Annotated in this window: 99 protein-coding genes; 29 read left to right on the forward strand and 70 right to left on the reverse strand. The window is 70.6% G+C overall.

The genetic code is table 11. The features are described from left to right. Window positions 1-193: 193 nt before the first annotated feature. From VGB24_RS10020 to VGB24_RS10130, 23 genes are all read right to left on the reverse strand, one after another. Window positions 194-2,074 carry a potassium transporter Kup gene (locus tag VGB24_RS10020; RefSeq protein ID WP_331072806.1) on the reverse strand — a complete coding sequence of 627 codons (1,881 nt, stop codon included), beginning with the start codon at window positions 2,072-2,074 and terminating at the stop codon, window positions 194-196. A gap of 708 nt (window positions 2,075-2,782) precedes the next feature. After that, window positions 2,783-3,832 (reverse strand): recombinase RecA, encoded by a 1,050-nt coding sequence (recA, locus tag VGB24_RS10025; RefSeq protein ID WP_331072807.1) that lies wholly within the window; start codon window positions 3,830-3,832, stop codon window positions 2,783-2,785. 160 nt (window positions 3,833-3,992) lie between these two features. Then, window positions 3,993-5,045, reverse strand: a complete 1,053-nt coding sequence (locus VGB24_RS10030; protein WP_331072808.1) for a GntG family PLP-dependent aldolase — start codon at window positions 5,043-5,045, stop codon at window positions 3,993-3,995. 462 nt (window positions 5,046-5,507) lie between these two features. After that, complete coding sequence (locus VGB24_RS10035; RefSeq protein ID WP_331072809.1) at window positions 5,508-5,741, reverse strand: hypothetical protein; 234 nt, start codon at window positions 5,739-5,741, stop codon at window positions 5,508-5,510. Further along, window positions 5,738-6,493 (reverse strand): 1-(5-phosphoribosyl)-5-[(5-phosphoribosylamino)methylideneamino]imidazole-4-carboxamide isomerase, encoded by a 756-nt coding sequence (gene hisA / locus VGB24_RS10040; RefSeq protein ID WP_331072810.1) that lies wholly within the window; start codon window positions 6,491-6,493, stop codon window positions 5,738-5,740. Before hisA ends, VGB24_RS10035 begins: the two co-directional genes overlap by 4 nt. Window positions 6,494-6,657: 164 nt before the next feature. Beyond that, complete coding sequence (locus tag VGB24_RS10045) at window positions 6,658-6,876, reverse strand: type II toxin-antitoxin system HicB family antitoxin (RefSeq protein WP_331072811.1); 219 nt, start codon at window positions 6,874-6,876, stop codon at window positions 6,658-6,660. After that, complete coding sequence (locus VGB24_RS10050; RefSeq protein WP_331072812.1) at window positions 6,866-7,132, reverse strand: hypothetical protein; 267 nt, start codon at window positions 7,130-7,132, stop codon at window positions 6,866-6,868. Before VGB24_RS10050 ends, VGB24_RS10045 begins: the two co-directional genes overlap by 11 nt. A gap of 145 nt (window positions 7,133-7,277) precedes the next feature. Continuing rightward, the gene (locus VGB24_RS10055; RefSeq protein WP_331072813.1) at window positions 7,278-8,564 is read right to left on the reverse strand and encodes a peptidoglycan DD-metalloendopeptidase family protein; all 1,287 of its coding nucleotides are present in this window, start codon (window positions 8,562-8,564) and stop codon (window positions 7,278-7,280) included. A gap of 110 nt (window positions 8,565-8,674) precedes the next feature. Beyond that, entirely contained in the window at window positions 8,675-9,976 is a 1,302-nt protein-coding gene (gene ftsZ / locus VGB24_RS10060; RefSeq protein ID WP_331072814.1) for a cell division protein FtsZ, read from the reverse strand. Window positions 9,977-10,050: 74 nt separating this feature from the next. Next, a complete protein-coding gene (gene ftsA / locus VGB24_RS10065; RefSeq protein ID WP_331072815.1) occupies window positions 10,051-11,310 on the reverse strand; it encodes a cell division protein FtsA in 1,260 nt (419 codons plus the stop codon). After that, window positions 11,310-12,074, reverse strand: coding sequence for a cell division protein FtsQ/DivIB (locus VGB24_RS10070; RefSeq protein WP_331072816.1), 765 nt, complete (start codon window positions 12,072-12,074; stop codon window positions 11,310-11,312). Before VGB24_RS10070 ends, ftsA begins: the two co-directional genes overlap by 1 nt. Window positions 12,075-12,077: 3 nt before the next feature. Further along, on the reverse strand, window positions 12,078-13,484 hold the full coding sequence (gene murC / locus VGB24_RS10075) for a UDP-N-acetylmuramate--L-alanine ligase (RefSeq protein ID WP_331072817.1): 1,407 nt from the start codon (window positions 13,482-13,484) through the stop codon (window positions 12,078-12,080). Between the two features lie 85 nt (window positions 13,485-13,569). Continuing rightward, window positions 13,570-14,697, reverse strand: coding sequence for an undecaprenyldiphospho-muramoylpentapeptide beta-N-acetylglucosaminyltransferase (murG, locus tag VGB24_RS10080; RefSeq protein WP_331072818.1), 1,128 nt, complete (start codon window positions 14,695-14,697; stop codon window positions 13,570-13,572). Continuing rightward, window positions 14,694-15,920 carry an FtsW/RodA/SpoVE family cell cycle protein gene (locus VGB24_RS10085; protein WP_331072819.1) on the reverse strand — a complete coding sequence of 409 codons (1,227 nt, stop codon included), beginning with the start codon at window positions 15,918-15,920 and terminating at the stop codon, window positions 14,694-14,696. Before VGB24_RS10085 ends, murG begins: the two co-directional genes overlap by 4 nt. Then, on the reverse strand, window positions 15,917-17,293 hold the full coding sequence (gene murD, locus VGB24_RS10090; protein ID WP_331072820.1) for a UDP-N-acetylmuramoyl-L-alanine--D-glutamate ligase: 1,377 nt from the start codon (window positions 17,291-17,293) through the stop codon (window positions 15,917-15,919). The genes VGB24_RS10085 and murD overlap by 4 nt, the downstream gene beginning before the upstream one ends. Continuing rightward, on the reverse strand, window positions 17,293-18,402 hold the full coding sequence (mraY, locus tag VGB24_RS10095; RefSeq protein ID WP_331025957.1) for a phospho-N-acetylmuramoyl-pentapeptide-transferase: 1,110 nt from the start codon (window positions 18,400-18,402) through the stop codon (window positions 17,293-17,295). Before mraY ends, murD begins: the two co-directional genes overlap by 1 nt. Window positions 18,403-18,405: 3 nt before the next feature. Continuing rightward, on the reverse strand, window positions 18,406-19,818 hold the full coding sequence (locus tag VGB24_RS10100) for a UDP-N-acetylmuramoyl-tripeptide--D-alanyl-D-alanine ligase (RefSeq protein WP_331072821.1): 1,413 nt from the start codon (window positions 19,816-19,818) through the stop codon (window positions 18,406-18,408). Then, window positions 19,815-21,329, reverse strand: coding sequence for a UDP-N-acetylmuramoyl-L-alanyl-D-glutamate--2,6-diaminopimelate ligase (locus VGB24_RS10105; RefSeq protein ID WP_331072822.1), 1,515 nt, complete (start codon window positions 21,327-21,329; stop codon window positions 19,815-19,817). Before VGB24_RS10105 ends, VGB24_RS10100 begins: the two co-directional genes overlap by 4 nt. Continuing rightward, on the reverse strand, window positions 21,326-23,323 hold the full coding sequence (locus VGB24_RS10110; protein ID WP_331072823.1) for a penicillin-binding transpeptidase domain-containing protein: 1,998 nt from the start codon (window positions 23,321-23,323) through the stop codon (window positions 21,326-21,328). The genes VGB24_RS10105 and VGB24_RS10110 overlap by 4 nt, the downstream gene beginning before the upstream one ends. Then, window positions 23,320-23,715 (reverse strand): hypothetical protein, encoded by a 396-nt coding sequence (locus VGB24_RS10115; RefSeq protein WP_331072824.1) that lies wholly within the window; start codon window positions 23,713-23,715, stop codon window positions 23,320-23,322. The genes VGB24_RS10110 and VGB24_RS10115 overlap by 4 nt, the downstream gene beginning before the upstream one ends. Further along, window positions 23,712-24,653, reverse strand: coding sequence for a 16S rRNA (cytosine(1402)-N(4))-methyltransferase RsmH (gene rsmH, locus VGB24_RS10120; RefSeq protein WP_331072825.1), 942 nt, complete (start codon window positions 24,651-24,653; stop codon window positions 23,712-23,714). The genes VGB24_RS10115 and rsmH overlap by 4 nt, the downstream gene beginning before the upstream one ends. Next, window positions 24,650-24,850 (reverse strand): hypothetical protein, encoded by a 201-nt coding sequence (locus VGB24_RS10125; protein WP_331025963.1) that lies wholly within the window; start codon window positions 24,848-24,850, stop codon window positions 24,650-24,652. The genes rsmH and VGB24_RS10125 overlap by 4 nt, the downstream gene beginning before the upstream one ends. A gap of 22 nt (window positions 24,851-24,872) precedes the next feature. Further along, window positions 24,873-25,304 carry a division/cell wall cluster transcriptional repressor MraZ gene (locus tag VGB24_RS10130; protein ID WP_331025964.1) on the reverse strand — a complete coding sequence of 144 codons (432 nt, stop codon included), beginning with the start codon at window positions 25,302-25,304 and terminating at the stop codon, window positions 24,873-24,875. Window positions 25,305-25,499: 195 nt separating this feature from the next. On the opposite strand from VGB24_RS10130, the gene VGB24_RS10135 reads away from it, so the two are divergent. Continuing rightward, the gene (locus tag VGB24_RS10135; protein WP_331072826.1) at window positions 25,500-26,513 is read left to right on the forward strand and encodes a diacylglycerol/lipid kinase family protein; all 1,014 of its coding nucleotides are present in this window, start codon (window positions 25,500-25,502) and stop codon (window positions 26,511-26,513) included. 127 nt (window positions 26,514-26,640) lie between these two features. Here the strand turns inward: VGB24_RS10135 and VGB24_RS10140 are convergent, their stop codons facing one another. Continuing rightward, window positions 26,641-26,994 carry a hypothetical protein gene (locus VGB24_RS10140; protein WP_331072827.1) on the reverse strand — a complete coding sequence of 118 codons (354 nt, stop codon included), beginning with the start codon at window positions 26,992-26,994 and terminating at the stop codon, window positions 26,641-26,643. Window positions 26,995-27,164: 170 nt separating this feature from the next. Next, a complete protein-coding gene (locus tag VGB24_RS10145; protein ID WP_331072828.1) occupies window positions 27,165-28,091 on the reverse strand; it encodes a S1/P1 nuclease in 927 nt (308 codons plus the stop codon). A gap of 270 nt (window positions 28,092-28,361) precedes the next feature. Here VGB24_RS10145 and VGB24_RS10150 point away from each other — a divergent pair, with 270 nt between their 5' ends. Both VGB24_RS10150 and VGB24_RS10155 read left to right on the forward strand, forming a co-directional pair. Continuing rightward, entirely contained in the window at window positions 28,362-28,805 is a 444-nt protein-coding gene (locus tag VGB24_RS10150; protein WP_331072829.1) for a hypothetical protein, read from the forward strand. 225 nt (window positions 28,806-29,030) lie between these two features. Next, the gene (locus tag VGB24_RS10155; protein ID WP_331072830.1) at window positions 29,031-29,831 is read left to right on the forward strand and encodes an EAL domain-containing protein; all 801 of its coding nucleotides are present in this window, start codon (window positions 29,031-29,033) and stop codon (window positions 29,829-29,831) included. A gap of 62 nt (window positions 29,832-29,893) precedes the next feature. Here the strand turns inward: VGB24_RS10155 and VGB24_RS10160 are convergent, their stop codons facing one another. From VGB24_RS10160 to VGB24_RS10175, 4 genes are all read right to left on the reverse strand, one after another. Further along, complete coding sequence (locus VGB24_RS10160; protein ID WP_331072831.1) at window positions 29,894-31,099, reverse strand: amidohydrolase family protein; 1,206 nt, start codon at window positions 31,097-31,099, stop codon at window positions 29,894-29,896. Continuing rightward, the gene (locus VGB24_RS10165) at window positions 31,099-32,400 is read right to left on the reverse strand and encodes an amidohydrolase family protein (protein ID WP_331072832.1); all 1,302 of its coding nucleotides are present in this window, start codon (window positions 32,398-32,400) and stop codon (window positions 31,099-31,101) included. Before VGB24_RS10165 ends, VGB24_RS10160 begins: the two co-directional genes overlap by 1 nt. Window positions 32,401-33,115: 715 nt before the next feature. Beyond that, a complete protein-coding gene (locus VGB24_RS10170) occupies window positions 33,116-34,693 on the reverse strand; it encodes a M56 family metallopeptidase (RefSeq protein WP_331072903.1) in 1,578 nt (525 codons plus the stop codon). Further along, on the reverse strand, window positions 34,693-35,067 hold the full coding sequence (locus tag VGB24_RS10175; RefSeq protein WP_331072833.1) for a BlaI/MecI/CopY family transcriptional regulator: 375 nt from the start codon (window positions 35,065-35,067) through the stop codon (window positions 34,693-34,695). The genes VGB24_RS10170 and VGB24_RS10175 overlap by 1 nt, the downstream gene beginning before the upstream one ends. A gap of 163 nt (window positions 35,068-35,230) precedes the next feature. Here VGB24_RS10175 and VGB24_RS10180 point away from each other — a divergent pair, with 163 nt between their 5' ends. Next, window positions 35,231-35,815: a superoxide dismutase family protein gene (locus VGB24_RS10180; protein WP_331072834.1), complete on the forward strand. Its 585-nt coding sequence runs from the start codon at window positions 35,231-35,233 to the stop codon at window positions 35,813-35,815. Continuing rightward, a complete protein-coding gene (locus VGB24_RS10185) occupies window positions 35,812-36,345 on the forward strand; it encodes a superoxide dismutase family protein (protein ID WP_331072835.1) in 534 nt (177 codons plus the stop codon). Before VGB24_RS10180 ends, VGB24_RS10185 begins: the two co-directional genes overlap by 4 nt. 189 nt (window positions 36,346-36,534) lie before the next feature. On the opposite strand, the gene rho is transcribed toward VGB24_RS10185, so the two are convergent. Next, complete coding sequence (gene rho, locus VGB24_RS10190) at window positions 36,535-37,713, reverse strand: transcription termination factor Rho (protein ID WP_331072836.1); 1,179 nt, start codon at window positions 37,711-37,713, stop codon at window positions 36,535-36,537. A gap of 337 nt (window positions 37,714-38,050) precedes the next feature. Between rho and mrdA the strand changes: the two genes are divergently transcribed. Beyond that, on the forward strand, window positions 38,051-39,898 hold the full coding sequence (gene mrdA, locus VGB24_RS10195) for a penicillin-binding protein 2 (RefSeq protein WP_331072837.1): 1,848 nt from the start codon (window positions 38,051-38,053) through the stop codon (window positions 39,896-39,898). 141 nt (window positions 39,899-40,039) lie between these two features. On the opposite strand, the gene VGB24_RS10200 is transcribed toward mrdA, so the two are convergent. Both VGB24_RS10200 and VGB24_RS10205 read right to left on the reverse strand, forming a co-directional pair. Then, the gene (locus VGB24_RS10200; RefSeq protein WP_331072838.1) at window positions 40,040-41,731 is read right to left on the reverse strand and encodes an ABC transporter substrate-binding protein; all 1,692 of its coding nucleotides are present in this window, start codon (window positions 41,729-41,731) and stop codon (window positions 40,040-40,042) included. Window positions 41,732-41,821: 90 nt separating this feature from the next. Further along, a complete protein-coding gene (locus VGB24_RS10205; RefSeq protein WP_331072839.1) occupies window positions 41,822-43,072 on the reverse strand; it encodes a GNAT family N-acetyltransferase in 1,251 nt (416 codons plus the stop codon). A 170-nt stretch (window positions 43,073-43,242) separates the two neighbouring features. On the opposite strand from VGB24_RS10205, the gene VGB24_RS10210 reads away from it, so the two are divergent. Further along, entirely contained in the window at window positions 43,243-44,529 is a 1,287-nt protein-coding gene (locus tag VGB24_RS10210) for a DUF1343 domain-containing protein (RefSeq protein WP_331072840.1), read from the forward strand. 78 nt (window positions 44,530-44,607) lie between these two features. Here the strand turns inward: VGB24_RS10210 and VGB24_RS10215 are convergent, their stop codons facing one another. Continuing rightward, window positions 44,608-46,122, reverse strand: a complete 1,515-nt coding sequence (locus VGB24_RS10215; protein ID WP_331072841.1) for a DUF1990 family protein — start codon at window positions 46,120-46,122, stop codon at window positions 44,608-44,610. 318 nt (window positions 46,123-46,440) lie between these two features. On the opposite strand from VGB24_RS10215, the gene VGB24_RS10220 reads away from it, so the two are divergent. The 3 genes from VGB24_RS10220 to VGB24_RS10230 all read left to right on the forward strand — a co-directional run bounded on the left by VGB24_RS10220 (window position 46,441) and on the right by VGB24_RS10230 (window position 50,570). Continuing rightward, a complete protein-coding gene (locus VGB24_RS10220) occupies window positions 46,441-47,724 on the forward strand; it encodes a tetratricopeptide repeat protein (RefSeq protein ID WP_331072842.1) in 1,284 nt (427 codons plus the stop codon). Between the two features lie 198 nt (window positions 47,725-47,922). Continuing rightward, window positions 47,923-49,881 (forward strand): acyl-CoA dehydrogenase family protein, encoded by a 1,959-nt coding sequence (locus VGB24_RS10225; protein ID WP_331072843.1) that lies wholly within the window; start codon window positions 47,923-47,925, stop codon window positions 49,879-49,881. Between the two features lie 167 nt (window positions 49,882-50,048). Continuing rightward, window positions 50,049-50,570, forward strand: coding sequence for a hypothetical protein (locus VGB24_RS10230; RefSeq protein ID WP_331072844.1), 522 nt, complete (start codon window positions 50,049-50,051; stop codon window positions 50,568-50,570). Window positions 50,571-50,794: 224 nt separating this feature from the next. Here VGB24_RS10230 and VGB24_RS10235 read toward each other — a convergent pair whose 3' ends face one another. Continuing rightward, a complete protein-coding gene (locus VGB24_RS10235; RefSeq protein WP_331072845.1) occupies window positions 50,795-51,550 on the reverse strand; it encodes a creatininase family protein in 756 nt (251 codons plus the stop codon). Window positions 51,551-51,669: 119 nt separating this feature from the next. Continuing rightward, the gene (locus VGB24_RS10240; protein ID WP_331072846.1) at window positions 51,670-52,353 is read right to left on the reverse strand and encodes a hypothetical protein; all 684 of its coding nucleotides are present in this window, start codon (window positions 52,351-52,353) and stop codon (window positions 51,670-51,672) included. A 332-nt stretch (window positions 52,354-52,685) separates the two neighbouring features. Here VGB24_RS10240 and VGB24_RS10245 point away from each other — a divergent pair, with 332 nt between their 5' ends. Together VGB24_RS10245 and VGB24_RS10250 are read left to right on the forward strand one after the other, a co-directional pair. Continuing rightward, window positions 52,686-53,021, forward strand: coding sequence for a hypothetical protein (locus tag VGB24_RS10245; protein ID WP_331072847.1), 336 nt, complete (start codon window positions 52,686-52,688; stop codon window positions 53,019-53,021). Window positions 53,022-53,284: 263 nt separating this feature from the next. Beyond that, a complete protein-coding gene (locus VGB24_RS10250) occupies window positions 53,285-54,763 on the forward strand; it encodes a M28 family metallopeptidase (protein ID WP_331072848.1) in 1,479 nt (492 codons plus the stop codon). A gap of 291 nt (window positions 54,764-55,054) precedes the next feature. Here the strand turns inward: VGB24_RS10250 and VGB24_RS10255 are convergent, their stop codons facing one another. Together VGB24_RS10255 and VGB24_RS10260 are read right to left on the reverse strand one after the other, a co-directional pair. Continuing rightward, on the reverse strand, window positions 55,055-55,357 hold the full coding sequence (locus tag VGB24_RS10255) for a GIY-YIG nuclease family protein (RefSeq protein ID WP_331072849.1): 303 nt from the start codon (window positions 55,355-55,357) through the stop codon (window positions 55,055-55,057). Window positions 55,358-55,541: 184 nt separating this feature from the next. Further along, window positions 55,542-56,777, reverse strand: a complete 1,236-nt coding sequence (locus VGB24_RS10260) for a P1 family peptidase (RefSeq protein WP_331072850.1) — start codon at window positions 56,775-56,777, stop codon at window positions 55,542-55,544. A 213-nt stretch (window positions 56,778-56,990) separates the two neighbouring features. On the opposite strand from VGB24_RS10260, the gene VGB24_RS10265 reads away from it, so the two are divergent. Continuing rightward, window positions 56,991-58,136: a PQQ-dependent sugar dehydrogenase gene (locus tag VGB24_RS10265; protein ID WP_331072851.1), complete on the forward strand. Its 1,146-nt coding sequence runs from the start codon at window positions 56,991-56,993 to the stop codon at window positions 58,134-58,136. Here VGB24_RS10265 and VGB24_RS10270 read toward each other — a convergent pair. Beyond that, complete coding sequence (locus tag VGB24_RS10270) at window positions 58,120-58,815, reverse strand: uracil-DNA glycosylase (RefSeq protein ID WP_331072852.1); 696 nt, start codon at window positions 58,813-58,815, stop codon at window positions 58,120-58,122. The genes VGB24_RS10265 and VGB24_RS10270 overlap by 17 nt on opposite strands. Before the next feature lie 32 nt (window positions 58,816-58,847). Continuing rightward, window positions 58,848-59,225, reverse strand: a complete 378-nt coding sequence (locus tag VGB24_RS10275) for a DUF423 domain-containing protein (protein ID WP_331072853.1) — start codon at window positions 59,223-59,225, stop codon at window positions 58,848-58,850. 205 nt (window positions 59,226-59,430) lie between these two features. Between VGB24_RS10275 and VGB24_RS10280 the strand changes: the two genes are divergently transcribed. Together VGB24_RS10280 and VGB24_RS10285 are read left to right on the forward strand one after the other, a co-directional pair. Then, window positions 59,431-60,138 (forward strand): hypothetical protein, encoded by a 708-nt coding sequence (locus VGB24_RS10280; protein ID WP_331072854.1) that lies wholly within the window; start codon window positions 59,431-59,433, stop codon window positions 60,136-60,138. Window positions 60,139-60,192: 54 nt separating this feature from the next. Further along, a complete protein-coding gene (locus tag VGB24_RS10285) occupies window positions 60,193-61,053 on the forward strand; it encodes a L,D-transpeptidase (protein ID WP_331072855.1) in 861 nt (286 codons plus the stop codon). Window positions 61,054-61,310: 257 nt separating this feature from the next. Here the strand turns inward: VGB24_RS10285 and VGB24_RS10290 are convergent, their stop codons facing one another. From VGB24_RS10290 to VGB24_RS10305, 4 genes are read right to left on the reverse strand one after another with little or no spacing between them, the layout of a single operon-like run. Next, window positions 61,311-61,763: a YhcH/YjgK/YiaL family protein gene (locus VGB24_RS10290; protein ID WP_331072856.1), complete on the reverse strand. Its 453-nt coding sequence runs from the start codon at window positions 61,761-61,763 to the stop codon at window positions 61,311-61,313. After that, window positions 61,760-62,029: a hypothetical protein gene (locus VGB24_RS10295; protein ID WP_331072857.1), complete on the reverse strand. Its 270-nt coding sequence runs from the start codon at window positions 62,027-62,029 to the stop codon at window positions 61,760-61,762. The genes VGB24_RS10290 and VGB24_RS10295 overlap by 4 nt, the downstream gene beginning before the upstream one ends. Next, on the reverse strand, window positions 62,026-62,547 hold the full coding sequence (locus VGB24_RS10300; protein WP_331072858.1) for a CAP domain-containing protein: 522 nt from the start codon (window positions 62,545-62,547) through the stop codon (window positions 62,026-62,028). The genes VGB24_RS10295 and VGB24_RS10300 overlap by 4 nt, the downstream gene beginning before the upstream one ends. 2 nt (window positions 62,548-62,549) lie before the next feature. Further along, a complete protein-coding gene (locus VGB24_RS10305) occupies window positions 62,550-63,452 on the reverse strand; it encodes a deoxyribonuclease IV (protein ID WP_331072859.1) in 903 nt (300 codons plus the stop codon). Between the two features lie 206 nt (window positions 63,453-63,658). Here VGB24_RS10305 and VGB24_RS10310 point away from each other — a divergent pair, with 206 nt between their 5' ends. Continuing rightward, window positions 63,659-65,494 carry a DegV family protein gene (locus tag VGB24_RS10310; RefSeq protein ID WP_331072860.1) on the forward strand — a complete coding sequence of 612 codons (1,836 nt, stop codon included), beginning with the start codon at window positions 63,659-63,661 and terminating at the stop codon, window positions 65,492-65,494. 56 nt (window positions 65,495-65,550) lie between these two features. Here the strand turns inward: VGB24_RS10310 and VGB24_RS10315 are convergent, their stop codons facing one another. The 10 genes from VGB24_RS10315 to VGB24_RS10355 form a co-directional block, all read right to left on the reverse strand. After that, window positions 65,551-65,988, reverse strand: a complete 438-nt coding sequence (locus tag VGB24_RS10315; protein WP_331072861.1) for a DUF2442 domain-containing protein — start codon at window positions 65,986-65,988, stop codon at window positions 65,551-65,553. Between the two features lie 54 nt (window positions 65,989-66,042). After that, complete coding sequence (locus tag VGB24_RS10320; protein WP_331072862.1) at window positions 66,043-66,513, reverse strand: DUF2442 domain-containing protein; 471 nt, start codon at window positions 66,511-66,513, stop codon at window positions 66,043-66,045. Continuing rightward, the gene (locus VGB24_RS25460) at window positions 66,503-66,736 is read right to left on the reverse strand and encodes a DUF4160 domain-containing protein (protein WP_414676723.1); all 234 of its coding nucleotides are present in this window, start codon (window positions 66,734-66,736) and stop codon (window positions 66,503-66,505) included. Before VGB24_RS25460 ends, VGB24_RS10320 begins: the two co-directional genes overlap by 11 nt. 32 nt (window positions 66,737-66,768) lie before the next feature. After that, entirely contained in the window at window positions 66,769-67,059 is a 291-nt protein-coding gene (locus VGB24_RS10325; RefSeq protein WP_331072863.1) for a CBU_0592 family membrane protein, read from the reverse strand. Window positions 67,060-67,098: 39 nt separating this feature from the next. Beyond that, the gene (locus tag VGB24_RS10330) at window positions 67,099-68,526 is read right to left on the reverse strand and encodes an amidohydrolase family protein (protein ID WP_331072864.1); all 1,428 of its coding nucleotides are present in this window, start codon (window positions 68,524-68,526) and stop codon (window positions 67,099-67,101) included. Window positions 68,527-68,563: 37 nt separating this feature from the next. Further along, entirely contained in the window at window positions 68,564-69,865 is a 1,302-nt protein-coding gene (locus VGB24_RS10335) for a hypothetical protein (RefSeq protein WP_331072865.1), read from the reverse strand. Between the two features lie 123 nt (window positions 69,866-69,988). Beyond that, on the reverse strand, window positions 69,989-71,239 hold the full coding sequence (locus tag VGB24_RS10340; RefSeq protein ID WP_331072866.1) for a glutamate-cysteine ligase family protein: 1,251 nt from the start codon (window positions 71,237-71,239) through the stop codon (window positions 69,989-69,991). A gap of 8 nt (window positions 71,240-71,247) precedes the next feature. Then, window positions 71,248-72,213 carry an L-histidine N(alpha)-methyltransferase gene (gene egtD / locus VGB24_RS10345; RefSeq protein WP_331072867.1) on the reverse strand — a complete coding sequence of 322 codons (966 nt, stop codon included), beginning with the start codon at window positions 72,211-72,213 and terminating at the stop codon, window positions 71,248-71,250. Beyond that, complete coding sequence (egtB, locus tag VGB24_RS10350) at window positions 72,206-73,531, reverse strand: ergothioneine biosynthesis protein EgtB (protein WP_331072868.1); 1,326 nt, start codon at window positions 73,529-73,531, stop codon at window positions 72,206-72,208. The genes egtD and egtB overlap by 8 nt, the downstream gene beginning before the upstream one ends. Before the next feature lie 781 nt (window positions 73,532-74,312). Next, complete coding sequence (locus VGB24_RS10355) at window positions 74,313-74,861, reverse strand: DNA-3-methyladenine glycosylase I (RefSeq protein ID WP_331072869.1); 549 nt, start codon at window positions 74,859-74,861, stop codon at window positions 74,313-74,315. Between the two features lie 328 nt (window positions 74,862-75,189). Here VGB24_RS10355 and VGB24_RS10360 point away from each other — a divergent pair, with 328 nt between their 5' ends. The 6 genes from VGB24_RS10360 (at window position 75,190) to VGB24_RS10385 (ending at window position 82,811) form a co-directional block, all read left to right on the forward strand. Beyond that, entirely contained in the window at window positions 75,190-76,131 is a 942-nt protein-coding gene (locus VGB24_RS10360) for a hypothetical protein (protein ID WP_331072870.1), read from the forward strand. A gap of 151 nt (window positions 76,132-76,282) precedes the next feature. Then, window positions 76,283-77,659: an aspartate aminotransferase family protein gene (locus VGB24_RS10365; RefSeq protein WP_331072871.1), complete on the forward strand. Its 1,377-nt coding sequence runs from the start codon at window positions 76,283-76,285 to the stop codon at window positions 77,657-77,659. A gap of 342 nt (window positions 77,660-78,001) precedes the next feature. After that, complete coding sequence (locus tag VGB24_RS10370) at window positions 78,002-79,018, forward strand: alkaline phosphatase D family protein (protein ID WP_331072872.1); 1,017 nt, start codon at window positions 78,002-78,004, stop codon at window positions 79,016-79,018. Window positions 79,019-79,224: 206 nt separating this feature from the next. Next, the gene (locus tag VGB24_RS10375) at window positions 79,225-80,169 is read left to right on the forward strand and encodes a TIGR01777 family oxidoreductase (RefSeq protein ID WP_331072873.1); all 945 of its coding nucleotides are present in this window, start codon (window positions 79,225-79,227) and stop codon (window positions 80,167-80,169) included. 331 nt (window positions 80,170-80,500) lie between these two features. After that, window positions 80,501-81,067 carry an MSMEG_3727 family PQQ-associated protein gene (locus VGB24_RS10380; RefSeq protein WP_331072874.1) on the forward strand — a complete coding sequence of 189 codons (567 nt, stop codon included), beginning with the start codon at window positions 80,501-80,503 and terminating at the stop codon, window positions 81,065-81,067. 13 nt (window positions 81,068-81,080) lie between these two features. Beyond that, entirely contained in the window at window positions 81,081-82,811 is a 1,731-nt protein-coding gene (locus VGB24_RS10385) for a PQQ-dependent dehydrogenase, methanol/ethanol family (RefSeq protein WP_331072875.1), read from the forward strand. A gap of 170 nt (window positions 82,812-82,981) precedes the next feature. Here the strand turns inward: VGB24_RS10385 and VGB24_RS10390 are convergent, their stop codons facing one another. From VGB24_RS10390 to VGB24_RS10425, 8 genes are all read right to left on the reverse strand, one after another. Then, entirely contained in the window at window positions 82,982-83,872 is an 891-nt protein-coding gene (locus VGB24_RS10390; RefSeq protein ID WP_331072876.1) for an SLATT domain-containing protein, read from the reverse strand. A 115-nt stretch (window positions 83,873-83,987) separates the two neighbouring features. Then, complete coding sequence (locus VGB24_RS10395) at window positions 83,988-84,929, reverse strand: peptidoglycan recognition protein family protein (RefSeq protein ID WP_331072877.1); 942 nt, start codon at window positions 84,927-84,929, stop codon at window positions 83,988-83,990. Window positions 84,930-85,163: 234 nt separating this feature from the next. Beyond that, a complete protein-coding gene (gene pdeM, locus VGB24_RS10400) occupies window positions 85,164-85,817 on the reverse strand; it encodes a ligase-associated DNA damage response endonuclease PdeM (protein WP_331072878.1) in 654 nt (217 codons plus the stop codon). Next, on the reverse strand, window positions 85,814-88,309 hold the full coding sequence (locus VGB24_RS10405; RefSeq protein ID WP_331072879.1) for a ligase-associated DNA damage response DEXH box helicase: 2,496 nt from the start codon (window positions 88,307-88,309) through the stop codon (window positions 85,814-85,816). The genes pdeM and VGB24_RS10405 overlap by 4 nt, the downstream gene beginning before the upstream one ends. A 44-nt stretch (window positions 88,310-88,353) precedes the next feature. Next, window positions 88,354-89,202 carry a hypothetical protein gene (locus VGB24_RS10410; RefSeq protein WP_331072880.1) on the reverse strand — a complete coding sequence of 283 codons (849 nt, stop codon included), beginning with the start codon at window positions 89,200-89,202 and terminating at the stop codon, window positions 88,354-88,356. Window positions 89,203-89,301: 99 nt separating this feature from the next. Further along, window positions 89,302-90,168 (reverse strand): class I SAM-dependent methyltransferase, encoded by an 867-nt coding sequence (locus VGB24_RS10415; RefSeq protein WP_331072881.1) that lies wholly within the window; start codon window positions 90,166-90,168, stop codon window positions 89,302-89,304. A gap of 92 nt (window positions 90,169-90,260) precedes the next feature. Further along, entirely contained in the window at window positions 90,261-90,992 is a 732-nt protein-coding gene (locus VGB24_RS10420; protein WP_331072882.1) for a hypothetical protein, read from the reverse strand. A 327-nt stretch (window positions 90,993-91,319) separates the two neighbouring features. Next, window positions 91,320-91,448, reverse strand: a complete 129-nt coding sequence (locus tag VGB24_RS10425) for a hypothetical protein (protein ID WP_331026027.1) — start codon at window positions 91,446-91,448, stop codon at window positions 91,320-91,322. Window positions 91,449-91,583: 135 nt separating this feature from the next. Here VGB24_RS10425 and chrA point away from each other — a divergent pair, with 135 nt between their 5' ends. The 3 genes from chrA to VGB24_RS10440 all read left to right on the forward strand — a co-directional run bounded on the left by chrA (window position 91,584) and on the right by VGB24_RS10440 (window position 94,600). Continuing rightward, window positions 91,584-92,927 (forward strand): chromate efflux transporter, encoded by a 1,344-nt coding sequence (gene chrA / locus VGB24_RS10430; RefSeq protein WP_331072883.1) that lies wholly within the window; start codon window positions 91,584-91,586, stop codon window positions 92,925-92,927. Between the two features lie 162 nt (window positions 92,928-93,089). Next, a complete protein-coding gene (locus tag VGB24_RS10435; protein ID WP_331072884.1) occupies window positions 93,090-93,335 on the forward strand; it encodes a helix-turn-helix domain-containing protein in 246 nt (81 codons plus the stop codon). Window positions 93,336-93,343: 8 nt separating this feature from the next. After that, window positions 93,344-94,600, forward strand: coding sequence for a type II toxin-antitoxin system HipA family toxin (locus VGB24_RS10440; RefSeq protein WP_331072885.1), 1,257 nt, complete (start codon window positions 93,344-93,346; stop codon window positions 94,598-94,600). Between the two features lie 29 nt (window positions 94,601-94,629). Here VGB24_RS10440 and VGB24_RS10445 read toward each other — a convergent pair whose 3' ends face one another. Continuing rightward, window positions 94,630-96,081 carry an MBL fold metallo-hydrolase gene (locus VGB24_RS10445; RefSeq protein ID WP_331072886.1) on the reverse strand — a complete coding sequence of 484 codons (1,452 nt, stop codon included), beginning with the start codon at window positions 96,079-96,081 and terminating at the stop codon, window positions 94,630-94,632. 241 nt (window positions 96,082-96,322) lie between these two features. Here VGB24_RS10445 and VGB24_RS10450 point away from each other — a divergent pair, with 241 nt between their 5' ends. From VGB24_RS10450 to VGB24_RS10465, 4 genes are all read left to right on the forward strand, one after another. After that, a complete protein-coding gene (locus VGB24_RS10450; RefSeq protein WP_331072887.1) occupies window positions 96,323-97,438 on the forward strand; it encodes a PilT/PilU family type 4a pilus ATPase in 1,116 nt (371 codons plus the stop codon). 26 nt (window positions 97,439-97,464) lie between these two features. Then, window positions 97,465-98,061 carry a thermonuclease family protein gene (locus VGB24_RS10455; protein WP_331072888.1) on the forward strand — a complete coding sequence of 199 codons (597 nt, stop codon included), beginning with the start codon at window positions 97,465-97,467 and terminating at the stop codon, window positions 98,059-98,061. 50 nt (window positions 98,062-98,111) lie between these two features. After that, a complete protein-coding gene (locus VGB24_RS10460; RefSeq protein WP_331072889.1) occupies window positions 98,112-99,671 on the forward strand; it encodes an amidase family protein in 1,560 nt (519 codons plus the stop codon). Window positions 99,672-99,777: 106 nt separating this feature from the next. Next, a complete protein-coding gene (locus VGB24_RS10465) occupies window positions 99,778-100,368 on the forward strand; it encodes a hypothetical protein (RefSeq protein WP_331072890.1) in 591 nt (196 codons plus the stop codon). Between the two features lie 154 nt (window positions 100,369-100,522). Here the strand turns inward: VGB24_RS10465 and VGB24_RS10470 are convergent, their stop codons facing one another. The 8 genes from VGB24_RS10470 to VGB24_RS10505 form a co-directional block, all read right to left on the reverse strand. Beyond that, window positions 100,523-102,220, reverse strand: a complete 1,698-nt coding sequence (locus tag VGB24_RS10470; protein ID WP_331072891.1) for an alkaline phosphatase family protein — start codon at window positions 102,218-102,220, stop codon at window positions 100,523-100,525. A 145-nt stretch (window positions 102,221-102,365) separates the two neighbouring features. Further along, entirely contained in the window at window positions 102,366-102,920 is a 555-nt protein-coding gene (locus tag VGB24_RS10475) for a hypothetical protein (protein WP_331072892.1), read from the reverse strand. An 815-nt stretch (window positions 102,921-103,735) separates the two neighbouring features. Then, a complete protein-coding gene (locus VGB24_RS10480) occupies window positions 103,736-105,877 on the reverse strand; it encodes a transglutaminase TgpA family protein (protein WP_331072893.1) in 2,142 nt (713 codons plus the stop codon). After that, window positions 105,874-106,944: a DUF58 domain-containing protein gene (locus tag VGB24_RS10485; RefSeq protein ID WP_331072894.1), complete on the reverse strand. Its 1,071-nt coding sequence runs from the start codon at window positions 106,942-106,944 to the stop codon at window positions 105,874-105,876. Before VGB24_RS10485 ends, VGB24_RS10480 begins: the two co-directional genes overlap by 4 nt. A 531-nt stretch (window positions 106,945-107,475) precedes the next feature. Next, window positions 107,476-108,450, reverse strand: coding sequence for a MoxR family ATPase (locus tag VGB24_RS10490; protein ID WP_331072895.1), 975 nt, complete (start codon window positions 108,448-108,450; stop codon window positions 107,476-107,478). Window positions 108,451-108,572: 122 nt separating this feature from the next. Then, window positions 108,573-111,386 (reverse strand): DNA polymerase I, encoded by a 2,814-nt coding sequence (gene polA / locus VGB24_RS10495; protein ID WP_331072896.1) that lies wholly within the window; start codon window positions 111,384-111,386, stop codon window positions 108,573-108,575. A 76-nt stretch (window positions 111,387-111,462) separates the two neighbouring features. After that, a complete protein-coding gene (locus tag VGB24_RS10500; RefSeq protein WP_331072897.1) occupies window positions 111,463-112,713 on the reverse strand; it encodes an AI-2E family transporter in 1,251 nt (416 codons plus the stop codon). Between the two features lie 286 nt (window positions 112,714-112,999). Beyond that, complete coding sequence (locus VGB24_RS10505; protein ID WP_331072898.1) at window positions 113,000-114,037, reverse strand: TerC family protein; 1,038 nt, start codon at window positions 114,035-114,037, stop codon at window positions 113,000-113,002. Window positions 114,038-114,210 lie beyond the last annotated feature (173 nt).

A 114,210-nucleotide genomic window follows, 5' to 3' on the forward strand; every position in this document is an offset into this window, starting at 1 on the left:
TCCGCTTGTGGACGATGTGGTCGAACAACGATCCTCTCTGGCTGTAACCGTGATCCCCGCGCGGAGCCGTGGAGAACGGCCGCCAGGAAGAACGGCGGAGGACGGCTTTCTGTGCCATCCCCCAGCCGCCGACCACACGTGAGGCGGTATGGTACCTCGCACGCGGCGTGGTTGATCCGAAGCGCCGGGCGCGCTACAGCTCGATCTGCGCGCCCAGCTCCACCACGCGGTTGGGCGGGAGGCGGTAGAACGAGGTGGCCGTGCGGGCGTTGCGGCTCATCAGCGAGAACAGGTGCTCGCGCCACATCGCCATCCCCGGCTTCTTGGAGGGGATCAGCGTCTCGCGGCCCAGGAAGTAGCTGGTGGCCATCGGCTTCAGGTCCAGCCCGGGCACCTTCACCATCGCCAGCGCGGCGGGGATGTCGGGCTCCTCGGTGAAGCCGTAGCGCACCACCACGCGGTAGAAGCCGGCGCCCAGCTCGGTGACCTCCACCCGCTCCTCGTCGGGGACGAAGGGGATCTCGCCGGTGTCCACCGTCAGCAGCACCACCCGCTCGTGCAGCACCTTGTTGTGCACCAGGTTGTGCAGCAGCGCGGGGGGCGTGCCCTCGGGGTTGCCGTACATGAACACCGCGGTTCCCGGCACCCGCGCCGGCGAGCGCGTCTCCACGTCGCGCAGGAACAGGTCGAACGGGAGCGTGGTGCTCTGCATCCGCGACGCCAGGATGCGGCGCCCCGTCTTCCAGGTGGTCATCACCGCGAAGATCGCCGCCGCCACCACCAGCGGGAACCACCCGCCGTGCGGGATCTTGTGCAGGTTGGCGCCCCAGAACGCCAGGTCGATCACCAGGAAGGCGGCCGCCAGCGCGCCCACGCGCCACCACGACCAGCGCCAGCGCGCGCGCGCCACCGCGGCGAAGAGGAGGGTGGTGAACACCATGTCGGTGGTCACCGCCACGCCGTAGGCGTTGGCCAGGCTGCTGGCATTGCCGAACCCCGCCACCAGCCCGATGCAGGCGAACATCAGCAGCCAGTTGACGCCGGGGATGTAGATCTGCCCGATCTCGCGCGACGAGGTGTGCTCGATGTGCACCCGCGGCAGGTACCCCAGCTGCATGGCCTGCCGCGTGAGCGAGAACGCCCCCGAGATCACGGCCTGCGAGGCGATCACCGTGGCGGCGGTGGCCAGCATCACCAGCGGATAGGTGGCCCACTTCGGCGCCATCAGGAAGAAGGGGTGCTCCACCGCCGCGGGGTCATTGATGAGCAGCGCGCCCTGGCCGAAGTAGTTCAGCACCAGCGCGGGAAGCACCAGCGCGAACCAGGTCATCCGGATCGGGCGCTTCCCGAAGTGCCCCATGTCGGCGTACAGCGCCTCGCCGCCGGTGACGGCCAGGAACACCGACCCCAGCACGAAGAACCCCGCCGCCCCGTTCTGCGCGAAGAAGCGCACCGCGTGGTGCGGGCTCACCGCGCCCAGCACCGCCGGGTGCTTCACGATCTCCACGATCCCCAGCGTGGCCAGCACCACGAACCACAGCAGCGTGACCGGCCCGAACACCCGCCCGATCCCCCCCGTGCCGTGCCGCTGCACCAGGAACAGCCCCACCAGGATCACGATGGTGATGGGCACGATGTAGGGCGTGAAGAAGGGCGTGGCCACCTCCAGCCCCTCCACGGCGCTCAGCACCGAGATGGCCGGGGTGATCATGCTGTCGCCGTACAGCAGCGACGCGCCGAACAGCCCCAGCAGCACCAGGATCCCCGCCTTACCCGAGGTGGCGGTGCGCGGCACCACCAGCGCGGTCAGGGCGATCATCCCGCCCTCGCCGCGGTTGTCGGCGCGCATCACGAAGCCCAGGTACTTGATCGAGATCACCAGGATCAGCGCCCAGAACACCAGCGACAGGATCCCCAGCACGTTGGCGGGGGTGGGGTGGATCCCCGTGCCGTGGTGAAACGCCTCGCGCATGGTGTAGAGCGGGCTGGTGCCGATGTCGCCGTACACCACCCCCAGCGCGGCGAATGCCAGGGTGTACAGGTAGCGCCCGGTGGGCGCTTCGCGTTGCTGCATCAGCGTGTGCCCCGCGCGCGCGCCACGCGCACCGCCCGACCAGCGCGTCCGGCCCCGGCACGGCGACTTTCGGCGTGCCGCCGAACCGCTTCCTCCCGTCCGCTCGCTCCATTTGGATGCGATTGCGTCATCTTGTCCGGTCAGCCCGTCTATCTGGTTCGTGCGCCGAGGCGCGGCGCACGCATCCGTTGCAACCCCGGTGCCCGCCGTGGCTGGAAAGCGGCGACAACCTGCCGCCCGCGCCCCCCAGCGTCAACTGCGGGGGTTCCGTGCCTCCCCGCCGGACATGGCCCGGCGAGGTCTCCAGACGGATGAACGGCGGGGTGTGGGCGTGTCCCTCCGCTGCGCTCCGGGCCGGGCTGCGCGCGCGGTAGGGCACGATACAACCGTGCCCAACCGCGCCGGGCCACCGCCGCGCAGGCCTTCCATGCGCTCCGTCGACCTCGCTCACGCGCGGCGGCGTCCCGGCCCTGCGGGCGCGCATCCCTCACGCATCGTGTCGTTTCGGCGGCGGAGAAGACGGGAGCGGAGAGCTGCGCCGAACGTCTCCGCTTCCTCCGTTCTTCTCCGTTCCTCCGTGTGACCCGTTGTTGCAGTTGCTGTTCTTCAAGCGAAAACCCCTTCCCTGCCACGTGTTCCGCGGCCGGGAAGGGGTCATCACCCCTGGATGTGCTGTCGATCGGCCGAACGCGCTGCCGCGTCCGTGGCTCAGTCCAGAGCGCCCGCCGGGCCGTCGTCGCCGGCGGCGGCCACGCCGCGGATGCCGAGCACGTCCTTCACCTTGCTCTCGATCTGCGTGGCCAGCTCGGGGTTCTCCTGCAGGAACGCCTTGGCGTTCTCGCGCCCCTGCCCCAGCCGCACGTCGCCGAAGCTGAACCAGGCGCCGCTCTTCTGGATCACCTCGCTCTCCACCCCCAGGTCCACCACGATGCCGTGGTGGTCGATCCCCACGTTGAACATGATGTCGAAGTCGGCCTGCTTGAACGGCGGGGCGACCTTGTTCTTCACCACCTTCACGCGCGTCTTGTTCCCCACCAGCACCTCGCGGTCCTTGATGCTGCCGATGCGCCGGATGTCGAGGCGCAGCGAGGCGTAGAACTTGAGCGCGCGGCCGCCGGTGGTGGTCTCGGGGCTGCCGAACATCACGCCGATCTTCTCGCGGATCTGGTTGGTGAAGATCACCGTGGTGTTGGAGCGGTTGATGGCGCCGGTCAGCTTGCGCAGCGCCTGGCTCATCAGCCGCGCCTGCAGCCCCACGTGGCTGTCGCCCATCTCGCCCTCGATCTCGGCGCGCGGCACCAGCGCGGCCACCGAGTCGACCACGATCACGTCGAGCGCGTTGGAGCGCACCAGCACGTCGGCGATCTCCAGCGCCTGCTCGCCGTTGTCGGGCTGCGACACCAGCAGGTTGTCGACGTCCACGCCCAGCTTGCGCGCGTACTCGATGTCGAGCGCGTGCTCGGCGTCGATGAACGCGGCCACGCCGCCCGCCTTCTGCGAGTTGGCGATCACGTGAAGGCAGAGCGTGGTCTTGCCCGACGACTCCGGCCCGTAGATCTCGGTGATGCGGCCGCGCGGAATTCCGCCGATGCCGATGGCGGCATCGAGGTTGATGGCGCCCGTGGGGATGGCCGAGATCGCCACCCGGGGGCCGTTGACCCCCATCCGCATGATGGAGCCCTTCCCGTAGGCCTTTTCGATCTGGCCAATGGCCACGTTCAGGGCCTTGCGCTTGTCCTCGGCGATGTCGACGGCCATTGGTTTTCCCTGGTAGAAGCTCGTTCAGAAAGCCGCCGGGCGGCTGTGCGGACGGATACACCGGACGCCTGGCGGCGTTCCCGAAGATAAAGCGAAAGTTTACACGTTCGCGGCACGATGCACAAGGGTTTTCGCACGGCAAGTTGCCGCGGGCTCGTCCCTATCGCAGAAGCTCGCCGACCGCATCCGAAAAGGCGCCGGAAGCCTGCTCGATCCCCGCGTCGTCCACGTCCAGGTGCGTCACGGCCCGCAGCCGCCGCGGACCGAACTGCACCATGCGCACGCCCCGGCGTTCGAGCGCCGCCAGCAGCGCAGCCGGGTCCAGCCGCGGCTCGCGCAGCTCGATCATCACGATGTTCGTTTCGGGCTCGGCGGCGGCCACCCCCTCCACGTTCGACACGGCGGCGGCCAGCGCCTTGGCCCGGCGATGGTCCTCTTCCAGCCGCGGAAAGTGGTTGCGGAGCGCGTACAGCCCCGCCGCGGCCAGGATCCCCGCCTGGCGCATGCCCCCGCCGAGCCGCCGCCGTACCCGCCACGCGCGCTCCATCGTTTCGGCGTCCCCGGCCAGCATGGAGCCCACCGGTGCGCCCAGGCCCTTCGAAAGCGCGAACATCACCGTGTCCGCGTGCGAAGCGTAGTCCCGCATGGCCACGCCCGAAGCAACCGACGCGTTGGAGAGGCGCGCGCCATCCAGGTGCACCCGCACTCCGCGCTCCCGCGCCACGCCGGCCAAGGCGCCCATCCGGTCCAGCGCCAGCACCTTTCCGCCGGCGCTGTTGTGCGTGTTCTCCAGGCACAGCAGCGACATCTGCGGCAGGTACGGAGACGGCGGGCGGATGCGCTCCGCGACCAGCTCGGGGGTCAGCAGGCCGTCGGGCGTGGGGACGGCGTGCAGCTGGATTCCGCCCCAGGCCGCCGCCGCGCCCTCCTCGTAGTTCAGGATGTGCCCCGACGCATCGATCACGGCCTCCGTCCCGGGCCGGCCCAGCACCAGCAGCGCGGCGGTGTTGGCCATGATGCCGCTGGGAAAGAACAGCGCAGCCTCCTTGCCCACCAACTCCGCCGCTACCCTCTCCAGTTCCGCCACCGTGGGATCATCGCCCAGCACGGCGTCGCCCACGTCGGCCTCGGCAATGGCGCGGCGCATGGCCGGCGTAGGCCGCGTTACCGTGTCGGAGCGAAGGTCTACGGTGCTTTCTGCGCGTGCGGGCATCGACGGCTCTTGGCGGGTTCAGAAGGAGCCGAAAGATCCCGCGAACCCGCCGCCGATGCAAGGGACGGAACCGGCCACGGCTCCGCCTTCGCCAGCACGCGGTACCGGTTCCCGAACATCGGCCAGTACGACTCGTACCCGCTGCCGATGAACCCCATGTTCCGCCTCTCCGTCAGATGGTGAGCCGCCCGCGCATGATCCACCGGCCGCCGCAGCACCCCGCCCACGAGCCGCGCTCGGCTGTTCACTTCGTATACTTGCGACGGAAAACGGAGCGGTCAAGGGGCAAAACAGGGCTGGACCAACTCCGTCGCACCACAGGCGGATCCTGTGCGCTCCGGCAGGGACACAGGTGCGACCGGCGGTCGCACCTTGGGCCGCAAACGTGTGCACGGCGGCACAAAACGAGAGGCGCACCCCGTGTCGCGGAGTGCGCCTCGCATCATCGTCGATACCGCGGGGTCAGCCGTCTTCCGGCACCTCGGCCTCCACGCCCAGGTCGCCCAGCAGCGAGGCCAGGTCGTAGGCGGCGTATTCGTCGTCCATCTCCAGTTCCACCCGCTCACCCGCGCGGGCGCGGTCCAGGAGGGCCTGGGCATCGGGGAGCGACAGCCCCGTGTAGGTCTGCAGCACGCCGATCACCGAATGAACGCTGACGCTGGGGCGCGCGCCGGTGACCACCACGCGCGCGATCACCGCACCGCCCTGACGGCGGCCGCCACGTCCAGCGCACCCTCGTAAATCGCCTTGCCGATGATAGCGCCGGCGATCCCTCGCCCGTCGCGCGCGGCCGCGGCCACCGTGAGGACATCCTCCATCCCGCGCATGCCGCCGGATACGATTACCTCCGCCCCCGCGTGCGCGGCCAGCTCGGCCGAGAGATCGAGGTTGGGGCCCATCATCATCCCGTCGCGCTCGATGTCGGTGTGGATGATGGTGCGCACGCCCAGATCCACGAGCGAGCGCGCCAGGTCGAAGAGGTCGGCGCCGCTTTCCTCCGTCCACCCGCGCGCGGCCGGCCGGCGCCCGCGCGCATCCAGCCCCACGGCGATCCGCTCCGGCCCCCAGCGCTCGACGGCGCGCCGCACCAGCTCGGGGTTCTCGATGGCCGCCGTGCCGATCACCGCCCGCGCCACCCCGGCGTCGAGCACCTCGGCCAGGTCGGCCTCCGTGCGCAGCCCGCCGCCCGTCTGCACCTTCGCGCCGACGCCAGCCGCCACGGACTGGATCAGCGGGCGGTTGCCGCCGTCACCGAACGCCGCGTCCAGGTCCACCACGTGGATCCACTCGGCCCCGGCCTCCGCGAAGCCGCGCGCGACGGCGAGCGGGTCGTCTCCGTACACCGTCTCGTGGTCTGCTCTGCCCTTCTCCAGCCGGACGCAGCGCCCGCGGCGCAGGTCGATGGCCGGGTACAGCGCAAATCTCTCAGGGGTGGTGGTATCGGTCACGGTAGCTCATCGGGAAGAACTCGCGGGCCCGCTACACCCGGGCTTGGGGCGAGAACATGCATAAACATCCGAGGGCACACAAGCCCGACGTCAGAGCCGGGCGCGGCTCACGGAAGCGTTCGGAGCGCGCCTCTCGTGAAATGTGCGTCGCACGCGAGTGAGGTTTATGCGTAGAGGAGCCGCCCTTTCGGCTGAGGAACGGGGCGACCTAGCTCGTGGGCCGTTTCGATCCATTCGCGGATGACCACCTCCACGTTGGAAATCGCTTCCGCGTACGTTGCTCCGTCTGCCGCGCAACCGGGAAGTTCCGGGACTTCGGCGACGTAAGCCTGATCCTCGTCGCTCCAATAGATAATGACTTCGTAGCGGAACTCAGGCGTCATCCGAACCTCCTCCTGCGAGCTTGTACTTCAGGATCACTTGGCGGACCTGCTTGACCTGGTACGCTTTGGCCTTCGCGCCCTTCGGCTGCAAGTTCAAGATTTCGACCACTCCTGCGCGAGTAAAGATGTGATGACTGCCGCGGACGCGTTCGTCGAAGGCGAGCCAATGCAAAAGCGCGCATAGGCCCTCGAACGGGACATTTGCGTCCGCCGTACCGCGCAAGATCTGAAGCAGCAGCTTCTCATGTTTGCCCATGTGTGAAAATTACCGGCACACGCGGAGCTACGCCATGAGGCGCGATGTCATCGGCGTGGAACAACAAAGCGGCAATCCCGGGGGATCGCCGCCTCGTCGTTCACCAGCCGTCTATCCGACCGGCTGAACGTGCCTGCCCTGCAAATCAGCGGCGGGCCAGGCGCGCGCTGTCGCCGTTCGCAGCCAGCAGCGGGCCGGAGCGGTCCATCAGGGCGATCCGCTGGTCGCGGGCGGCGCGGAAGCGGGAGCGCGCGCCGCCGGGGACGGGGTCGCCCGTCAGGTAGCGGATGGAGGTGGGGTTGATGGGCCGCCCGTTCTCGTGGAACTCGTAGTGAAGGTGCGGCCCCGTCGACAGGCCGGTGGAGCCCACGTAGCCGATCAGCTGCCCCTGCTTCACCCGCACGCCCGGGCGGATGCCCTCGGCGAAGCGGCGCATGTGCGCGTAGCGGCTGCCGTACCCGCGCGAGTGGCGGATCTCCACCACGTTGCCGTATCCGCCGCCCCATCCCGCCTTTCCCACCACGCCGTCGCCCACCGCGCGGATGGGCGTGCCCATCGAGGCCGCGTAGTCGATGCCGTGATGCGCCCGCATGCGGCGCAGGATGGGGTGGAAGCGGCCGGTGGAATACGCCGAGCTGATGCGGCGGAACTCCAGCGGCGCGCGCAAAAAGGCGCGGCGCAGCGACTCGCCGTCGCGGTCGTAGTAGTCGTCCACCCCGCCCGCGGTGAACAGGTAGGCGTCGTGCTCCGCGCCGCCGATGCTGAACTGCACCGCGAGGATGCGCGAGGTGCGCGCCGAGCCGTCCGGCCGAACCGAGCGCTCCAGCAGGATGCGGTAGCGGTCGCCCGGGCGCAGGTCGCGGGAGAAGTCGATCTTCCAGGCGAAGATGCGGTCGGCCAGCAGGTCGGCCACCACCTGCCGCTCGGCGCGGGGCACGTTCCCCTCGCCCTCCATCAGCGCCTGGTACAGCGAGGCCTTCACCGTTCCCGCCAGCACCGCCGTTTCCGGGTGCACGGGCACTTCCTCCACCTCGCCCGCCCACCCCGTGCCCTCGCGGTGGAAGGCCAGGTGGCGGTCGGCGTCGAGCCGCGTGCTGAAGCGGCGGATGGCGCCCGTGCGCGTGGACTTGCGGTACTCCACCACCAGCCCCGGCCGGATGCTGCGCGGGTCCTGCACCTCGGAAAGCTGGGCGAGCAGCGCGCGGCTGGCGTCCACGTCCAGCTGGGTGCGGGCCAGCAGCTCCGAAAGGGTCTCGCCCCGGCGCAGGGTGTCGGCGAAGAACAGCTCCGCGGGGCGGGCGAGCGCCGTGGGGAGCAGCGTGGGCGGGGCGACGGTCTTGCCCGCGTTGCGGGACTGCTCGCGGTGCACACCCATGGCGGCGCCCAGGATGCACAGCACACCCGCCGCGGCAATGCGATACGCGTTGGCCATCCGGCCTCCAGGAATCTCGGGTCGGGGACTTCGCCCGCCGCGCCGAGGACCGGCGCGCGGGCACCAAAGACACCTCCCCGGCGGGTGGGCCGGGGAGGCGGGGGGTGCCGTCAGTCCATCTGGCGGCGGATGAAGGTGGGGATCTCCAGGTCGCTGGGCACCTTGGGCTCCGGCCGGGGCGTCCGGTGGAGCGGGGTGACCCCCGGCTCCTCCAGCGGCTGCGGGCGCGGCTCGGGGCGGTGCTCCAGCCGCGGCTCCACCCGGGCATCGGCCCGGGGCTCCGGCCGCGGCTCGGGGCGGCCGAACGCCGGACGCGTGTCGCTGGCGTGCCGAACCTCGCCGCCGCGCGGGGGATACGCCGTGCGCGTTCCCGCGATGTCGGCGGCGGGCCGGCCGGCTCCGTGCGAGCGGAAGTCCGGGCGGATGACGTTGTCGGGCATCCCCGCCAGCATGTCGCGGTCGAAGCCGGTGGCGATCACCGTCACCCGCACCTCTTCCTTCATGGACGGATCGTGCACCGCGCCGAAGATGATCTCGGCGTCGTCGCCCGCGGCTTCCTGGATGATGGAGGAGATGGTGGTCACCTCGTCGATCGCCAGGTCCATCCCGCCGGTGATGTTGATCAGCACGCCGGCCGCGCCGGAGATGGAGATGTTGTCGAGCAGGGGCGAGCTGATGGCCTCCTGCGCGGCCTCCATCGACCGGTTCTCGCCCCGCCCGAAGCCGGTGCCCATCAGCGCCGCGCCGCGGTTGCTCATGACCGTGCGCACGTCGGCGAAGTCAACGTTCACCTCGCCGGTCACGCGGATCAGGTCCGAAATGCCCTGCGTGGCGTGCAGCAGCACCTCGTCGGCCTTCTTGAGGGCGTCCTTGAAGCTGGTGCCCTTGCCGACGACGGCCAGCAGGCGCTCGTTCGGCACGACGATCATGGTGTCGGCCGCGCGCTTGAGCTCGGCCAGCCCCGCCTCGGCCTGCTTCATCCGCTTCTTGCCCTCGAACAGAAAGGGCTTGGTGACGATGGCGATGGTCAGCGCGCCCATCTCCCGCGCCATCTCGGCGATCAGCGGGGCCGCGCCGGTGCCGGTGCCGCCGCCCATGCCGGCGGTGATGAACACCAGGTCGGCCCCGTCGAGCGCACGGCGCATCTCGTCGCGGTTCTCCTCCAGCGCCTGGGCGCCGATTTCCGGGCGCGCGCCGGCGCCCAGCCCGCGGGTGAGCTTGTGGCCGATCTGGATCTTGACGTCGGCCTTGGACAGCTTGAGAACCTGGGCGTCGGTGTTCACCGAGATGAACTCCACGCCCTCCAGGTCCTCCTCGATCATCCGGTTGACGGCGTTTCCGCCGCCGCCGCCCACGCCCACCACCTTCATGCGGGCGTTCTGCGTCATCGTTTCGTCGTACTCGAAGACCATGTGCGGTGGCTCCTCACGAGGGGGAGGGGCAAAGATTCAGAATGGAAAAAACAACAAGTGACGGCACGGGAACTTCAAAAGAAGTCCGAGATCCAGTCACGCATCCGCTTGATGACGCCGTTGACGGAAGCGCCGGACATGGCGCTGCCTTCCGGAGATTCGGAGATGACCCGCCGCGAGCCGTAGATGGCCAGCCCCGCAGCCGTGGAAAACTTGGGGCGCCGAACGGAATCCGCAAGGCCGCCAAGCTCTTCGCCGGGCACGCCGACGCGCACGGAACAGGCGAAGTTGCGCTCCGCCAGCTCCACCACCCCCTGCAGCGACGCGCCGCCGCCGGTGAGCACGATGCCGCCGCCCAGCTGGTTGGTGAAGCCGCCCCGGTCCAGCTCGGCGGCCACGAGCGAAAAGATCTCGTCCACCCGCTGCTCGATGATGTGCGCCAGCAGCTCGCGCGCGACATGGCGCGGCTGGCCCCCGGCGCCGCCGGGAACCTCGAACGTTTCCTCGGGGCTCACGAAGTCCGCCCGGGCCACGCCGTAGCGCTCCTTGGCCCGCCCGGCCTCCGCGTACGGCAGCGAGAGCCCCTTGGCGATGTCGTTCGTCACCGTCGCCCCGCCCCAGGGAAGTGAGGCCAGGTGCCGGATCTTGCTGCCCAGAAAGACGCACACGTCCGTCGTCCCCCCGCCCAGCTCCACCAGCGCCACGCCGATCTCCTTCTCGTCCTCGCTGATGACGGAAAGGGACGAGGCCAGCGGCTCCAGCACCAGCTCGGCGACGGTGTACCCCGCGCGGCTGACGGCCTTGCGCACGTTCTGGCAGGCCGACGCGCTGCCGGTGACGATGAACACCTCTGCCTCCAGCCGCGTCCCCGCCATGCCGACCGGATCGCGGATGCCGTCCTGCGCGTCGACGATGTATTCCTGCGGGATCGCGTGGATCAGCTCGCGGTCGGCGGGGATCACCACGGCGCGCGCCACCTCGTGAACGCGGTCCACGTCGCCGGGGCGGATCTCGCCGTCGGCGCCGGGGCCGCGGCCGACCGCGACGACGCCGGTGGAGGGGCGGGCGTGGATGTGCTCGCCGGCGATCCCCGTGTACAGCTTCTGCACCGTGACGCCCGCCATCAGCTCGGCCTCCTTGACCGCCTTGCGGACGGACTCGGTGGTGGCCTCGATGTCGGCGACGATCTCGCGGCGGATGCCGCCGGTGCGCGCCTGGCCCACGCCCAGCACCTTCACCTGCGCGCGCTGCGGGGCCTCGCCTGACACTTCGGCGATCACCACGGAGGTCTTGTTCGACCCGATGTCCAGGCCTGCGACGATGATAGGGCGCATCAGTTCTGCGAAGGCGGTTGCGGCGCCGGCGCGGGGGCCGGCGTGGGCGCCAGGAGACGGACCACCACCTGGTCGGCGAAGCGGGCGTCGAGAACGGCCCGCCCTCCGCCGTCCAGGCGCCGGTCGACGTCGGCCAGGGCGGCGCGAAGCTGCGTCAGCCGGGGCTCGGCGGCGCCGGAGGCCAGCAGCACCTCGGCGCGGGGCGCGGCCATCACCAGCCGCGTGGCCCCGTCGCGGCGGATGCCCACCTCGCTGACCCGCGCCATCAGCATGGGGTCGGCGTCGGAGAGGCGCGCGGCCTCGGCCAGCACCCTGAGCGTCGCGCGGTCGCGGACGCGAGTCGCGCTGTCGGGCGCCGTCCCGGCGATGGGCAGGTCCACGGGAACGCGGGCCGGGTCCACCGGAAGGATCTCCCCCGTCCCCGTCGCGGGCCGCAGCGTGCCGCTCAGGAACGCGACGGGGCGCTTTTCGACGATGCGGATGCGCAGCGTGGAGGGCAGCCGCCGCTCCACCGTGGCGCTGGCGATCACCGGGTGCTTCCGCAGCGCGGCCTCCCACGCGGCGGGATCGGCCCACACGTTCATCCCGATCCGCACCCCCGACGCCTGAACCACCTCGTGGGGCGCCAGGAGCCGCGCGCCGGCCACCTCCACCCGGTCCGCGGCGAACCAGGGCACCTGGCGCAGGGCGGGCGGCCCCCAGAAGGGAGACGAGCCCGCCGCGGCGGCCACCAGGGCGAAGGCGATCAGCCGGGCGCGGCGCATGGGTCAGCCCTCCGCGAAGCGCGCGTGAAGCTCGCGCGACGCCGCGTCCAGGTTGCCGGCGCCCATGGTCAGGCACAGGTCGCCCGAGCGGATCTCGTCCGCGACGGCGTCCACCACGTCGGCGCGGGCGGGGACGTAGCGGACGTCGGCCCCGGCGGCGCGGGCGGCGTCGGCGATCAGCGTTCCCGTCACGCCCTCGATCGGCTTCTCCCGCGCGGCGTAGATGTCGGTGAGAAAGACGACGTCCGCCAGCGCCAGCGCCTCGCCGAACTCCCGGGCGAAGTCGCGGGTGCGCGAGTACAGGTGCGGCTGAAAGACGGCGACGAGCCGCCGCTCGCCGTGCCCCGCGCGCGCCGCGCTCAGCGTGGCGCGGACCTCCGTGGGGTGGTGCGCGTAGTCGTCCACGAACAGCACCCCCCGCTCCTCGCCGATGGTCTCGAAGCGCCGCGCCACCCCGCCGTACGAGGCGATCCCCCGGGCAATGGCGTTCCACTCCACGCCGAAGTGGCGGGCCACGGCCACGGCGGCCAGCGCGTTCCTCACGTTGTGCTCGCCCGGCGCGTTCAATTGCGCGCGCCCGAGGACGGTGCCCCGCTCGCGCACGGTGAAGGCGGCGCCGGAGCCCGTCATCACCACCTCCTCGGCGCGCAGCATGGAGCCGGCGGAAAGGCCGTAGGTCACCACGCGCTCGGGGCCGCCGTGAAGGCGGTTGACCAGCCGCGCCGCGCCGTGGTCGTCGGCGCAGCCGGCGATCAGGCCGTCTTCGGGCACCGAGGCGCAGAAGATGGCGAAGGCCTCCTCGATGGCTTCGAGCGAGCCGTAGATGTCCAGGTGGTCGGCTTCGAGGGTGGTCACCACGGCCACGGTGGGCCGCAGCTGGTGGAACGAGCGGTCGTACTCGTCGGCTTCCACCACGTACAACTGGTCGCCGCCGCGGCGCAGGTTGCCCCCCCAGGCCGGCACCCGCGCGCCGACGAAGCCCGTGGGCTGCAGCCCGGCGGCGTCCAGCACCGCCGTGGCCAGCGTCGTCGTGGTGGTCTTTCCGTGCGTCCCCGCGATGCCCACGACGGTGCCGTGGTTGACGATGGCGCCCAGCGCCTCGGCCCGCTTGAGCACCGGGATGCCGCGCACGCGGGCGGCGGCCAGCTCCGGGTGGTCGGCGGGGACGGCGGCCGTCATCACCAGCGCGGCGCAGTCCTGCACGTGGGCGGCGTCGTGGCCCTGGTACACCGTGGCGCCGCGCTCCTCCAGCAGCTGCGTCGCCGGGCCGGGCGACGAGTCGCAACCCGTCACCCGCGCGCCGCCCAGCAGGGCCATTTCGGCCAGCGGCGACATCCCCGCACCGCCGATCCCCATGAAGTGGATGGGCCCGTGCTTCGCCAGCTGAACCAGGTCGAACTCGGTGCTCAATCTAACCGCCGCACGGGTGCGGGAAAAGAATCGCCGGACGCCGGTTTGCGCCCCACGGTGCTACCCTTCTGCCACCAAACATCCGTCACCCAACCAGCCGGGCGAGCTCGCGGACGATGCGGTCCGCGGCGTCGGGCTGGCCGCGGCTGCGGGCGCGCGTGGCCAGCTCGGAGCGGCGCGCCTCGTTGGACGCGAGCGTCATCACCTCGCCCCACAGGCGGCCGCCGCCCAGCTCCTGCTCCTGCACCATCACGCCGGCCTCGGCCTCGGCGAGTGCGACCGCATTGTGGTACTGGTGGTTGGCGGCGGCGTGGGGCAGCGGCACCAGCACGGCGGGGATCCCCCACGCGCACAGCTCAGCCAGCGACATGGCGCCGGCGCGCGAGATGGCGAAGTCGCTGGCGGCCAGCGCGGACGGCATGTCGTTGATGTAGGGCATGGCGTGCACCCACGCCGGGTGCCCCAGGTCTTCCAGCCCCTTCTCCACGCGGGCGAAATTGCCCGTTCCCGCGGCCCAGAGGATCTGGAACCCCTCCGGCGGCGCGGGAAGGCGCCCCTCGCGAATTCCGCGCAGGTCCGCCAGCAGCGCCTCGTTCACGGGGCGCGCGCCCTGGCTGCCGCCCGTGACCAGGCAGACGGTGCCCGGCCCCAGGCCGAACTTGGCGCGGGCGGCCGCACGGTCCACGGAGAAGTCGGGCGGCTTGATGGGGTTGCCGAACTCGAACACCTGCGTGCGCGGCCCGGGCTTCAGGTACTTGAGCGCCTCGGGAAACGCCAGGTGAATCTGCCGCACCCGCTTGTCCACCAGCCGCGTGACGAAGCCCGGATACGAGTTCTGCTCCTGCACCGCCGCGGGCACGCCGCGCATCATCGCGAAGGCCACCGCGGGCCCGCTGGCGTACCCGCCCGTACCCACGACCAGGTTGGGCTTGAAGCGTCGGAACACGCCGTTCAGCGCCGTGAAGGAGCCGAACATGGCGGGGAACAGCCGCCAGTTCTGCCACGGCTTGGCGCGGCGGATGGGCTCCAGCGGCAGCAGCGCGTGCGCCACGCCCAGCTCCGGCAGCACCCGCGCCTCCACGCCGCGCTTGGCGCCGATGAACATCACCTCCGCCGCGGGGTCCAGCCGCTTGAAGGCCTCGCCCAGCGCCAGCGCGGGGTACAGGTGGCCGCCGGTGCCGCCGCCGGCAAAGAGCACGCGGGGTGTGGTCATCGTGCGGCCTCGGGAACTTTCGCCACGCGGGCGATGCTGAGCAGGATGCCGACGGCCGCGAACGACGTCAGCAGGGCCGAAAGGCCCGACGACATGAAGGGCAGCGCCACGCCCGTCGTGGGGAGCAGCGCCAGCGCCACGCCCATGTGCAAAAAGGCCGAGACGGCGATCAGGTTGGTCATGCCGATGGCGACCAGGTAGCCGAACCGGTCCGGCGCGCGCGCGGCGATCCGGTAGCCCACCACCAGAAAGCCGGCGAAGATCGACACCACGAACAGCACGCCCAGCAGCCCCCACTCCTCGGCGATCATCGAGAAGAGAAAGTCGTTCTGCGCCTCGGGGAGAAAGCCGTACTTCTGCCGACTCTCGCCGAACCCCACGCCCCCCAGCCCGCCGGAGCCGATGGCGATCAGCGACTGGTGGATCTGGTAGCTCACCCCGCCGGTGTCGTGGTTCGGATCCATGAACGCGGCGATGCGGCGCGCGCGGTAGCCCTCGCCCTGCACCAGCTTCCAGAGCACGGGCACGGCCAGCAGCGCCAGCAGGATGAAGTGGCCGATGCGCGCCCCGCCCGCGAACAGCACCAGCGACGACAGGAGCACCAGCAGCAGCGCGGCGCTCATGTTCGGCTGCTTCATCACCAGCAGCACGACCGCCATCCACACCATCAAGAAGGGCATCAGCCCGTTGCTCAGCGAGTGCAGCCGGTCGGCCTTCTTCACCGCCAGCATGGCCGTCCACACGATCAGCGCGATCTTAGCGAACTCCGAGGGCTGAAACATCACGCCCAGCTTCAGCCAGCGGCGCGCGCCGTTCAGCCGGGGCGAAATGGCCTCGGTGCCCGGCATCACCACCAGCAGGAGCAAAAAGGCCACGACGCCCAGCATGGGCCAGGCGAGCCGGCGCAGCTGGCGGTAGTCCAGCCGCGAAAGCACGGCGGCGACGACGACGCCCGCGACGGCGCCGCCCAGCTGCTTGAGCGCAAAGTAGTGCCCGGGCAGCCCCAGCGCCGCCGCGTCGAACGAGCTGGCGCTGTACATCTCGGTGATGCCGAACGCGAACGCGGCGGCCGTCAGCGCCACCAGCGCGCGGCTCTCCCACGTCTGCTCGTGCACGGCCGCCACCGGAGCCGCCACGGTGCGCGCGCGCGCCATCGGCGTGACCACCGGCTGCACCGGCGCCTGTTCCCTGCCCCGCTTCCAGCGGAGCGCGATGCTCGTCATTCCTGCCCTTCCCGGGCCAGCTCACTGAAGCGGCGGCCCCGTTCCTCGTAGTTCCTGAACATGTCGAAGCTGCTGCACGCCGGCGAAAGCAGCACGGCGTCGCCGGTTTCCGCGAGCTGGCGCGCACGGGCGACGACGGCTTCGAACGGCCCGTCCACCCGCTCCACCGGCGCCTTGCCCTGGAGATCGGCCTCGATCAGGGGCGCGGCCTCGCCATAGGCGATCACCGTCTTCACCCGCCCCTCCAGGTCCGGCAGCAGCTCGGTGTAGGGCTCGCCCTTGTGCTTGCCGCCCAGCAGCAGCACGGTGGGCCGGGCCATGCCGCGGATGGCGACGCGCGTCGATGCGATGTTCGTCGCCTTGCTGTCGTTGATCCACAGCACGCCGCCCGTCTCGCCGACCGGCTCCAGGCGATGCGCGGGGGCCTTGAAGGTCCGCAGCGCATCGGCGATCTGCACCGCCGTGGTGCCCGCGAGGCGCGCGGCAATGGCGGCGGCCAGCGCGTTGGCGACGTTGTGCGGCCCCAGGATCTGCAGGTCTGCCGCGGCCCCCACCGCTTCCGTCACCCCCGGCTCGATGCGGACCAGCAGCACCCCGGTGGAAAGCCACCCGCCCAGCTCGTCTTCGGACTCCGGCGGCGTTTCGACGCGGAAGTAGTAACGCGTCCCCGGCGCGTCGCCGATGAGGTCGCGGGCTCGCTCGTCCTCCGCGTTCAGGATCCACCGGCTCTCCGGCCCCGCGTTGACGAAGAGGCGCGCCTTGTCGGCGTAGTAGTCCTCGACGTCGTCGTACCAGTCCAGGTGGTCGGGCGCCAGGTTCGTCAGGACGCCGATCACCGGCGAAAAGGCGCGGATGCCGCTCAGCTGAAAGGAGCTGACCTCCGCCACGGCCCAGGCGGGCTGCGGCTCGCGCAGCGCCAGCTCACTCAGCGCCGTGCCGATGTTGCCGCCCGCCATGGCGTCGATCCCCGCGGACTGCAGCAGGTGCTCGATCAGCGAGGTGACCGTCGTCTTGCCGTTGGTCCCCGTGATGCCGATCACCGGGCAGTTCAGCTGGCCGAACGCCAGCTCGATCTCCGGCACCACCGGCACACCCCGGATCGCTTCCTCCCGCAGCACCTTCGCGGTGGGCGGAATGCCGGGGGAAAGGACGATGCGCGTGCAGGCGCCGAGCTTCTGCAGATCGTGCCCGCCGGTCTCCGCGTCGCCGCCCAGGGCCCGCACCTGTTCCGCCGCCGCACGGGCAGACTCGGAATCTCCCGCGTCGCTGGCGTACACCTGCGCGCCTCGCGACAGCGCCAGCCGCGCGGCGGCCAGCCCGCTGCGCGCCAGCCCCAGGATTCCGATCGTCTCCCCCGCCAGCGAACGGCTCATCAGCGGATCTTGAGCGTCGCGAAGGCGGCCAGCGCGCAGATGATGCCCATCAGCCAGAAGCGGATGATCACCTTGCTCTCGTGCCAGCCGATCTGCTCGAAGTGGTGGTGAAGCGGGGCCATCCGGAAGATGCGCTTGCCGGTGCCCGTCTGCTTCTTCGTCCACTTGTAGTAGATGGTCTGCGTGGCGACGGACAGCGCCTCGGCCACGAACACCGCGCCGATGATGGCCAGCAGGAACTCGGCCTTCAGCAGCACCGCCACCGCCCCCAGCACGCCACCGATCGCGAGCGAGCCGGTGTCGCCCATGAACACTTCCGCCGGGTGGGCGTTGAACCAGAGGAAGCCCATGCATCCCCCCGCCAGCGCCACGCAGAAGATGGCCAGCTCGCCGGAGCCGGGCAGGTAGAACACGTTCAGGTAGTCCGACGAGTCTACCCGGCCCAGCAGGTACGCGAACACGCCGAAGGTGGCCGCGGCGATCCCCGAAAGCCCCGCCGCCAGCCCGTCGAGCCCGTCCGTCAGGTTCACCGCGTTCGAACATCCCACGATGATGAAGGTGACGAACAGCACGTACGTCACGGGCCAGAAATCCACGTGCCAGCTCTTGAAGAACGGGATCTGGGTCCACGTGGGCGGGATGGGATTGCTGACGTCGAACACGATCAGCACGATGCCCAGCAGGATGCCGACGCCCGCCTGCCCCACGATCTTGTAGCGCCCCTTGAGCCCGCCGGTGTTCTTGCGGACGATCTTCAGGTAGTCGTCCATGAAGCCCACCGCGCCCAGCCAGAGCAGGACGACGAGGGCGATGATGGTGTACCAGTTGTCCAGCCGCGCCCAGAGCACCGTCGGAATCACGGTGGCCAGGATGATCAGCACGCCGCCCATCGTGGGCGTGCCGCTCTTGCCCAGGTGCGTCTGCGGGCCCTCGGTGCGCACCACCTGCCCCACCTTGAGCATGCGGAGGCGCGAGATGATGGCGGGTCCCAGCCAGAACGCCACGAAGAACGCCGTGACCACCGCCCCCGCCGCCCGGAAGGTGGCAAAGCGGAAGAGGTTGAAGCCGATGTAGTACTCGGCCCACGGCACCAGCAGGTGATAGAGCACCGGTCAGCCCTCCGTCGCGGCGGTATGCTGCGCGAAATCGCGCTCCATCAGCGGAATCCAGCGTTCCAGCGCCACCCCGCGCGAGCCCTTGAGCAGAATGGTCTCGCCCCCGGTCAATCCCGGCCGCACCGCCTCGTACGCCTCCAGCGGATCTTCGGCCGCCACCAGCCGCTCGCCCAGTTCCGAGTGGTTCTCCTCGAACGCGCGGACGAAATCACCCGTGGCGACCACGCGGTCGATGCCATGGCCGACGAGCCCCGCGGCATGGAGCGCCAGCTCGCGGTGAAGCCGGTCGCCGTGATCGCCCAACTCGCGCATGGTGCCCATGACGGCCACCTTTTCGCCCTGCGCGGGAACGGACGCCAGCAGGTCGAGCGCGGCGCGCATGCTGGGTGGGTTGGCGTTGTAGCAGTCGGCGATCACGTTCAGGGAGCCGACGCGGACCCACTCGTTCCGCATCTTGGTCGCCTTCATCGCCGCCAGCCCGCGGGCGGCATCGGCGATGGGCACGCCCCACTCCTCGGCGACGGCCAGGGCGAGCAGCGCGTTGCGGACGTTGTGCATCCCGGGAATGGGAATGTGCACGGGCACGCCGCGGAAGCTCCATTCCGTGCTCCCGTCCGGCCTCACCTTCACGCTCTCCATCCCGCCGTCCGGCCCGAAGTTCGCCTCCGAGCCGGAGCCGCAGACCCGCACACGGGCACCGTCGACACGCTCCCGCGTCCCCTGCGGAAGCTCCGGGGGATCTTCGGCGACGATGGCGATGCCGTCCGCGCGCAGCCCGTCGAAGATCGCCAGCTCCTCCTGCAGCACGCCCTCCACGGAGCCCAGCCCCTCCAGGTGCTCCTCGCCGATGGCCGTAATGATGGCGGCGTCGGGCTCCACGATGCGGGAGAGAAGGGTGATTTCCCCCGGCTCGTTGGTCCCCGTCTCGACAATGACGGCTTCGGCGTCGTCGGGCGTCGCCAACAGCGTCAGCGGGACGCCCACCTGGTTGTTCAGGTTGGCATCCGTCGCGTGCACCCGCAGGCGCGGCGAGAGCGCGGCGCGCAGCAGCTCCTTCGTCGTGGTCTTGCCGTTGCTCCCCGCGACGGCGACAACGCGGCCCGCCAGCGCGCGGCGGCGGTGCCGGCCCAACGCGCCCAGCGCGTGCAGCGTGTTCGGCACCATGAAGTACGGGATGGCCGGCGCGCCGTCCGGCACCCGGCTGACGACCGCGGCGACCGCGCCGCCCGCGACGGCCTGGTCCAGGTAATCGTGCGCGTCGTAGTTGGCCCCCGAGAGGGCGACGAACAGCGACCCGGGGACGATCTTTCTCGTGTCGGTCGATACTCCGGCGAAGTCCATTTCCTCGGCGGGAGCGTTCAGCTCCAGCGCGCGGGCGACTTCGGCGGCGGTCCAGCGGAACCCGCTCAAACGGCACCTCCAGCGGCGGTCTTGAGTTCCGCGAGAACCTCGCGCACGACAGTGCGCTCGTCGAACGGACGCTTTTCGGTACCTACGATCTGGTACGTCTCGTGGCCCTTGCCGGCCAGGAGAACCAGGTCGTCGGTGCGCCCTTCGGTGAGTGCGGTGCGGATGGCCTCGCGGCGGTCGGAAATCCGCCGCCGGGGTGCACTTCCCATGCCGCTCTCGACGTCGTCGATGATGCGCTCCGGGTCCTCCGTCCGCGGGTTGTCGGAGGTGACGATCACCAGGTCCGCGTTCTCCGCCGCGGCCTTTCCCATCAGCGGGCGCTTGGCGGAATCGCGGTCTCCCCCGGCGCCGAACACCACGATCAGCCGGCCGCTGACGAGGGGGCGCACCGCCTGCAGCGCCCGCTCCAGCGCATCGGGCGTGTGGGCGTAGTCCAGCAGCACGGTGGCGCATTCCGGCGGCCCCGCCGTGCGCTCCAGCCGCCCGGGCACCTGCGGCAGCGTCCCCAGCCGTTCGGCGATGCGCTCGGCGCCCCACCCCAGCGACCAGAGCACCGCCGCGGCCGCGACGGCGTTCGACACGTTGAAGGTGCCGAAGATGGGCAGCGCCACCGGGGCCGCGCCGTCCGGCGTCCTCAGCGTGAACTCCATCCCGCCAGCCCCGACGCGAACCGCCTCCGCACGCACGTCCGCGGGATGGTCGACCCCGAAGGTGATCGTCCGCCCGACCGTCGCCTTCACGCTTGCCCAGGCAGGATCGTCCGCGTTTACGATGGCGGCGCCCGTGGGCTTCACCAGGTCCAGGAGGCGCAGCTTGGCCGCGCGGTACGCCTCCATGGTCTCGTGATAGTCGAGATGGTCCTGCGTCAGGTTGGTGAACACCGCCGCGTCGAACCGCACCGCCGCCAGCCGCCCCTGGTCCAGCGCGTGGGACGACACCTCCATCGCCACGCGTGAAACGCCCTCGTCCGCGAAGCGGCGCATCCAGCGCGCGGCCTCCACCGGCCCGGGCGTGGTCAGCCCCTCCGTCCCGGGGATCACCTGGCCATCCGCCCCGATCGCCCCCAGCGTGCCGACGTAGCCGCTGGGCCCGTCCGCCGCCAGCAGGTGCCGCAGCATGGCCGCGCTCGTCGTCTTGCCGTTCGTCCCCGTGACGCCGACGAGCGTCATCGCCTCCCACGGATCACCGAAGAACTCCGCCGCGGCGTACGCCGTCGCCAGGCGGCCGTTGTTGACGTGGATGCGCGGAAGGGCGGCGAACTCGGCCATCCGCTCCACCGTCGCCCCCGCCGCGCCGGATTCCGCCACGGCGGGGAGAAAGCGATGGCTGTCGCTCGCGGTGCCGACGACGGCGCAGAACAGCGACCGCGGGCCGACCGCACGCGAATCGGCGGTGACGTCGGTGACGATGCCCGCCGCGGCGTCCACGCCCAAACGGCGGGCGCCCGCGAGCAGGTTCTCGCGGGCGAGGCGCGCCTCGATGGCTCCCAGGGTGCTCGTGCGGCCGCTCATCGGCTGTCGCCCACGATCACCAGCGTGTCTCCCCGTGCGACGGGCTGCCCCGCTGCCGGTCGAGTGGAGGCGACGAATCCGCCGCCACGAACTCTGACGCGGACCCCCAGCGCGTGGAGCCTCCGGGCCGCGTCGCGCAGGGGGAGCCCGGCGAGGTCCGGCATGGCCACGGGCGCCGAGGGCCGGTCATCCACCGCTCGCCCCACGTTGTCGGTCGAAACGAAGACGTAGACGCCCTCGGAGCCGGCGGGCGGCGGATCGGCGCGCCGCGTCCCCGCCGCCCGCGCCGGCGACTGTGCGGGAAGGCGCGTCGCCAGCAGGCTGCGGCGGTCCAGCCCCGGCGAGCGCGCGGCCAAAATGGCCTGAAGCGTTTCGCGGGTGACCGGGGCCGCGGTCAGGCCGCCGTAGTACTCGCCCTGCGGCCGGTCAAGCCGCACCAGGATGGTCAGCTGCGGATCGCGCGCGGGAAAGAAGCCGACGAAGGTGGAGTTGTACTGCCCCGCCTCGTAGCGGCCGTTCGCACCCGTGCGCCGAGCCGTTCCCGTTTTTCCCGCCACCTCGAAGGTGGAAAGCGACGCCCGGGTCGCCGTGCCGTCCGCGACCACGGTGACGAGAACGTCGCGTATCTGTCCCGCCACGCCACGGGGGATCACCCGGCGCACCTCGCGGGGGTCGCGGCGCTCCAGCGTCTTGCCGTCGCGCCCGCGCACCTCGCGGACGAGGCGCGGCTCCATCAGCACGCCGCCGTTGGCCAGCGCGCCGTAGGCCAGGGCCAGCTGCAGCGGGGTGACGGAGAGCTCGTAGCCCGTGGCCAGCGAGGCCCCCGTGGGCTTGGACCAGCGGTCCGGGCGCGGCAGCCGGCCCGACGACTCCGCCGGGTACTCCACCCCCGTGGGCGTACCGAACCCGAAGTCGCGCAGCATGCCGAACTGCTGCCCCGGGCTCAGCCGGGGGACGAACTTCACCATGCCGATGTTGCTGGACACGCGCAGCGCATCGCGCAGCGTCAGCCAGTCGTAGGCGTGCACGTCGGTGTGCACGCGGCCGTCGGGATCGGTCCACCGGCCGCCCTCGCCGTGCACGCTCTCGCCCAGCGTGGCCTTGCCCGTCGCCAGCAGCGTGCTGACGAACAGGGGCTTGGCAACGGAGCCCGGCTCGTACGGCTCGATGAACGCGCCCACGCCCAGCGAGCCGCCCTGCCGCCGGGAGACGGCGGCCAGCACCTCGCCCGTGCGCGGGTCCATCAGCAGCAGGTCGCCGCCTGCCGCGCCGGTGCTGTCGATGGCCGCGCCCAGCGCCGCGTCGGCGATCTCCTGCAGGTCGAAGTCGATGGACAGGTACACGTCGTTGCCGTCCGTCGCCTGCACCACGGGAAGGGCGACGGAGGCCTCCTTGCGCCCCTTGCCGTCGCGCCGCATCACCGAGTAGCCGTCGCGCCCGGCCAGCATCTCGTCAAGCGCCTGCTCCATCCCGCCCAGCGGCCGCCCGTCGCCGCTGATGCCGCCCAGCACCTCGCGCCCCACGCTGCCCTGGGGGTAGAAGCGCTCCAGCCGCCGCTCCCAGTGAAAGCCGCGAGGATCGCCGATCTCCCGGCGCTGCTCGGCGGTGAACCGGCCGGGGAGGACCACCCACTTGCGATCCTTGCTCGTCGCCCGGCGCGCGGCGCTTCGACCCAGCTCCAGCACCTGGGCGAGCTGCCGGACGGCGGCGTCGCGGTCCGTCAGCTCGTTGGGAGCGATGGACAGCCGGAACGTTTCGCGGGTGAGGGCCAGGGGCACGCCGTCGCGGTCGAAGATGGCGCCGCGGCGGGCGGCCAGGGGCACGCGCGCCTGCTGCTGCGCGGCCGCTTCGGCGCGCCACTTGTCGCCTTCGAACCCCTGCAGCTGCACCGAGCGGCCCACGATCAGCACCGCCGCGATGGCGATGGACACGATCAGCAAGCGGCGGCGGCCGCGCAGGCGCTCTTCGCTGTCCCAGGCCCCGGCGCGGCTCACTGGCCCTGCTCCATGGACGAGGCGGGGATGGGCAGCAGCACGACCTCATCGTCGCGCGCCACGTGAAGCCCCAGCCTGCGCTCGGCGATCTTCGTGATGCGGGCGCGCGTCTGCAATTCCTGGATGCGGTTGGTCCACTCCACCCGCTCGGCCTCGGCGAGGGAGATGTCGTTCTGAAGCTTCGCGAGCTCGCGCTGGCGTGCGACGCCCTCCGTCTGCCGCCACACCACGGACGCCAAGCAGCCCGCCACCGCGCAGACGAGCACGGCGCGGCCCACCCAGGCGCGGCGGCGGGCGCGGCGCTCGGCGCGGTCGCCCTGCGGCGCCTCCCAGCGGGCGGCGCGCTCGGCCTGGCGGGTGCGCGCCGGGCGCGGCATGGCGTCGGTGCTCACGCCGCCCTCCACCCGCGCAAACGGGCGCTGCGGGCGCGGGGGTTGGCCAGGGTTTCCTGCTCCGTGGCAGACATGGGCTTTCGGGTGATCGTCGTTCCCAGCGGCGTTCCGCGGCACTGGCACTGGACGAAGCCCGGCGGGCAGACGCAGTCCAGGCTCCAGTCGCGAAACGCGTTCTTCACCAGCCGGTCTTCCAGCGAGTGGTAGGCGAGCACCGCGAACACGCCCCCCGGCGCCAGCGCCTTCCGGAAGCTTTCCAGCGCCCGCTCCAGCGCCTGGATCTCGCCGTTGACGGCAATCCGCAGCGCCTGGAAGATCCTGGCCTTGTCCGCCGCCTCGGCGCGCGGCCCCAGCGTGCGGCGAATGGCGTCCAGCAGGTGGTCGCTGGTGGCGAACGGCTCGCGCTCCCGCATCTCCAGGACGATGCGCGCCAGCTTCCGCGAGCGCTTCTCCTCGCCGTAGCGGAAGAAGATGTTCGCCAGCTCGGCCTCGTCCATCTCGTTCAGCAGGTCGGCCGCGCTGGGCTCCGCGGCGGTCGCCTGCGCCATCCGCATGTCCAGCGGCGCGCCGGGGCGAAAGGTGAAGCCGCGCTCGTCCACGTCGATCTGGTGCGACGAGATCCCCAGGTCCAGCAGCACGCCGTCCAGCGACCCGTCCCCGATCCCCGCCGCGGCCACGGCGTCCGCGAAGTTCGATCGGACGGGGGTGAACCGCTCGCCGAAGCGGGCCAGGCGCTCCCCCGCCTCGCGCAGCGCGTCGGGATCGCGGTCCGTGCCGATCAGCCGCGCCTCCGGACCGCGCTCCAGCAGCGCCTCGGCGTGGCCGCCGCCGCCCAGCGTTCCGTCCAGGTACAGCCCGCCCCGCTCCGGCGTGAGGAGATCCATCACCTCGCGCACCATGACGGGCGCGTGGTAGCCGGAGGCGTAGGGCAGCGTCACGCCGCGGCGGGCCGCACGGCGTTGGCGCGGGTGACCAGCGCGCGGCAGCCGCGGCAGGTGAACCACTCGGTGCCCAGGAACGCGCCCAGGCCGTCCATGGGCTCGAACGGCCCGAAGTGGCGGTCCAGGCCGCAGGGCACCCCCGAGCCGGCCAGCGGCGAGTGCATCGAAACGGGCGGGCGGGGCTGAACGATCATGTCACCTGCGGGGTGAGGGGGATCAGCCGAAGATCTGGTGCGTAAAGCGCTCGGCCTCGGCCACGGGCTCGGCCGTGGCGGCCTGGAAGCGCTCCGGATTCCACAGCTCGATGCGGTCGATGGCGCCCACGATGAGCGTGGGCCCCGCGATGCCGACGGATTCCTGCAGCCGCGCCGGCACCATGATGCGGCCCTGCTTGTCGGGCACCACTTCCACGGCGTTGGCGGTCACCTTCAGCACGTAGGCGCGGGCCTGGGGGTTCAGCCGCAGCATCTCGCGCAGGCGGGCCTCCACCTCGGCCCAGGTGCGCTGGGGATACAGGGTGAGGGCGTCGGGAAACGCGTGCACCAGGACCATCGGCTCGTCTCCCCCTTCCCGTCGGAACGGGGCGGGAAGGCTGAGCCGGCCCTTGTCGTCGATCTGGTGCTGATAGCTCCCGAGAAAGCCGTTCACCGGGCTCCGCTGGAAAGGCCTGCCACCCTGTCCCACAACTCCCCACAACATCCCACTCTGGCCCACAAGCTAATGGCGTTCCCCCGCAGGTCAAGGAGAACATCTCCCGAACCGGGGCCGGTGGCTGGCGAAGTTCTTGCTCCCCGGCGCTCCCGGCCCGGTAAATCCTCACCCTTTCGCCCACGAGCGCCGACCGTGCAGATCGCCCTGATCATCAACCCGTCCTCGCCCGACGCCGTCCAGGCGCTGCGCCAGGGGGTGCAGCGCCTGCGCGACGAGGGGCACGTGGTGCATCCGCGCGTGACCTTCGAGCAGGGCGACGCGCACCGGTTCGCGTGGAAGTCGGCGGAGTACGGGGCAGACCTGGTGGTGGCGTGCGGCGGCGACGGCACCATCAACGAGGTGGTGAACGGCCTGTACGAGTGGATCGCGGACCGGGAGGACACCACCCCCGACGCGGCGCTCCCGAACCTGGGGATCGTGCCGCTGGGCACGGGCAACGACCTGGCGGGGGGAATGGGCATCCGCGGGGGCGACCCGCTGGGGGCGCTGCTCGACGCGGCCACCGGCGAGCCGTACACGGTGGACGTGGCGCGGGTGAACGGGCGCTACTTCCTGAACGTGTCGACGGGGGGGATGGGCGCCGAGGCCACGGAAGAGGCCTCGGGCGACCTGAAGCGGCTGCTGGGGCCCATCGCGTACCTGGTGACGGGCGTCAAGAAGTTCGTGCAGCTGAAGGACACGACCGCGCGGTTCGTGTCGGGCGACGAAGTGGTGTACGACGGCGGGTTCCTGCTGTTCGCGGTGGGGAACGCGTGGAGGACGGGGGGCGGCAACTGGGTGACGGCCGCGGCGGACCCGTCTGACTGCCTGCTGGACGTGTGCATCGTGCAGGGGATGAACCACCTGGACCTGGTGCGCCTGGCGCCGCTGGTGCGCGCGGGCAAGCACGTGAGCCACGACAAGGTCACCTACCGCAAGGTGACGTCGCTGGTGGTGGAGTCGCCCGAAGAGATGACGGTGAACGCCGACGGCGAGCCGCTGACGGGCCGCCGCTTCGAGTACGCCATCGGCCGGCACCGCCTGACGATGATGGTTCCGCGCGCGCCCGAGCACGGTGAGGCCCCCGGCGCGGACCCAGCCGTGGTCGCCGAGGCCAACGAAGCGGCGGCGGAAGCCGAGGCCGAGGCGGAGTCCGCGAAGAAGTGAAAGGATCTTGAGTTTCACGCAGAGGACGCAGAGGGAACAGAGAGGACGCAGAGGGGCATGCAAGCGCCTCTGCGTCCTCTCCGTCTTCTCTGCGTCCTCTGCGTGAAACTGCCCTTTGTCGGGGTCGTCACGAGCGTCGGGACCGGCACGCGACGCGGGCGGCGGTGCGGGCGTAGCTCCGCGGCGGCCGCGCGGTGCCGTGGAACACCGCGCATTCCTCGTCGGTGCCGACCGCCACGACGGAGAAGCCCCGCGCGCCCTCCGCGATGATGCGGACGTCCACGCTCCGCGTCCGCTCGATGCCCAGTTCCCGGAGCGACGCCGTGTACCTGCCGTGCGCCGCTCGATACGCGGCCTCCGCCGTCGCGACCTGCTGCACGACCTGGCGCACGTCCGTCGCGGGCCGGCTGCGCTGCGCTTCGGCCGGAGTGGCGCGCAGGGCGAGGATGAGCAGGGTGATCGGGATGAGGATTGCGTGCATCGGCGGCTCCGGGGCGACGGGCGGGGAATCGGCCCAAAGCGTACATCGTGAACGGCCGCTCGGCAAGAAAAAAATGGGAGCGATCCAAAGGGGAATCAGGTGAGCATCAATGCCCATCCGTTGCCCTTTCGGATCGCTCCCACTACCCAGCGCCGGTCCGGAGCGGTGGATCAGGAGCCCAGGGTGACGTTCAGGTAGTTGGCCAGGCGGTAGCCCGCGATGGCGATGCGCGGCTCGGCCTTCTGCCAGGCGAACGGCTTGTAGCGCGCCGGCGGGCGCTGGTCGCGCTGCAGCCACGACGGATAGATGGTCTTGGCGATCTGGAACCCCTCGCGCGACCACGTCTCGTACTGGCCGGGAAGCAGGCGGCTCCGCAGCGGCCCGATGGGATGGCGGCCGGTGATCCGCTGGGTGACGCTCGCCACGTATTCCGCCTCGGTGCGGTCGGTCTGCCGCCACGGCAGGGCGATGCCCACCATCCCGTCCCAGTACGCGTGCAGGTTGCTGTACGGATACGGCCCCGCCAGCCGGAACGAGTTGCCGCCGCGGTCGCCCTCGGGGTCCTGGGCGGTGATGCGCGCGTTGTTGTGCAGCGGCTGGTGCCCGTCGCCGATCAGGTGAAGCGCCCAGGCCAGGTCCACCGCCTTGGACGAGTCCGGCACCGCCGCGCTCCCCAGCGTTCCCGAAATGCGCTGCACCTGGTCGATCAGCAGCCCGGCGCGGGGCATGTCGGGCCGGTCGCGCGGCTGGCCGTTGGGGCCCACTTCCCAGAAGAAGTTGACGTAGTGCCAGTCGGAATGCGCGTAGACGAAGCCCGGATGGTCGCGGTCGCGGATCAGGTCCGGCCACACGGCGGCCCAGGTGAACCACTCGCGGTCGCGCTCGGCCTCGGTGCCCGTCGTCGGCCGCAGCGCGGCGATTCCCGACCGCGGCGGGGCGGCGCGCAGGATCTGGATGGCCCGCGCGCGCGCGGCGGGGGTCATGTTCTCCCACGCGATCTGCGCCACCACGCGGTGGCCCAGCTCGTCCCAGGCGTGCGCCGGCGTGGCAAACAGTGCGCTGAGCGCCAGCGCAAGGGCTAGGATTCGTGCTCTCATCTTTACATCTTTAAGAAGAAGAGGTAACCAGGCGGACTCCGGCCACGAAGGTAACTGCGTTCCGCGGACGCGGCGAGACGCTGCAAGGTTCGTAGCACTTCATCCGCCGTGAACCCGCACCGGCGTACCGCGTCGGGGCGCGCGATGTGACCGGCGGGGCGTTTCGCACGTCGTGCCAAGGTGCTTCCTCGATTGCGCATAGAGATGATTCCGCGCCAGGGCGGGTGCCCGCGCGTTTCAATGGTTTCTCCCACAGGATCGGCTGCTGGAATGGCTCACAGGGAATTCGTGGATGCGGCGGGGAGCCGCTGGCAGGTGTGGGACACGCGGCCGCGCTCCAAGGCCGAGGTGCGTGCCCGGTACGCGGGCGGCTGGCTCAGCTTCGAGTCCGACGGCGAGCGCCGGCGCCTTCACCCCATTCCCGACGGGTGGGAAGAGGTGGACGACGATACGCTTCGCAGGTGGCTCATGTCCGGCGAGTTCGTCGGCGCCGCGCTGGGAACGGCCGTGCTCGAACCGAGCGCCGCCGCCGCGCCCCGGACCGCCGCACCGGCGGAGCGTCCCAGGCCCGCCGAGGCCGGCAACGAATCCACACGTGCGGGGGCACTGTGGCAGGCCACCCAGGCCGCACTGCGCCGCGCGCGCGAGGTGATGCACCTGGTCGACGTTACGACGGGTACCAAAAAGCGCGGGGACACCGATCCTGGTGCGTGAGTGGCCAGCAGCCCACCGCGGATCGAAGCAGGAGAGGAGGGGCACCCGAAGGCCGGGTGCCCCTCTTCGTCATCGAGTAGACCGCACGCGACTCCTACAACCTTTGGTAGCAGATAACCGGATGTGACGTCGCAGTCCCCGCAGAAGTCCTTTCTGCATCTACAGCACCCCGCGGTCGGCGCCAGGACAGCCGCGGGGGATCCCGGATTTCAAGCGAGGGACGAGATGACCCTGGACCACGTGATCGAAACTCGGGCTGTACGCACCAGCTTCCAGTCGATCTTCCGCCTGGATGACGGCGCCGTCCTCGGCTGCGAGGCGTTGAGCCGGGGCGTGGAAGGCGAGTTCGCCCTCGCCGACCGATTGTTCGGCGAAGCGCGCAAGCAGGGGCGAACCTCGTCGCTGGAGCGCCTGTGCTGCGCCGTCGCCATCAACCGCTCGTCGGCCGAGTGTGGCGAATCGCGTGGAAAGCTGTTCCTGAACCTGTGCGTGGACGAAATCTGCCGCCGCGAGAACGTCGACTTCATCGAGGTCGCCGCGGCCGGCGCGGGCATGCGTCCATCCTCGATCGTGGTGGAGATCACCGAGGGGCACGGGGTGAGCGATTGGGGCCGGCTGCGCGCGGGCATTCGGGCCTGGCGCGCCGCCGGGTTCGCCCTGGCGATCGACGACGTGGGCTCCGGCCACTCGGACCTGCGGATCGTGGCGGAGGTGGAGCCCGAGTACCTGAAGATCGACCGCTCGCTGGTGCAGGACGTCGACAGCAGACGAGGCGTGCGGGCGGCGGTTTCGGCCCTGGTGGTGATGGGAAGCGCCCTGTCCAGCGTCGTCATCGCCGAGGGGATCGAGACTCGGGAGGAATTCGCGACGCTGCGAAGCCTGGGCGTGGAGGCGGGCCAGGGCTACTTCCTCGCCCGCCCGGCACTGCAGCCCAACCTGCTCTCCGCCGCGGCGGCCGCCGAATTGGGCGTCGCGACGATCACGACGGAACCGGTTTCGCTGACGGTGGAAGCCTCCTGCGCGTGAACGCGAATCGCCCCGCCCCGGCACGAAGCCTGGGCGGGGCGATCGAGCAGAGACGCGGGCGCCTACCTGCAGGTCTCGCTGACGACCTGCCCCTCGATGACGACGGCGCAGACGTGGGAGGTGTACTCGAACGGGTCGCCGTCGAACACCGCCACGTCGCCATCCTTGCCCCGCTCCAGCGATCCCACGCGGTCGCCCAGCCCAATGACGCGCGCCGCGTCGATGGTGATGGTCCGCAGCGCATCCTCGAACGCCATGCCGTTCGCCGCCGCGATCGCCGCCTCGAACAGCACCACGCGCGTCTTGGGCACGTAGCCCTCGTACCCGCTCTGCAGCGCCACGGTGATGCCGGCTTCGCGCAGGCGGCGCGCCGTCTCCAGCGTGGCGCTCTGCGTTTCGCCCGTCAGCCGCACCATGGACGGGTGGATGATCACGGGAACGCCGGCCCGCCGGATCTCGTCGATCACCATGTACGACTCGGCCGCGCCGTCCAGCACCAGGTCGAAGCCGAACTCCTCCTTCAGCCGCAGCGCCGCCAGGATTTCCGACACGCGGTTGGCGGTGATCAGCGCAGGCATCTCGCGGTTCAGCACCCGCCCCAGCACCTCGTGCCCCAGGTCGCGCGGCTGCGCATCGCCCGCGCGCTGCTTGCGGGCGTACTCCTGCGCTCGGATCAGCTCGGTCCGCACCAGGGCCATCCCGCGCGCCCGCGTGCCTGCGTTGCGGAAGTTCTGCCCCACGGACGGGCCCAGCGTGAACGCCACCATCGTCGCCGTATCGACCAGCGCGTCGCCCACGTCGTCGCCGCGCGTCTTGACGATCATGGTCTGCCCGCTGATCAGCGCGCCCGGCCCGTGCCCCGTGTGCACCGTCGTCACGCCGAAGCCGCGCAGCCACGACACCAGCTCGTCGCGGGCGTTGTAGGCGTCGATGGCGCGAAGCTCGGGCTGCAGCGCCTCGGTGCGGTCCAGCTGGTCCTGGTCGTGCGCCTGGCCCAGCGCGCCGGCGAGGCCCACGACCGAGTGCGCATCCACCAGCCCGGGCGTCACCACGCGGCCGGTGACCACGCGATAGCCCGCCGGCACATGCACTTCGGAGGCGGGCCCCACGCGCTCGATCTTTCCGTTGGCGCCGATCAGCACCACGCCGTCGCGGATGGCGGCGCCAGCCATCGTGTAGACCGTCTCGCCACGCACCGCCACCTGCGCGTGCAGCGGGAGTGCGATCGAAGCGAACGCGGCGGCGAGAATCATCAGGGTGCACATCATCAGTGGCCCTCCTCGCCTTCGTGGGCGTGCGCGGCCCCGTCGCCGAACACGCCGAAGCCGCCGACGGCGTACATGCGGTCGTTCGCATCCGCGAAGTCGAACACCTTGCTCCCCTCCACCCAGGTCTGCTCCACGCGGGTGTAGACGGAGAGCGGATCGCCGGAAAGCACCACGAAGTCGGCGTCCTTGCCGCGCTCCAGCGTGCCCACGCGGTCCTGCAGCCCCAGCATCCGCGCGCCGGCGATGGTCATGGCCTCCAGCGCCCGCTCGCGCGACATCCCCGCGCGCACCCCCAGCCCCGCCTGGCGCAGGAACCAGCGGCTGTCGGTGATGCCGTCGTCCGTGTGAAACGCGACCAGGGCGCCCGCGCGCTCCAGCGCCATGCCGTTCTCGTAGCGGGTGTCGATGGCCTCCAGCTTACCACCCGGCGCATCGACGACGATGATGGACGAGGCCGCGCCCGAACGCGCGATGTCGTCGGCCACCTTCCACGCCTCGCTGACGTGGTGAAGCACGATGCGGAACCCGAACTCCTGGGCCAGCCGCAGCGCGGTGAGGATGTCATCGGCGCGATGGGTGTGAAAGTGCACCGTGCGGCGCCCGTCCAGCACCTCCACCAGCCCCTCCATCTCCAGGTCGCGCGGCGTCACCTTGTCGAGCCCGCCGGCCCGGCGCGCCTTGTCGCGGTACTCCTGCGCGCGGACGAACCGCTCGCGCATCATGGAGGCGGCGCGGGCGCGCGTGCCGGGAAACGGCGGCTCGCCGCGCGGGTTGGTGCCGTTGGCCATCTTCATCCCGCCGCAGATGTCGCGCAGCACGTCGCGGCAGTAGGCCAGGTCGTAGATGTCGTTGCCGTCGCGCAGCTTCAGGTACACGGTCTGGCCGCTCAGCAGCAGGCCGGAGCCGGGCATCACGTTGACGGTGGTAACGCCGCCCGCCTGCGCCTTCTGGATGCCGTCGTCGCGTGCGTCGATGGCGTCCAGGATGCGCACGGACGGATGCATGGGCGACGAGCGGTCGCCGCCGTCGCCCCCGCCGATGTGCGAGTGCGTGTCCACCAGCCCCGGCATGATGGTCTTGCCCGCGGCGTCGTGGACCACGGCGCCCGTGGGGATGGGCGTGTCGGCGCCCCCGATGGCGGTGATCTTTCCGCCCTGCACCACCAGCACGCCGTTCTGGATGGCCTGGCCGGCGATGGGAAGGAGGGTGGCGCCGCGAAACGCGTGTGGCTGCTCCTGGGCGCCCAGCGCGCCGGCGGCGGCCACCGCGCCCACGAGCGCCGCGGACAGGGTACGTCGCATGGGTTGCGTCTCTCCTGTGGGATGAAAAAGGCGCGGGGGCGGCGGCGTGCTGCCTCGCGCGGGAGCTGCGATGGGAAGGATGAATACAATATACGGGCGCACCATCCGCCGCGGCACCCTCGACGACCGGGACCGAAATCGGGCCTGTCATCCTGGGGCCCAGGCGAACGAAACCGGCCCGCGGCACAAGCGTCGCGGGCCGAAGGATCTAACCTGGGACACGAACTCGTCGGGGCGCGGCAGCGGTCATCGATCCAGAGGCCTCGGCTGCCGTGGGGCCCTCACCCGGCCGCGCTGACACGCGTGCCACCCTCTCCCACAAACAGCGTGGGACAGGGGGTACAAACCAGGGCCGAGGCGTGGGTGGGCAGGGTTCGGTGCCCGGGCCGGGGCCCCCCATCCCCAGCCCTTCCCCCGCAAACTGCCGCGGGGGAAGGGAGCCAGTCGAGTGCGCGAGGCCGGCCGGAGTGCGATTCAGGTCTCCCCCTCCCCTGCGCAGCGGGGGCCGGGGGGGAGGGGGCTCCCGCGGCATGCGAGGCAACCAGTCGAACCTCGATCGACGTTCTCCTCTCTCCCGCGCAGTTTGCGGGGGAGAGGCCGGGAGAGGGGGGGCGGCCGCGGCGTGCGCCAGTGTCAGCCCCATCGCGCGGACGTTCTCCCCCTCCCCTGTGCAGCGGGAGCCTCAGGAAGACCGTCGACTCTCCGCCCTACCGCGCTACGGCTGCGCGGCGGGGGGAGTGAACAACACCGGCAGCAGCACCTCTGCCGCGATCGGCACCCCGTCCTTGCGGGCCGGACGAAAGCGCGCGCCGCGGAGGGCGCGCTCCGCCGCGGCGCGCGCCTCGGCGTGCGAAGCCGAGACTGCCTTCACGCTTTCCACCACTCCCGTGGCGGAGATGCGGATACTCACCTGAGCCTCCGCGCGAATCCCGGCCTCCCGCAGCAGCGGCGGATACTCGGCCTCGAGCATGCGCGGCACCTGGGCGCCGTTCACCAGCTGCGGCGCCTCGTCCCACGGCTGCGGGGCGCTCGCCGACCGAGGATGACCGGGCGCGAGCGCCGGCTCGAAGCGGACGGGGATGGTGATGGTCGTCGCTACGGCCGCTCCCTGTGCCCGGGCCGGGCGGAACCGGGCGACCCGGAGCGCGCGCGTCGCGGGCTCGCTGAAACGCGGATCGGTCGCGCGCACGACGGTAGCCGCGGCAATGCCGCCCTGGGCCGTCACTTTCAGGCGGACCTCCACGATTCCCGTGATCCCCGCCTCCCGCAGGAGCGGCGGATACTCGGCATCCAGGGCACGAACGATCTGCGCCGGGTTCACGAGGACAGGTTGAACCGTGTCCCTGGCGACCGCCGAAACCTGGGCCGCAGCCGCGGGCACGGACGGGATGGGGAGCAGCTGCACCACGGCGACGGCCGCCGCCGAGAGTGCCACCAGGCCCAGGGACGTGGGGATTCGCCGTGGATGAGATCGTTGCGTCATCATGCGGATTCTCCTCTCCAGAAAGCTTCTCGGTTCCGACATCGCCGCCACGGGCAGGCGAGTTCCCGCCCCGCGGCGCCCGACTTCCAGCAGCAGCTCGCCATACGCCCGAACGTCCGCCCGCCGCGCCAGGACGCGCGCATCGCAATCCACCTCCATCGCCAGCCGCAGCCGACGCAGCTGCCACCACGCGGCCGGGCTCCACGGAACCAGGGCGATGGCGATCAGCGCGAATGCCAGCATCCGGGGATCGCCGGCGGCCAGGTGCTCGGTCTCGTGCTGCAGGATCATCCGGCGGGTGGACGGGTCGGCGTCGCGGACGACCCCCTCGGGAAGCACGATCCGGGGGCGGATCCATCCCACTACGGCGGGTCCGGTGTCGGCCGAGACCAGGACGCGCACGCCATCGACCCTGCGCTCCCGCCACCTCCGCCGCCGCCACTGCAGCATGCCCCAGGCACCGAGCCAGGCGAACGCGACCCCGATCGACAGTCCCGCCCAGCCCACGAGGAGAGGGCGGTCCAGCGCGTGGAGGTCGATCAGCGGACGCACGGCGGCCACGGGAGCCGCGGGCCTGATGGACCCGGTGCCGCTGGCCAGTGGAGCCGCCACGGCGAGCGGGGACGCGGGCGGCTCGGCGGAGCCCGGGCCCCAGCGGACAGCGGCGGGGACGGCGATGGAAAGCGCCAGCGCGGCGGCCCACACCCAGCGGGCCGGCCGGCGGAAGGAACGCAGCGCGGCCTCCATCGCGAGCGCGGCGGCGGAGAGAAGCGCACCGACGCCCAAGCAGTACGCCATCCAGTGCACCATCACGGCTCCTCCTTTCCCAGGCGTTCGTCCAGCATCCGCTTCATCCGCCGCAGCTCGCCGTCCGACAGGTCGCGGTCGGACACCAGCTGGGTCAGCAGCAGCTCGGGCGAGTTCTTGAACAGCTTGCGCAGCATGCGCTTGAGCGCGCTTGTGCCGGCGTCCTGGCGTTGCACCAGCGGGTGGTAGCGGTGGGCCTTTCCCTCTTCGGTGTGGCCCACGTGCCCCTTCTCCTCCAGCGTGCGCAGGACGGTGAGCACGGTAGTGTACGCAAGATCGTCGTGAAGGCGCTCGCGCACCTCGGCGACGGTGGCGCCCCCGGTCTCCCACAGCACTCCCATCACGTCCAGCTCACGCTCGGTAAAGCTGATTTCCACGCTGGCCTCTTCTATCTACTAGAGTCATAGTAGATGATAATCGCGACCCCGCACCCTGTCAACTAGTTTCTTAGTAGATCGCGGGACGCACGATCCTTGCTACCCGGCGCGGCGGCGCCGGAGGGCGCGGAACGCGGATTCAACTGGCCGATGGGGGACGAGGATGACGAGGAACGGATACGTGCTGGCCGCGGCGGCGGCGGTGCTGGGGGCGTGCGGGCCGGCGGCCCAGGAGGCGGGGCCCGCGGTTCCGCGCACCTTCACGGCGCCGCTGTACGATACGCGCGGCACGCAGGTGGGCACGGTGGCGCTGACGGAGCGGGGCGATTCCACGCACGTGATGGTGCACGCCACGGGCGTGGCGGCGGGGACGCACGGGACGCACCTTCACGCGGTGGGCCGGTGCGACGAGCCGGACTTCACCACCGCGGGGCCGCACCTGAACCCCACCAACAACCAGCACGGGACGCGCAACCCGCGAGGCCCCCACCTGGGCGACCTTCCGAACCTGACGGTAGGCTCCAACCGCGCGGGCCACGTGGAGGCGGTGGTGGCCGCGGCGTGGCGGCCCGGGACGCTGCCCCTGTTCGACGCGGACGGCACCGCGCTGGTGGTGCACGCCGCCGCTGACGACCAGCGGACCGACCCCAGCGGCAACTCCGGCGCGCGCATCGCCTGCGCCGTGGTGGCGGCGCCGGCCGCGCAGGCCAGTGCGGGCGTGGCGGGCGCGAACGGGGAGGCGCGGTGAGAACGCCCGTCACCCTGATCGCCCTCACGCTCCTGGCCGGCTGCGCCGGGATGGGCGGGGGCGGGATGGCGGCGGACGTGCACACCATCACCGTGCGCGGCGCCGATGGGGCCACGGTGGGGACGGCGCTGCTCCGCCCGGGAACGGGCGGAGTGCAGGTCACGCTGAGCGTCAACGGGCTGCCGCCGGGAACGCACGGCGTGCACCTGCACCAGGCGGGGCGGTGCGATGGGCCGGACTTCACCAGCGCGGGCGGGCACCTGAACCCGGGGGGAAAGCAGCACGGGCTGCAGAATCCGCAGGGGCCGCACGCGGGCGACCTGCCCAACCTGGTGGTAGACGCCAACCGGCGCGGCTCGCTCACCGGCACCGCGCGTGGAGCCACGCTGGAAGGCGGCGCGGCCAACTCGCTGCGCAAGCCGGGCGGCACCGCGCTGGTGATCCACGCCAGCGCCGACGACCAGGTCACCGACCCCAGCGGCAACTCGGGCGCGCGGATCGCCTGCGGAGTGATCCCCGCGAACGATTGAAACACGTTTCACGCAGAGGTCGCAGAGGGAACGGAGAGGACGCAGAGAGCAAGCGAAGTTCTCTGCGTCCTCTCTGTCTTCTCTGCGTCCTCTGCGTGAAACGGGGGTAGAAACTGTCGCAGCACAAAGCAGAGGGCGGCGACCCCACACCCGGGATCGCCGCCCTTCTTCTGCTCCGAACCGCAGACTTCAGCGCAGGCGGCCGAGGAGCTCGTCGTTGCTGCGCGTGTCGTTCATCTGCTTGGTCAGCAGGTTGATCGCGTCTTCCGGGTTCAGCGAGTGCAGCGCGCGCCGAAGCTGAAAGATCTTGTCCAGGTGCTCGGGCGGGAACAGCATCTCCTCCCGGCGGGTGGCGCTCTTCTCGATGTCGATGGCCGGGTAGATGCGCTTGTCGGCCAGCGTGCGGTCGAGCACGATTTCGCTGTTGCCCGTACCCTTGAACTCCTCGAAGATCACCTCGTCGCCGCGGCTGCCGGTGTCGATCAGCGCCGTGGCGATGATGGTCAGGCTGCCGGTGCCGCCCCGCACCTTGCGCGCGCTGCCGAAGAAGCGCTTGGGCTTTTCCAGCGCACCGCTGTCGATGCCGCCCGAAAGCATGCGCCCGGTGCCGCGCTCGCTGGTGTTGTAGGCGCGCGCCAGGCGGGTCAGCGAGTCGAGAACGATCACCACGTCGCGGCCGCTCTCCACCAGGCGCCGCGCGTGCTCCAGCACCATCTCGGCCACCGCCACGTGCCGCTCGGCCGGGCAGTCGAACGAGCTCGCGATCACCTCGCCGATGCCCAGCATCTGCATTTCGGTGACCTCTTCCGGCCGCTCGTCCACCAGCAGCACCATCAGCGCCGCGTCGGGATAGTTGGTGTGCACGCCCCGCATGATGGCCTGCAGCACCGTGGTCTTGCCCGCCTTGGCCGGGGCCACGATCAGCGCGCGCTGCCCTTTGCCCAGCGGCGAGATCAGGTCGATGATGCGGTTGGTGTAGTCGCGGCGGCCGCGGCCGGCGGGCGCCTCTTCCACGATCTCCAGCTTCAGCCGCTCGTCGGGGTACGACGCCGGCAGGCTGCCGAAATCCACCCGGCCGCGCGCCAGCGACGGATCCAGCCCGTTGACGGTGATCACCTCGTCCAGGGGCGAGCTCTTGCCGCGCCCGGGCGGGGTGCCCGTGGTGCCCTGCACCCGGTCGCCGGTGCGCAGCCCCAGGCGCCGGATGACGGACTGCGAAACGAAGACGTCCCCGTCGGCGGCCTGGTAGCCGTGCACGGCTGTGCGAAGGAAGCCGCTGCCGCTGGGAAGCACTTCGAGGATGCCATCCGCGGGCTGGGACGCGGCGGCGGGACGCGCCGCGGCGGTCGGCTGGGTGGAGAGGCTCATGCGGTGGTTCTGGTTTGCTTTTTTGCTGACACGCAGGGCCCGCCGGCGGGATCGCCGGATGGAAAGGAAGCTGCCCTCACGTGTCGGGTTGGGTTCCGCGCGGACGAAAGGCCGTCAAGTAGCGTGCCCGGGGGCCGCCGCGGATGCGCGAATCTGGCGCGGGTAATGTAAGCGCATAAGATACCGCCCACACGCCGCCGCGCAAGGGACGCACTGCGCGCCTCTGCCCGGCGACGATCAGACACCCCGGGCAGCCGAGGGTTCCGACTGGCGCGAACGCGTTAGTCGATATAAGTTTACACCGTCCCCTCACAGTGGTTTCTGCCGGTTCTCCCGGATGTCACGCTTCCAGGAATTCTCCGTCCGCCCCGCGGACCCGTTTCACCCCCATTCCCGCCGCCAGCGCGCGCTGACCGGCATCCTTTTCTGCGTCTTCGCGCTGGGGCTGCTGGGGTCGGCGTTCTTCCGCACGCAGATCCTGCGGAACAACGAGTTCCTGCTTCGCGCCGACGACAACCGCTTCGACGTCGTTCCCATCGCCGCGCCCCGCGGCACCGTCTTCGACCGCAACGGAAAGATCGTCGCCGAAACGGTGACGGGCTACGCGCTCCTGGTGGAGCCGGGCCCGGCCGACTCGGTGCGGGCCCGCGTGTCGGCCGTGGCGGGGCTCCTTCGCCTGGACACCGCCACCATCGAGGCCGCCGTGCGCGCCTCGGGCGCCAGCCGCGGCAAGCCGGTGATGGTGTCGCGGCTGCTCACCTTCGAGCAGGTGTCCAAGCTCGAGGAGCGCAACGGGCGCATCCAGGGGCTGGTGCTTCAGCCCTACCCCGTGCGCCGCTACCCGGCGGGCCCGGCGGTGGCGCACGTGGTGGGCTACGTGCTCGAGATCAACGACCGCGAGCTGCAGAGCAAGGACTTCCAGGGCTATCGCCAGGGCCAGCACATCGGCAAGACGGGGATCGAGCGGCAGTACGAGGCGGACCTGGGCGGCACCATGGGCGCGCAGTACGTGGAGGTGGACGCGCGCGGACGGGTGCTGGGCCGCTTTGCCCCCACCGTGTCGGACCCGCCCGAGCCGGGGAAGGACCTGAAGCTCACCCTGGACCTGGATCTTCAGCGCTACGCCCACCAGATCTTTCCGGAGGGAATGCGGGGCGCCGTGGTGGCCATGGTGCCGTCCACGGGCGAGATCCTGGCCATGTACTCGGCGCCCACGTACGACCCCAACTTGTTCGTGGGCGGCGTGTCGGGTACGGACTGGGCGCTGCTGAACGAGGACCCCGCGCGCCCCATGCTGAACCGCGCCCTGGCGGGCACCTATCCCCCGGCCAGCACCTGGAAGCTGGCGACGGCCATCGCCGCGCTGGAGCGCGGAGTCATGAAGCCGGCGGACGTGATGCCCATCCCCTGCGTGGGCGGCATGGCGTACGCCGGGCGCTACTCGCGCTGCATGAAGCGCGAGGGGCACGGCCCGCAGGACCTTACGCGGGCCATCGCCAACTCGTGCAACGTGTACTTCTACCAGCTGGGAATCCGCCTGGGGCTGGAGAACCTGACGAGCGCCGGGACGCGGCTGGGCTTCAGCCGGGCCACGGGCGTGGACCTTCCGGGCGAGCGCGTGGGCACCTTTCCCAGCGGGCGCGACTGGTACGTCCGCCGCTTCGGCTGGCGGCCGCCCCCCAGCGAGGTCATGAACCTCGCCATCGGGCAGGGCCCCAACTCGCAGACGCCGCTGCGCATGGCGCAGTTCTACTCTGCCCTCGCCGGGGGGGGCGTCGCGCGACGGCCGCACATGCTGATGGGCAGCGACGCGCCGGTGGAAACGGACCTGGGCGTCAGCGGAGAGACGCTGGGCTCGCTTTGGCAGGGGCTGGCCGCCGTGATCGAGGCGGGCGGCACCGCGCACGCGGTGGAGCTGCGGCGCTTCAAGCTGTACGGCAAGACGGGCACGTCGCAGAACTCGGCCGACCCCACCAAGGACCACGCCTGGTTCACGGGATTCGCCGGCCCGCGCGGCGGCAAGGCCGAGGTGGTGATCGCGGTGATCGTGGAGTTCGGAGACAGCGGCTCGGGCGCGGCGGCCCCCCTCGCCGCGCAGATCGCCGAGTACTACCTGAACAAGAAGCACGGCTTCCGGAACCCGGAGCTGGTGCCGGAATCGATCGCCGCCCGAGTCTCCCGATAACTTCGGTCACGACAGGCGAAGACGCGGCCCTCCTCCACCGGTGTGGAGGAGGGCCGCCTTCTGTCGGTCGCGCCATCCCTGCCGAAGCGCGCCCCCTCTCTCCCGCGCAGTTTGCGGGGGAGAGGCCGGGAGAGGGGGGCCTTACCCCCGCGCCCGGTCGCGCGGCAGGCGGCGGTTGGCCGGAATGTGCCAGTAGATCACGTCTTCCCACCACTCGGGGCCGCGGAACTTCACGTTGCCGAACCGCTCGTTGGCCGCGTAGAACTCCGGGTCCAGGAAGATGGGCGCGTACGCCGCGTCATCGATCAGCTGCTGCTCCAGCCGCTGCCACAGCCCCTGCGCCTGCGCCTTGTCGTTCTGCGCCAGGATGCTGTCGATCAGAGCGTCCGTCCGCGGGTTGCTGTACCCGGCGAAGTTGGCGCCCTTGGGCGGAATGGACCGCGAGTGGAACACCATCTCCGCATTCGGGCCCATCACCCCCGGGCCCCATCCCCAGCCCCAGAACGAGCCCGTGAAGTTGCGCCCGCGCAGCCGCTCCACCCAGGTGGTGCGCTCGTACTGCCGCGGGGCCAGGTCTACCCCGATCTGCTTCAGCTGCGCCTGCATGGCGATCAGCATGTCGCCGCGGATGGGGTCGGAGCTGCTGAACTCCACCTCCACCCGCAGCGGCTGGCCGTTCTTTTCGACGATGCCGTCGCGGTTCGTGTCTACCCATCCCGCCTGGGCCAGCAGCTGCCTGGCGCCGTTGACGTCGTACGGAATGGGCCGGGCGCTGCCGCCGGGGCTCAGCTTGGGCGGAATGACGGACAGCGCGGGCGAGCCCTTCTCGCCGAAGAGGCCCGAGACCAGCCCCTGCCGGTTGACGCCCATCAGGATGGCGCGGCGCACGGCGGGGTCGTTCACCGGCGGCCGGTTGACGTTCCAGGTGATCCACGCCGGCCGCACCTGCGCGGCCGTGTGCAGCTGCAGGCCGCGGGCGTTCTGCAGCTCCTTGTACTGGTGTGCCGGGATCTTCGCCAGGTCGGCGTTGCCGTTCATCAACTCCGTCAGCCGGGCCGTGGGCTCGGGAACGTTGCGGACGACGATGCGGTCCAGCGCGGGCCGGCCCTCGGGCGCGTCCTCGTTGGCCACCACCGTCACCTGCTGCCCCTTCTGCCAGGTGCCAAAGCGGAACAGCCCGTTGCCCACCGGGTTGCTGCTGAACGGCGCGTGGCGCAGCGCCTCGGGCGCCACGGACTCCAGCAGGTGCCGGGGAACGGGCACCACCTCCAGCAGCGCGTTCAGGGTGGACGGGCCCGTGCGGTTGAGCTTCACCTCCACCGTCATGCTGTCCGTGGCGCGCACGGTCTCCACCCCCGCCACGTCGGCCGTGCGGGGCGACGCGGTCTTGGGGTCCTTCTGCCGCTCGATGGTGAAGACGACGTCGTTCGCCGTCACCGGACGCCCGTCGTGCCACTTGAGGCCGGGGCGCACCTTCAGCAGTACGGTGGCGCTGTCGGGCTGCTCCCACCCCTGCAGCAGGTCGGGCGTGTAGCTGACCAGCGTGCTGTCGCGCCGGCCCAGCGCGCGGAACATCAGGTGCACCAGCTGATACGCGGTGTTGCTGTCGTAGGTCAGCGGGTTCAGGTCGTCGGGGTCGCCCTCCGCCAGCACGATCAGGCTGCCCCCCGGGGCGTGGCCCGTGAACGTCTTGAAGTTGCCCGCCGGGGCGCCCTCGTCCGCCGGCCCCTGGGCCTTCTGGTCTCCGCCCCCGCCGCCGCACGCCGCCAGGGCGAACGCCAGCATCACCGTCGTCAACGCGGCCGTCCGCCGCCCCCACGTGTGTCCCCGCATCTCGCCTCCCCATTGCTCGCGTGACCCCCGGCCCGTGCCGAAGCCGGTTGCTCCCCCCTCGAATCCCTCTTCCCTAACCCGCCGCCCCCGTCAGAACCGGTCGAACATCCACGGCTTGGGCACCGCCAGCGCCTGGTCCAGCCGCTGGATCACCGCCGGCCGGTCGATGGTGGCCAGCCCCCCGGCCACGGCCTGCCATGGGGCGATCGCGCCGATGAAGATGCGCGACAGCGTGTCCACCGGCAGCCGCATGGTGGCGTCGACGTGCCCGCCCGTGTACGGCTCCACCTCCATGCGGCGCCCGTCCAGGTGCACCCGCCAGGGTCCCCGGTTTTCCGGGATCTGCTCGTCGTCCACTTCCAGCACCAGCGTCATGTCGCAGTTCACCGCCAGCTGCCGCAGGGCCAGCGCGGCGGGAACGTCCAGCACCCGGAACATGGGCCCGCGCAGCAGGGTGGCGCTGGGAAACCACAACCCCCAGCTCGGTGCGGAGAGAAGCGGCAGCCGCGGCTCGCTCAGCCGGTCGCCGAAGCCCTCTTCCGGGTGGGCGCGGTACACCACCTCGCGCCACTGGTCGCCCAGGCTCGAAAGCCAGGCGTAGATGCCGCGCTGCGCCGGCAGCGACAGCCACACCCGCTCCTCGAGCTCGATGAAGCGGCGGTCGATGGGCAGGTCTGCCCGGTAGCGGACGATTGCGTAGCCCTCGGCCTCGCCGCTCTCGCCCCAGTACAGCACCGCGGCCAGGTCGTCGCGCTTCCAGCTCTGCCGCCAGTTGCGCTCCGTGCGGTCCAGCTGGCCCGTCTGCAGGCGCTGCGCGGCTTCGCGGTAGATGGCGCGCATGGCGGCTTCGTCGTCCTCGCCGTCCACCATGCGCACCCGCATGCGCTCCTGCTTGTCGTCCGGCAGCAGCGACGGCGGCACCTGGTACTGGTGGGCCTCGCCGGCCAGGCCGTAGCCCAGCCCTTCGTAGAACGAGGCGCGGAAGGGATACAGCACCGATCCCACGTCGCCGCGCTCGCGGGCGTGCTCGAAGCCCGCGATCAGCAGGCGCGTGGCCAGGCCCCGCTTGCGGTGCGTGGGGGCGATGGCCACCGAGCCCAGCCCCATCACCGGCATCGACACGCCGCCGATCCACTGGCGCATCCACAGGAGCTGGCAGGCGCCCACCAGCCGTCCGCGCTCCTCGGCCGCCCACAGCGCCTCGATCCCGCCGTGCGGGCCATTCAGAAGGAAGTCTTCCCACCACTCGTGGCCCCGGTCCGGCGCGGGAAAGCTGTGCGCCTCCAGCCGGGCCACGTCGTCGATCTCATCCGGGCGCGCCGGGCGGAACGTTTCGCTCACCCCTGTCCTCCCCCAACCGTCATCGATCCCCCGTCAGGTTCTGCCGATGGCCCGCCTTTCGCAGCGTCGGGGCGGCCTGCCGACGCGCGGGAACATGCTCTCGCGCCGATGCGTGTACCGTGCCATCCGCCGCCGGTGGTGGACGGCCCTCTTTCGCGAACGGGATCCGAATGCCACACGCCCTTTTACTTTCCCGCATCCCGGCGCTGCTCGTGGCGCTGGGCGTTTCCCTGGCCGGCTGCGGGACCACCGCCGCCGGGGGGCAGAACGGCGCCGGCGGCCCCCAGCCCAGCGCCCAGGTGGTGCCCGGGCTGGAGGTGCTGGTGCGCGACTCCATGCACCTGCTGGCCGGAAAGCGCGTCGGGCTGATCACCAACCAGAGCGCCGTCACGCGCGGGGGCGAGCACGCCGCCGACTACCTGCGGCGCAACGGGGTGAACCTGGTGGCGCTCTTCGGCCCCGAGCACGGCATCCGCGGCGACCTGGAAGCGGGCGAAACGGTGACCGCCGGCCGCGACGCCCGCACCGGCGTTCCCGTCTTCTCCCTCTACGACCGCACCCAGCGCCCCACCGCCGAGGAACTGCAGGGGGTGGAGGTGCTGGTGTTCGACATCCAGGACATCGGCGCGCGGCCGTACACCTTCGTGTGGACGATGGCGATGGCCATGGAAGAGGCGGCCAGGCACCGGATTCCCTTCGTGGTGCTGGACCGCCCCAACCCCATCACCGACGTGTCGGAGGGCCCGGTGATGCACATGGACGTGAAGACCGTCACGCAGGTGATCACCGGCTACTATCCCTCGCCGCTGCGCCACGGGATGACTGTCGGCGAGATGGCGCGCTACTACAACGGCGACGCCAACCTGGGCGTCGATCTCCGCGTGGTCCCGGCGGAGGGGTGGCGTCCCAACGTGTTCTTCGAGCAGACGGGGCTTCCCTTCGTGCGGCCCAGCCCCAACATCCGCTCGGTGACGGCGGAGCTGATCTATTCCGGGCTGGTGCTGGCCGAGGCGTCCAACGTGCACGCCGGCCGCGGGACGGACGAGCCGTTCCACTACTTCGGCGCGCCCTGGCTGGACGCCAACCGGCTGCTGCAGGCCGTGGCGCCCTACGACCTCCCCGGCGTGCGCCTGGTGCCGACGGAGATCCGCCCCACGAAGGACCCGGCCGTCCACACCACGTACCGCGACACCGCGTTCACGTCGCTGCGCATCGAGGTGACGGACCGCCGCGCCTTCCAGCCGGTGTACATGACGCTGGTGCTGCTGACGGAGGCCAAGCGGCAGAACCCGGAGCGCTTCCGCATCATGAACACGGGCTTCACGCAGATGATCGGCAGCACCTGGGCGCGCGAGGCCTTCGACCGCGGCGAAGACCCGCGGGTGATCCAGGCACGCTGGAGGCAGGAACTGCAGGCGTGGGAGCAGAAGCGGGCGCGGTACAGGCTCTACCGGTAAGCTCGTCACGACGATGAAAGAAGCGGGGGGACGGCGATCGTGCCGTCCCCCCGCTGTCGTTCGCGTTCTCCGCGGCGTTTACTGACCGTCGGCCGCGCCCTGCGGGGAGTGCTCCCGGCGGAACCTCATCACCACCTCCTCCACCCAGTTCTCCACGTCCTCGGCGTCCTTGCCCGTGAGCGTGGTTTCCTCTTCCTGCACCCCCTGGGGCGCGTGCCCGCCGCTGCGGGTGAGGACGGAGTCGACCACGGACCGCCAGGTGGCGCGCTGGGCCACCTTGCCGAAGGTGCGCATCCCCACCAGGTCCAGCAGGTCCGACGACCGCGTGAAGCTGCGCACCTCGAAGCGGATGATGCCCGGCGCGGGCTCCCGTACGTCGAAGCGGATGGCCCCGGAGAGCGGATGGCCCTCCAGCGTCACCATGGTGATGGTGTTGTCGGCGATCTCCTCGCAGCGCACCTGGATGTGGCCGCGCAGGGGGATGGAGATCGTGAGCGTGGCGCCCTCCTCGATGGGCTTTTCCGTCCCCGGCTCCACCCCCACCTTCATTAGCGAGTCCGGAGCCAGCGAGCCCAGCTGCGTCCTCACCATCTCGAACACCTGGTCCGCCGTCATGCGGCTGCCCTGGATGTCGGCCCAGTAGCGCTGGCGGTGAAGGCTCCCCGTGCCCTCCGACGGCAGCGCCTCGGGGAGCGCGTCGGCCAGCTTGCTTAAGCCCTCGCCCAGCGGCGTGGGGGTGACGCCAAAGACGTCGGTCAGCGCGTTGGAGGCGCCGGGGGGCAGCACGTTGCCCTCCAGCAGCATGGTGATCTGGTCGTTGTTGATGGGAAAGTCGAAGCCCAGCGTTTCCATGGCCTGCGTTCCCGTCTTGGCCAGGAACTCGGGCACCGGCACCATCACCGGGCTGCGCTGGGTGATGCGGCTCATCAGCTGGATCAGCTCGCGCATGCTGGTGACCTCGGGGCCCGCCAGGTCCACCGCCGTCCCCACCGGCTCGGACCGCTCCACCGCCCGGGCCAGCCCCAGCCCCAGGTCGTCCACCCACACCGGCTGGAAGGGGTGGTCGCCGCTGCCCACGAGCGGAATGACGGGCAGGGTGCGCACCATCTTCAGCAGCAGCGACACCACCTCGTCGCCCGGGCCGTAGACGTTGCCGGGGCGCACGATCAGCCACCCCGGCGGGGCCTCCTCGCGCACCGCCAGCTCGGCCTGGTACTTGGAGCGGTGGTAGCCGGACTCGCCCGTGTCGGCGCCCAGCGACGACACGTACACGAAGCGGCGCACCCCCGCCCGCCGGGCCTCGCGCGCCAGCCGCCGCGTGCCGTCGACGTTCACCGCCTGGAAGGTGACCTCGGGCGGGCTTTCGGCCACGATTCCCGCCACGTGCAGCACCGCGTCGCATCCCTCCGCCGCCCCGGCCACCGCCTCGTCGGACGACACGCTTCCCGCGTGCGGCTCCACCCCCGACGCCCACTGGCGCACGTCGTCCGCCGCGCCGCGCGACAGCAGGCGCACCGTGTGCCCCGCCTTGAGCAGGTGGTCGACCGCCGCCTTTCCCACCACGCCCGTTCCCCCCGTGACCAGCACCTTCATCCGCGCCTCCCGTTTTCGAAAGTCCGGGCGGGGCGGGTGGCACGTCCGGTGCCAGCCCCCGCAAACCCGCCTCGCACGCCCGTTTAGGGCCACCGTCGATACAGCCGGAGGAGCACGCCGCCGCCATTCCGCACAACTCGTCCGATTCGAAACTCTGGCATCCTGGCGCCCGGCAACGCATAATAGGGTTACATCGACAAATCACAGGTCCGCACCGGCGCTCACAAGGCGCCGGGCACCAGCGTTTCCCGACGGGCGCCACGGCCCGTCAGGCGCGCGCGTGCCTACGTCCGCCCCTCTCTGACTCCGAGACGCACCATGGAAGCAGCCCCGGCCAACCGCCCCCGCAAGCCGCGCCGCCGCTGGCGGTGGCACGTGCCCCCCGCGCTGGTGCACGGCGGAGAAAGCCTGGAAGGCGTACAGGTGCTCGACGAGATGCCGGAGCCCCTGGGGCTGCTGTTGTGGGAAACGTACCGCGACGTGGTGCTGTGGTCGTCCGTGCAGCCCGAGGAGCGCGACGGGCTCTTTGCCGCCGAGGCGTACGAGACCCGCCTGCGCGCCATCGCGGAGGCGGCCGCCGACGAGCCCCTGGAGCAGGCGCTGCGCGCGGTCGCCGCCATCCTCAAGGACCCGGCGGGGGTGCCCGAGGCCGACGTGATGGCGGCCTGCCGCACGGCGACCGACTGGGCCGAGGGCAAGGCGCTGCTTTCCGCCGCGGTCACGCTGGCCACGGCGGCCGCGCTGGCCTCGCCCACCAACGCGGCGGCCGCCCACCGGGTGGGGATGATCGCCCGCGCCAACGGCGAAAACGCGCGCGCCGAAACCTGGTTCCGCCGCGCCGTGGGGCTGGGGCGGCAGGCCAAGGACTGGGCCAGCTACGCCGAGGCCTTCCTGGGGCTGGGCAACCTGTACAAGCAGCGGGGCAACTACCCCGCCGCCCGGCGCTTCCACATCCGCGCGCTTCGCGCCGCGCGGCGCCACGCCATGCGCGAGATCCAGGCGCGGGCGCTTCACGACCTGTTCTGCATCGCCATGCAGACCAGCCCTCCGGGCGATGCCGAGGAGCTGGCGCGCCTTGCGTTCCGGGCTTACGGATCCCGGCACCCCAGGCTGCCCGCCCTTGCGCACGACGTGGCGTACTTCTGGATGGGACAGGGCCGCTTCGCCCCGGCGCTCGAGGTGTTCCGCGCGGTGCTGCCGCACATCCAGGACGCGCGGGAGCGGGTGCTGGTGGCCGCCAACGCAGGCCGCGCGGCGGGAGGATCCGGCAACCGGCCGGGGTTCGACGAGGCGTGGCAGTCGGTGTGGGCCGCCGAGCCGGAGTGGGAGCGCACGCCGCTGGCCCCCCAGGCGCTGCTGGAGCTGGCCAACGGGGCCTCGTCGCTGCGCGACTGGCCCCGCGCCGAGCGCGCCGCCGAGACCGCGCGCGACCTGGCCCAGCGCCGCGGCCTGGGGCAGGTGCTCATCGAGAGCGAGGCGGTGCTGGATGCCGCCCGCCGCAAGCGCGGGGTGGACGCGGCGCCCGTCGCCGCGGAGGAGTCGGCGGACCCGGAGCTTGCGGCCGACCTGGTGCGGTCGCTGAGCGCGGCGGCGCGGCGCTAGGTTTTCCGGCCGCCGGGGCGCGCGGAGGCGCGGAGAGTGAAGACTCCTCTCCGCGCCTCCGCGTCTTCGTGCCCGGCCTGATTTTCCGTGGTGGGAGACGATTTGTTGCGTGAGTGCGGCTCACCCGTATGTTCAGCTTCAGGCCAGGCCGGACGTGCCCGGCAGCCCTGACGCACACCCCTCGACAGACCACGAGCGATGAGTGCCACGAACGGCCCGACCGAGCAGGAATCCCGCGACGTCGCCGAGGCGGCCCGCGAATCCGAGTGGACCGCGCCCAGCTTCGTCCGCGAGCTGTTCCTGGGCAACTTCCGCCTGGACCTGATCCACCCGTACCCGCGCCAGGCCCCGGAAGACAAGCGGAAGACCGACGAGTACATCGCCCGGCTTCGCCCCATCATCGAGCGGGCCGACAGCGACGCCATCGACCGCACGGGCGAGATTCCGCCGGAGCTGGTGGACGAGCTGCGCGCGGTGGGCGCCTTCGGCCTGAAGATCCCCGAGGAGTACGGCGGCATCGGGCTGAGCCAGGTGGGCTACGGCCGCACCATCGGCATGGTCACCAGCAAGGACGGCAACCTCACCGCCCTGCTCTCGGCGCACCAGTCCATCGGCGTGCCGCAGCCGCTGAAGCTGTTCGGCACCCCCGAGCAGAAGAAGAAGTACCTGCCGCGCATTGCCAAGGGCGCCATCTCGGCGTTCGCGCTGACGGAGGACGGGGTGGGCAGCGACCCGGCCGCGCTCGCCACCACGGCGACGCCCACCGACGACGGCAGCGCCTTCATCCTCAACGGCGAAAAGCTGTGGTGCACCAACGGCACCCTGGCCGAGCTGCTGGTGGTGATGGCCCGCACGCCCGACAAGATCAAGAACGGCAAGGCCGTCCCGCAGATCACCGCCTTCATCGTCGACACCAGCGCGCCGGGGGTCACCATCACCCAGCGCTGCCGCTTCATGGGGCTCAAGGCGCTGCAGAACGCGGTGATCACCTTCGAGAACGTGCGCGTTCCCCGCGAAGACATCCTGTGGGGCGAGGGCAAGGGCCTCAAGCTGGCGCTGATCACGCTGAACACGGGGCGCCTGACGCTTCCCATGTCGGCGGCGTACGGCGCCAAGGCCGCGGTCGAGGTGGCGCGCAAGTGGGCGGCGGAGCGGGTGCAGTGGGGCCAGGCCGTCGGCAAGCACGACGAGGTGGCGCAGATGCTGGGCGGCATGGCGGCCGACGCCTTCGGCATCGAGGCCATGGCCGAGCTGTCGAGCGCCCTGGCCGACCAGGCGCAGAACGACATCCGGCTCGAGGCGGCCATCGCCAAGCTGTGGACCACCGAGGTGGGCTGGAAGCTGATTGACGACCTGATGCAGATCCGCGGCGGCCGCGGCTACGAGACGGCCGACTCGCTGCGCGCGCGCGGCGAAAAGCCCATCGCGGTGGAGCGGATGATGCGCGACTTCCGCATCAACCGCATCTTCGAGGGCACCAGCGAGATCATGCACCTGTTCATCGCCCGCGAGGCGGTGGACACGCACCTGGCGGTGGCGGGCGACATGATCAAGCCCGGCATCGGCGCGGGGCAGAAGTTCGCCGCCATGGCCAAGGCCGGCCTGTGGTACGCGGGATGGCTTCCCAAGCGCTTCGTGGGCGGCGGGCAGATTCCCGGCGCGTACGGCGAGTTCGGGCCGCTGGCCAAGCACGTTCGCTACATCGAGCGCACCTCGCGCAAGCTGGCGCGCGAGATGTTCTACGCCATGGGCAAGTACCAGGCGAAGCTGGAGCGCAAGGGCAAGCTGCTGGGCCGCTTCGTCGACATCGGCGCCGAGCTGTACGCCATGTCGTGCGCCTGCGTTCGCGCGCAGTCGCTGGCCAAGGAGCCGCACGGCCGCGACGCGCAGCGCCTGGCCGACGTGTTCTGCAAGCGCTCGCGCCTGCGCATCAAGGCGCTGTTCAGCGCGATCGACCAGAACGCCGACGACAGCACCTACCGCCTTGCCCAGGACGTTCTGAAGGGCCAGTACGCGTGGCTGGAAGAGGGCGCCATCGGCGCCTGGCCGGATGAGGGCGAGGCACCGGCCGGCGGATCCACCTCGGCCGGCACCAGCTCGCAGCGTGGCGACATTTCCCAGACCGGCGCCACCGCCCAGGTGGGCGCCAGCGGCTGATTTCGCTCCGCGGAGGATCGAAAGCGGCCCCGCGACGAGCTTCGTCGCGGGGCCGCGGCCGTCCGAGCGATGTCACAATCCGCCTTCGGGCCGCGTTGAGGAGGGCCCCGCCGCCGCTCGCGTGCGGGTACCCCGCGCGACCTCGTTCCACCCATTCCGCTTACACCATGACCCGCGTTTTCTCGATCTTCCCGTCGCCGCGTACCGGCCTGGCGGTGCTTTGCGCCGCGCTCAGCCTCGGCGCGTGCACCGACCTCGCGGGGCCCCTGCCGCGGGCGGGGGTGCCGGACGAGCTGGAGTTCTCGATGGGCGGATACTACGCCCCTTCGGCCTCGGTGGTGCTTCGTGGCGACACGGTCGTGCTGCGGCGCGCGCCGTGGGAACTAACCAGCCCGGCGCAGATCGAGAGCGTCGTCTCGGTTCCGTCGGCGCAGGAATGGGCGGATTTCTGGACCGCCGTCGACGAAATCGGGGTGAACTTCTGGCACAGGAGCTACGTGGCCGAGAACATCGCCGACGGGGCGGGCTGGTCTCTGCGCGTGGTGGCGGACGGCCGGACCGTGGAGTCGCACGGCAGCAACGCGTACCCGGACAGCCGCGGCGCCGAGCACGAGGGCGAGATGACGCCTGCATTCCGCGCCTTCATGGCGGCCCTGGAGGAACTGGCCGGCGCGCCGCTCTACGAGTAGCCAAGCACGTCCGTCCGGAACACCGCGGCCCCGCGACGTGCTTCGTCGCGGGGCCGCGTTTCTGGGGGATGTTGCGGGATTGGCGTGATTCGCGGCCGTCCTGAAGCTCACGGCCATCCGCCGGATAGGGTTTGCTCACGGACGTGGATTTCCACCGCTTCAGTCCGAAACTCCGCGAAACCGTAGACTTCTTTCTCGCCTCCCGCAGTTAGGATCTCTACTCGTTAGCCGTCGTTCATGTCTGTCTGTGCGAGGTCCACCAGGAACCCGCCTATGCGCTTGCTGACGGCGTGGAGGAACGCGGCGCCTTTCTCCTGCGTGGCGGCGGACGGGTCGCCCACGCCGGTGTCGGCGGAGATGGCCGTCCAGCGGCGCGGCGCCCACGCCCAGCCCTCGCGCAGGCCGGCGATCTTCGACTTCTTCTCCGTCCCCGGCCCCGCCTCGTCCAGCGGCAGCACGAAGTCGGGAGCGATGTGCATCATCACGCTCGTTTCCAGCTCGCCCGCGTGGTCGCCGGGCTCCGCGAAGAATGGGCGCGGGTCCACGCAGTTCCACCAGTTGATGGCGCACAGGAAGACGCCCACCTGCGGCTGAAGCTCGCGGATGATGGCGCGGAAGTCGTTGCCGCCGTGGCCGTTCAGGATCACCAGCTTGCCGATGCCCTGCCCCGCCAGCGACTTCGCCAGGTCGCGCAGGATGACCAGCTGCGTGGTGGGATTGACGTTCAGGCAAAGCGGGATGTCCAGCTGCCCCGTCTGCACGCCGAACGGAACCGTCGGGAGCACGGTCACCCGCGCGCCGCGGTCCCACGCCAGCCGCGCGGATTCCGCGGCGACGGCGTCGCACTGCAGGGTGTCCGTGGCGTAGGGAAGGTGGTAGTTGTGCGCCTCCGTGGCGCCCCAGGGAAGCACGGCCACGTCGTAGCGCGTGTCGGCTACCGTCTTCCAGGTGGTTTCGGCGAGAACGTACGGTCGGGCCACGGTGCTCCCTCGGTCTGCGGAAAGGGACGAGACGGAAGTACGAAGTACGCGGCACGGGCGGAACGGACAAGCCCCGCGCCGGAAGGTCCGGCGCGGGGCTGTCGTCGTCCCTCCCTGCCTCAGTAGAAGCGGAGGACTTCGATCTGCTGGTTGTTGACGGCCCGTCCCTCGAAGCGGACGAAGTCGCCGACGCGCAGGCGGTGGAACTCGTCCATCGTGGCACGGGGCGAATTGGACGGCACGTAGGCCGTGGCGTTCACCCCCTGCCGGATCTGGATCACCAGCGAGTTCCGCTGATGGTCCACCTGGGCCACCTGTCCGGAGAACACCTGCGCCTGCCCGGTCGTGGTGCCGCCCATCCCGCCCTGGCCGCTGGTGCCGGGCGCCGGCTGGCCGTTGCGCTCCTGCACGCTCTGCCGCACCTGGATGCGGCCCACGTAGTACTCGTTCTGCGAAACCTGCTGGATCTCCATGTCGACGACGTCGCCCCGCTCCAGCGCCGTCACGGGGTACTGCTGCTGCTGATAGACCACCTGCGTCCGCTGGTCGTAGCGGATGGAGCCCTGCTGGCCCTGCTGCGTGGAAACGTTGATCACCTGCCGCTGCTGGTCGACGCCCTGCACCTCGACGGTGACGACCCCGCCCTGCCCCTGCTGGCCGCCCTGCTGCTGGCCGCCGGCGCCCGCCGCCCCCGCGAGAATTTCGCCCAGGGTACCCAATCCGCCACCTGCGCCCGCGCAGGCCGTGGTGGACAGGGCCAGTACACAGACCGCCACCCGGCGGCCAAGATGGAGCATGGACATGCGAAAGCTCCGCGTAGATGGGTTGCACGCTCGTTCGTTCCGATTGAGGGCTCACCGGGGCAAGAGCAGTGCCGCGCGCCATCTGTATCTCGCGCCGGGGCAAACACATAGAAAAGGCCTCACTCGCTCCTGTGGTGGTCCTCACCAGCACACGCCGGCCGTACTCCCAGGAGGACGGCGCCCCTTCCAAGCAGTTGCCGGGCAAGGGGTTGTGACACAGATTAGGCGGATGGGCCGTCGTCCATGCACCGTGCGTGTGTCAGGAACGGGCGAATTCGGGCGTTTATGCGCGTACATCGATCAAACACGACCAGCTACGACGCGAGGTGCAGATGGTGAGACGCTTGGTCCTGATGCTCGTTGCCGTGGGGCTCGCCACGGCGGGCTGCGGCGAGTCGACCGCGCCGGAGAGGGACGCGTACATCCGGGGAATGGTTACACAGACCGACGGCCCCTCGGGGGCCGTGCTGGTGAAAGCGGCGGACCCCGCCGCGCGTGTGGACGCTGCCTGGGTGCGCTTGAACGAGCGCACCCGCGTGGAGCGAAAGAGCGGCGAACTCCGCGCGGAGGTCCTCACGATTGGAGAGACCGTGTCGGTCTGGACCACGGGGGTCGAGATGCGGTCGCTTCCGGTGCAGGTGGTCGCCGCGCGGGTGGTCATCGAGTAGCGCCGCGTCACATCCTGACGCACGGCCAAGGGGCCGGACCGGTTCGCGGGTCCGGCCCCTTCCTCGTTCCTGTCGCAGGACGAGCAGCTGAGGAGCGAGGCCGCCGCCGGCGAGCCGCCCCGCCGGAACGACAACTTGAAGAACGCGTGCCCGCAACGAGTTGCGAACCCGCATCCCGCGCCGGATGCCACGGCGTTGCTGGCCCGCGCCGGACGCCGTAGCTTGCCGAAGCAACCCTGCCGCCCCACTACTCGACGCGCGCGATGAAGCCCATCACTCTTCTTGTCCCCGCCTTGGCGCTGGCGCTGGGCGCCTGCGCGACCGCCGCCTCGGCGCCCGGCGGCGGCGGATCGGGCGCGGCGGCGATCACGGCCGACGACCTGCGGCGCGACCTCTTCTTCCTGTCCAGCGACTCCATGCGCGGGCGGCTCGGGGCGACGGAGGACGAGCTCCGGGCGTCGGTGTGGCTCGCGGAGCAGGCGCGGCGGATCGGGATGGAGCCGGCGGGGGACGACGGGACGTACTTCCAGTTCTTTCCCCTGCGCCGCTTTCGCCTGTCGGGGGAGAGCACGGTGAGCCTCGGCGGGCGGCCGCTGCGGCTGTGGCGGGACGTCATCGTGATGGGGCCGGTGGATGCCCGCGTCGATGCGCCGCTGATGGTGGCGGACGGCACGCTGATCCCGGCGGGCGGAGCGGCGGGACGGGTGGTGGTGGCCGCGCTGCGGCAGCCGCCGAACCCGCCACCGGCCGACGTCAGCCTGCGGGAGTATCGCTACACGGCGTCGGCGGTGGCGGCGCAGCGGAACGTGCTGTCGGCCGCCACGCCGGCGGCCATCGTGCTCGTGGCGGATTCGGTGGGGCTGATGGCCTTCGACAACATGGTCAAGTTCCAGCGCCAGGGCCGCTACCTGCTGGACACGGCGGGGGTGAACCCGCGCGCCGGCGTCTCGCCCATTCCCGTCTTCCTGGTGCGGCCGGGGGTGATTCCCGCCGCCACCGAGGGGCTGAGGCTTACGGCCGACCTGCGGACGGAAAGCTTCGTCTACCCGTCCGTGAACGTGGTCGCACGCGTGCCGGGAAGTGATCCGTCCGTCCGCGGCGAGCACGTGGTGTTCAGCGGCCACCAGGACCACGACGGCGTGCACCACCCGGTGAACGGCGACAGCATCTGGAACGGCGCGGACGACAACGCCACGGTCAGCGTCGCGCTTCTCGCCATCGGCCGCGCGTTCGTACGGCAGCCGGGGCGGCGGAGCGCCCTGTTCGTGTGGCACGGCGCGGAGGAGCGCGGGCTGCTAGGCAGCAACTGGTACGCGCGCACCCCCACCGTCCCCCGGCAGTCGCTGGTCGCCGTGCTCAACGGCGACATGATCGGCCGCAACCACCCCGATTCCGCCGCGCTGCTGGGGATGATTCCCCCGCACCGCAACAGCACGGCGCTGGTGGAGATGGCGATGGCGGCCAACCCCGGCTTCGCCATCGACTCCACCTGGGACGCGCCGTCGCACCCGGAGGGCTGGTACTTCCGCAGCGATCACCTGCCCTACGCGCGCGCCGGCATCCCGGCGATCTTCTTCACCACGCTGCTGCACCCGGACTACCACACGCCCGAGGACGAGCCCGAGCGCATCGACATCACCAAGCTGGAGCGGATGACGCGCTGGATGTACGCCACCGGCTGGGCTGTCGCCAACGCGCCCCAGCGGCCAACGGTGGACCCGGGGTTCCGGCTGGAGCGATGAGGCGCGGGCAATCCGCGCTGTGGGAACCGTTCGAGCCCCCGGCTGTCATCCCGATGGAGCGGCCTCGGCCCACCGGACCGTGCACCGTGGACGGCAGCGACTGAGGGATCCGCCACACACTCCTCGAAGCGCAGCCCCGCCGAGGACACACCGTGGCCGGTAAGTTCTCTGGGGCATGAATGAGCCGAAGGACCGCGGCTCTGCGGCCGCCTCGGTCGTGCCGCCGAGCGCGTAGTGTGTAACGCATCCGGTAGGGCGGCCACTTCCGTGTCCACCTTCTTCCGAGTCGGGTTATCGCTCCACGTCTGTCAACCCGATTGTTCCCGCGAGGTCTTCCCACTCGGGATTCGTTGATGTGACGAGCGCCAGCTTCTTCTTCCGCGTCCACCCCTTGATCTGCTTCTCCCGCGCGATCGCGGCACCCACGTCGCGGGAGTGCTCGAAGTAGACGAGCCGGTCGACTCCGTACTTCGCCGTGAATCCGGGAATCAGCTTGTGCTTGTGCTCGTACGTCCGACGTACGAGGTCATTGCTGATGCCGACGTACAGCGTGCCCGTGTTGCTCGCCAGGATGTACACATAATAATTGTTCATCTCGGGGGCGCAGGGCACGAGAGAGAGCGGGAGATCTGTGTGTCCGCTGCCACGAGCGGCACGCGGGGTGTGTGGCGGATCCTTCGGTCGCTGCAAACCGCGGCGCGCCGGCGGCTAGGGCGTGGCCGCTTCCTCAGGATGACAGCGCACGGGGCCAGGTCCCGAGTCCTGATTCGATCGCCCGCTACGGTCGCGCGGGCGGCGCCAGGCGGTTGTAGCGGGCCAGGATTTCGCGCAGGCGATCATGCGGCAGGGCGTGCGCGCGCAGGTCGTCGGCGCCCGTCATGGTCTCGGCGGCGACGAGGGCGTTGGTCACCGCCTCTTCCGTCGCCTGCACGGTGGCGGTAAAGAGCGGGTCCAGGCGGTCGTTGGGAAGCATGGTCAGCGCCGGCGTGCCCGTGGCGATCGCCGCGCCGGGGTTGGCCGTCGAGAAGGCGACGAAGATGTCGCCCGAGTAGTGGCTGGCGATGCTGCCGTGCCGCCCCAGCCCCAGGGCCGTCCGCTTCACCAGCCGCTCCAGCTGGTGCGGAAGCAGCGGCGCGTCCGTCGCCACCACGATGATGATGGACCCGCTCTCCTCCTGCCGGGGCTCGACCAGGGCCGACACCCGCTGCCCGCAGCGCAGCGTGGTGCGCATCCACTCCTGCACCGGCGGGCGGTCCGTCGCCAGGCACACGCCTGGCTCCGTCAGCTCCTGCCCCACCGGCACCCCGGCGATCCGCAGCGCGCGCTGCCCGCCGTAGTTGCACTGCACCAGCACCCCCACCGTGTACCCGCCCGCCGCCGCGGCCACCGTGCGCGACGACGTGCCGATCCCGCCCTTGAAGCCGTGGCAGATCATCCCCGTTCCGCCCCCGACACCGCCCTCCGTCACACGCCCGCCGGCGGCGCCGTCCAGCGCGGAAAAGACGTGCTCGGGGCGAACGTGAAAGCCGTTGATGTCGTTCAGGCGGCCGTCCCACGTCTCTGCGACCACGGGCAGCGCCCACTGGAAGCCCGGGTACTTCCTGAACATCCACTGGATGACCGCATCGCGCGCCACGCCCACGCTGTGCGTGTTGGTGATGAGCACGGGGCCCTCCAGGAACCCGGACTCGTCGATCCAGGTGGTGCCCGTCATCTCGCCGTTGCCGTTGAGCGAGAACCAGGCGGCGAAGATGGGATCGTTGGATTCGCGCCCCCGCGGAAGGATGGCCGTAACCCCGGTCCGCACCGGCCCCTGGCCCACGACGAGCGGGCCGCTCCCGGAGATCAGCGTGGTGTGCCCCACCTGAACGCCGGCCACGTCGGTGATGCCGTTCAGCGGCCCGGGCGTGCCCTCGAACGGAACGCCGAGGTCGCGCGCCCGGGGCCGGGACTGCGCGTCGGCCGACACGGCGAGCAGCGCCAGCGCGGCGACCGCGAGCGGAAGGCGGGGCATGGGCTCAGCCCTCCACGCGCGAGGCGTACTCGATCGCCGGGGCGGCGGCCAGGACTTCGGGCGTCGGAAGCGTGGATTGCATGATCTCATCGTTTGCGGGAAAATGCCGGCCGGAGATGGGATGCTATCGAGAACCCGTGCGCGGCGCCATGGCCCGTGGCTCGACGCGGAGATCGCCGGGGCGCGGTGTGAAAGCTGCACCCGTGCCCGGGGATGAACCACATTCGTATCATCATCCCAGCGCTGCTGCTGGCCGTTGGATCAACGGGCTGCGGCGGCTCGCCCACGCGGCTTTCCGCCGCCCCGCCCACCCCGGGCGTGGGCCTGGACACCGTCGCGAGCGGGCTGCAGGTGCCGTGGGACCTGGCCTTTGCCCCCGACGGGCAGATGTTCGTCACCGAGCGGGCCGGCCGCATCCGCGTCATCCAGGACGGCGCGCTTCGGCCGGAGCCGTGGGCCACGCTGGCGGTGGAGCGGCGCAGCGAGATGGGGCTGATGGGCATCGCCCTGTCGCCCGACTTCGCGCAAACGGGGCACGTCTTCGTGGCGGGCGCCTTCGCCATGGGCAAGCGCGCCGAGGTGCGGGTCGTCCGATTGACGGAGCGCGGCGGGCGCGGGGTGGAGCCGCGCGTGATCCTGGATGGCATTCCGGCGACCCGGTACCACGCTGGCGCGGCGCTGCGGTTCGGGCCCGACGGCATGCTGTACCTGACCACGGGCGACGCCACCCGGCCCTGGCTGTCGCAGGACACCGCCTCGCTCGCCGGCAAAGTGCTGCGCATGCGTCCGGACGGCGGCGTCCCGGCCGACAACCCCGTCGCGGGGTCGTACCTGTATGCCCTCGGCGTGCGCAACCCGCAGGGGCTGGCCTGGCACCCTGAGACGGGAAGCCTGTTCGCCCCCGACCACGGCCCCAGCGGCCTTCCCCGCGAGTGGTTCCGCCGCGGCCGCGACGAGCTGAACGTCATCGTCCCCCGCGGCAACTACGGATGGCCGGACGCCGCGGGCGACCAGGGCGGAGGCGAGTTCGTGCGCCCGCTGGTGGAGTGGACGCCGGCGATCGCCCCCGGCGCCATGGCGTTCTACACGGGCGCCGAGTTCCCGTGGCGGGGCAACGCCTTCGTCGCGGCGCTCAGGGGAAAGCAGCTGCTGAGGATCGTGCTGCAGCCGGCGCCCGGAACGCGGACGGGATGGCGAGCGGTGGCCGCGGAGCCGCTCTTTCCCGGGACGGTCGGCCGCATCCGCGCCGTGGTGATGGGGCCGGACGGGCACCTGTACCTCACCACCAGCAACCGCGACGGCCGGGGCGACCCGGCGGGCACCGACGACCACGTGCTGCGCATCATCCGCCAGCGCTGACGCCGTCCATCACGCCGCGGGCGATGGCGAGCACGTCGTCCAGCATGGCCGGAGTCAGGCGGCCGGTGAAGGTGTTCTGCTGGCTGGGATGGTACGAGCAGACGAGCGCCGGCCCGCCCTGCACCGGGACGACCACCCCGTGGCCGAACTTCGGCAGGGGGTGCGGAAGGACGCCGCCCGTGTCGCGCATCAGCCGGACCGCGGCCTCGTAGGCGAACCCGCCCAGGCACAGGATGGCGCGCACGCCGGGCAGAAGCGCCAGCTCGCGGCGGATGAACGGGGCGCAGGCGTCGCGCTCCGGCGGCAGCGGCTTGTTGTCGGGCGGGGCGCAGCGCACGGCGGCGGTCACCCAGGCGTCGCGCAGCTGCAGCCCGTCGCCGCGGTGCACGGAGGTGGGCTGGCTGGCGAAGCCGGCGCGATGGAGGGCCGCGTACAGGAAGTCGCCGCTGCGGTCACCGGTGAACATGCGGCCGGTGCGGTTGGCCCCGTGCGCGGCGGGCGCCAGCCCCAGGATCAGCAGCCGCGCAGCCGGATCGCCGAAGCCGGGAACGGGGCGCGCCCAGTACTCGTCGTCGCGGTAGGCGCGGCGCTTTTCCACGCCCACCCGCTCGCGCCACTCCACCAGCCGCCCGCACGCGCGGCAGCCGGCCACCTCGTCCTGCAGGACCTTCAGCTCCATCGCCCTCGGCTCCGGTATCCGTCACCCGCCGCTCAGGAGGGCGACGCGCGCATGCCCGCCAGCAGCAGCGCCACCCATCCCGCCAGGAAGCAGAGGCCGCCGAGCGGAGTGATGGCTCCCAGCCAGCGCACGCCGGAGAGCGCCAGCACGTACAGGCTGCCGGAGAACACCACGATTCCCGCCGTGAACAGCCATCCGGCGAGCGTCCACCCGCCGCCGCCTGCGCGCCCCGCGGCGAAGGCCACCACCAGCAGCGCCAGCGCGTGGTACATCTGGTAGCGCGCCGCCGTTTCCCACACGGCCAGCAGGTCCGGCGTCAGCCGCGCCCGCAGCGCGTGCGCGCCGAACGCCCCCGCGGCCACCGCCAGCAGCGCGAAGGTGCATCCCAGGATCCAGAAGGTGCGGTTCATCTCGATTTCGTACAGGGTTCGGGGCGGCGCGCGCGCCCAAAGATGCACAGGCGCACCCGCTTGCGCCACCGGGCGATCCAGAGAACCGGACCTTCCCGGCGCCGCGCGTGTAACTCGTTGTGGGATCGGCACAAAGGGGACTCGGGAACATTCTTTGCTCAAGCGCGCGGCGGAGGGGGCACGCAACCACCGGACGGCGAGGCAGATGAACGATCCACGTGCTGGACGCAGGGGGTTGAGGCGCGACCACCCCGGGTTCTTCTGGGGAACGCTGGTGCTGGCGGTGCTGCTGCTGGGCGCCGCGGGTGTGGTGGCGTCGCGCGTGCCCCGCTACCGCTCGGAAACCGAGTACTTCAACCAGCGGCTGACCGTTGCCCAGCGGGCCACGCGCGACTCGCTGCTGGCCGCGCAGCAGAAGCGCACGCAGCTGGCGGTGGCGGTGCTGCGCCGCGATATGCGCATCCGCTCGCTGGAAACGCGGAAGCGGCACCTGGCCATCGTCCTGGACGATTCGGTGCTCGAGCTGCGGCAGGGCGTGGCCACGCTCCGGCGCGCGAAACTCACCATCGGCGCCGACTCCATCATCAAGGCGCCGGACGGCCGAACGTGGCGGCTGGTGCGCCCCGTCGGCGAGCGCAAGGTGGCGCAGAAGCAGACGTCCCCCGCGTACGTGGTGCCCGAGTGGGTGTACGTGAGCCGCGGCGAGCCCGTGCCGGCCGAGGGCGAGCGGCGGGTGCCGGGGGGGTTGGGGCGGTACGTGCTGCGGCTGGACGACGGCACCGAGATCTACAGCCAGCCTACGGCCGGGCCGCTGAAGGACCTGGTGAAGCCGGGCGCCTTCATGGCGCAGGCGCGGGACCTGGCCGCCATCTTCGACGCGGTGGGCCAGGACACGCCGGTCTACATCTACTGAGCCGGAAACCACGGTGACGGGCCCGCGTAAACCGGCGGGCCGGGAGGCAGGACGATGGAAAAGGAATTCAGGCCCCGCAGGCCCGACAGCATCCCCGAGCGGCGCGACTACACGCCCAAGGGCCGGCTGCGCCGCATCTACCACAACTACCGCGGCGCGTCGCTGACGCTGGTGCTGGCGGTGCTGGTTGCCGCCGGGCTGTTCGCGGCCACGTCGGCGTGGGCGGTCAACGAGCGCCTGACGCGCCGCGTGACCGAGATGACGTACCTGAAGGACACGCGCTCGCTGGAGTACGTGCGCCAGAAGGAGGCCGAGCTGGTGCGCCAGGCGGCCGAGCGCGAGCGGGCGCTGGCCAAGCGCGAGGAAGAGATCGCGCCGAAGGACCGGCCGTACCTGGTGGTGAGCCTGGCCGAGAAGCGGGTGCTGTACCTGAAGGGGCAGGACACGCTGTACAAGGCCCCGGTGGCCGTGGGGTCGGGCAAGACGCTGGTGATGGGCGGAGTGACCAAGCGCTTCGTTACGCCGCGCGGGCGCATGGCCATCACCCACAAGGAGCTGGACCCCATCTGGGTTCCGCCCAACTGGCATTACATCGAGTATGCCCGCAAGACGGGGCGCGGCATCATCGACATGAGCAACGCCTCGCCTGGGGCGCTGGCCGGGTACCCGGCCGGGCGGGTGCCGGTGCGCGGCAACAGCGTCATCATTCCGCCCTGGGGCAGCCCGCAGCGGGCGCACAAGGGGGTGCTGGGCGTGGCCAAGCTGGAGATGTACGACGGCTACTACTTCCACGGCACCGACGACGAGTCGTCCATCGGCACTAACGCCAGCCATGGCTGCATCCGCATGCGCAAGGCCGACATCCTGTGGATGTACAAGAACGTGCCGGTCGGCACGCAGGTGTACATCTACTGACGCGTCACGTCTGTCGACTTGTGGGCGAAGCCCCGGGGCGCGGATGCGCTCCGGGGCTTCGTGCGGGAGTGCGTGAGTGCGTGAGTGCGGGAGGGGAGCCGCATCGGGGGCACCGTGAGCGGGTGAACCCGCCTCTGGGAAAGCGGAAAGCCCCGACACGGGCGCGCACGACGGCCATGAGATGCACCACAACAAGCCAGTCCGCGCAGGCGGATTTCGTGTGGTCGTCGCAGCGACTTCAGTCGCCCGGGGCCAGCCTACAGCCGCACCTTCACCACCACCTTCTTCACCTCGTGCCGGCCGCCCGCCATGCACCCGGGCTTGTGGCCGTCGCCGGGATGGAAGACGGCGAGGTCGCCCGGGCGCATCAGCAGCGAGCTGGCGAAGAGCGGCTCGGCGTAGAAGGCGATGTCGGCGGCGGGATCGTACGGCGTCTCCACCGCCAGCGCGTCCACGGGCGCGTGAAGGATGCGCTCGCTCCCGCTGACGACGTACTGAAGGTCGACGTACACCCGGTGCGATTCGAAGCGCTTCTCCGTCGCGGGGCCGGTCTGGTACGACGAAACGAGGGCGAACACCTCTTCGCCGTCGATGGCGTGGCGTCCGTCGCCGTTCGCGGGGTCCATCTCCCGAAGCCACCGCAGCCCCGTAGCGACGCGGCTTCCCAGCACCTCGTACGCGGCCGATTCCGCCAGGGTCGTCAGGATCACGCGTCGTCCTCGCCCGAAATCGTCCGCTCCACGTGGTCGATGCCCTGCGCCGTGATGCGCACCACCATCCCCATCCCTCCGCTCTTGGTGACGAAGCCGTGGTCCTCCAGGTAGCGGACGATGCGCTCCGCGTCCTGCCGGGGAATCTCCAGCTCCTCGGCTACCTCGTAGCCGTCGCGGTACTCGCTGGCTTCCTCTTCGGACGCGCGGTACAGGAACTCCAGGAAGCGGCGGCGGACTTCGCGCCGCTGGCGGATGTCGCTCATGGGCTCAGGGGGGGGGTGACGAAGACGTGGGTCCACCGCGCGTTGCTCAGCCCCACACCGTGGTGCGTGTACGCGCAGTTCTCCAGGTTGCGGCGATGCCCCGGGCTCTCGATCCACCCCCGCAGCGTGGCGGCGGCGGTGGCACCCGGAGTGTGGGCGATGTTTTCGGCCACCATGCGGTAGCCGACGCCCTGCGCCGCCAGCCGGTCCCACGGCTGCTTTCCATCCGGAGACCTGTGGTCGAAGTAGCCGCGGCGCGCCATGTCTTCGCTGTGAAGCTGGGCGGCGCGCGCGGCCCCGGCCAGCGGCGCCAGCGGCGGGCAGCCGACGGATGCGCGGTGGCGGTTGACGAGCTGCTCCATCTGCTGCACCTCCGACTGCCCCATCGCCGAACCTCCCGCGGCGGCGCCGCTCGTGGTGCCCGTCGTCCCCGCGCCGCCCCCCGCGGGCGGCGTGCCGATCGGGATCGTCATGCATGCGCCCAGCAGCAGCGGTGCCGTGAAGGCGATCCATCGCATGGTCATTTCCCCTTCTTCAGTAAGCCCGTGAGCAGCTCCATCATCCGCAGGTCGTACGGATCGGCCGAGGCGTCGTCGTCGGTGATGTCGTAGTTCTGCTGCGGCGTTTCCAGGATCAGCGGGATCCCCTTGCTGCGCGGGTCGGCCAGCAGCCAGCGGAAGGGTTCGGCCCCGATCTGCCCATCGCCCAGCAGCATGTGCCGGTCGCGGTTGCTGGCGAACGCGCCCTCGCTGTCGTTGAGATGAAAGAAGCCGGGGCGCTCGCCCGTGGTCTGCTCCCACTCGTCCAGGATCTCCCCCTGCTTCTTGGCCGATTCGTGGATGGCCCAGCCGGAGGCGAACAGGTGGCAGGTGTCGAGCCCGTAGCCGGTGCGCCCGCGCAGCTCGTCGGGCACGTGCCGCAGGATGTCGGCCACCTCCTCCGCCGTGCGGCCGACCGTCTTGCCCGCCCCCGCCGTGTTCTCGACGAGGAGGCGCGTGGGGCCCTCCACGGACTTGAGCGCCTGGGTGATCGCCTTGGCCACCCGCTCGGCCGCCGCCTTGGGATCGCCGTCGGTGGCGGATCCGGGATGGAAGCAGACGGCACCCACGCCCAGCGCGTTCGATCGCTCCATCTCCTTGGCCAGCCCCGCCGCGGCGCGCACCCACTTGTCGGGCTCGGCCGTGGCGACGGAGAGCACGTACGCCGCGTGGACCACCACGTTGCGCGGCTCGATTCCCGCCTCGTCCAGGGCGCGGCGAAACCGCCCCACCCGCTCGGGCTTGATGGTGCTCTTGTCGCCGTAGAACTTGGGGATGGCGGTAAAGCACTGCAGGGCCTTCATCCCCGCGCTGCCGGCGCGAAGGGCGGTCATGTGGATGCCGCCGTTGTCGACCGTGTGGGCGCCGATGATGTGTGTGGGCATGCTGTTGGGCTGATGCGGAGAACGCGGGTTCCCGGGCGTGCATGGTACCGCCGGACGGCCGGGCCTGGCGAGAGAGGATACAGGCGACAACCGTGCCCGCCCCTTGCATCCGTGCCGCACCGGGCGCACTATGCGGCACACGCCCACACCCGGCCGCACCGCCACGCGCCGCCGAACGCGCCAACCGGACCAGAGACATCTCCCGCATGACTGCTGTTAACTACCTGGACGGGAGCGGCCTGCGCGGCGCCCTGATCATGTCGGCGGAGTACGTGCAGCGCCACCGCGCGGACCTCAACCGCATCAACGTGTTCCCCGTTCCGGACGGCGACACGGGGACGAACCTGGCGCTCACCGTGAGCTCCATCGCCGACCACCTGCGCCGAAGCACGGACACGTCCGTCGGCGCCGTGGCCAAGGCCGCGGCGCAGGCCGGCATCATGGGCGCGCGCGGCAACTGCGGGATGATCCTCTCGCACTTCCTGCTGGGGATGGCCGACGCCATCGGCGACCGCGTGCGGCTGACGGTGGCCGAGTTCGGGCAGGTGCTGCGCAGCGCCACCGAGCACGTGTACCGCGCGCTGGAAAAGCCGGTGGAGGGCACCATGATCACCATCATGCGCGCCATCGCCGACGAGGCCGAGCGGCTGCGGGATTCCGACTTCGTGGTGCTGTTCGAGCGGCTGCTGGTCAAGGCGCGCGAGGCGCTGGCCAACACCCCCGAGCTGCTTCCCCAGCTCAAGGCGGCGGGGGTGGTGGACGCGGGCGCCAAGGGCTTCGTCCACATCCTGGAGGGGGTCGCGGGCTACCTGGCGGGCGACCCGCTGGTTGCGCTGGACGAGACGCCGGAGTTCGGCGCGGAGCCGGCGGTGTTCGCGGCCGCCCAGGCGGAGTACTCGGCGGCCAGCGAGCAGTACCGCTTCTGCACCGAGGCGCTGGTGCGCGGCAGCGAGCTGCCCACGCAGGAAACGGTGTCGGCGTGGCTGCGCGAGCGGGGCGATTCGCTGGTGGTCATCCGCAGCAACGACCTGCTGAAGGTGCACGTGCACACCGACGAGCCCGAGGCGGTGTTCGCGTACCTGCGCGGCTTCGGCGAGCTGGCGACCAAGAAGGCCGAGGACATGCAGGCCCAGCACGCCGTGGCGGAACGCGCGGCGACGGGGCACATGCAGCTGGCCCGCCGCCCCATCTCGGTCGTGGTCGACAGCGCCTGCGACCTGCCCGACGAGATCATCCGCGCCCACGGCATGCACCTGGTGCCGCTGAACCTGATCTTCGAAGACCGCGTGCTGCGCGACCGGCTCGACATTTCGGCCGAGGAGTTCGTGGAGCAGCTGAAGACGGGGGCGCACCCCAGCACATCGCAGCCCGCGCCCGCGGCCTTCATCGAGGGCTTCCGCCGCGCGGCGGAGGAGGGCGAGAGCGTGGTGGCCGTCCTTCTTTCGTCGGCCCTGTCCGGCACCTTCGCATCCGCCCAGGCGGCGCTCAAGCACCGGGTCGCGGGCGACGACGTGCCCATCCACCTGTTCGACAGCAAGGGCGGCTCGCTCCTGCAGGGGCTGCTGGCGCTCAAGGCCAGCGAGCTTGGGGAGATGGGGTGGACGCCCGAGCGCATCGTTGCCGAGCTGGAGCGCATCCGCGCGCAGTCGGGGTTCTTCATCGTGCTCGACACCTTCGAGCGGGCCCTGGCGTCGGGGCGCGTGGGCCGCGGCAAGGCGTGGCTGGGCAGCCTGCTCGACATCAAGCCGGTGCTGGACATCGACGCGGCGGGCAAGCTGGTGCCCATCGACAAGGTGCGCGGGCGCAAGAACATGATGCCCCGCATGCTGGAGGTGCTGGAGCGCAAGGTGCCCCGCGGGGCGAAGAAAATGCGCTTCGGCATCATGCACATCGGCGCGCAGGAGGTGCTGGCGCCCGTCACGCGGGAGATCCGCGCCCGCTACGGCAAGGACGCGGAGGTGGTGACGATGGCGGGAACGCCCATCTTCGGCACCCACGCGGGCGAGGGCGCCTGGGGCATCGCGTACCTGGTCGAGGACTAACATCGAGATCGGATCGAAAAGCGGGCCCCTCGCACCGGCGAGGGGCCCGCTTTCGTTCACGTGCCTGCACCCGGCTCGGGCTCGACCTTACGCGTTCGTGGCGCGCGGCGGGCTTCCGCCCGAGCCGCGCTCTCTTTCTCGGCCATCTCACGTTCAAGCTGGCGCATCCACGCCTTCCCACCGAACCGGCGCGCCACGAGACCAGGGACGCTGAAGTCCACATCGAGCGCCGTCCATCGAAGACCGACGCCGCGCGGATAGACCTCCACCTGTGCCAGAAATTCGGCGGCGACTCCTCGTAAGCCCTGAGCCATGTCCGCGGGGAACTCGAACGCACATCCGTCCTTCAGTTCGATGCGTACGCGCCGGGTCGCGGCATCGAACGTAGCGGCACGGGCGCGGGGTTCTGTCCTGTCCGCCTCCTTCGCTCGTGCCTTGGCGGCTGGGATCTGCGCCAGAATCTCCTCGTACGTCAGCCGCTTGTCATCACTCATGACCAGCTGCGCCTCGTGTGAACCCTGCCCTCGCGAGCGGATGGCTTCGTTTGCTCACGCTGCCGCAGCCGATTCCGGCCCGACCTTTCGCGACCGGGCCGGACGGCGTTGCTTCGTTCCGCTCTGCCCCGGTTCCGCCTTGGGGATTGACTGACCCGCCGAATCGTCACTGGCCATCTCACTTTCAAGCTGCCGCATCCAAGCGCGCGTTCCGAACACGCCGGAGACCAGCCCGGTGACGCTCAGGTCTACGTCGAGGGTAGCCCAGCGCAAGCCGATTCCGCCGGGAAAAACCTGGATCTGCGCCAAGTCTTCGGCGGACGCACCGCGCAAGTCCTGGCCGAGATCGGCCGGGAACTCAAATGCGCATCCGTTCTTGAGTTCGATGCGCACGCGCCTTGTTGCGGGATCGAACGACGCGGCGCGAGCGCGCGGTTCTGTCCGGTCCTCTTCCGCCGCTCTCGCGTCAGCCTCGGCAATCTGCGCCAGGAACTCCGCCTCGGTGAACGGTCTTTTACGAGCCATGGAGGGCCTCCCACTTGGACAGTAGTAGTTCCGCGTGCCTGTGAACCAGCTCCACCGCGTCGCGGAGATTCCTGCGCTTTATGGTGCGGCGGTCCCGGACAGACAAAGGAGAAAGATTGATCAACGCCACCTCGCCTCCCTTCCACACATGAACGTGCGGAGGCCTGTGGTCGTTCGGCCAGATGTGGAACGTGAAGCCGGATTCGCGATGTACGGTGCCCATGCACCCCACAGAACACGGTCCGGCGGCTCCCGTCAAGGACCATGATTGCCGGAAGTCGTTGCACCACCGCAACTTACATGTGCGGGCGGTGGCGGCTTCGGTGGCTTGATGAGCGGCGGGATGGAGAGCAGCGCCCAGGTTCCCTCCAGCAGCACGAAGCCCCATCGCTGGTCGATGGTGGCCACCCACGCCAGCAGCGCCCCTCCCACCAGGTTCATCGCCGAGTACCACCGATTTTCCCGCCCCATCCAGCCGCGCTGGTACGAGAAGTACGCGCCCAGGATCAACAGCGCGCCGATAAAGGAGATGACCTGGAGGAACACGGGCCGCCGGGAACGGGGAATCGCAATCGGACGGCTGGATTACCTGCGGGACCCGTGCCCGGAGCGGCGCGCGTACGCCTCCGCGCGGCCGAAGAGCGCCGCGCGGTCGACCACCCGCCCGTTCGTGATGACGGTGTGGATGCGTCGTGTGTTGCGGATGTCGGAAAGTGGATCCGCGTTCAGCAGGACGAGATCGGCCAGCCGGCCGGGCCGGACGGTGCCGAGCGAGTCGAGCGCGCCCAGGTAGTCGGCCGGGTTGTACGTCGCCGTCCGCAGCGCCTCCATGGGCGTGAGCCCTGAGCGCACGAGCAGCACCAGCTCGTCGTGCAGCGACAGACCGGGAATGAGATAGGGGAGCGGCGCGTCCGTGCCGGCCAGCAGCCGCACGCCCGCGCGATGCATCTCGCCCGTGCGCTCCAGGCTGAAGAAGGCCGCGACCGTGGACGTGTCGCTTGGCTCGGCGCGCTGAAGCCGGGTGCGCCACAGGGCCAGCATCGGGCGCGGAACGTAGCGGTGCGCCGACGGGTGCATCACCGAGGTGTCGCCCGGGGCCATGTAGGGCTGGTAGACCGCCAGGGTGGGCGTCAGGTAGGTACCGGTGTGCGCGAGCATGCTGATCACGGCGGCACAACGCGCGGGATCGTACGTGGCCCTCATGCGGCGCGCGTGGTCGCGGATCGTCTCGAGCTGGAGCGCCGGTGGCGCGTCGGGCGGCGCCTCGGCGAGTTCGCGCCGCAGCGCCTCGTCCTCGGCGGAGCAGGCGCGCATCAGGTCGTCCTCGTGCTCCATCCCGTCCTGATGCCGGGCCGCTTCGCGCGTGCTCACGCCGTGGGGGACGTGGCCGGCGATCTTCACTCCACGCCGCCGCGCCTGGTCCGCCGCGGCGAAGTAGGCATCGCGGGGCACCCTGGAGTACACCTTGATGAAGTCCGCGCCGGCGGCCACGAGCGAATCGACCGCCCGCCGCGCCTCGTCCGCCGTGGCGGCGCGCGCCACCCACGGGGTGCGGTTGGCGGGCCCGTCCAGCCGCCCGCCAATCACCATCCGCGGGCCGGCCAGCCGCCCCGCGCGCACCTCGCCCGTCCAGAACCGCGCGGTGTCGACGTAAAAGCCCATGTCGCGCGCCCCGGTCACGCCATGCGCCAGCAGGAGCGGCGCGGCGAAGTCCGGAAACTCGTTGCCGAAGGCGTGGACGTGCATGTCCCACAGCCCGGGGATCAGCCACCGCCCGCGCCCGTCGATGCGCCTGGCGCCGCGCGGCACCGCCGTGGACGCGCTCGGCCCCACGGAGACGATGCGGCCGCCGGCTACGATGACGGTCTGATCGCTCCGCGCCGGCGCGCCAGTACCGTCGATCACCACCACGTTCGTGATGGCGAGCGGCGCATCCGCCGCGTCAGCGTCCGCGCATGCGCTGGCCGACAGCGCGATCAGGAGCGCGGCCGCGAGGCGAACCACACGCATCATGCAATCGCCACGGCAACGCGTCGGCGCGCGGTCGCCGTCAGTTGATCCAGCCCGATCCGCCGCCTCCGAACCGCGGGTTGACGACCGGGCTGGCCTTGGAGCCGAACGTGTACGAGAGCCCCACCGACGCGTAATACTGGAAGCCCGTCGCCAGCTGCCTGCGCCGGAGCAGCAGATCTTCTTCGGTCGCTTCGCCGGCCGCCAGGTAGATCTGGTCGCGAAGACGGTCGTACGAGCCGTTCAGCTGCAGCGAGAAGCCGCGGAACAGGTTCAGCTCCACCCCGCCGCCCACCTGCAGCCGGTTCTGCGAGAAATCATCCAGGAAGCTGCCGGCGGCCGCGCCCACGTCGATGCTGCCCCAGGGCTGGCGCGCCACCACGCCCACCTGCAGCATCTGCTGCAGGCGCGCCTCTTCCGTGCGCTCGAACACCGTCATCTCGGAGTAGTCGTACCACGCCGGGCCCACCGAGTACCGCGCGGTCAGCTGCCGCCGGGTAGATTCGGCGTAGGGAAAGAAGTTGTACTCCACGGCGGGGGCAATTCGCACCGCCATGTCCTGGTTGTAGTAGGTGGACCGCGACGCCGAACCCGTAACCCCGGCCGACAGATGCGGGCCCAGGCTGCGCACCGTGAGGACGTCGATTCCGCGGCCGGACTGCTTGTTGGTGAACACGGTGGCCGAGTCGATCTCGAACCGGGTTTCGCTTTCGCTGCCGTTCACCGAAACCCGCAGCTTCCACTGTTCCGTGGTGCGCGACGCGCTCACGGAGCCGAAGAAATTGCTGCTGCTGTACGTCTGCTCCCCGTTGAAGAAGCCGTGCCCGCTCAGCCGCATGGTCCAGTGGTTCCATGGGTCGCGCGCCGGGGTGGCGGCCTCTTCCGTCTTCGGGGCCTCGTAGGTAACCCGCAGGTTGGCCGCCTGCGGCGTCTCGGCCGCGTAGCGCACCAGCCCCAGCTTGATGGCCCCGGCCAACCCCGACCGCCGCGCCTCTTCCGAGGCGTTCGGCTCGCTGTTGTGCGTCAGCGTGGAGTTCACCCCCGCGTACCGGCCCTGGCCCAGGAACGCCAGCGTGTACGCCGTTCCACCCGCCCCGGTAGACTCGGAGGTGATCAGGACGTGCACCTCGGCGTCGCCACGGTCGCGTACGTGGGTGACGAACGCGATCTCCGTCTGAAAGAAGTCGCTGTCGCAGTAGAACCCGCTGCAGTCCAGGTACACGCGAACGGCCGTGCCCTGGGTCTGCGCGGCACCCGTCGTCTGCGCGTGGACGGCGGGCGGCAGGGTTGCTTCCGTCGTGGCGCAAACAAGGGCGGCCGCGACGATCCGCAGGATCTTCATGTTTGTGGTATTCGGGGGACGGAAAAGGCGGGGGAGTGCGATCCGGAGTACAACGCTGGAGTGCGGCGTACCCGGACGGAGGAGCCGGGTTCCGGCCGGACGAGAATCGTTTGCTTGCGGCCGTCAGGCGGGAATGGGGCCGGCGATAGCGTCGAGGGTGTCGTCCGCGGGCGAACGTGCCTGGCGCGTGTAGCGGGCGAAGAACTCGGCGGCCTCGTCGATGTCTTCTCCGCCGACGAACGCGGGCATCGCCGCGGCGCCGGAAAGCGCAATGCCGGCAAGGTCCGCGGCCGTCGCGGCGATGCCCGGGTCGGAGAGTCCGTCCCGCCCGGCGGCGTACAGCTGGGCGGGGTCCGGCTCGCCAAGGAGATCGGCGGCGGCGCGCAGGCTGGGGGCGTGGTAGGCGATGCCGGCCAGCAGAACCAGCGGCGCGGCGTACCACTCCGGCGCCACGGCGTCGGCCGAGCGGACCTCGGCGAAGCCCTTGGGGCGCACCTCGGGAAAGAGCGTGGTCAGGTGCAGGTGCCAGTCGTCCATCCCCACGCACCCGCGCCGGTTCCACTCGCCGAAGGAAAGGAAGCCCGGGCCGGGAGACATCACCATCGGCGCCCGCAGGGCGAAATCCAGGTACTCCGCCACGGGGTCGGCGCAGGCGAAGCACCCGGTGCGCCCGCCGTCCAGCTCGCGCCACACCCGCGCGCGAAAGCTGCGGTCCCCCGTCGGCTCGCCGCGGTAGACGGGCGAGCTGGCGAAGATGGCGGTGACGTACGGCGCCATGGCGTTCCACACCCCCCAGCGCGCGAGCGGATCCGCCCCGAAATCCAGGCTCACCTGCATGGCGGCCGTCTGCCTCATCATCCGCTCGCCGCCGGTGCCGAGCGACTGCATGAACTCCGTCATCCGCACGTAGCGCGCGCCGGGTAGCTGCAGGGGCACCGTCTCGATCCCGTTCCGCGGCTCGATGCCCACGGACAGCAGCTCCACGCCGTCGTCACGCATCTCCCGGATCAGCGGCCCGACGGCGGCGCGGAGGCTCTGCACCAGCGCCGTCGCGGACGGAAAGGCCGGGGCGCTCAGCTCGATCTGCCCGCCCGGCTCGTACGTCACCATCCCGCCGTCGGGAAGGACGAACTTCGGGACGCCGTACGAGCTGGGCTCTTCGCGCCAGCAGTGGCGCTCCGCAAACCGGCGCAACAGCGGCAGCGTGGAGGGCCCGTCCGGCGCCTGGATGGGCACCTGCACCCCGCTCTCGGCGGAGACGGGGATCAGCTCCACCTCCGCCCCGATGCGCGGGCGGGGGACGAAACGGGCGGGAGACAGCGCGAACGAGTTTGCGCGCAGGTCAGCGAGCAGGGCGGCGCGGTCCAGCGTCATCGCTCCGCTCACGCCACCGGTGATGCCAGCACCAGCGCGTAGAGCGCGTCGTCGTCCGTCGTCCACTCGTCCACGCGCAGCCCCGACGCGACGAACAGGGCGTCCACGCTGGCGCGGTCGTGCTTGGCGGAGATCTCGGTGCGGATGGTTTCGCCCGCGGCGAAAGAGAACGTGCCAGCGCCGGGTACGGCCACCTCCTGGTCGCGAAGGCACACCAGGTGCATCTCGATCCAGTGGTCCGCCGCGTTGTACGACGCCCGGTGCTCCCACGCATCGACGTCGAAGTCCGCCCCCGCCTGGGCGTTGACCACGCGCAGCATGTTGCGGTTGAACTCGGCCGTCACACCCGCCGCGTCGTTGTAGGCCGCCTCGATCACCGCGGGGTCCTTGCGCAGGTCCACTCCCATCAGGAACCGGTCGGCCCCGCTCATCCGCTCACGCACCCTCCGCAGGAGCGCCACCGCGTCATCCGGCGCAAAGTTGCCGATGGTGCTGCCCAGGAACGCGTGAAGCGCAGGCGCGGGAAGGCCGTCGGGGAGTGCGAAAGCGTCCGTAAAATCCGCCACCACCGGCACGACCTGGATGGACGGATAGTCGCCGCCGATCCGCCCCGCCGTCTCGTCCAGGAACTCGGCGCTCACGTCCACCGGCACGTAGACGGACGCATCCGCCGCCGCGGTGATCGCGTCCAGCACGATGCGCGTCTTTTCCGCGCTGCCGGCGCCCAGCTCGACGAGCGTGCGGGGCCTGAGCGCGCCTACCCACACGGGCATCCACTCCGCTAAAAGCGTCCGCTCGGTGCGCGTCAGGTAGTATTCGGGAAGACGGGTGATCTCCTCGAAGAGGCGCGAGCCGTGCTCGTCGTAAAAGAAGCGCGGCGGCAGCTCCTTCTGCGGGCGCGACAATCCATCCGCCACGGCGCGCACGGCGGTGGCGTCTACGGCCGGGGAGGGCGGGAGGGCGACGTCAGTCATCCTGTGCCACCCGGAACCCGCTGAAGATCTGCCGCCGGATCGGGTAGTCCCAGTTGCGGAAGGTGTTGCGGATGGCGCCCGGGCGCGTGGCCCACGATCCGCCGCGCAGCACCTTGTAGTCGGGGCCGAAGAACACCTCGCTGTACTCGGGATAGGGAAAGGTCTGGTACCCGGGCCAGGGCGCGAAGTCGCTGGCGGTCCACTCCCACACGTCGCCGATCATCCCGTAGCAGCCGATCGGCGACAGGTTGCCCGGATAGGCGCCCGTCTGTGCCGGTTCGAACGAGAGCTGGTCGAGGTTGGCGTCGAACGCCGTCGGCGGCTCGTCGCCCCAGGGAAATGTGCGCTTGGTGGCGGATGATGGATCCCACGACGCGGCCGCCTCCCACTCGTGCTCCGTCGGCAGGCGCCTGCCGGCCCAGTTGCAGTACGCCTCGGCCTCGTACCAGCAGACGTGGCACACGGGCCGATCGGGATCGACGGGCATCTCGCGGTCCATCGACCGCGTCCACCACGTGCCGTCGTGCCGCTCCCAGAACTGCGGCGCCACCAGCCCGGCCTCTTCGCGATGCTTCCATCCCGCGTCGGACCACAGCGATCGCGCCTGGTATCCGCCGTCGTCGATGAAGCGGGCGAACTCGCCGTTGGTCACCGCCCACGCGCCGATGCGGAAGGGGGCCAGCTCAACCGCGTGCCGTGGCCGCTCGTTGTCGTACGCCGCCGCGCGGTCGTCCGTGCCGATCTCGACGGTGCCGCCAGGGAAGCGCACCATCCCGTCCTCGCTGGCCACCACCGGCCGCCCCGGCGGCGTGGCGATGGCGCGCGGCGCGCGGTAGCGCGTTTCGTCGCCCCTGAGCTGCAGGGCCTGCAGGATGGTCTCGTTGTGCTGGTACTCGTGCTGGGCGACCATGCGGTAGACGTAGCCGCCGTCCAGCAGCCCGGGATCGGCGCGGCCGGTGTCGCCCGCCTGCACGTGATCCAGCACGGTGCGCCGGACGGTGGCCATGTGGTCCAGCGTATCGGCCAGGCGGGGAAGAGCGAGCTGGCCGCGGACGGAGCGGGGGTTCTCGAACGGGTTGAACATCCCCGGCATTTCGCCGAACCGCACCGGCCCCTCCAGGTTGCGCACCAGCCACAGCTCCTCGAAGTGCGCGATGTGGCCCATGTCCCACACGACGGGGCTCATGAGCTTGTCGTGCTGGTTCATCAGCTCGGCCTCGGGCACGGGCGAAACCAGCAGCAGCGTGCGCTCGCGGGCGTCCTGCAGCAGGGCCGCGACGTCGCGCGGAGTGGGAGCGGGCGGGTTGGGGCGGGACATGGAATGGGTCACGGGTGGTCGCATCGTGGCGGGATCAAGCTAGACCTGCCCGCCGGGGAACGCCACGATACCGTGGATGATCACGGGAGGCGAGTGCGCGTGTCGCAGGTTTGTCGCACGAAAATTTGATGCCGTGCCCCATGGGAGGCTTGAAGCGCGAGTTGTCATCCAGAGGCCCAAGCGCGCAGAACCGCCCGTAGCACACCCCTCGCGGGCCGAAGGATCTAGCCGCGGACACGTACAAGCCAGGGCGCGGCAGCAGTCACGGATGCAGGGGCCTCGGCTGCCGTGGGGCCCTCACCCGTCCTCGCTTATGCTCGTCCACCCTCTCCCACAAACAGCGTGGGAGAGGGGATACACTTCGGGGTTTTGCGCGTCAAGGCAAGCCCGGCGCTCGGGCCGGCGCCCCCCATCCCCAACCCTTCCCCCGCAAACTGCGCGGGGGAAGGGAGCGAGTGCGGCGCGCTCCGGCAGCCGAAGCGCAATCGAAGGTCTCCCCCTCCCCTGCGCAGCGGGGGAAGGAGGCCGGGGAGGGGGCTCCCGCGGAATGCGAGGCACCTCATCGCACCCCGATCGAATTCTCCCCTCTCCCGCTTGCGAGGGGCCGGGGGAGAGGGCAGCCGGGGACTGCGCCGGAGTATCCACACGCACCACAGCCCAGACTACCCAGCCCAAACACCGGAACTCATCGGCGCGCACCAAGCTGACTCCCTTCCCCCGCGGGGTTTGCGGGGGAAGGGCTGGGGATGGGGGGCGCTCGTCGCACGCACCCGACCCAGCCTCACCCGGACCGAACTTCCGCCCGCGCCCACGCCGGCCCGGCCGCGAGCACCCGCGCGTAGACCGGGCACTCGGGCGTGTGCGCGCTGGGCAGGTAGCCGGTGCTCATCAGGAACTCGCCCACGATCTCGCCCCCCGTAAAGCGGAACGTCTTCTTGAACAGCTTCACCCACTCCGCCTTTTCCCGCGGATGGTGCGCGTTCAGCCATTCCGCGAATCCCCCGTACTCCGCGCGAAGCTGCTGGATGCGGCGCGCGTTCTCGATGACGGCGTCCACCTTCAGACGGTTGCGGATGATGCCGGCGTCCGCCAGCAGGCGCGCGCGATCCTCGTCCCCGTACGCCGCCACGCGGTCGACGTCGAACCCGTGGAACGCGGCGCGGAAGGCATCACGCTTCTTGAGGATGGTCAGCCACGACAGCCCCGCCTGGTTGATCTCCAGCGCCAGCCGCTCCAGCAGCTCGTCGTCCCCCTCCAGCGGAAAGCCGTATTCGTGATCGTGATAGGGTCCGTGGACGGGATGGCCCGGCGCGGCGTCGCAGTAGGACATGGGGGTGAGTGCGTGAGTGCGTCAGTGCGTCAGTGCGTCAGGGCGTCAGTGCGGGTAGTGTGAGGATGCGGTGGGGATGCGGGATTCGCAACGGCGCCGGCGCGCGGATGCAGCGTTCGGGGACCGTGGCGCATCCAAGCGGGTAGAGCGAGTGGGATCGGCGTGGATGCCAGCGTCGGCGCGGCCATTTTGCGTGGCGCCGCTTTCGCCCGATCGCCTTCCTATTTCCCGAACGGCGGGTGCGCGCTAGTATACCCGTTCACCCCGTCTTGATCCGGAGATCCGTTCATGGCCGGCAAACACACGGCGCGCCCACGCGCGGCAAAGCATGTCTGAGCTCCAGGGCGACGCGCCGCGGCACCTTCCGTTCGTCCTGGGCATCGTCGGCGACTCCGGCAGCGGCAAGAGCACCGTGGCCCGGGGCGTTCGCGAGCTCATCGGCCCGGCGCGCGTGTCGACGCTGGAGCTTGACGACTACCACCGGTACAGCCGCGCCGAGCGCCAGGAACTGGGGCTGACGCCGCTGAACCCGCTGGTGCACAACCTGGCGCTGATGCAGGAGCACCTGCAGCTGCTGCGGCGCGGGCGGCCGGTACGCAACCGCAGCTACGACCACACAGACGGCAGCTTTGGCCCCATGCGCACGCTGGAGCCCGAGGAAGTGGTGCTCGCCCGCGGGCTGCTGGGCTTTCCCACCGACGAGCTGCGGTCCGTGTACGACCTGGCGGTGTTCCTGTATCCCGAGCCGGACCTGCTCTTCCGGTGGAAGCTGCGGCGCGACACCAAGTCGCGCGGCTACACCGAGGCCGAGGTGCTCAAGAGCATCGCCCGCCACCTGGTAGACAGCAAGCTGTACGTGCTCCCCCAGGCGGACCGCGCAGACCTGGTGGTGCGCTACGAGATCCCCGACTGGGAGGCGCCGGACACGGAGGTGGCGACCACGCTGATCCTTCGCCGCGCCGCGGCCGACGCGGTGCGCGGCGACGGCATCCACAGCCTGGGCGCGCACGTGGCGATGGAGGACGGCGACGGCGGCGACCTGACGGTGCGCGTCGCCAGCACCCTGCCGCGCGAGGTGGTGGATGCGTGGGGGCGCGAGCGGTTCCCGGAAACGTACGACCAGGCCGCGTTCGGCACCTATCAGGACGAGGCGGGCGAAGAGGGGCACCTGGTGCCCCTGGCGTTCACCGAAATCCTGATCGCCGACCTTACGCAAAAGCTCCGGCGCCCGACCGAATCCCTCGCCAACGCCGCGGGATCGGCCATCTGAGGTCTACCAGCCGTGGAGGACTCCGGACGGGCGTCGTGGTGATCCACGGCGCCCGTTCTCGTTTCTTCGCCAGCACGTAGTTCTTGCCGTGGGATGCGCACACCGGCAAACTCCCCGCGGACACCGACGATCAACCACGAAGCCGAGCCACGTGCCCGAGCCGCTGTCCGGAACCGCGCTCCCCTCCATCGCCGTCCCGCCGCCGGGGCCAGCCTCGCTGCGCCTGTCCGACGAGCTGGCGCGCTACGAATCGCCGAACGTCACCTATCGCGCGGCGGATTTCCCGGTGTTCTGGGACGAGGCGCGCGGCGCCAACGTGCGCGACGTGGACGGGAACGTGTACGTGGACCTCACGTCCGCGTTCGCCGTGGCGGGTCCGGGGCATGCCCATCCGCGCATCGTGAGGGCGATCCAGGACCAGGCGGGGCGGCTTCTGCACGGGATGGGCGACGTCCATCCCCCCGCCATCAAGGTAGACCTGCTCCGCGCGCTGGCCGAGGTGGCGCCCGGCGGGCTGACCCGCAGCGTGCTGGCCAGCTCGGGCGCCGAGGCGGTGGAGGCGGCGCTCAAGACGGCGGTGATGGCCTCGGGCAAGCCGCGCGTGCTGGCGTTCCACGGCAGCTACCACGGCCTTACCTATCGCGCGCTTTCCGTCTCCGGCCGCGAGGACTTCCGCGCGCCCTTTTCGTCGCAGCTGGGCGCGCCCGGCGTGTTCGTCCCCTATCCCTCCGCCTACCGCTCGCCCTTCGGCGGGGACGCGGAGGAGGTGGGGGCGGCGGTGCTGCGGTACATCGAGCACGTGCTCGACACGCCAGGAACCGCGCACGAGGGGATCGGTGCCATCCTGGTGGAGCCCATCCAGGCGCGCGGCGGCGACGTGGTGCCGCCGCACGCCTTTCTTCCCGGCCTGCGCCGCATCTGTGACGAGCGCGGGCTGCTGCTGATCCTGGACGAGATCTACACCGGCTTCGGCCGCACGGGGCGGTGGTTCGCCTGCGAGCACTGGGGCGTGGTGCCGGACCTGATGGTGGTGGGCAAGGGGCTCACCGGCGGGTTTCCCTTTGCCGCCTGCATCGGCACCGACGCGGTGATGGGCGCCTGGCCCGTGTCCACGGGCGAGGCCATCCACACCTCCACGTTCCTGGGCCACCCCGTGGGATGCGCGGCGGCGCTGGCCTCCATCGCCGTGCTGCGCGACGAGCGGCTGGTGGAGCGGTCGGCCGAGCTGGGGACGCGGATGATGGCGCGCCTGGCGGAAATGACGGCGGACCACCCCCACGTCGGTGAGGTGCGCGGGCGGGGGATGATGATCGGCGTGGAGCTGGTGCGCGACCGCGGCACCCGCGAGCCCGCGCCGGAGCTGGCGGGCCGCATGATGGTGGAGGGATTGCGCCGCGGACTGCTGCTGCTCGGAGGGGGGATCTACGGAAACGTACTCTCCCTTTCTCCGCCGTTCGTGCTTACGGACGAGCAGGCGGATCACGCGTTGGGAGTGATTAGCGAGATGCTCGAAGAGATGCGTAAGTAGGGAACGCTCGCCCCGGCCGTGCTGGGGCGACTGAAGTCGCGGCAACAACGGCCCGAAGTCCGCCTTCGCGGACTGCGACGCGTCGTCTAGTGCGCGTGGCCGGCCGAACCGCGAACGAATTCTCCCTCTCCCCTGCGAAGCGGGGGAGAGGGCCGGGGAGAGGGGGCTCCCGAGGGATGCAAGGCAGCCAGTCGAACCCCGCTCGAAGTGCTCCTCTCTCCCGCGCAGTTTGCGGGGGAGAGGCCGGGAGAGGGGGGCCCGCCGCGGCATGCGCCGAGCACAGTCGAACCCCGACCGAAGTTCCAGTCGCGCAGCCGCACCGTCCCTGGACCGAACCTGACGATGCCGACGATCAACATCCGCAGTCTGATTCTGGCCGCCTCGTTGACGGCGGCCGCGTGCGTGGAATCGCCGAAGCCGCAGTCGGCGCCCGCAACCTCCGCCGAGGTGTCGCGCATTGCGTTCGGGTCGTGCAGCGACGAGGACCGGCCGCAGCCGCTGTGGCAGCACGTGGTGGCCGACGATCCCGACGTGTGGGTGTGGCTGGGCGACAACATCTACGGCGACACCACGGACATGGCCGTAATGCGCCAGAAGTACGAGCGCCAGAAGTCGCACCCGCGCTACCAGGCGCTGCTGGGCACGTCGTCTGTCATCGGCACGTGGGACGACCACGACTACGGGGTGAACAACGGCGGCAAGGAGTTCCCTGCGAGGCGCGAAAGCCAGCAGGCCCTGCTCGACTTCTTCGACGTGCCCGCCGACAGCCCGCGCCGCGCCCGCGCCGGCGTGTACGAGTCGTACGTCTACGGCACGCCGGGACGGCAGGTGAAGGTGATCCTGCTGGACACGCGCTACCACCGCGACACCATCGGCTCGGGCGGCGACATCCTGGGAGACGAGCAGTGGGCGTGGCTGGAGCGCGAGCTGCGGAACAGCGGGGCGCAGGTGAACCTGATCGGCTCCGGCATCCAGGTGGTGCCGGAGGACCATCGGTTCGAGAAGTGGGCCAACTTTCCCGCGGAGCGGGAGCGGCTGTTCCGGCTGATCGGCGAGACGCGCGCGCCGGGCGTGGTGTTCCTCAGCGGCGACCGGCACATCGCCGAAATCTCCAAGCTGGAGGGGAGCGCCGCGGGCTACCCGATGTACGACATCACCTCCAGTGGCCTGACGCACACGTGGCGCGAGGACCGGCCCGAAGACAATCGGCATCGGGTCGGCGAAAAGGTGGTGGCGCTCAACTACGGCGTGCTCGACATCGACTGGCAGGCCCGCACCCTGCGATTCACCATCCGCGACGACGAACGCCGGACGCGTCTGGAGCAGGTGATTCCGCTCGCGGAACTGCAAGCGCGGTAAGTGCGTGAGTGCGTGAGTACCGAGGCGCGTCCCACGGTATAACTCACGACCCAGCATGTAGTCCACGAAGGTGGACATCGTGTGGTCGTTGCAGCGAATTCATTCGCCCGGCCAGCCAGGGCCTGCACCGACCCTGAACCGACCTGGCCGGGCCCTGCACCCGCGACAGCCCGGGCCGACAATCCTCATCCCTGTGCATCGCCACCATGACCGGTCCGACTCCCACGCCATCCCCGACTTCCCCCGCCCTGCCCATGCGCGTGGCCATCACCGGCTCCACGGGACTGATCGGCGCCGCGCTCGTGGATCGGCTTCGGACGGAGGGGCACACGGTGTCGCGGTTGGTCCGCTCGCGCGCCAAGGCCGGGCCGGGTGACGTGATGTGGGACCCCGGCGCGGGAACCATCGACGCTGCGGCGCTCGAAGGGGTGGACGCGGTCGTTCACCTGGCTGGCGAGAACGTCGGGACGCGGTGGACGGAGCAGAAGAAGCGGCAGATCATGGAAAGCCGCGTGAACGGGACCCGGCTGATCGCCCAGACGGTCGCCGGGCTGCAGCGGAAGCCGCGGGTGCTGGTGCAGGCGTCGGCGACGGGAATCTACGGCGACCGCGGCGACGAGGCCGTCGACGAATCCAGCGTCCCCGGCACCGGCTTCCTCGCCGACGTGGGCCGCCAGTGGGAAGCCGCGTCCGCGCCCGCCGAGCAGGCCGGCATCCGCGTGGTGAAGCTGCGGTTCGGGGTGGTGCTGAGCCGCAAGGGCGGCGCCCTCCAGCGGCTGCTCCTGCCCTTCCAGATGGGCGTCGGCGGCCCCATCGGCAGCGGGCGGCAGTGGATGCCCTGGCTTTCGCTCCCCGACGCGGTGGAGATCGTGCTGGCGGCCATCCGCGACGACCGGCTGCGCGGCCCCGTGAACGCCATCGCCGGCAGCGCGCGCAACGCCGACTTCACCACGGCGCTCGGCCGGGCCGTCAACCGCCCCGCGCTGATCCCCGTCCCCGGCTTCGGGCTGCGCCTGGTGTTCGGGCAGATGGCGGACGAGGCGCTGCTCGCCGGGCAGCGCGCCGAGCCCCGGCGCCTCCGCGAGATCGGCTTCACCTATCGTCATCCCACGCTCGACGACGCCCTCCACGCAGCCCTCCGCGACCGCTGACCCCCCGCTCCACGGCCTGAGAGCAGGGGGCGCGACTCCCCTGCTCCGCTGCTCGGGGCCGCATCCTCTTTTGTCGTATATCCTCCCCCCACCTGCGTCTGCGTGCGCCGTATCACGCCGGCCGCGCGCCTTTCCTCCTTGGACAAACCCGGCACATTCTCTGCGGGCGGCTCGCCATCCGCTACTCGGGCGCCCTTGGGTGACCCGCATCGGCGTGCGCGGGCGTTCCTGCTGGCCTCGCGCGATCGGCAATCCATCTCGCGTGGATGACTGCCGCCTGTCACCCTGCGCGCGATCCAGCGCCGCGGGAGCACCGAATCACGGAGGGCGCATGAGAGTGGGAACGTTGGGCAAGGCGGCGGCGGCCGTGCTTTTGGGCGCATCCCTGAGCTCGTGCAACTACGTCAAGCTCCTGCGGCCCAGCGTGCTGCGGCAATTGAACCCGCGGATGGTGAACCTGGTCAACTACCTGCCGAAGGTGGAAGACCCCAACGAGGCCATCGTCGCACGCCTGTTCGCCCACGGCGGCCTGAGCCACGCAAAGCGTGGCGCGGACGGCGTGTATCGCCAGTACGTGCGCATCCCGCCCGGCGAGTACATCTGGCAGCCCGCCATCATCGTCGTGCCAGAGGGCGGTGAGCTGGAGTTGGAGTTCCAGAACGACGACCCGTTCTCGTACCACGCCGTGGCGCTTCCGCACGAGGGCAACCGCCAGGCGATGATGCTGCCGATGCAGACGCGCGGACGCGCCCGGATCCGCCTGGACGCGCCGGGGATGTACTGGTTCGGATGCCCCGTCGCCAACCACGCCCCCCGCGGCATGCTGGGGCTGGTGCTGGTGGAGGGCGAAGTGCCCCCCGAGGCGAAGCTGGACCGTCCCCGCCAGCGCCGGCCGTAAAGGAGACCCCTTCATGCGCACAGCAACCATCGCCCTCCTGGCGCTGTCCGCCGCCGCCTGCGCGGGCCCGCGGCCGCAGTATCCCGTCACCCGCACGGCCGCCCCGTTCCCCGCGTACAACGAGGCAATTCGCGGCACCGCGCCCAACGTCACCGCCAGCGTCACCGGCGACCGCCTGACGCGCGCCCGGGCCGAGCCGCAGAACTGGATGACGTACTACGGCGCGTACGACGGCCAGCGCTTCAGCTCGCTGGACCAGGTGAACGCCACCAACGTGTCACGGCTGCGCCCCGCGTGGAACTTCCAGTTCGCCCCCATCGGGCTGATCGCCACCCCCGCCACCTATTCGTTCGAGGCGGCCCCCATCGTGGTGGACGGGGTGATGTTCGTTTCCGGGTGGGACGGCTACGTGTGGGCGCTCGACGCCGTCACCGGGCAGGTGCTGTGGCAGTACCAGCACGCGATCCCCCTGGACGTTCCGCTCTGCTGCGGCAACGTGAACCGCGGCGTGGCGGTGGCGCAGGGCAAGGTGATCGTGGCCACGCAGAACGCCCACCTCGTCGCGCTCGACGCCACCAACGGCCAGAAGGTGTGGGAGCAGGTGTTCGGCGACGTCCGCGCGGGCGAGAGCGCCACCATGGCGCCGTTGGTGGTGAAGAACCTGGTGATCGTGGGCAGTTCCGGCGCCGAGTACGGCGTCCGCGGGCACATGGATGCCTTCGACGTCGACACGGGGCGGCGCATCTGGCGGCGCTACAACGTGCCGCGCCCGGGCGAGCCGGGGATCGAAACCTGGGGCGGAGGCGACGCGTGGGAGCGCGGCGGGGGGACGGCCTGGATCACCGGCACGTACGATCCGGAGCTGGACCTGGTGTACTGGGGCACCGGCAACCCCGGCCCCGTGTTCGATGACCGCGAGCGGCCGGGCGCCAACCTGTATACCAGCTCCGTCGTCGCCATCGACCCGGACGACGGCACCACCCGCTGGCACTACCAGTGGACGCCCACGGACGTGTGGGACTACGATGGGGTGAACGAGAACATCCTGATCGACCGCGACGGCAGGAAGCTGCTGGCCCACTTCGACAAGAACGGCTACTACTTCCTGCTGGACCGCACCAACGGCCAGCTGGTCACCGTTGCGCCCTTCGCGCGCGCCACCTGGGGCGACATCGACCGCGCGGGCCGCGTGACGCCTCGTCTGAAGCCCACGCCGCAGGGCACGGAGATCTGCCCCGGCCCGGCGGGCGCCAAGGAGTGGCCGCACGCGGCCTACAACCCGCGCACCGGCCTGCTGTACGCGCCCATCATCGAGGCGTGCGCCGAGTTCCGGGTGCGCCCCGTGGAGTTCCGCGAGGGGCTGTTCTACCTGGGCGGCGAGGCCGAGGTGAAAGGCGAGCAGTGGGGCCAGGTGAAGGCGATCGACCCGATGACCGGCCGCGAGGCGTGGTCGTGGCGCGCGCCGCACCCGATGGTGGCGTCCATCCTGACCACCGCCGGCGACCTGGTGTTCACGGGCGAGCCCAACGGCTACTTCAGCGCGTGGAACGCGCGCACCGGCGAGGTGCTGTGGCGCTACCAGACGGGCAACGGCATCCACAGCAATCCCGTGACGTACTCGGTGAACGGCAAGCAGTACATCGCCGTCCCCACCGGATGGGGCGGCTGGCTGGAAGGTTTCGCCCCCGAGATGTTCGGCGCGCCGCGCGGCACCGCGCTGTTCGTGTTCGCCCTCCCGGACTGAACGGAAGTGCGATAGTGCGGAAGTGCGGAAGTGCGGAAGTGCGTTAGTGCGTTAGTGCGGAAGTGCGTGAGTGCGGAAGTGCGTGCGTGCGGAAGTGACGGGACTACGAAATGACGATGCGGGCGGGGATGGCTCCCCGCCCGCATCGGTCGGCATCCAAAGGGTGGCGATCAGTTCGCCGTGATGACGGGCAACTCCACGTTCTGCGTCTTGCCAGCTTCTACGTCGAAGGCGAACTCCCCCCGGTGCACCTTGGCGGTGGCCGTGTCGGTGTACTCCGCCTCCACCTTGGTCGGTCCCGCCTTCAGCCCCACCAGCGCGGCCGTACCGATGAACTTGCCGCTCTGCTCGTTGTTCACGCGCAGCTTGAACTCGCCCGCGTAGGTAGCGCCGTTGTGCTTCACGGTGATGTTCAGCGCACCGACCGCCTTCGCCGCTTCTTCGCGCTTCGCTGTGTCGGCCGCCACCCGCGCCTCGGCCGCCTTCACGGACTCGCCGAGCTGCGCCAGGCTGGCCTGGAACTCGGTGATCCACACGTTCGTCTCTTCCGCAATGATGGTGTTGATCCTGGCCGCGAACTCCTTGGCCCGCGTGAGCATCTGGCTCGCCTGCTCGGACGTAGGTTGAGGCCCGGTCCATGCCAGGCGGGCAAGCTGCCAGTCCATCTCAAACTCTTCCAAGGCGGTTCGAAGCAGGAGGTCCGTCTTGATCAACCGCATCCAGCCGCTGGAATTGTTGAACAGCTTGTCGAAGCCGAACAGGGCAGCCGCAACCGCCACGGCAAGCGAGGTGAACAGCGGCGAGATCTGAAATGGCTTGTCGAGCTTCTGTCCGAGTTCCGAAATCAGGGGGAGCAGCCCGGATACCGAAAGGAGAACCACGGCCCCGCCTCGAAGACCAATCGCCCAATGCTTCTTTGGCTTCCGGCTGTCCTTGTACCAGCGGATTGCGTCCTGTGCGTCCTCCGTGACGTGGGCGTACACGATCTTCAGGCACTCGGCGCGATTACCTTCTTCCCACGTCAGATCTTCGAGCTGTGTGGGGGTGAGATCCTTTACCATTGGGAGATCCTTGCGGTGAACGAAATGAGGAGGAGTTCGTGCAGCGGTTTATGATTGGATGGACACGCGCCGGGCGATTCACCGCCCGGCGCGCGTCCTTGTCGGCGAGGGGAGATCAGAGCGGGCCGGCGGTGACGTCGGCGAGGTTGCGGCCGCGGTCGGCGAGCTCCGCATGGATGGCGCGGCTGACGAACGTGCTCCACAATCCGTTGGGAACCAGCCCCTCGTGGCGCTGGAACAGCAGGAGCGCGTTTCGGCTGCTGGCGCCCCAGCTTCCGTCCACCCCCGCCGCGCCGATGTTGTAGCCCAGCGCCTTCAGAGCACGCTGCCGCTGCCGCACCGTCTCCAGCGGCGTCCACACGTCGTTGATCGTCTTTTCGGGATAGATGCCCCGCAGCACCTTGGCGAACGGAAAGCCGCAGACGTCGATCTTGTAGGCGTTTCCGCTGCCGTCCAGGGGACAGATGTCGTGGTGCCCGTGATGGTCGTTCGGGCCGATGTGGGGCCAGCGCTTTACGATCTCGCGCCCCACCTCGATGCACATGGTGATCTGCTCGGCCGTCCAGGGCTGCACCCGGATGGACACGCCCAGCGGCGTCGCCGTGCTGATCCAGTCGGCTTCGGCCTTGATCCCGTCCACGTTCGCGCCGATGTGCGAGGTCTCGATGCCGATGGTGGTGCGCGAGCCCTTGAAGTCGTCGTCGCCCTGCAGTGCCTTTCCGTCCCAGCGCAGCGTCTGGTGCTTGCCGGCGTGCCAGGAGCGATTGTCGAGCGACACGTAGCGGTCTACCCCCTCGGCGAAGCTGCGGCCGATGCCGTAGTGCGCCGAAGCCTCCCCCTTCCGCTCCGCCTTGGCCCCGCCCAGCACGTCGCGCAGCACGGAAAGCCGCCGGGTAACGGCCCAGTGCCAGGTTACGCCGAGCGGCTTTGCGCCGTGCCGCTGAAGCCAGCCGCGGCTCACGGCCTGTCCGTCCTCCACCGGGATCAGGTGGTCGTTACGAATGGTGAACGCCGGCGCGGCGATCGTTACCGCGGGTGCGGCGATGGTTTCGGGCATGGGAGTTCTCCTGAAGGAAAATGGCGGAGGTCTGGATGGGAGAGTGCCCGGAAGTGCCGCGGTGATCGGAAACGCCGCGAGCGGGTGGGCAGGGACCGGGCCCAGCAAAACGGGCGCCTACGGATGTTGCGGAATTTACCCGCGCAGATACTCGGTTTCGCGGCACGAGGACGATCAGAATGGGGCACGCCTGCCCCACGTTCTGGGGCACCGCCGGGATACGCAGCCGCGGTTTCAGCCGATCTCCAGCACCTGCGCGTCCGCGACCACGTACAGCCGGTCGCCTTCGCTGACGGGCACGTCTGCCGTGCCGGTGAACTCGCCGAAGGCGGGGAGAATGCCCACGCGCGGACCGAAGTGGAAGCAGGGGAGCCGCTGGCGCTGGCGGCCGATCCCCCGCAGGGTGACGGAGGGATGGATGTGCCCGGCGAGGATGTAGCACGCCGGCGCGGGCTCCGGGTGGTGCGCGTAGGCGAACGGCGCGTCGGGGAGCGGGCCATCGACGCACTCGATGCCCAGCTCCCCCGGCGGGTCGCCCGCGTGCCGGTCGTGGTTGCCGCGCACGAGCGTGATGCGCAGATGAGGATGCGCATCCCGCCACCGCGCGAGCGTATCCAACGTCGCGGCGGCGCGGCTGGCGCGCGCGTGGAAGAAGTCGCCCAGGTACACCAGGTGCTCCGCCGCGGTCCGCTCCAGCGCGGCCGTCAGCCGGGCGAGCGTTTCCGCCGTGGTGCCGCCCGGGACGGCCAGCCCGTGTGCCCGGAACGCCGCCGCCTTGCCGAAGTGCGGGTCCGCCACGAGCAGGGTGCGGTTCGAGGGGCGGTACGCGGCGCGCTCCGGCAGCAGCACCAGCCGCTCGCCGCACAGCTCGATCTCCAGGTCCTTCATCGCCCCGTGTCCGCCGCCTTTTCGAGTGCCACCTTCATCCGCTGCACCCGGTCGCCCACCGACTCGCTGGTGACGGAGTTGCGCGTGCGGTCCACCAGCAGCGGAAACGCCAGCGGCGGCGTGCGCTTGGGCTCCGTGATCACCACGCGGCCTGCCGAAAGGCGCTCCAGCGTCTGGCCCAGGCGGCTGCTTTCCAGCTGCCGCTCCATCACCTCCCGGTGCGCCTGGCTGACCAGCAGGTTGCCGGGATCGTACCGGGTGAACACGTCGAAGAACAGCCCGCTCGAAGCCTGCAGCTGCCGGGCGGACTTGCCCGCGTACGGAAAGCCCTGGAACACCAGTCCCGCCACCCGCGCGATTTCGCGGAACTGCCTGCGCGCCATCTCCGCCGCGTTCAGCGAAGCGGGAACGTCGTCCACCAGGCCCTGCGGCGAGAGCAGGCCGGCAGCCAGCGCCTCGTCCAGCGGGGCGGGCTCCGGCGACAGCAGCTCCACGCCGTAGTCGTTCATCGACATGGTGAACGAGATGGGCACCAGCCGCGAGATGCGGTACGCGAAGAGCGCCGCCAGCCCCTCGTGCACCAGCCGGCCGTCGAAGGGAAAGAGGAACAGGTGGTGCCCCTCGCGCGTCTTCACCCGCTCGATCAGCAGCTCGTCGGCGCGGGGGATCCGCGACCAGCGCGCCTGCACCTCGAGGATGGGGCGGATGGCCTCCATCTCCGGGTCGCGGAACACGCCGCGCGACGCTTCCTCCAGCCGGGCGCGGAGCGAGGCGGCGAGTTCGGTGGAGAGCGGCATCCGCGCCCCCATCCACCGGGGGATCAGCCCCTTGGTGGATTTCGTCCGGCGCACCCAGGCCGTCATGTCGCGCACACGGACGAACTCCAGCGGCTTCCCCGCGAAGACGAAGCGGTCGCCGGGGTTCAGCCGCGCGATGAAGCTCTCCTCCACGCTCCCCAGCCGCGCCCCCGCCACGTACTTCACCGTGATGGACGCGTCGCTGACGATGGTGCCGATGGACATCCGGTGCCGCCGCGCCACGCCGCGGTCCTCCACCACGTATGTCCCGTCGTCGCGCACCACCACGCGCTGGAACTCGGGGTAGGCGCTCAGCGCGTCGCCGCCGCGGGTGACGAAGTCCAGCACCCACTGCCACTCGTCGTCCATCAGCCCGGCGTACGAGCGGGTGGTGCGTACCTCCTCCTTCAGCTCGTCCGCGCGAAATCCGCCACCGAGCGCCACCGTCACCACGTGCTGGGCCAGCAGGTCCAGCGGCCGCTCCACCGGGTGGCGCGACTCCACCGAGACCGCGCGCACCCCATCGCGCGCCGCCGCCACTTCGATCAGCTCCAGCGTATTCGTCGGCACGCAGGTGACCCGGCTGACGGCGCCCGGACGGTGCCCGCTGCGTCCCGCGCGCTGAAGCAGGCGCGCCACGCCCTTGGGCGAGCCGATCTGGAGCACGCGGTCCACTGGGGAGAAGTCCACGCCCAGGTCCAGGCTGGACGTCGCCACCACGCAGCGCAGCTTGCCGGTGCGCAGGCCGTCCTCCACCCAGTCGCGGCGCGCGCGGTCCAGCGAGCCATGGTGAAGCGCGATCTGCCCCGCCCAGTCCGGCCGCGCGTCCAGCAGCGCCTGGTACCAGATCTCCGTCTGCGACCGCGTGTTGGTGAAGACGATGGCAGTCTCCCCCTCCTCCACGGCCTCCACCACCTGCGGAAGCATCTGCGTGCCCAGGTGCCCGGCCCAGGGAAACCGCTCGATCGTGGGCGGAATCAGCGAATCCACCACGATGTCCTTGGGCACCAGCCCGCGCACGATGCGGCCGGGGGTGGACTCCGCCCGCACGCCGAGCAGCGCGTCCTTAGCGTCCTCCAGGTTGCCGATGGTGGCCGACAGCCCCCACGTCCGCATTTCGGGCCGCCAGCCGCGCAGCCGCGCCAGGGCCAGCTCGGCCTGCACGCCGCGCTTGCTGCCCATCAGCTCGTGCCACTCGTCGACGATCACCGCCCGCAGGTCCGAGAACAGCGCGCGGGCCTCGTCGCGGGACAGGAGCAGGGCCAGGCTTTCGGGGGTGGTGACCAGCGCGGTGGGAAGGCGCGTGCGCTGGCGGGAACGGACGGCCGCGGAGGTGTCGCCCGTGCGCGACTCCAGCGTCCACGAAAGCTCGAGGTCCGCGAGAGGCGCGCGCAGGGCGGCCTCGGTGTCGGCGGCGAGGGCGCGGAGGGGGGTGATCCACAGGATGCGGAGCGGTGGCGCCTTGGCTCCCGTGGCCGATCCCTCGGCGAGGGACTCGAGCACGGCGCCCATCCACGCCGCGTACGTCTTGCCCGTTCCCGTCGCGGCGTGGATCAGCCCGCTCTCGCCGTCCAGGTACGCGCTCCACACCTCGCGCTGAAACGCGAACGGCTCCCATCCCCGCGAGGCGAACCAGCGCTCGGCGGGCTCGATTCGCGGATCGGAAGTCGTGTCAGGGCGGCGGATGCGGATCATGGAGCGTATCCACAATCAACATCCGCGCCCGAACGCCGGTGCGGTCAGACGGTTTCGATGCTCAGCAGCCGTCGCGTGCGGTCGCGGAGGCCGGCGTCCCACCGCATGGACTGGCGGTCTTCCAGGGCCAGGTCGTCATCCGAAAGCATCGCGTAGGCGTTCCACCCGCCGATGAACAGGAGCAGAACGGCCATCCCGATCCCCTCCGCGGCGGCGGGAAGAAACCCGAACACCACCTTCATCACCACCAGCAGCACGATGGTGGTCCCGATCCCCGGCGCGTAGCTCCGCAGCGCAGCCAACGGCTCGGATGCCCGCACGCCATGCCATTCCGCCTCGGCGGCGAAGGTGCGGATCAGGCGGTACATCTCGTCCGTGGGCGGCGCTTGGCGCAGCGTGATCGCCGCACCGCTGGTGCCCACCACGCGCAGGTAGGCGCTGTCCAGGCTCTCGGAATCGCGATACGAGGCGATGGCGTCCCACGGGATCAGCGCGGTCACTTCGGCGCCGTCCAAGCGAAGCATCCGCTGGCTGATGCCCCGCTCGTCCACGACGAATTCCGCCATCGGCCGGGCGAGCCCGCGGTACAGCGCCCGCGCCCCCGCCGCGCCGGCGACGAGCACGCATCCGCCCGCGATCACCAGGTTCGATGCGTCCGTCGTCCAGCCGATGAACATCCCGACGAGGGACAGGAACGCCAGCATGGTCCAGGCGGCCGCGACCGTCACCGCGACGTCCCCGTCCATCGTGCGGAGGGTGATGCGGGCGTGGGGAGCCTCGCGAGGCGCCTCCTCCACGGGCGCGACGATCGGGACGGGCGCCGGTTCCAGGTCCGTCCCGAACAAGGTCCACGGGTCGGGCGTGCGGGTCTGCGCTTGGGCGACGTGCATCATCTTCTGATTGCCAGGATCCGAGGCTCGCGCATTCCGGCTCGAACGCCGGAGGTCGTGCAGGAAAGTACGGACACCTGGCCGCGAAGATTCAGCCGACCGTCAGCCTTCGCGGCGGACCGACACGCCGAACATCAGGGGGAGGTCCGGATAGCCCTCCGGCATCCGGAAGCGGCGGCCCGGCTCCGAACGCATCCCGCGGAAGGGAGTGCATCCGTTGCTGTACGGCCACTCGCGCAAGGTTTCGACGCGAAGCCCAGCGCCGATCAGCGCCTGCACGACCTCGGCGACGCCCCACTGGAAGTCGTACGAGCGATGCGGATTGCGGAAGTCCTTCACGCCTTCCGTGCGCTCCCCAGCGATCAGCCCGTCGCCGGAAAACGCGACGTAGTCACCCACGCCTTCCACGTATTCGATGGGCTCGCGACTGGAATAGGGGAACCGCAGGCGCAGGTCTTCGTCGTACATCATGGCGGCGGGATGAAACTCCACCAGCACGAACCGGCCGCCGGGCGCCAGGATACCGGCGATTCCGCGCGCCCACGCATCCAGGTCCGTCAGCCAGCACACCGCGCCATACGACGAGAACGCCAGGTCGAAGCGCCGCCCGCCGCGCGCCGCCTCGGCCAGCCAGGCGTAGACGTCGGCGCGCTCGAAGGCGGCGGGGATGCCGCTCTCGGCCGAGAGGCGCCGCGCGAAGTCGATCGCCTCGTCGCTGATGTCCACGCCGGTCACCACCGCGCCCAGCCGCGCCAGGCTGAGCGTGTCCTGCCCCGCGTTGCACTGCAGGTGCACCAGCGTCCGGCCGGCGAGCGGACCCAGCAGCTCCAGCTCTTCCGGGAAGAGCGTGCTGCCGCCGCCGCGGAAGAACGCGGCCTGATCGCCCTTGTGGCTGTTGTGCGCCACCGTGGCGGCGTTCCACGACAGGCGGTTGGCTTCGTGAAGATCGGTGCGAAGGGACTCGGGCATGGACAGACGGGCGTCAGGCGAAGGGAGGGATGAATCCGAATCCGCCACAAACACTACTTACCCCCGAAGCGGCCAGCAAGCGACTCGGCCGGTCAAGCGGCTCGTGCCCGGGCGGCGGTGAGCACGATCTCCCGGAACGGGGCCAGACCATTGGCGTACACGGCGTCGAACCGATCCAGCGCCCGGACGGTTTCGCGGAGCGGCGGGCTCATCCATCCAATCAGGTCCAGCGCAATCGCATGCTGCTCGCGCAGGTCGCGCCAGTGCCAGATGGGCTCGTGGTGAAACGCGCGGTTGCGCAGGTGCCGCACCCGATTGAGCAAGGGAGACAGCGCCTTTCGATTCCTGAACCGCTTGGGCGCGTCGGCAAAGATCTTTTGCCCGAACAGCCTCGGCCACAGGATGCGCGTGTTCTCGTAGCGCACGTCGAAGAGCGTGGTCCAGAATCCGAACGTCAGCTCCGCGACGAGCCGGCAGGGCTCGAGCGGTTTTCCCGCATCGCGGAGGCGCGTTTTAGCCCCTGCGATCTTGCCCCGGTCGCCGGGCAGCAGGACAGCCGTGTCGAGCCAGCAGGGCACCTGCGCGAGGTTTGGCGACGCGGTGAACGGGTACGATGCGCAGCCCGCGTCGAACACCGCGTTCCGAAGCGCCACCTCCAGGGTCTGCAGCGTTGGATAGGTCGCCTCGCACAGGGCGACGTTCCACAGGTATCTGCCCAGAACATCCGCCCAGGGCACGCCGGTGCCGCCGTATCCGCCCAGGCGCTCCCGCGAGAGTGCCTGCCAGACGGCTCTCGCATACGGATCTTGCGCAAACTCGTTCATGGCGCTATCATGGTGAGCACTGTCCCCGGGCTATTGCTCTCCCGACCTCGCGTCGGTGATCAACCCGGGGTTTTCTTTTGTCCGGACATAAAGTTAGCAGCGTGGACAGGTGCGTCCAAGCAACTTCTCCGGACACGCGTGACACCAATAAAAGAGGCGCGGAGCCCGGGGGCCCCGCGCCTCTGTTTGCGTTCGATCCGCCCGACGAAGCGTCAGATCCCGCCGTCGCCGGGCCCGCGGCTGTTCACCTGCTGCAGGAAGATCGACAAGAAACGAGGCGCGGAACCGGTTGGATTCCGCGCCTCGCGTCGTTGTGGTCGGGCTGGGTCAGCGCGCCACGGCGGCGCGGCGCCATCCGGCGAGCCCGGGAACCGGGGAGGCGGCGGGCACCAGGCCCACGGCGATCATCACGCTGCGCACGGACTTCGAAACGAGCTTGTATGTAGAGGCGAACATCTTGGTGCTCCGTCTTTCCGTTAGGGATCATCAGGTCCTGCCCGGCACCGTACGCGGCAGGTGCTGCCAAGGTTTCAAGCGATCGGTCCCGCCCTGCGTTTGTGCTCGTTCCGTCCGCCGGTTATCGTCCCGCCCATGCTCCCCCCGATCGCATCCCCTACCGAGACCGACGCCCTTCCCCACGTGCCGTTCCGCGAAGCCGTGCGGACGTGGGCGCGCGTGGGATTCCTGAGCTTCGGCGGGCCGGCCGGGCAGATCGCCGTCATGCACCGCATTCTGGTGGACGAGAAGCGGTGGATCGGCGAGGCGCGCTTTCTTCACGCGCTGAACTACTGCATGCTCCTGCCCGGCCCCGAGGCGCAGCAGCTGGCGACGTACGTGGGATGGCTGCTGCACCGCGCGAAAGGTGGCCTGGTGGCGGGGCTGCTGTTCGTGCTCCCCGGGTTCCTGACCATGCTGGCACTCAGCGCCACCTACGCGGCGTACCGCAACACCGCGCTGGTGGCGGCCCTGTTCTTCGGGCTGAAGCCGGCGATCATCGCCGTGGTGGTCGAGGCGGTCATCCGCATCGGCCGGCGGGCGCTGAAGGACCGCGCGCTGGTCGCGGTGGCGGCGGCGGCGTTCGCGGGCATCTTCTTCCTGCACGTTCCTTTTCCGCTGATCGTGCTCGGCGCGGGCGTCGCCGGATGGATCATCGAGCGCCGCCGCGTCGTCGTTGAGGGACCGCCGTCCAGCGTCGTGCCGCGCCAGGGGAGCCGCGGGGCGGAGTGGATGCACACCGTCCGTGTCGTGGCGTTGTGGCTGGTGATCTGGTGGATGCCGGTGGCGCTGGTGTGGATGGTGTTCGGCCGCGCGAGCGTGTTCGTGGACCAGGGGCTGTTCTTTGGCCACGCGGCGGCGGTGACGTTCGGCGGGGCGTACGCGGTGCTGGCGTACGTGGCGCAGCAGGCGGTGGAGCGGTACGGCTGGCTGATGCCGGGGGAGATGCTGGACGGTTTGGGAATGGCGGAGACCACGCCCGGGCCCCTGGTGCTGGTGCTGCAGTTCGTGGCGTTCGTGGGCGCCTACCGCGATCCCGGCGCGCTCCCGCCGATGCTGGCCGGGGTGCTGGGCGCCACGCTGACCGCGTGGGTGACCTTCGCGCCGTCGTTCCTGTTCATCTTCGCGGGCGCACCGTACGTCGAGCGCCTGCGTGGCAACCGCGCGCTCGCCGCGGCGCTGCGGGGGATCACCGCCGCGGTCGTGGGGGTGATCCTGAACCTGGCCGTCTGGTTCGCCCTGCACGTGCTGTTCGGCCGCATCGGCGAGGTGCGCGGCTTGGGGCTGCGCGTGCTCGTTCCGGACTGGGCCACGCTGAACCTGCCCTCCCTGCTCATCGCCGTCGCCGCCGCCGTCGCGATCTTCCGCTTCAAAGCCGCCATGCTCCCCGTCCTGGCCGGCGCCGCTGCATGCGGCACCGCCTATGGCCTGCTCGGGTGATCGAACCCTATTGGGAACGATTGTGCAAGAAACGGGTATTCGTTCCCTATAGGGGCTGAAATGACCAAACTTCCGCGATCGGACCCTTTAGGGAACGAAGAGCAGGTTTCGGGGGTTTCGGACCCTAAAGGGAACGACAATTCACCCGTGGAAGACGCATTCATGTCAGCAGACGAGTTCCCCATGCGCGACCTGCAGGACCTTGCCGAGGTGGTCCGGCGGCGGCGGCGCGAGGAAAACCTTACGTTCGACCAGGCGGCGGACCGGTTCGGCGTGGGGCGAAGGCTGCTGGTGGAACTGGAGAAAGGGAAGCGGAACGTGCGCGCGAACATGCTGCTCGACCTGCTTCAGCTGCTGGGCTACGACGTCGTGCTGCGCCGCCGGGGCGGCGGCGGGCAGGAAGGGTAATCGGGGCCATGCTGGACGTGTACTTGTACGAGTCGCTCGTCGGCCACATCCGGGAGGAAGGTCCGCACCGGCTCAGCTTCCGGTACGGCGAGCAGGCGCTGGACGAGCCGGAAAAGTACGTCCTGTCCGTTCGCCTGCCGGTACGCGCCGAGCCATACGACCACGATGCGACGATGGTCTTCTTCGAGAACCTGCTTCCGGAGGGAGAAGGCCGCGATCTGATCGCCCAGGCGAAGCAGTTTTCACCCGGGGACGTTTCGGGGCTCCTGGGGATGATCGGGGGCGAGTGCGCGGGCGCGGTTTCGCTCTGGCCGGCGGGCACAACTCCGCCGAGTGAGCCCCGCTACCAGTCGTTGAGCCCGGCTGAACTGACAGCCCTCTTCGACCAGGAATATGGCGAGCACGTGATGGAAATGCAGGTGGCGGAGCGGCTTTCCATGAGCGGCGCGCAGCAGAAGATGGTGTTCCGGCGCCGGGGCGACGCCTTCCAGCTTCCGCTGCACGGCTCGCCCAGCAACGCCGTCATCAAGCGGGCGAAGCCCGTGTATCCCGGGCTGGTGCTGAACGAGCTCGCCTGCATGTGGCTGCTGCGGGCCTGCGGCTTCGAGGCGGCGGAATCACGCGCGGTAGGCGGCGAACGCCTGCTGTTCGAAAGCGTTCGCTACGACCGCGTGGAAGATGCCGAAGGCGGGCTGCGCCGCCTGCACCAGGAGGACTTCTGCCAGGCCACCGGCCACCGGTCGGCGCAGAAGTACCAGGCCCGCGGCGGACCGGCGTACGAAGCGATCGGGCGGGTGATCCGCCGCCACAGCGTGGATCCGTTGCGCGACCTGGAAACGCTGGCGCGCTGGGCACTGTTCAACGTCCTGGTCGGCAACAACGACGCCCACGCCAAGAACCTGTCGCTGCTGTACGCCGGGTCGCGGGTGCGGCTGGCGCCGATCTACGACGTGGTGTCGACGCACGTGTATCCGCACATCGACCGGCAGTTTTCCATCGAGATCGGTGGGCAGAAGACGGTGGAGGGGCTTCACCGGATGGCCCTCGACAAGTTCGCCCGCTCGCTGGGAATGAGGGCGCCGGCGATCGCCCGGCTGGGGGCTCCACTGATCGAGCAGGTACGGAGCAGCCTCGATGGGGTGCTGAACCAGGTCGGCGCCGGGTACGCCCATCATCCCGTGCTCGACCAGATCCGCGACCTGGTGCTGCAACGAGCCTCACTCGTAGAGAGCTGGCTCGCGCTGGCCACGGTGAAGCCGAAGTAGCGCGGCGGCGCCCGCCCCGCCGCGCGAATTCAGGCCGGCACGAGGTCGGCCTGCGGCTTCTCGACCGGGAGGCCGGCGGCGTGCCAGGCCTGGTATCCGCCGGTGAGGTTGATGACGTCGGTGATGCCGCGGGCCTGAAGGACGCTCGCGGCGATGGCGGAGCGCGCGCCGCCCTGGCACTGCAGCACCACCGGCTTTCCACTCGGCACCTCGTCCATGCGGTCCGGCAGGTAGCCCAGGGGAACGTTCAGAACCGACGGCAGGTGGCCCGCGTCCCACTCCGCGCGCCCCCGCACGTCGATCACCTCCACGTCCCCCGCCTCCATCCGCGCCCGCAGCTCCGCCGCCGTAATCTGCGGGATGCGCTCCAACGGCCGGCCGGCGCCGGCCCACGCCGCCACCGCGTCGCTCCCGAACCAGCCCGCCACCGTATCCAGCCCGATCATCGCCAGGTCCTTCACCGCCTCGGCCACGGCCGCGCCCGACTCGTCGGCCATCAGCAGGTAGAACGGCTGGCCGAAGGCGACCAGCGATCCCGCCCAGGTGCTGAACGACTTGTTGAAGGGGATGTTGATGGTGCCCGGGACGTGCCCCTGGCCGAACGCGTCCGTGGAGCGCGTATCCACCACCGTCGCCCCGCCGTCCAGCACCGCCGCGAGCGCGTCCGCCTCCATCCGCGCCGGTCGCGGAAAGCCGTTCAGCAGGGCCGGGCCCTCGCGGTTGATGCGCTTCATCTGCGCGAAGTACTTTGGCGGCTCGGGCTGGCCCGCCAGCACGGTGCGGACGAAGGCGTCCTCGCTTTCTTCCGACACCGCCCAGTTGAACAGCTTTTCGTAGCCCAGCGTGCTGTGCGGAATGGCGCTCATCCCCTTGCCGCAGGCGGAGCCGGCGCCGTGCCCGGGCCAGATCTGCAGCCAGTCGGGCTGCCCGGCCTTGAAGCGCCGCAGGCTGGCGAACAGGCTGCGCGCCCCCGCTTCCATCGTCCCCGCCACGCCGGCCGCCTTTTCCAGCAGGTCCGGCCGCCCCACGTCGCCCACGAAGATGAAGTCGCCCGTCACCGCCGCGATGGGCCGGTCGGCGGCGGCCGCGTCGGTGATCAGAAAGCTCAGGTGCTCCGGCGTGTGCCCGGGGGTGTGGAGCACCGTCACCCGCACGTTGCCCACGGAAAAGCGGTCGCCGTCGCGCACCAGCGTCGCGCCGTCCGCCGTGGCGAAGGCGTACTGCCAGTCGTCGCCGCCCTCGGCCGAGAGGTAGAGGCGCGCGCCCGTGCGTGCCGCCAGTTCGCGGCTTCCCGAGACGTAGTCGGCGTGGATGTGCGTTTCCGTCACCGCCGTCACGCGAAGCTTTTCCGCTTCCGCCGCGCGCACGTACTGCTCCACGTGGCGGTTGGGGTCTACCACCAGCGCGTCGCCCGTGGCCCCGCAGCCGATCAGGTAGCTGGCCTGCGCGAGCTTTTCGTCGTAGAAGCGCTTGACGATCATGACAGTGCGTGGGTGCGGTGTGCGTACGTGCGGGTCAGACCCGAAGGTAACATGCCGGGGCGCGTTTCGCCGCCTCCGCCCCGGCGAACACAAGAATAGGCGGTTGGTGGCGGGTGCCGTCGGGCGTTGCGAATGTTATCGTTAGGCACACGACCATGCGCGCGGCACCGGTCCGCGCAATCTCATCTCCCGAAGACGCACGCCCGGTGGGCGCGCGGTCGCATCCCGGAGCCCGTACCCGGTGGACAAGATCATTGCGGCGGCGGTGGAGCGCGGGGCAAGCGACATCCACGTGAAGGGCGGCGACTTCGTCCGCGCGCGCATCAACGGACGCCTGGTGCCCCTCACCCGGCAGAAGCTGACGCCCGACCATTCGCGCGCCTTTGCGCTGAAGGTGCTGCCGACCGAGCGCGCGCGGTCGCAGATCGACGAGATCATGGACTTCGACTGCTCGTGGGGGCTGTCGGGGACGGGGCGGTTCCGCGTGAACATCATGCGGCAGCGCGGAAGCTTCAACGTGATCCTGCGCGTGATCCCCTTCGAGGTGCCCACGCTGGAAAGCCTGGGGCTGCCGAGGATCGTGGAGCAGATGGCGCTGGCGGAGCGCGGGCTGGTGCTGGTGACGGGTGTGACGGGAAGCGGCAAGACGTCGACGATGGCCGGGATGATCCAGCACATGAACCAGCATTCCGAGCGGCACATCGTCACGCTCGAAGATCCCATCGAGTTCCTTCACCGCGACAACCACTGCTCCATCTCGCAGCGCGAGGTGGGCACCGACACCGACTCGTTCCACAAGGGGCTGCGGGCGGCGCTGCGGCAGGACCCGGACGTGATCCTGATCGGCGAAATGCGCGACAGCGAGACCATCGAGATCGCGCTGAAGGCCGCCGAAACGGGGCACCTGGTGATCAGCACCCTGCACACCAAGGACGCCACCAACACCATCTCGCGCCTGATCGCCGCCTTTCCCACCGACGAGCAGAACACGGTGCGGCTGCGGCTTTCCGACGCGCTTCACGGGGTGATCTCGCAGCGCCTGCTCCCCCGGGCCGAGGGCCAGGGCCGCGCGGTGGCGGCCGAGGTGATGCTGCGCACGGGGACCATCGAGGACTGCATCCGCGACCCCGACCGCACCGCGGAGATCCGCGACCACATCGCCGCCGGCCGCGAAAGCTACGGGATGCAGACGTTCGACCAGCACCTGGCTGACCTGGTGCGCAGCGGCACCGTCCGCTTTGAGGTGGCGCGCGCGGCGGCCAGCAACCCGGGCGACTTCGACCTGCACGCCCGCCTGGCCGCCCCCTCCTCCGCCGACGCGGACCTGAGCGGCATCATGATGGGCTCCAGCTATTGATGGGCTTTCGGCGAGCGGGCGGGTCGATGCTTCTCGCGGCCGCACTTGCCGCCTGCGAGCCGCCACCGGTGGAGGACGCGGGAACGCGCGGCGCCACGCCGCCGATCGTCCCAACCATCGAGCTCGGAACGAAGGAAAACCGCGACTCGGCCGCCGCGCCCCGCCGCTCCGATGATCGTGACGCGGGGGGGCTGGCGTGTGTGGTGGCGCACGACGGGGTCCGCGACGGCGACACGCTGCGCTGCGCGGACGGCCAGCGCGTGCGCCTGCTGATGATCGACGCGCCCGAGCTGGGCCAGGGCGCCAGCGGCGAGGCGGCGGGGGACGCCCTGCGCGCGCTCGCCCCGCCGGGGACCCGCGTGCGCCTGGAAACGGACGTGCGGGAGCGGGACCAGTTCGAGCGCCTCCTGGCGTACGCCTGGCTGCCAGACGGGCGGATGGTCAACGAAGAGATGGCGCGGGCGGGATATGCAGTGGCGCTCGTCTATGCCCCGAACGTGCGCCACGCGGACCGCATCCGCGCGGCCGTGCGGCAGGCCCGGGCGGAGCGGCGAGGGCTGTGGCGGGAAGGCGCGTTCGAGTGCGAGCCGCGGGAGTGGCGCGCGGGCCGGTGCGGGCGCTGATCGCTCACCCGCTGACGTAGTTTTTGTTTCCAGGAGGTACGGTGAACAGCATGCGATCTCTGCTTCGTGGATGGACCGCCGCCGCTGCCGTGGCGCTTTCGCTTGCCGGGAGCCCGGCTTCGGGCACGGCCCAGGCGCCGCACTTCGAGGTCCGGGAAGCCGGGATCGAGGAAATCCACCGGGCATTCCGCGACGGGCGCCTGACCGCGCGGGCACTGGTGGCGGCGCACCTGGCCCGCATCGACGCCTACGACCGGCGGGGCCCCTATCTGAATTCGCTGATCACCGTGAACCCCGATGCACTGGTGGTGGCGGATTCGCTGGACCGGCAGTTCCAGCGGACGGGGAGGCTGATGGGGCCGCTGCACGGCATTCCGGTGATCGTCAAAGACAACTACGACACCCGCGACCTGCCCACCACCGCGGGCTCGCTCGCGCTGGCCGGCTCCGTTCCCCCGGACGACGCCTTCCAGGTGCGCCGCCTGCGGGAGGCCGGCGCCATCGTGCTGGCCAAGAGCAACATGGCCGAGTTCGCCTTCACCCCGTACGAGACCGTGGGGTCCATGCTCCCCGGCTACACCCGCAACCCGTACGACCTCACCCGCGGCACCGCCGGGTCCAGCGGCGGCACGGCGGCGGCGGTGGCGGCGAGCCTGGGCGTGGTGGGGCTCGGCACCGACACGGGCAACTCCATCCGCGGACCCGCCTCGCACGCGGCGCTGGTGGGCATCCGCTCCACCATGGGGCTGACCAGCCGCGACGGGATCGTGCCGCTGTACCTGGACCGGGACATCGGCGGGCCCATGGCGCGCACCATGGCCGATGCGGTGCGGGTGCTGGATGTCATCGCCGGGCCCGACCCCGCGGACCCGGTCACCGCCGAAAGCCGCGGGCGCGTGCCGCGCGAGGGGTACGCCGCGCACCTCCGCGCCGACGGCCTTCGCGGCAAGCGGATCGGGGTGGTGCGGCAATTGTCGAACACTTCGACCGCGGACACGGCGGTGCTGGCGCGCTTCGAGGAGGCGCTGCGGGTGATGCGGAACGCGGGCGCCGAAGTGGTGGACGTGCAGATCCCCGAGCTGGACACCATCTCGGGCTCGCTGTGGTGCGGGCGGTTCAAGACGGACATCAACGCCTACCTGGCGAGCCTGGGACCGCGTGCCCCCGTGAAGAACCTCGACGAGATCGTGGCTTCGGGGAACTTCCACCCGTCCATCGCGGGGCGCCTGCGCGAGTTCCAGCGCTTCACCTCGCCGGAGGAGGACGAGGCGTGCCGCGAGGCCGTCGCCAACGTGCCCCGGCTCCGCGCGGGGGTGCGGGCGGTGCTCTCGTCCGGGCGGCTCCATGCGCTGGTGTACCCAACGTGGAGCAACGCGCCCCGCCTGATCGGAGACCTCAACACCCCGCACGGCAACAACAGTTGGCAGCTCTCGCCGCCCACCGGCTTTCCGGCCATCTCCGTGCCGATGGGCTACGTGCAGGCAAACCTTCCCACCGGGCTCCAGATCCTGGGTGACGCCTGGAGCGAACCGGTACTGATCCAGATCGGGTACGCCTTCGAGCAGGCAACCCGGCACCGCCGCCCGCCCGAGTCGACACCGCCGCTGTAAGAGGCCCCGGCGCTGGCCGTGCTAGCGCCGGGCCTTGTCCACGGCCGCGGGGGCCGGTAGCATACGGCGCTCGCCCGCCCCGTTCTCCGGCCACAGGAGGTGCACCGTGCCGCCTCGTACTCCAGCGGATCCCGATCCGAATGCCGAGGTCTTGCCCCAGCCGGCCGTCGTGGAACTCCTCGCCCGCGCGAGTGAACTCGACGCGGTCCGTTGGGGCGGTTCATCGGTCGCCGACCTCCGAGCATCGGCCGCGGAGGCCGGCATCTCGGCCGAGGCGTTCGACGCGGCGCTCGCGGAGTTCCAGCGGACGCCCCGCGCGGGCGGCCCGGCATCGCCCCGACGGAGTAGGTGGGCTCTCGGCGCCGGTGCCGTGGCGCTGCTCCTGGCCGGTATGCTTGTCGGATCCGGGACTGGGAGGCGCGGGGGAGGGGGCGTGGCGCCCGGCGTTCCCACCATCGAGGAAGCGATCGTACTCCGCTGTCTTGCGCCGGGCGACGCCGCCGAGCTGGTGCGCCCGGTCCTTCAGGACCGCTCCAGTCGCGTCCTCGTCAACCCCGCACACGCGCCGCGTGTGATCACGATTCGCGCGACCCCGGCACTGCTCCGGCAAGCGAAAGCGGTGCTCGCCGAGCACGAGGGCGCCGGGTCGGGGACCTGCGCGGTGCCTCCTCCGGCCCGGGGCGTCGCCCTGATGTAGCACCATCGTTGCTCCGGTGCGGCCGCTGATCCCGGGCCCGTGGCAACATCGTGCTGTGAGGCCGCGCATCGTCGATGGACACAAGAACCGCCGCGGGATGCTCCGGGGCGGTTCTTTCGTTTGCGCCTATCGTATGCTGCAGGGGTGCCGCCCGTCAGCGCGCGCCGCCGGAGCCCAGCAGGTCCAGGATCAGCGGGGTGATGCTCAACTGGGTAGGATTCGGCCCCACGGTCCGCCGAACGCGGTCGCGGATGGCGGTCCCGGAGGTGTTGGCGCGGGCGACGAGGAGGGGAATTTCGCTGTCCTGCGCGGTGGGGCTGCCGTGCCACGACTGGTAGTGCCCCGAAAAGTAGTACCGGTCCGCGATGGGATGATGCATTCCAGTGCGCGCCAGCAGCAGCACGTCGCCCGCGCGGTGGCCGTATGGGCCGGCGGCCAGGCCGTGCAGCCGCTGCTCCAGGTCCAGCAGTTCCGGCCGGGGATGCGCGGCCAGGTACTCGCGGATGGGCACCAGCTTCGTTCCGTCCCACACCTGGAACGGAAGCGCGTCCTGCCCCGGCGCGCGCGGCTGCCGCGCGAACACCAGGTCAAGCGTGCCGCGCAGTCCCGGGACGCCCGCGCCGGTGCGGTTCGCGGCGTCGAACGCGCGGACGACGGGGAGCACGTCTTGATCCAACCGCGGCGCGCGCTTCCAGTCGCACCGCGTTCTCCGCTCCGCACAGGTGGAGCGGTCCGCCAGGTACACGTAGGCGAACGCGCCCTGGTACGCCACCGTGGCCTGGTAATCTTCCTCGTCCGGGTGAGGGTTCAGGCGCAGCGCGCGCACGCGAAACCCCGCGTTCCGCAGCACCTGCGGCGGCTCGTCTTCACCTTCCGCCCCCAGCGAGTGGCGGTCGTCGGCCAGCACGGGCGTGTGGCCGTGGTCGGCGACGAACATCACCCAGGTGGAATCCAGCGCCCCCGCCCGGCGGTACGCCTCCAGCACCTCCCCCACCCGCGCATCCACCACCTGGGCCAGGTAGCGAAGCTGGTCGACGAGGGGATTGCGCGCCACGTGGGTGTACAGGTCCACGCCGGGAAAGTAGATCACCTGCAGGTCCGCCACGCCCCGATGGCCGACGCTCTTCAGCAGGCTTTCCACGGCGGTGACGTCCAGTTCCTCGTACGCCTCCTGGCCGGGCGTCTCGTCGCTCACCAGCCCCTCGGCGGCCTCGGTGATGAGCCGCGTGTAGGCCCGTGGCTCCGGCATGGTCAGCAGGTCGGCACCGCGGTGAAACGCCTGCAGCGACACGTACGACCGCACGCCGGCGCGTTCGTACACCGTGGGCCCGCGCAGCACCTGCCCCATGTACTGGTCGGTGAACACCTTCAGGGCGTGCTCGTGCTCCGTCATCGTAACGGGCGCGGGCGCGTAGAAGCGCCGCTCCTCGCGCGCGAACCACTCGTTTCCCGGCACGCCCGTGTACGCCGGCGGCTGGCCCGTGAAGAGCGACGCCCACGCCGCGAAGGTGGTGGAGGGAAGCACGCTCAGCACGCCGGGCTGCATCCAGGCGTGCTCCCAGGTGCTGCTGTCGGGCGTCGGCCGGCCCAGGAGCGCGGCGACGCGCGGCATGCGCCCGGTGCTGACGGCGGTGCGCAGCGCTCCCTCACCCACCCCGTCCAGCGCAAAGACGAGCACGCGCGACCCGCCACGGGCCGGGCGCATGGGATCGCGCAGCACCTTTTCGCCCCCCTCCGCAACCAGCTCCACCATCTCGCGCGGGGCGTCGCCTTCGATCTCGTAATACCAGACGACCCCCGCGGCGCCGAGCAGCGCCACGACGGCGAGGGTGATCCAGGCGCTCCGTTTCATGGTGCGAGAGCCGGACGTGCGGGCGGTGGCGGATGGAGCGCGGTGGACGACGGCGCCGGGGGCATAGGATGAACGAAGGCGCGGGCTCGCAGGGACCATGCCCCGCAAGCCCGCGCCTGGCTCGATGACGGGAGCCGTCAGGCGGTCAGGCCGCGGCTCCGGCGGCGACCGGCTCCTCGTCCAGGATCATGGACGAAAGCAGCGCCAGGTGCTGAGGCGTGCAGTACAGGCGGATCTCGCCCTTTTCGCCGGCCCGGACGCGGTCGCGCGTTAAGCAAACCACCCGCCGCTCGGCGCAGAGGCGGTCGAGCGCGCGGGCGGCGCGGGGGGTGTCCGGATGGCCTTCGACGCTGGCGCCGTGGCGCTTCCAGTGCAGGTGAAGTGCGACTTCTTCGGCGGAGACGGCGTCGTGTACGGTGGGGTTGAACTGGTCTTCGTCCAGCATCTCCAGCACCAGCTCGCGGTCGCGCAGGTAGCGGTAGGCGTCGCGGGCGTCCTTTTCGCAGCGGTCGTCGCAGGGCACCGCATCGGTGTGCACGGCAACGACGTCGCAGCATTCGCTGCCCACCAGGGTGGCCTCGTCACCGGCTTTCCACCGGTCCATCGCGGCCTTTTCGGCAACCTTCCTGTTCACGGCGTCCACGGCATAGCGGATCGTCTGGCGGAACGTGATTTCCACCTCGTAGCGCTTTTGGTCCATCCTCGCCTCTCCGGGGGGTGACTCAGAACGCGGGCCGCTGGGGCCGGCTGACCGGCGGCAGAAGCCCGCAATGCGCGGCGTATCTGCCAATATCGTGCTCACGCCGGGATACGCGTGACGATGCAGAATATAATGGCAGATGGCACTTTAGTGTCTTGGGGATTTCTTCGGGTCTATGGATACGGCGGCTAAAAACGGATTCGCGACGGCGCAGGTGCTGATGGCGCATCCGGTTAGGGATGTGGACGGATGCGCGGGTGGGGAGCGGGGAGGAACTTCCGGTGGGGTTCGGTGGGCTGCCGTGCATGCCGAGGGAGCCCTCTCCCGGCCTCTCCCCCGCAAACAGCGCGGGAGAGAGGGGAACTTCGATTGGGGTTCGACAGACTCCGGCGCATCCCTTGGGAGCCCCCTCCCCCCGGCCCCCGTCCCCCGCTGCGCAGGGGAGGGGGAGACCTGAATCGCGCTTCGGCTGGCTTCGCGCACACCACTCCGTCAGCAGTCCGCGCAGGCGGACTTCGTGACGTGCCAGCTGCGGTTTCAACCGCCGGGCGCGGAGCCGAGGCCTCGCCTTCGGTGACCGCTGCCGCGCCCTGACTTGTACGTGCCCGCGGCTGGATCCTTCGGCCCGCGAGGTTGATGCTGCGGGCCAGTGTCGTTCGCCTGGGCCTCAGGATGACAACTCGCGTCGCCCCAATGCTTTCGGTGATGCTCCACATTGGCTCCCTTCCCCCGCGCAGTTTGCGGGGGAAGGGTTGGGGATGGGGGGCGCCAGCCCGAGCGCCGATGCAGACGAGTGCCGACTTCACTCGCCGGCCCTACACCCCCGCCGGCTCCTGCCCTCTCCTCCGCCGCAGTTCGTCCGCGTTGTCCGTGGACGGTTCCGGCGAGTTTCCGGCCGGTGGCGGACCATCGTTCGACCGCGGACGGCGGCGGGCGGCGCGGAGGGCCGCACGGGCTTCGCGTAGCACCTGGTCCATGCGCGCGCGGCCAGCGGGGCCGATGTCCTCGCCGCCAAAACGGGCGCGGACGTACAGGCGCACCAGCTCCATCGCCGGCGCCGCGCCGGGTGCGCGCTCGCGCTCCAGCCGTTCGGCGAAGTCCATCGGGCCAGCCGCGCCGCCCAGCCGCGCGCGCTCGTACGCACGCCGCAGGGCCAGGTAGCTGCGGGTTTCAGCGGAACGCGGCCCGCTTCGTCCGCGCCGGATCCACATCACCCCCGCACCCAGGACGAGCAGCGCCACCGCGAGCGCCACCAGCGGCGGAACGCGGGGGGCACCCGATCGGTCACCGCGCGACCAGGGCGAGGCGTCGCTCCGGTTGCGGCTGAACAGGTCGCCGATGCCGCGGAACACCTCGAGCTGCTTCTCCAGGTTGTAGTCCAGCACCCACTTGTACCAGCGGTGCTCCAGCCCGTCGAACCAGAAGCGGGCCGGCCACGACCACCCCGTCCCCGTCTGCATGTTCACCAGCGCTTCGCGGGACGGCGGCGTTGGATCGAACGGTACCCAGCCCAGCGTGGGAAACCATACCTCAACCCACGAGTGGGCGTCGTTTCCCGTCACCGCCAGGTAATCCCCGAAATCGTTCCACTCGCCGCCCAGGAACCCCGTGACGTTGCGCGCGGGGATGCCCACGGAGCGCAGCATCACCACCATCGCGCTCGAAAAGTACTCGCAATGTCCCGCGCGGCGGCGGAAGAGGAATCCCTCGATGGTGGCGTCGCGGCGGGTCTCGGGAAGGTCCAGCGAGTACTCGAACGTGCGCAGGTACGCCTCCATCACTCGCACCTTGCCGACGCGGGACGACTCTCCGCGCGTCAGTGAGTCGGCCAGGGCGCGGACGGCGGGGGCAAGCCGCGGAAGCTGCAGGTACGCCGAAACCAGCGGCGAATCGTCTTGCGGGCTGGTGGCGAGCAGGCGCTCGGGGGGCAGCTCGCGGCCGGAGGTGACCGTGTACACGGGCGCGTCGGACCCGAAGTACAGCACGTCGCCCGTGGGCTCCTGGCGCACCCGGATGGCGGACCGGGGCTCCACGGAGATGATCGGGTGCTGGCCGAAAAGGACGTCCGCGCCCGCCGGACCGCCGAAGATGCGCGTGCGGCGCACGGGGCCGCCCCAGCGCCGCGCATATCCCGATCCATAGATCTGCCCCGGCAACCCGCGGGTGCGGGTCCAGCGCACCCCGTCGAAGCGGTCGAACGAGCGGCCGCGCCAGTACGTGGCCTCGGGATACACCGGGTCGCCGTCGGGAAACTCCACGCGGAACGCCACCTCGGGGTTCGGCGTCAGCCGCCCGCCGTGCTCGCCCAGCGACACGCCGTCGCCGAAGCCCGCCATCACGTCGCCCGTTCCGCCGCGCCCCTGCACGTTCCACTGCCGCGGAAGGCGCGGAAAGATGACGAAGAACGCCACGCTCACCAGCAGCGTCACCGCCGAGAGCGCGGCCGCGCCGCCCAGCGTGCGCCGGGGCACCCGCACGCCCGGCGCATCGAAGCGCTCCGCCTGCCGCCGCAGCGAGCCCACCATCATCGCCAGGGTGGCCAGGACCACGAACGCCACGAACGCCGCGGCGAAGGCCAGCCCCGGATAGTACGCCGTCGCGGCGATCATCAGGGCGAAGGCCAGCAGGTACAGCCGCCCGTCGTTCTTAGCGTCCAGCGGACGCAGCGCCTCGCCGCCGAGCAGGACCAGGAGCATCGCCATCACGGCCGGCATGAAGTCGCCGACCACGACGAACGCCACGTACAGCATCCACAGGCACAGCGCCACGATGACGATGCGCGTGGCCCGCTCGATGGAGGGGCCCCACGAGGCCGGCGGCAGGCGCACCATCGCCACCGTCAGCCCCAGCGCGCTGACCAGCACGTCCAGCGACCACCCGGCCCCCGCCGCGTAGGCTAGCAGCGCCGCGAACGCCATCCCGGCCGTCAGGCGGCGGTGCAGCATGGCGGCGCTCATCGCCCGCCCTCCACGGCGGCGAACACGTCGCCCCAGCCGGGGAGCGGCGTGCCGGCGGTCACCAGCACGCACTCCGCCGGGGGCACGGGCGCCTCCAGCCACGGTGCGTCGGGGCGAAAGCGCGCACGGGCCAGCAGGTCGAGCACGCGTTCCATCTGGGCGGCCCCGCCGGCCGGCCGCACGCGTGCATCCTGCGTCGCCAGGCCGAACGCCTCGCCCCGCTTCAGGGCAGCCGAGGCCACGGCGGCGGCGATCTCCACCGCGTCCTCGGCCAGGTCGCCGTCGGGCGCGCGCAGGTCCAGGCACAGCCAGAGCGCGCGGGACCGGTCGCGCTCGTACTCGCGGACCACGGGGTGCCCCACGCGGGCCGTGGTGCGCCAGTGCACGTCGCGCGGGTCGTCGCCCGGGCGGTACGGGCGCAGCCCCCGGTACTCGCCGCGCGCGCCCGCGGAGCCGGCGTACGCCTCGCCCGCCTGGCGCACGCGCTCGCCCGAGGGCCGGGGCTCGCGCACGGGCCGGTCGGCGCGGGGCCAGACCACCGCCTCGCCCGGCACGTCGCGGTCGCGCTCCTTGACGAACAGGCCGAAGGGAAAGGTGGTGGAAAGCACGATGGTTTCCAGCGGATACACGCCGCGGTGCTCCCAGGTGTGCTCGGCGCGGGCGACGCCGTGGGCGCCGGGGGGGATGGCCGCCACCCAGCCGCGGGCCTCGTGGCCGTCCTCGCCGGCTTCGATGGAGTAGGCGGAGAGCCGGCGGTTGCCGTTGCGGATTTCGTAGGCGATGCGGGCGGGCGAGCCGGCGGTGGCGCGGGGTACGCGGCGGCGCACCTCCAGGTTCCTCACCATCTGCTCGGAAAGGAAGCCGCTGAGGGTGATGAACCCCAGCATGCCGCCCAGCAGCAGGAAGAGCAGGTTGTTGCCGGTGCCCACGGCGGCGAAGCCCAGCATCACCGAGCCGCCGGTGAAGAACCATCCCCCGCGCGAAAAGTGAAGCCGCCGCGGCGGCTTCAACCAGCGGCGGACGCGGGTGCGAAGGTGGGCGAGCGACTTGGGAACGGGAATTTTCACGGGTGGAAACAGCAAGAGAACTTGGGCGTATGCCTCGGGCGGGCCCCTCCCCCGGCCCCGCCCCCGGCAAACTGCGCCGGGAGAGGGGAGAACTTCGGTCGGGGCTCGACAGGGTGCCTGCGCATGCCGCTGGGAGCCCCCTCCCCCCATCCCCCTTCCCCCGCTGCGCAGGGGAGGGGGAGACCTGAATCGCGCTCCGGCTGGCCCCGCGCACTCTACTAGCTCCCTTCCCCCGCGCAGTTTGCGGGGGAAGGGTTGGGGATGGGGGGCGCCGGCCCGCGCACCGGACCTGCGCGTCCACGCCTCAACACTGAAGTGTACCCCCTCTCCCACGCTGTTTGTGGGAGAGGGTGGACGCGTGTCAGCGCGGACGGGTGAGGGCCCCACGGCAGCCGAGGCCTTGGCCACAGTGACCGCTGCCGCGCCCTGGCTCGTACGTGTCCCCGGCTGGATCCTTCGGCCCGCGAGGCATGTGCTGCGGGCGAGTGTCGTTCGCCTGGGCCTCAGGATGACAGGCTGCGGTGTCTGCCCTTAGACCGGCATCGGGATGCGGGCGATCAGCTCGTCCAGCACGCCGACCGCTTCCTGGTACGCCTCGCCCGTCGCGGCGGAGGCACCGGCCGGGAGCAGGCGGTGCGCCAGGACGGGAACCGCCAGGCGGCGCACGTCGTCGGGCACCAGGAACTCGCGGCCGTCCACCAGCGCATATCCTCGCGCGGCCCTCAGCAGCGCGATGGCGCCGCGGGTGCTGGCCCCCGCGCGAAAGCGCGGCTCGGCGCGCGTGGCCTGCACGACGGACATCAGGTAGTCGACGATGGACGCGTCCGCGTGCACCGAATCCACCCGCTCCTGCAGCGCGATCACCGATTCGGCGTTCAGCACCGGGCGGATACGGTCCACCGCGTCGTGGGTGCCCGCGGACTGCAGGACCACGTTGCGCTCCTCGTCCGCGTCCGGATACCCGATCGACAGGCGCATCATGAAGCGGTCGAGCTGGCTCTCGGGGAGCGGATAGGTGCCGTGCTGCTCCAGCGGGTTCTGCGTCGCCATCACCAGGAACGGGCGCGCCAGGTCGTAGCTGCGCTCGTCGATGGTCACGCGGCCCTCCTGCATGGCCTCGAGCAGCCCGCTCTGCGTGCGCGGCGGCGCGCGGTTGATCTCGTCCGCCAGCACCACGTTGGTGAAGATGGGCCCGGGCCGCGTCTCGAATTCGTGCGTGCGGGGGTTGTAGACCGACACGCCCAGCACGTCGCTCGGCAGCAGGTCGCTGGTGAACTGGATGCGGCGGAACTCCAGCCCCAGCGCGGCGGTCAGCGCGCGGGCCAGCGTGGTCTTGCCCACGCCGGGGATGTCCTCGAACAGCAGGTGCCCGCGGGCCAGCAGCGCCGCCAGAGACAGGCGCACCGTCTCGCGCTTGCCGCGGAACGCCGTCTCCACCTGCGCGATCAGGTCGTCCAGCAGACCGAGGTCCACCTGGGGAACGTCAACGGGAACGGCGTTCAGCATGCCGGCTCGCGATCAGGATCTGAAGTAGGACGGAACGCTTCCATGTACACCGCCGTCCCGGGATCGATGCACTTTCGCACTCACGCACTCACGCACTCACGCACTCACGCACTCACGCACTCTCACTTCGTCTCCAGCCAGTTCGTCCCCACCCCGCCCTCCACCTTGAGCGGAACGTTGAGCGTGGCCGCGCCCTCCATCCGCTCGCGGACGAACTCGCGCACCGCTTCCTCGCTGCCGATGGGCGTCTCGAACAGGAGTTCGTCGTGCACCTGCAGCAGCATCTTCGCCGGGACAGCGCCGGCGGCAAGGTCGTCCTGAATGCGGATCATGGCGATCTTGATCAGGTCCGCCGACGAGCCCTGGATGGGCGCGTTCGTCGCCGCCCGCTCGCCGAACGCGCGGATGTTCCAGTTCTTGGACTTCAGCTCGGGGATGTAGCGCCGCCTGCCGGTGAGCGTTTCCACGTAGCCGCGGCTCTTCGCGAGCTCGATCTGCTCGTCCAGGTACCGGCGGACGCCGGGGAAACGCTCGAAGTACTGCTCGATGAACGCCTTGGCCTCGGACTGGGGGATGCCCAGCTGCTGCCCCAGCGAGAACGGCCCCTGCCCGTAGATGATGCCGAAGTTCACCGTCTTGGCCCGGTCGCGCATCTCCTTCGTCACCGCGTCGGGCGCCACGTCGAAGATCAGCGCCGCGGTCTGGCGGTGGATGTCGGCGCCGGCGCGGAAGGCGGTGACGAACGCCTCGTCGCCCGAGTAGTGCGCCAGGATGCGCAGCTCGATCTGCGAGTAGTCCGCTGAGACGAACACGTGCCCCTCGGCGGGGATGAAGCCGCGGCGGATCTCGGCGCCCATCTCCGTGCGGATGGGGATGTTCTGCAGGTTGGGGTCGGTGGACGAAAGGCGTCCCGTGGCGGCCACGGTCTGGTTGAACGACGTGTGGATGCGCCCCGTGTCGGGGTTCACCATCCGCGGAAGCGCGTCGACGTAGGTGCCGCGCAGCTTGTCGATCTGCCGGTACTGCATCAGCAGCGTGGGCAGGGTGTGGCCCTGCGCGGCCAGCGCCTGCAGCACGTCGACGTCCGTCGAGGCGCCCGTCTTGGTCTTCTTGATGACGGGCAGCCCCAGCTTGCCGAACAAAATCTCCCGCAGCTGCGGCGTGCTGCCGATGTTGAACTCGGTGCCCGCCTCGGCGTAGATCTCGCGCTCCACGCGGCTCTGCTGCGTCCTCAGCTCCTCGCCCATCCGCGCGAAGAACGGCTCGTCGATCCGGATACCGTTCCACTCCATCTCCGCGAGAACGTGCACCAGCGGCATCTCCACCTCGCGGAACAGCCGGTCCAGGTGCAGCGACTCCATCTCCGGAGCGAACTTCTCCGCCAGCCGCAGCGCGATGTCGGCGTCTTCGGCGGCGTAGGTGCAGGCGTTCTCCAGCTGCACCTCGGCGAAGGGGATCTGCGCTTTGCCCTTCCCCGTCACCTCCTCGTACGAGATGGTCTTGTGGTCCAGGTGCTGGAGGGCGATGGAATCCAGCCCGTGCTCGCGGCGCCCCGGCTCCAGCACGTAGCTGGCGACCATGGTGTCGAAGTCGATCCCCCGGATGGCGATCCCCTCGCGGCGGAAGACCAGGAAGTCGTACTTCAGGTTCTGGCCGACCTTCTTGACGCCCTCGTCCTCCAGCAGGTCGAGGAGCGGCTTCATGGCCTCGGAATGGAGCTCCGGCAGGTTGCGGACGACCTCGCACTGCGGCCCGCCCTCGGTGCCGGTGATGGGCGTGGCGTCGCCCAGCAGCTCGCCCTGCTCCGGCCCGCGGGTGCGGTGGCGGAACGGAAGGTAGTACGCCTGGCCCGGGTTCACGCCGATGGAGATGCCGCACAGGCACGCCCGCATGGGGTCGGTGCTGTCCGTCTCCGTGTCGACGGCGAACCGGCCGGCCGCGCGCGCCTGGTCCACCACCGCACGCACCTCGTCCACCATGGAGAGCAGCGTGTAGGTGCCGGCCAGGCGATTGGTCCGCACCTCCGGCTCCTCGGCCGGGGCAGCCCAATCGCGCGCGAGCGTGTGGAACTCCAGGTCCAGGAACAGGTCCTTGAGCCTGGAGCGGTCCGGCTCCTGGAGCTTGATGGCGTCCAGGTCCAGCTCCACCGGCAGGTCTTCGCGGATGGTGACCAGACGCTTGGAAAGCCGCGCCGAGTCGGCGAAGGCTTCCAGCGCCTCACGGGCTCGCTTGCTCTTGATCTCCGCCGTGTGCGCGATGATGTCTTCGATGCTGCCGTACTGCTCGATCAGCTGCACCGCCGTCTTCGGCCCGATGCCGCTGACACCAGGCACGTTGTCGCTGCTGTCGCCGATCAGCCCCAGGTAGTCCACCACGCGGTCCGGCTTCACACCCAGCCGCTCGTGGGCGTTGCGCTCGTCCACCCACTCCTCTTCCACGGCCGTGGGACCGCCGCGGCCGGGGTTCAGCAGGCAGACGTGGGGGCGGATGAGCTGGTAGAAGTCCTTATCGCCGGACACGATCACCGCCTCCAGCCCCTGGTCCACCGCCTTGCGCGCCAGCGTGCCGATCACGTCGTCGGCCTCGTAGCCGTCCAGCTCCAGCACGGGAATGCGGAAGGCCTGCACCAGCTCCCGGATGCGCGGGATGGAAAGCGCCAGCTCGTCGGGCATCTTCTCCCGCGTGGCCTTGTACTCGGGATACATCTCCACGCGCTCGGAGTCGCCCGCGTCGAACACCATCCCCAGGTAGTCGGGCTGGTGCTTTTCCATCACCTTGATCAGGAAGCGCGCAACGCCGAACGCGGCCGAGGTGTTCTCGCCCTTCGACGACATCAGCGGCCGCGAGATCAGGGCGAAGAAGGCACGGTAGATCAGCGCGTATCCGTCGATCAGGTACAGGCGCTCGCGGGTTTTCTCTGGCTTTTCTACGGGCATCGGGCGGGCCGGGTACAGGGGTCTTCAGGCGCCGCCAATCTACCCGACCCGGCCCCCGGGCGACAGACGGCCGGGCCTACCGGATCACCGCCCGCCGCTCGCCCCGGTCGCGCTCGCCAAGGAACTCTCCGACGGCCGCCAGCGACTCGATGTGGTCGCAGAAGATCTTGAACGTGGCCAGCAGCGGCACCGCGATGAACGCGCCGGGCAGCCCCCAGATCCAGAACCAGAAGGTGAGCCCCACCAGCAGCGCCACGGGGTTCAGCGCCAGCCGGTGCCCCATCAGCGCCGGGCTGATGAAGTTGCCCTGGATGATGTTGATCACCAGGAACACGGCTGGCACCAGCAGCGCCTGGCCGATGGTGTCGTACACCGTGAGCGCGGCCAGCGTGAGGATGGCCGTCATGATCGCCGCGCCCAGGTAGGGGATGAACTCCAGCACCACCACCATCGCGCCCCACAGCAGCGGGTTGGGCATCCCTAGCGCCCACATGGCGAGCGCTACCACGATGCCCTCGGTGAAGGTGATGGCGAAGGTGGTGAGCAGGTAGGTGGAGATGGACGCCTCGGTCTTCCGCGCGATCTCCACCGCCTTCTGCTTGTCGCGCAGATTGGGGAGAACCTTGATGAGCTTTTGCAGGAACAGGTCGCCGGCCGCGAGCAGAAAGTACAGCAGGATCAGCACTTCCATCGCCGCGATCAGGAACTTCTGCGTGGTGCCGAAGACCCGGGCGACCAGGCTGGGCTGCCGCACGATCACCTCCTGCGCCGTTTCCGCCCCGCCCACCCCGCCCGCCGCGTCTTCCACCTGCGCCGCGGTCTGGCTGGCGCGCTCGAACGGCTTCAGCACCTCGCGGATGCGCGCCTGCGCGGTGGCGAACGTCTGCGGCGCGCTCGACGCCCACCCCTGCACCGGTCCCGAAAGCTCGTATCCCACGAAGCCCACCGTCCCAAGCAGCCCCAGGATGATGAGCCCCGCGCTCACCGGCGGGCGGATCTTGAACCGCGCCAGGGCCCGCACCAGGGGGCTGAACAGGAAGCTCAGCAGCAGGGCGACCACGATGGGGAGCAGGAAGGGGCGCGCGAAGTACAACGTGTAGAGCAGGGCCAGCACGGTGAGCGTGGTGATGCCGGCGGAGCGCCCGCGCGTGCTGTCCATCGCATCGCCCGTCCTGCCCAGGTCCGGCGTGGGCGCGCCCGCCTCCACCGGCCGTGCCTGCGCGGTGGCGTCCACGTCGGGCGTGAGCACCGAGTCGCCGCTTGGGGCAGCGGCGGAAACGTCACCCTCAGGCGGTGGCGGGGACTCGCCGGGATCGATCGTGGACATGGGCCGTGTCACGGGGGCAGAAAGACCATCGTCCAAACGGTGTGCAGAACTTGCGCCCCGCCGGATTCCGCGCGTCTGCATTGGTTACAGCTTTGTAAGTTACGAATGTGTAACCAACAATCAGACGAAGAGTTCTGCAGCCGGAAGGTGCAGGGCTTGGCCCGCGGGAATGCGCCTCTCCAACAGGCAGAGATCAGTGGCCACGGATGCAAACGGAGGTCACCGAAGGACGAATCCCTCGGTGACCTCCGTGCACAACCGCCGTTGCCGTTCTATGTCAGGACGATCAGCGGCGCGAGTCCTCCGGCGGGATGATCGGCCCGGCGGGATCGTCGGAGGCGTCCAGCGGGTCGTGGGTGACCGGCTGGTGCTCCTCGAGGGCCTTGGGCCAGATCAGCGAGGCGACCACCGAGAACCCCAGCACGCCCGCCACCACGACCAGCGAGATGGCCACCGGAATGTGGAAGTGCAGCGCCGTCACCAGCATCTTGGCGCCGATGAACATCAGCACCACCGACAGTCCCAGCTTCAGGTAGTGGAACTTGTCGATCACCCCCGCCAGCAGGAAGTACAGCGACCGCAGGCACAGGATGGCGAACACGTTGGACGTGTACACCAGGTACGGGTCGCGCGTGACGGCGAAGATGGCGGGGATGGAATCCACCGCGAAGATCAGGTCCGTCGTTTCCACCAGTACCAGCACCACGAACAGCGGCGTGGCGGCGTTCCGCATCGTCCCGCCGATGTTCTGCCTGACGAAGAAGCTCTGCCCCTCGTACTGGCTGGTGATGGGAATGAAGCGGCGGATGAGCTTGAGCGCGGGATTGGACTCCGGCTCCACGTCCATCTCGTCCTGGGTGGCCATCTTGATGCCGGTGTACACCAGGAACGCGCCAAACACGTAGATGATCCAGTGGAAGCGCTCGATCAGCAGGGCGCCCGCGGCGATCATGATGCCGCGCATGGCCAGGGCGCCCAGCACGCCCCAGAACAGCACCCGGTGCTGGTACTGCGGAGGCACCCGGAAGTACGCGAAGATCAGGACGAAGACGAAGATGTTGTCGACCGACAGCGCCAGCTCGATCAGGTAGCCCGTCAGGAACTCCAGGGCCTTCTGCTTGCCTTCGACGCCCTCGACGGGCAGGTACCCCGTCCAGATGGCCCCGGCGAAGATCAACGCCAGGGCCGCGGTCATCGCGGCGAAAATGCCCGCTTCGCGCACCTTTACCACGTGCGCCTTGCGGTTCAGAACGCCCAGGTCGATCGCCAGGATGACGAACACCAGGAGCGTGAACCCCCCGTATGCCAGAACGTCTCTGCTCAAGCCTGCCTCCGGTGCGGCGCCGCGATGGTCGCGGCGCGAAGTTCGGTTACGCGCACGAAAAGGGGCGAAACCCTCGTCCCGGACCCGGCCGCGCGTGCGGCACGTTCCCGTGCGACGAAGGTCTCGCCCTGACGGCGGGCGCCCCGCGGCGCCTGCGTCCCAACCGGACCGTG

It is taken from the genome of Longimicrobium sp., from assembly GCF_036399935.1.
In the GTDB taxonomy this organism is placed as follows: domain Bacteria; phylum Gemmatimonadota; class Gemmatimonadetes; order Longimicrobiales; family Longimicrobiaceae; genus Longimicrobium.

Coding starts and splice junctions, on each gene's coding strand:
- VGB24_RS10435 (WP_331072884.1), top strand. CDS start 93,090: ATGTCAGCAGACGAGTTCCCCATGCGCGACCTGCAGGACCTTGCCGAG.
- VGB24_RS10200 (WP_331072838.1), bottom strand. CDS start 41,731: ATGCGGGGACACACGTGGGGGCGGCGGACGGCCGCGTTGACGACGGTG.
- VGB24_RS10180 (WP_331072834.1), top strand. CDS start 35,231: ATGACGAGGAACGGATACGTGCTGGCCGCGGCGGCGGCGGTGCTGGGG.
- VGB24_RS10220 (WP_331072842.1), top strand. CDS start 46,441: ATGGAAGCAGCCCCGGCCAACCGCCCCCGCAAGCCGCGCCGCCGCTGG.
- VGB24_RS10320 (WP_331072862.1), bottom strand. CDS start 66,513: ATGGCTCGTAAAAGACCGTTCACCGAGGCGGAGTTCCTGGCGCAGATT.
- VGB24_RS10440 (WP_331072885.1), top strand. CDS start 93,344: ATGCTGGACGTGTACTTGTACGAGTCGCTCGTCGGCCACATCCGGGAG.
- VGB24_RS10055 (WP_331072813.1), bottom strand. CDS start 8,564: ATGGCCAACGCGTATCGCATTGCCGCGGCGGGTGTGCTGTGCATCCTG.
- VGB24_RS10415 (WP_331072881.1), bottom strand. CDS start 90,168: ATGCCCGAGTCCCTTCGCACCGATCTTCACGAAGCCAACCGCCTGTCG.
- ftsZ (WP_331072814.1), bottom strand. CDS start 9,976: ATGGTCTTCGAGTACGACGAAACGATGACGCAGAACGCCCGCATGAAG.
- VGB24_RS10410 (WP_331072880.1), bottom strand. CDS start 89,202: ATGATGCACGTCGCCCAAGCGCAGACCCGCACGCCCGACCCGTGGACC.
- VGB24_RS10245 (WP_331072847.1), top strand. CDS start 52,686: ATGGTGAGACGCTTGGTCCTGATGCTCGTTGCCGTGGGGCTCGCCACG.
- VGB24_RS10225 (WP_331072843.1), top strand. CDS start 47,923: ATGAGTGCCACGAACGGCCCGACCGAGCAGGAATCCCGCGACGTCGCC.
- VGB24_RS10260 (WP_331072850.1), bottom strand. CDS start 56,777: ATGCCCCGCCTTCCGCTCGCGGTCGCCGCGCTGGCGCTGCTCGCCGTG.
- VGB24_RS10425 (WP_331026027.1), bottom strand. CDS start 91,448: ATGTTCGCCTCTACATACAAGCTCGTTTCGAAGTCCGTGCGCAGCGTG.
- VGB24_RS10475 (WP_331072892.1), bottom strand. CDS start 102,920: ATGGACCAAAAGCGCTACGAGGTGGAAATCACGTTCCGCCAGACGATC.
- VGB24_RS10330 (WP_331072864.1), bottom strand. CDS start 68,526: ATGATGCGTGTGGTTCGCCTCGCGGCCGCGCTCCTGATCGCGCTGTCG.
- VGB24_RS10165 (WP_331072832.1), bottom strand. CDS start 32,400: ATGCGACGTACCCTGTCCGCGGCGCTCGTGGGCGCGGTGGCCGCCGCC.
- VGB24_RS10285 (WP_331072855.1), top strand. CDS start 60,193: ATGGAAAAGGAATTCAGGCCCCGCAGGCCCGACAGCATCCCCGAGCGG.
- VGB24_RS10140 (WP_331072827.1), bottom strand. CDS start 26,994: ATGCACGCAATCCTCATCCCGATCACCCTGCTCATCCTCGCCCTGCGC.
- VGB24_RS10385 (WP_331072875.1), top strand. CDS start 81,081: ATGCGCACAGCAACCATCGCCCTCCTGGCGCTGTCCGCCGCCGCCTGC.
- VGB24_RS10360 (WP_331072870.1), top strand. CDS start 75,190: ATGTCTGAGCTCCAGGGCGACGCGCCGCGGCACCTTCCGTTCGTCCTG.
- VGB24_RS10280 (WP_331072854.1), top strand. CDS start 59,431: ATGAACGATCCACGTGCTGGACGCAGGGGGTTGAGGCGCGACCACCCC.
- VGB24_RS10490 (WP_331072895.1), bottom strand. CDS start 108,450: ATGCTGAACGCCGTTCCCGTTGACGTTCCCCAGGTGGACCTCGGTCTG.
- recA (WP_331072807.1), bottom strand. CDS start 3,832: ATGGCCGTCGACATCGCCGAGGACAAGCGCAAGGCCCTGAACGTGGCC.
- VGB24_RS10230 (WP_331072844.1), top strand. CDS start 50,049: ATGACCCGCGTTTTCTCGATCTTCCCGTCGCCGCGTACCGGCCTGGCG.
- VGB24_RS10160 (WP_331072831.1), bottom strand. CDS start 31,099: ATGATGTGCACCCTGATGATTCTCGCCGCCGCGTTCGCTTCGATCGCA.
- VGB24_RS10155 (WP_331072830.1), top strand. CDS start 29,031: ATGACCCTGGACCACGTGATCGAAACTCGGGCTGTACGCACCAGCTTC.
- VGB24_RS10480 (WP_331072893.1), bottom strand. CDS start 105,877: ATGAGCGCCGCCATGCTGCACCGCCGCCTGACGGCCGGGATGGCGTTC.
- VGB24_RS10460 (WP_331072889.1), top strand. CDS start 98,112: ATGCGATCTCTGCTTCGTGGATGGACCGCCGCCGCTGCCGTGGCGCTT.
- VGB24_RS10405 (WP_331072879.1), bottom strand. CDS start 88,309: ATGATCCGCATCCGCCGCCCTGACACGACTTCCGATCCGCGAATCGAG.
- VGB24_RS10085 (WP_331072819.1), bottom strand. CDS start 15,920: ATGACGAGCATCGCGCTCCGCTGGAAGCGGGGCAGGGAACAGGCGCCG.
- VGB24_RS10370 (WP_331072872.1), top strand. CDS start 78,002: ATGCCGACGATCAACATCCGCAGTCTGATTCTGGCCGCCTCGTTGACG.
- VGB24_RS10300 (WP_331072858.1), bottom strand. CDS start 62,547: ATGCGATGGATCGCCTTCACGGCACCGCTGCTGCTGGGCGCATGCATG.
- VGB24_RS10375 (WP_331072873.1), top strand. CDS start 79,225: ATGACCGGTCCGACTCCCACGCCATCCCCGACTTCCCCCGCCCTGCCC.
- VGB24_RS10295 (WP_331072857.1), bottom strand. CDS start 62,029: ATGAGCGACATCCGCCAGCGGCGCGAAGTCCGCCGCCGCTTCCTGGAG.
- egtB (WP_331072868.1), bottom strand. CDS start 73,531: ATGTCCCGCCCCAACCCGCCCGCTCCCACTCCGCGCGACGTCGCGGCC.
- VGB24_RS10305 (WP_331072859.1), bottom strand. CDS start 63,452: ATGCCCACACACATCATCGGCGCCCACACGGTCGACAACGGCGGCATC.
- VGB24_RS10470 (WP_331072891.1), bottom strand. CDS start 102,220: ATGAAACGGAGCGCCTGGATCACCCTCGCCGTCGTGGCGCTGCTCGGC.
- rho (WP_331072836.1), bottom strand. CDS start 37,713: ATGAGCCTCTCCACCCAGCCGACCGCCGCGGCGCGTCCCGCCGCCGCG.
- VGB24_RS10150 (WP_331072829.1), top strand. CDS start 28,362: ATGGCTCACAGGGAATTCGTGGATGCGGCGGGGAGCCGCTGGCAGGTG.
- VGB24_RS10050 (WP_331072812.1), bottom strand. CDS start 7,132: ATGGGCAAACATGAGAAGCTGCTGCTTCAGATCTTGCGCGGTACGGCG.
- VGB24_RS10020 (WP_331072806.1), bottom strand. CDS start 2,074: ATGCAGCAACGCGAAGCGCCCACCGGGCGCTACCTGTACACCCTGGCA.
- VGB24_RS10250 (WP_331072848.1), top strand. CDS start 53,285: ATGAAGCCCATCACTCTTCTTGTCCCCGCCTTGGCGCTGGCGCTGGGC.
- VGB24_RS10030 (WP_331072808.1), bottom strand. CDS start 5,045: ATGCCCGCACGCGCAGAAAGCACCGTAGACCTTCGCTCCGACACGGTA.
- VGB24_RS10455 (WP_331072888.1), top strand. CDS start 97,465: ATGCTTCTCGCGGCCGCACTTGCCGCCTGCGAGCCGCCACCGGTGGAG.
- chrA (WP_331072883.1), top strand. CDS start 91,584: ATGCTCCCCCCGATCGCATCCCCTACCGAGACCGACGCCCTTCCCCAC.
- VGB24_RS10070 (WP_331072816.1), bottom strand. CDS start 12,074: ATGCGCCGCGCCCGGCTGATCGCCTTCGCCCTGGTGGCCGCCGCGGCG.
- VGB24_RS10210 (WP_331072840.1), top strand. CDS start 43,243: ATGCCACACGCCCTTTTACTTTCCCGCATCCCGGCGCTGCTCGTGGCG.
- VGB24_RS10380 (WP_331072874.1), top strand. CDS start 80,501: ATGAGAGTGGGAACGTTGGGCAAGGCGGCGGCGGCCGTGCTTTTGGGC.
- VGB24_RS10275 (WP_331072853.1), bottom strand. CDS start 59,225: ATGAACCGCACCTTCTGGATCCTGGGATGCACCTTCGCGCTGCTGGCG.
- VGB24_RS10395 (WP_331072877.1), bottom strand. CDS start 84,929: ATGCCCGAAACCATCGCCGCACCCGCGGTAACGATCGCCGCGCCGGCG.
- VGB24_RS10420 (WP_331072882.1), bottom strand. CDS start 90,992: ATGAACGAGTTTGCGCAAGATCCGTATGCGAGAGCCGTCTGGCAGGCA.
- VGB24_RS10355 (WP_331072869.1), bottom strand. CDS start 74,861: ATGTCCTACTGCGACGCCGCGCCGGGCCATCCCGTCCACGGACCCTAT.
- VGB24_RS10340 (WP_331072866.1), bottom strand. CDS start 71,239: ATGACGCTGGACCGCGCCGCCCTGCTCGCTGACCTGCGCGCAAACTCG.
- mrdA (WP_331072837.1), top strand. CDS start 38,051: ATGTCACGCTTCCAGGAATTCTCCGTCCGCCCCGCGGACCCGTTTCAC.
- VGB24_RS10125 (WP_331025963.1), bottom strand. CDS start 24,850: ATGATCGTTCAGCCCCGCCCGCCCGTTTCGATGCACTCGCCGCTGGCC.
- VGB24_RS10240 (WP_331072846.1), bottom strand. CDS start 52,353: ATGTCCATGCTCCATCTTGGCCGCCGGGTGGCGGTCTGTGTACTGGCC.
- VGB24_RS10445 (WP_331072886.1), bottom strand. CDS start 96,081: ATGATCGTCAAGCGCTTCTACGACGAAAAGCTCGCGCAGGCCAGCTAC.
- VGB24_RS10145 (WP_331072828.1), bottom strand. CDS start 28,091: ATGAGAGCACGAATCCTAGCCCTTGCGCTGGCGCTCAGCGCACTGTTT.
- ftsA (WP_331072815.1), bottom strand. CDS start 11,310: ATGCGCCCTATCATCGTCGCAGGCCTGGACATCGGGTCGAACAAGACC.
- VGB24_RS10335 (WP_331072865.1), bottom strand. CDS start 69,865: ATGAAGATCCTGCGGATCGTCGCGGCCGCCCTTGTTTGCGCCACGACG.
- VGB24_RS10310 (WP_331072860.1), top strand. CDS start 63,659: ATGACTGCTGTTAACTACCTGGACGGGAGCGGCCTGCGCGGCGCCCTG.
- murD (WP_331072820.1), bottom strand. CDS start 17,293: ATGAGCCGTTCGCTGGCGGGGGAGACGATCGGAATCCTGGGGCTGGCG.
- VGB24_RS25460 (WP_414676723.1), bottom strand. CDS start 66,736: ATGGGCACCGTACATCGCGAATCCGGCTTCACGTTCCACATCTGGCCG.
- VGB24_RS10215 (WP_331072841.1), bottom strand. CDS start 46,122: ATGAAGGTGCTGGTCACGGGGGGAACGGGCGTGGTGGGAAAGGCGGCG.
- polA (WP_331072896.1), bottom strand. CDS start 111,386: ATGCCCGTAGAAAAGCCAGAGAAAACCCGCGAGCGCCTGTACCTGATC.
- VGB24_RS10315 (WP_331072861.1), bottom strand. CDS start 65,988: ATGAGTGATGACAAGCGGCTGACGTACGAGGAGATTCTGGCGCAGATC.
- pdeM (WP_331072878.1), bottom strand. CDS start 85,817: ATGAAGGACCTGGAGATCGAGCTGTGCGGCGAGCGGCTGGTGCTGCTG.
- VGB24_RS10270 (WP_331072852.1), bottom strand. CDS start 58,815: ATGGAGCTGAAGGTCCTGCAGGACGAGGTGGCCGGCTGCCGCGCGTGC.
- VGB24_RS10265 (WP_331072851.1), top strand. CDS start 56,991: ATGAACCACATTCGTATCATCATCCCAGCGCTGCTGCTGGCCGTTGGA.
- egtD (WP_331072867.1), bottom strand. CDS start 72,213: ATGACTGACGTCGCCCTCCCGCCCTCCCCGGCCGTAGACGCCACCGCC.
- VGB24_RS10170 (WP_331072903.1), bottom strand. CDS start 34,693: ATGGTGCACTGGATGGCGTACTGCTTGGGCGTCGGTGCGCTTCTCTCC.
- VGB24_RS10500 (WP_331072897.1), bottom strand. CDS start 112,713: ATGTCCACGATCGATCCCGGCGAGTCCCCGCCACCGCCTGAGGGTGAC.
- VGB24_RS10045 (WP_331072811.1), bottom strand. CDS start 6,876: ATGACGCCTGAGTTCCGCTACGAAGTCATTATCTATTGGAGCGACGAG.
- VGB24_RS10390 (WP_331072876.1), bottom strand. CDS start 83,872: ATGGTAAAGGATCTCACCCCCACACAGCTCGAAGATCTGACGTGGGAA.
- murG (WP_331072818.1), bottom strand. CDS start 14,697: ATGACCACACCCCGCGTGCTCTTTGCCGGCGGCGGCACCGGCGGCCAC.
- VGB24_RS10105 (WP_331072822.1), bottom strand. CDS start 21,329: ATGAGCGGCCGCACGAGCACCCTGGGAGCCATCGAGGCGCGCCTCGCC.
- VGB24_RS10255 (WP_331072849.1), bottom strand. CDS start 55,357: ATGAACAATTATTATGTGTACATCCTGGCGAGCAACACGGGCACGCTG.